Consider the following 115343-nt stretch of genomic DNA (forward strand, 5'->3'; position numbering starts at 1 on the left):
CCGCGCCCTGGCGGGCATTGAGCGCCGAACGTGCCACCAAACCAAAACTGATTTTGTGCCCGTGCGGTAGAAACCGCGTGGTGACCGGCAGACGCTGCTGAATCGCGGCGAGTGTTTGATTGCCGCCATAGGCAACCACTACATCGGGCTGACGTAGCCAGGTCGGCTCAGTTTCAGCGTCGCCCCCTTTCCACCACACCACCGCCAGGCATGCGCCCAGTTTAGGGTCGATTTCTGCCAGCAGTTGGGCGAACCAGCTCGCCATCAGCGGCTCATTACCGGGCAGTTTGCCGATAGTGCCGGCCTTCACCAGCAAACCGCAGATCAAACTCCACAGCGGTAAGCCCGGCACATTGCCAGCCCAGATATGCAGCAGCAGCTGCGGACCAAATGCGCGCGCAAAGCCGCCATTAGGCCGTGGCTGAAACGCATCCAGCATCTGCGCATCGGCAAAGTCCTCAGCCAGAAAGCGTTTAAGCTGCGGTTCGCGGAAGGTTTTGAGATAGCCGGTTAAGCCGAGGCGCACCATCTCGGCATCGTAACCGGTGACCATCGGCAGCAGCTTTTCGGCTTTGATGCGCAGCGGATGGGTGCGATCCAACAGCCGCGCCACCGCTTCATCAATAATCGCGATGATTTGCGCGACGCTGAGCTGGCTGAGATAGGCGCGAGCATTAGCACGAATTCGAGCTGACAGCGCCGTGATCTGTTGATCGTTGAGCTGCGGAACGCACACCTCAAGACTTTCGCCGTGCTGGCTAAAACTCAGCGTGCGCCACTGCACCTCATCGGCAGAAAGACCGGGCAGATGTCCGGCAAACTCTCTCACGCCTGTACCTGCCCGGCGGCCAGAAACGCTTCCATGGTCAGCGAACAGCCTTTCGCATCGGCGCCGGTCACACGCCCTAACAAATGGAATCCGCCCGGCACCATCCTGCCGGCATCTTCCGTCAACAGGGCAGAAACCGAGTTGAAATGTGCCAGATCGTGATGCACTAGCACGCCAGTTTCACCTGCAGGCAGATCCTCGCCGGTCAGCGGATTGACCACGCGGGTGCGCACCCAGTGCGGCCCGGATTTGACCGGTGGACAGTTTTCATTGCCCTCGTCATAGAACTGCGTGCTGATTTCCGTCATGCCGTACATGTTGATGCAGTGCGAGCGGGGGATTCCGAAGGCGGCGGAGGTCGCAGCGTAAAATTCTGCGGGTTCCATTTCGCGCGACTGACCTTTAAAGCCGCCGGTATCGAGAATGCGGCTGCCTGCAGGCAGCGAGAAACAGCGCTGCTGGCGCTGCATCTCATCCAGCAGATGGACAAAACTGTAGCTGGCGCCCAGCAGCGCATAAGGCTCGCCGCTGGCTTCAGCCTGCTGCAGGGCGGTGAAAATGCGCGCCACGTCGAGCCCGTGTTCATCCACCATCACTTCACTGCCGGGCGTGCCAAACTCCTGCAGCGCCAGGTCAAGATAGGTCGCCAGCGATGAGTTCGGCATCACCACGTTATTCGGGAACAAAATGCCCATGCGAATACGATCCATGCCCGCCATGAAGCGGCGGCGGAAGTTCAGCCGCATCGAGCTCTTCCACACGTCGAGCGTGGGATGATAACTGCGTCCTTTTACCGTGCCGGTGGTGCCGCTGGTCATAAAGATCGCTTCGATATCGTCCGTTGGACGACAGCTGAGCGTCAGATCTTTAAAGGCGGAGATGGGAATAGCGGGAATGTTGCGCCAGTGCTTTACGGTGAACGGCGTGCGTCCGCGCTGAGTCGCGAAGCGGCGATAAAGCTGATTATGCTGGAATTGATAAGCGAAGATGTCGAGCGCCAGCTGGTTGAAATCATCGTCTGAAGCATCCTCACGCTGTAGGAATGTGAGCAGCGCCTGGATAATTGCCGATTCGGTCATGTTCGTAGCCACCTTTGCGATTGTGCAAAATCTCCCAGGCAAGGCCTGAAGAGTGCGAACTGTCCGCTACAAAGCACAAAGATGGAATCAGGGCGTGCAAGCCCTGTGGTTCCGCATCCCTACGCCGGTATTAGCCGGATCAGGTTCGGAGGGTCACTACGTTCCAGCGCATCAACGCCAGCCGGTAGAATCTCAGCCCGCTAACCGGGCACCCCTTGGAACAGACCGCAGTCTAGGATGGCGGCGGATGATGTGTCAACTGTGTTAAAAGTGCGGCTGATTTAAGCAGTCACGCCCGCCGGCCCGGCATAAATCCTGGCTTGCCTTATACTTTTGTTAAGTATTTTTACCGGAGGTGACGTATGGCGGGCGGCTGGTCTGAAGATGGTGCGGTGCACAAACAAATTGATGCCACGGTGGATGATGCGGTGGCCCGTGCACGCCAGAATATCGGTCACGGTGAAAGCGCCGAGTTTTGTGATGAGTGCGGCGAGCCTATTCCAGAAGCGCGTCGCGCTGCGTTAGCGGGCGTGCGTTACTGCGTGAATTGTCAGAGCAAGATCGATAAAAAACAGGCGGCAATTAGCGGTTATAACCGCCGCGGAAGTAAGGATAGTCAGCTGAGGTAGTTATTTAAATTAATAATTCAGGTTAACGGCTATTTTTAAATATCATCTACATTCATTACCTTTTATTAGAAAAACCGTTAATCTGAAGTAAGACCATTCGCATATAACCAGGCATTTCAACAATAAATACTGCTGCAATATTACTGGAAGCGAAAGTAGCGCCTGAACTAATAATTTTGATGGGTTAACTTTTACCTTGCGCAACTTGAGTTTAGCCAGTAATGCTGATAACTTAGCCCCACAACTCAACCCTGTACGCAGCGTTTCAGTTCACTGGCCGTTAGGGTGAAAAAACCGGCTCAAGCCGGTTTTTTCGTATCTAAAGGATGGATAAGAGTGCGTACAGCAGTATTTATCGACGGATACAATGTATTTTATGGATTGCTTGCAGGCACGCCCTATAAATGGCTCAACTTGTCATTACTGCTTTCACATATATGTCGGGTACAAGATCCGTCCGTAATAATTGAACGAGTAAACTATTATACCTCCTCGGTTATTCCCCATCTCGCCACACGCGGCATTGAATCACGACACGCTCAGGATACTTATATTCGCGTGCTGAAAACGACCGGAATAAATATATTTACCGGACGTCATCGACTTGAGCACGCTCGGGCTCCGCGTTTCATCAGTAAAAGCGTGCCGGCAACACGTCTGGATAAGGTGGATATCTGGGAACTTGAAGAAAAAGAAACCGACGTGAATATTGCCATCAGCATGTATCGTTTGGTTGCAAAACAGCAGTGGTTACCAACCGAAGAAAGGATTGCTCAGCTGGTATTAGTTTCGGCTGATACCGACATGACACCAGCGCTCAAGGCTATTCGCGAAGATTTTCCCGCAGTTCGTATCGGGATAATTTTGCCGCACCGCCAGGGTAACGTACGTGGTGTTCCAGGTTCACTGCAGAATCATAGCCACTGGATACGCAGAACAATCACCAATGAAGAGCTGGATGCATGTCAGTTTCCTGTTCGGGTAGCGACGCATAAAAAACCTGCGGTTAAACCCGAATATTGGTGAGCATTAAGTCTCATTGGCTTAGCAAGGTGGAGAACTACATCATTCAGATCTTGCTACTTGAGCAGGAATAATCAGCTCATCTGCCCCTGGTTTCTGGCTGTTTTGGGAAAATGTTCTAAGCTATTTAGGTAGTTAAAACTTATTCCACTGAAAGGAACTCATCACGATGAAAAAAACAGTATTGGCAACCGCATTTCTTGGCACCTTTATGGCAATGACGTTAACTGCCTGCTCATCAAACCAGGCGATTAAGACTACCGACGGACGCACCATCGTGACGTCGGGCAAGCCACAAATCGACAGTGACACCGGCCTTGTTTCTTACAAAGATGCGCAAACCGGTAAAACTGAGCAGATCAATCGCGACAAGATTACCAACATGAGCGAACTGGATAATTAATATCCTTTTACTAGCCTGGAGAGACTACTAATGAAAAAAACAATTTTGCTTTCTATTTCTGCAGTGATTGCCCTGTCCGCCCTGACCGGCTGTACACGTACGTCTTACGCGATTCATACCAATGATGGCCGTACCATTGTGACCGATGGCAAACCGCAGGATGCAGAAACTGGCCTGCTGGGTTACGTTGATGCCAATGGCGTTAAGCAGCAAATGAATAAGAGTGATGTGAAAGAAATCTCTGAGATTCCTAAGAAATAAGTCGCTCGCTCAATCCCGCCCGCTAGTACAAGTTATCTTGCCTGGCGGGCGGATTTTTTTTGGCTTAACCCGCCACATCCTCGATAAATTTTTTACTCTCACTTAGTACCTGAACAATGCGTTCCAGCGCGACCGGCGCAGCGCCGCGTTGCGGCGTGCTGTCCGCTAGCCGATGCATACGCAGCGGGATTTCCAGCGTGCAGGGAATGTCACGCTTAACCAGCTCCTTTAGCAACGGTTTATAATCCAGCAGCCCTTGGCCAATGGCCGGGAAATGAAACTCACTGCCCTGCTTCACCACATCCTTGATATGACAATGACGCATCTGTGGTAACAGCTGCATCATCTGCTGTATCGCATGCGCCTGCGGTCGCAGCGACACCATATTGCCGGCGTCACCGTTAAACGCCAGCGCCGTACTGCCTACCTCGCGTAACAGCTGTTCTCCCTCTGCCGCCATGGCAAACGCATCGTAATTGTTATCACCGCCATTTTCGATCAGCAAACAGCAGCCAGCCTGTTCCAGCTGCGGCGCAATCTGACGCAGATTATTCACCAGCGCAGCGTAATCCTCGCGCTTTGCCGTACAAGCGTTAAGCAGTTTGACGCCGATTGCCTCGGCGAAGCCAATGCGCGTTTGCAGGTAGCCGACCGCCTCCGGTCGTGCGAGGTTAAAGGTGCAGCCTAGCGCCAGCGTTTTCAGCTGATGTTTGTCCAGCAGCGAGCGTATGCGTTGCGCATTCTGCTGGCTAAACAGGCTGTCATCCAGATCGCCGACATATCCCTGGTTATAGGCCAACTCAACGTAGTCATAACCAAGCTCACGGATGATGCCGAAAGCGAGGTCCATATCGTGCCCATCGAATATTGAGGTGTTAACGCCAAGTTTAAGCGGATGGGACATAGCGAAGGTTCTCCTTGAGTGGGGTTGCGATCCTCGACAGCGCCGGGCGAGAATCGCGCAGCGCGTTGTCGCAGAACAGCCGCCTTAAGCGGCGCTGGATGCCATACGCACCAGCAGGCGGAAAGCGTTCTCAAACGCCGATGGCGTGGCCAGATTTTGCCCATAAAGGTTGTAGGCGGTGCCGTGGTTGGCGGTGGCAATGGGAATCGGCAGTCCGCCCTGTACGGTAATGCCGCGCTCGAAGCCCAGCATTTTTAGCGCCGTGGCAAACTGGTCGTGGTACATCGAGACCACCGCATCCAGCTGCTGTGTCTCCACCGCTTTGTAGGTGGTATCTGCCGGATAAGGGCCATAAACATCAATGCCTTGCTGTTTAGCTTTAGCCATCGCCGGTTTAATAATGGTTTGCTCTTCATCACCAAACAGGCCGTTCTCCCCGCCGTGGGGATTAAGCGCCTGTACCGCGATTTTTGGCTGAGCGATGCCCGCCTGGCGCAGCGTGCGATCCATCAGCGCAATGGTATCGACGATGCCCTCAACGCTGAGGTTCGGCACAATGTCGCGGAACGGAATGTGCGAGGTCGCACGACCAGCCCAGAGGTTATCCACTACGTTCACCTCACAGCAGAAATGGTCCCATTTCAGCAGTTCAGCGAACCAGTGCAACTCGTCACGATGCTGCAGTCCACCCATGTGCATCGCTTGCTTATTGAGCGGTGCAAAACAGACGCCCTGGGTGATGCCCTGCTGGGTTAATTCCACCGCGCGCGCCAGCGTTTCCAGAATATACACGCCGCTCTGTTCGCTGGCATTGCCGTAGGCAAAAGGCGTGCGCTTTGACCAGTCATGATTGAGCAGTAACGGTTTGCCCGGCGTGAAGTGAATGTCTGCGCTAGCGGTGATCTCCTCATAGTCAAAACGTTGTCCGGCAATGGTCATGCCTTTTTCCAGCTCGTGACGATCGGCAATGATGATGACGTTAGCCAGCTCACGCATTGCCGGTTGCGCCAGCACTTTGGCGACCAACTCCGGACCAATACCTGCTGGATCGCCCAGCACCAGTGCAACAGAAGGTTTTTTCATCAGGATTTCCTCAGTGATAAGCATTGTTTGCGGGCTGAACTTCACCGCGAGCAGGTGCATCTTCGGACAACGGAATGTCCGGACGCATAAAGAAGGTGAGCACGATGCCGACCATCAGCAGCACCACCGAGCCATAAAACGGCAGGCTCCAGTTGCCGGTTCTATCAATGATGATGCCAAACAGAATCGGTGAAATGATGCCCGCTACCGCTGAACCGGCGTTAACCAAACCGCTGGCCACGCCGACGTACTTAGGCGTGATCTCCATCGGCACCGCCCAGATGGGCCCAATGGTCAGTTCGAGGCAGAAGAAAGCCAGGCCAAGGCAGGCGGTGATCAGCGTCATGTTGGTAGAACTGATCACCGGAATCAGCAGTAAACCGGCGCTCAGGAAGCTAAAGATGATGACGTTACGGCGTGCGGCGACCACATTGCCGGTACGTTTCAGGATTTTGTCACTCACAATCCCGCCTACCGTGTTGCCCACTACGCCAGAGAGAAACACCGCCGAGGTGAACAGTGCAGACGATTTCAGATCCATGCCGCGACCATTCATGAAGAACGTCGGCAGCCAGGTGAAGAACAGCCAGCCCGTCCAGCCGTAGCAGAAATAGACGCCCATGGTCGGCCCAATTCGCTTGAGCAGCGCTTTCCACGGCGTTGGCGTTTTCACTTTGTCCGTCATATAGGCGTCGAGTTTAGGCAGGATTTTGCGCTCCTCATTACTCATCTCCGCGATGTGGTGCGGGTTGTCGCGGAAGCCGGCGATCCAGAAACCCAGCCATACAGCGGTGATGACACCTAATGCAATGAAGGAGAAGCGCCAGGAGTGCATCAGCACCAACAGCGCCACCAGCGATGGCGTGACGGCATTACCGAAACGGGAGAATGAGTGGGTGATGCCCTGCACGAAGCCGCGTTTTTCACTGGAGAACCAGAAGGTCATCGCGCGCGCCTGCGAAGGCAAGGCCGCCCCTTCGCCCACGCCGAGCAGCATACGTGACAGGAACAGTGAGGCGAAACCGCCGGCAAAACCGGTACAAATGGTCGCCACCACCCAGATGCTGCCGCAAATGATGATGGTTTTGCGGGCACCGAAGCGGTCCACAAACCAGCCGCCGATAATCTGGAACACTAAATAGGTGTAAGCAAAGGCGGAGAAAATCAGTCCCAGGTCGGTGTTGTTGAGGCCCAGATCCTGTTTGATCAGCCCTGCCGCCGTCGAAAGGTTGACGCGATCGACGTACATCAGAAATGACAGGGCGCAGAAAAGCGCCAGCACTTTTGTGCTGTATCGGTTTTTCATTGAGGAACCTTTTAGCGTGAGGTCAGAGGTTATGTTGGCCTTGCTCAAATGAACGCGTGTTGTTCATTTGTTATATTTTATCGCTTATTTTTCGCCTGCTCATTGTGAGCGTCATCACAATAAGCCTGCTAAGTAGTTTTCGGTGTTCAAGGTGTGATCGTGCTCTCAGCATGGGTTGTGAATGATGAACATATGCACAATCAATCACTAAGGCATAAACAAAAGCTCGTTCAATGCCATTGGCATTCTGTTCCAAAGGCGAGCATATGCACATTGAAGCAAAATGCGATGGTCGAGGTTAAAGCTGATTTGTTAACAAACGGGGGGCATATTTGAGATTTGATAGGAAGGGCTGATTCAGGCGTTATGCCGGAGCGCACGCGCCCCGGCAGTTAACAGATTTACATTTAAGCTACGCGCCAGCCGCGCGTCAGCTGTTTTTCTATCTCCACCAGCACGAAGATCCCAGCACTGACCGCCAGCGAAATCAGCCAATACTTCAGCGGCAGCGGCGCGGTGCCGAACAGGGTGTTCATCAGCGGAACATAGATAATCATCGCCTGCAGCGCTATCAGCACCACGGTTACCAGCCAGATGCCGCGATTTTTCAGTAAGCCGGCATCGAGTGAGAATCCATCGCTGTTGCGGCAGTTCAACATGTAAGCCCACTGCGCGGTCACCAGCATCTGCAGCAGCACGGTGCGGATGAATTCCGGTGAGTAGCCGCGCGGCTGGAGCCAGGCTTCCAGCACAAAGGCGCTAATCGAGATCAGCAGGCCGACGAAAATCACGCGCCAGATCGCATACCCATCCATCACGTGGCTGCGAGCATTGCGCGGTGGTCGACGCATGATGTTGCGCTCTGCCGGTTCGAATGCCAAACCAAACGACAGCGTTGCCGAGGTCGCCATATTCATCCACAAAATCTGTACCGGCGTCAGCGGCAGCAGGTTGCCCATCAAAATCGCAATGATGATCAACAACCCCTGGGCGAGGTTGGTCGGCATGATAAACAGAATGGTTTTCTTCAGGTTATCGTAGACGCGACGCCCCTCTTTCACCGCTGCGGCGATGGTAGCGAAGTTGTCATCGGCGAGGATCATATCCGCCGCCTCTTTGGTCACTTCGGTGCCTTTGATGCCCATGGCGATACCGACGTTGGCCTGCTTCAGCGCAGGCGCATCATTGACGCCATCACCGGTCATGCCGACGATCTCACCGCTGCTCGCCAGCGCTTTCACCAGGCGCAACTTATGCTCGGGACTGGTACGCGCAAAGATGTCATATTCACGCGCCGCCACGCCCAGTGCGGCATCGTCCATGTGCTCCAGCTGATAACCGGTGATGGCGGCATCGCTGTTGCCAATGCCCAGCATCTGCCCAATCGCCATCGCCGTTTCCGGGTGATCGCCGGTGATCATCTTCACGCGGATGCCCGCCTGCTGGCAATCACGCACGGCGCTAATCGCTTCCGGACGTGGCGGATCCATCATGCACGCCAGGCCAAGCATCTTCATGCCGTTACGTAGATCAGCGTGGTCGATATGATGCTGCGCTTCCGGCAGCCAGCGCCACGCGGCGGCGACGGTGCGTAATCCTTCGCTGGCGTAGGTGGTAATTGACGCTTCCCAATAGCGGCGATCAATGACTTCCGCTTCTTCAGCGCCCTGCTGCTGCTGACACAGCGACAGCAACACATCGGGCGCGCCGGTCATCAGCAGGCAAGGTTTACCGTCAATCAGGCAGCTCACCGCCATGTATTTATAGGCTGAGTCAAACGGCAGCTTGCTGAGGATCTGTACCTTGTCACTGTGGATGCCCGCCTTAGCGGCCAGCACTTTCAGCGCCCCTTCGGTTGGCCCGCCGACAATGCCCCAGTTGCCATTGGCATCCTGCCGCAGCTGACTTTCATTACAGATATCCACCACCTGCAAAAAGCCCTGCATTAACGCATCATTGTGCTCGCCGGCTTCAAGCGTAAACTCGCCTGTGGGTTCATAGCTGTTACCGCTGATGCGCCACTGGCTATTCGCCAGCACCACCGCTTTCACCGTCATCTCGTTCATGGTCAGCGTGCCGGTTTTATCCGAGCAAATCACCGTCATCGCCCCGAGGGTTTCTACGGTTGGCAGCTTACGAATGATGGCGTGATTACGCGCCATGGATTGCACGCCAAGCGACAGAATAATCGAAATGATCGCCGGTAAACCTTCCGGAACGGCCGCAACCGCCAGGCTAATCACCGACAGCAGCAACTCGGCGATGGCGATGTCGCGCAGCAGATAACCAAACACGAACAGCGCCACCATCATCAACATGATGATGGCGAAGATGGCTTTACCGAGCTTATCAATCTGCACCAGCAGCGGTGTTTTCGCCTCTTCGATGGAGGAGATCATCGCATTGATGTGGCCCAGCTCGGTATCGCCGCCGGTGGCGATAACCACACCCAGCGCGGTTCCCGAGCTGACCGTGGTACCGGAATAGGCCAGGTTCAGGCGATCGCCAAGCCCCTTTTCGCCTTCAAGTGCCAGCGTGTTCTTCGACACCACCGTTGACTCGCCGGTCAGAATCGCTTCTTCGACGCGCAGATTGTGCACCTCAAACAGGCGTAAATCGGCCGGGATTTTGTCTCCAGGACGCAACATCACCACATCGCCCACCACCAGATCCTGCGTGGCAAGCGTCATCTGCTGGCCGTCACGCAACACCATGGCATCGCTCGACATCATGTTCTGGATGCTTTTTAACGACTTCTCAGCATTATTTTCCTGGATGAAACCGATCATGGCATTGATAACGGCAACGCCAAGAATGACAAAGGTATCGACCCAGTGGCCCATCACGGCGGTGACCACCGCCGCCGCCAGCAGGATGTAGATCAATACATCTTTGAAATGCGCGACGAAACGCATAAACAGCGACTTTTCGGCTTTTTGCGGCAGCACGTTAGGCCCGTTGGTCGCTAACCTGTGCTGCGCATCACTGCTGCTCAACCCCGCGGGAGAGCTATTTATTGCTTTAAATACGGCGGCGTTATCCTGCTGATAATAGGGACGCGCGGATGCCTCCGGACGTTTTGGCTGAATAGGAATAACGGTCATAATTAACCCCGTGCGATTGAGTTGAATATAAAAAAGCGTGCAAAAATAAAACGCATACTTTAATTATAATTTTCAGCAGCGTAATGACCGGGGTCATGTTTTTATCTATTTTGAAGTGCAATGCTAATAGCGACAGCACTGGTTACATGGTGTTATTATTTGGAATTCCAATAAAAACTTATCGAAATTTTAATCTCAGGCAACCAAGAAAATAGTCTATTATCAACATGGAGAATTATTTTGAATAAAAAAGATAAACTGACAATTCCAATTATTATCTCCTTTATTTTCATTACTCTAGCATCAGCCACTATTATCGGTTTTTTTACTTACATTATTGCTTCACGCATGGCAGGATAATTAAACCAACCATCACACCCTAATTAAACAGACGTTAAACGCCGTTAATTTGATCCAATTAATGACCCTTACCTTGCGGAGGGTCATTATTTCATCGTCGACATCATGGCATATTCCTGCCCCTTCTTACTTATTGAGGCAGGGGCATGAATAATTGGCCAGTGCTGGGCGCACTTCTAATTTGTTTGATTTTAATTGGCTGTGACAATAAAAGCGGTGAAGAAACGGTCACACCTCGGGTAATTAAAGCACTTACGCTGAGTGAAAATACCACTGAGCAATTAAGGGTATTTCCAGCGCGCATCACTGCCGGTGATTATACCGAACTGGCGTTCAAACGTGCCGGTCGGCTGGCGCATCTGCAGGTGCGTGAAGGTAGCCATGTCAAAGCGGGCGATGTCATTGGCATGTTGATTGATACTGATGCGCAGCTGCGGGTCAACGATCAGCAGAACAAACTCCAGCTGGCAGAACGCCAGTATCAGCGCTTCCGCGCCTTATCAACGCGCAGTGCTGTGTCTCAAGCGGATATGGATCTGCAAAAGGCGAATCGTGATACTGCCGCCGTGGCGCTCAACATCGCCAAAGAGGAGCTGGATTACCATACCTTGCGCGCGCCTTTTGACGGCATCGTCTCCCGCGTCGTGTCACAAAATCATCAGGTGGTTGCCGCCGGACAAACGGTGGCGGTGATCAGCCGTAACGATCTGCTGGATGTCATTTTCAGCGTGCCAGAAAACCTGTTCACCTCTCTTGAGGTGGAGAACGCCAGCTACCAGCCAGAGATCAGCCTGAACGCGCTGCCAGGACGCTCCTTTCGCGCAGCATATAAAGAGCATCGCGCAGAAGCTGATGCCGCCACGCTAACCTGGCAAGTGGTGCTGACTATGCCGCGCCCGGCGGATTTACCGCAGGTGAGCGGACTCAGCGGTACGGTGAAAGTGCAGATGCACAACCTGCCAACCGCCAGCGCAACGCCGCTGCTGCGTGTGCCGGCCAACGCGGTGTTCAACCCCGATCGTAGCCTGCCGAATCAGCCTTATGTGTGGTTGATTAGCGGTGAAGGCGATGTGCTTAACGTCCAGCTGCAACCCGTGGTGTTGGGCAATCTGAGTGCGCAGGGCATCGAAATCATCTCCGGGCTGAAAGTGGGCGATCGCATTGTGGTCGCGGGGGTGAGCGATCTGCGTGATGGTCAGGCGGTGCGCCTGTGGACCCGCGAGCGAGGTCTCTAATGCGCCTGCTGGAACAATTTATTAAATACCCGATTCGCAGCTGGCTGGTGATCCTGCTGCTGGGCGTGGGCGGCATTTTTGCACTGCTTAATATTGGCCGCCTGGAAGATCCGCTGTTCACCATCAAATCCGCGGTGATCGTCACGCATTATCCCGGTGCCTCGGCGCAACAGGTGGAAGAGGAAGTGACGCTACCGCTGGAAAATGCCTTGCAGCGACTGCCCGCGCTCGACAGCGTTAGCTCAATCTCAAGCAACGGCTTGTCGCAGATTACCGTCTCGATTCACAGCCACTATCGGGCCGCCGAATTGCCCCAGGTGTGGGATGAGTTGCGTCGGCGCGTCGGCGATGCCACGCGCCAGTTTCCGCCTGGCGTCAGCGCCCCGCTGGTGAATGACGATTTTGGCGATGTTTACGGTTACTTCTTCACGATTTCCGGCGAAAACTTCACCAATAGCGAGCTGCGTACCTACGCCGATCAGCTGCGGCGCGAGCTGAATCTGGTGCCCGGTGTGGCGAAAGTGGCGATTGCCGGCATCGAGCAGGAGCAAGTCAACATCACGCTCTCCAGCCAGAAAATGGCGGCGCTGAGTATTACGCCACAGCGCGTGGCCGCCCTGCTCAGCAGCGTCAATGCCGTTTCTGATGCCGGGCAGATTCGTATCGGTAATGAAGCGATCCGCTTCCATCCCACCGGTGAATTCCAATCGTTAGATGAAATCAGCGCGTTGCCCATCTCGGTGCCCGGTAGCCGCCAGCAGGTGTTGTTGCGTGATATCGCCACCGTCAGCTATGGCGTTACCGAGCAGCCGGGTAATCTCTATCACGCCAATGGACACGCCGCGCTGGCGATGGGCGTCTCCTTCGCGCCCGGCGTCAACGTGATTGACGTCGGCGATGCGCTGAGCGCCAAAATCCAGCAGCACCAGCAGGCCAAACCGCTTGGCCTCTCTCTGCAGGTGTTTTATAACCAGGCGCAGGAAGTGAAGCAGTCGGTTGATGGCTTCATCAATAACTTCCTGATGGCGCTGGCGATTGTGGTGGGAACGCTGCTGCTGTTTATGGGCGTGCGCAGCGGCATGGTTATCGCCGCCTCGCTGGCGCTCAACGTGCTTGGCACGCTGTTGATCATGTATCTGTTTAAGCTGGAGTTGCAGCGGGTATCGCTGGGTGCGCTGATCATCTCGCTCAGCATGCTGGTGGATAACGCCATCGTGGTGGTGGAAGGCATCAAGGTCGATCGCCAGCGCGGCAAGCCGTTGCAACAAGCGATGATGCAGATGGTGAAACGCAGCGCGCTGCCGCTGCTTGGCGCCACGGTGATTGCCATCATCGCCTTTGCGCCCATTGGTTTATCGCAGGATTCCACCGGCGAGTACTGTAAATCACTGTTCCAGGTGTTGCTGATTTCACTGCTGCTGAGCTGGCTCACCGCGCTAACGCTGACGCCGATATTCGTGCAGTGGATCGACGGTCATCAGGCGATCGGCAAAGAAACCGCACAGCCCTATCAGGGCATGCTGTTCCGCCTGTATCGCCGCGTGCTCACCACGCTGCTGCGTTTTCGCCTCACCACGCTGGTGCTGATGGCCGCTTGCCTGGCGATGTCGGTTTATGGTTTTGGCTACGTAAAGCAGAACTTTTTCCCCGCCTCTAATACGCCGATTTTCTTTACCGACCTATGGCTGCCGTATGGCACTGACATCAACTACACGGCGCAGACGGCGCGTGAGATCGAAGGTTGGATCAATCAGCAGCCGGGCGTTGTCAGCACCGTGACCACCATCGGCCAGGGCGCGATGCGTTTTACCCTGACCTACGACGCCACACGTCAGTACAGCAATTACGGGCAGATTATGGTGCGCGTTCAGGATGCTAAGCAGTTGGCAGTGCTGGCGCAGCACACTGAACAGCACATTAGGCAGCACTTCCCGCAGGTAACCGAGCGCATCAAACGCATTAATTTTGGTAGCGCCAGCGATAGCGCGATTGCGCTGCGCGTAACCGGCCCCGATCCGATTACTCTGCGCCAGATTGCCAGCCAGATTGATGATATTTTCCTTGCTGAAGGCAGCGCCTTTGCGCCGCGTAACGACTGGCAGGCGCGCAGCAAAGTGATTCGTCCACAGTACTCGCCGCTGCGTGGTCAGGAGTTGGGCGTGGATAAGCGCGATATTGATCAGGCGCTGCGCATCAACTTCAGCGGCGATAGCGTTGGCCTGCTGCGCGAAGGATCGCGGCTGATGCCGATCATGCTGCAAACGGCAGCGCAAGAGCGGCAGAATATCGATCATCTCGGCAATATTCAGGTATGGAGTCACACCCAGCAGCGTTATGTGCCGCTGGCTAACCTGGTGAGTGATTTCCGCCTCGAGTGGGAAGACCCGCTGATTATGCGCCGTGACCGTATGCGGGTGTTGACGGTGCAGACCGATCCCGATCCAACCAGTGGACGTACCGCGGCAGAGATTGTGGCACGCGTGCAGCCCGCTATTGAGCAGCTTAAGCTGCCAGCGGGCTATCATCTGGAATGGGGCGGTGAGCTGGAGAGTTCACGCGATGCCCAAAGCGGGCTGCTGGGTGCGCTGCCGCTGGGCTTCCTCGTGATGTTTGTGATTACGGTGCTGATGTTCAACTCGCTGCGCGATGCGCTGGCGATCTGGATCACCGTGCCGCTGGCGTTGATTGGTGTCACCTGCGGTTTCCTGCTAACTGGCATTCCGTTTGGTTTTATGGCGCTGATTGGTTTGCTGAGTTTATCTGGCATGCTGATTCGCAATGGCATCGTGCTGGTTGAGGAGACCCGCCAGCTGGCGCAGCGTCAGCCGTTGCAGCAAGCCATCCTCGACGCCGCCACCTCGCGTCTGCGCCCGATTTTGCTCACCGCATTCACCACCGTGCTCGGCCTGCTGCCACTGCTGCGTGATGTGTTTTTCCAGAGCATGGCGGTGGTGATCATTTTCGGTCTGGGATTCGCCACCATCCTGACGCTGCTGGTGTTACCGGTGCTGTATCAGAGTTTTCACCCAGCGAAAAAGCTTTAATGCTGACATGTCTGGAGGTCGCCATTTATGGCGACCTCTGGCTCTGCTGCTACTCAACATCCTGATGTTGAGCACTGGCCAACAGTATTTTTTTCAACATAAAGGTCAGTGGAATCGCCAGGATCGCGCCAATAATACCGAGCAGCGCCTGCCAGATTAGAAATGCCAGCAGTTGTGTGGTCAGCGCCATATTCAGCCGCTTGCCTAATAACAACGGTTCAATCACTGAGCTTAGAATCAAATTCAACGCTACAAAGAATAGCGCAACCACTAATGCTGTTTGCATATCAAATAACATATAACTCTGCAGAACTGGCGGGATGGCCGCCATAAACGATCCCAGCACCGGAATATAGTTGAATACAAACATCAATACGCCCCAGAAAAAGGCGAATTTAAGCCCAAGCAAATGCGCACCGCCCCAGACAATAACGCCACCGAGGATACTGGTTAGAGTTTTTACCTGGGCATAAACGATCACGCTTTGAATACCTTCTTCAAGCGCCACATAATAGACCTGGTATTTTCCCTCAGCCTGTTTACGCAAGAGTACTTTCAGGTTGCGCATTTCATACAACATGAAAAATAGCATCAGAAATACCATCAGCCACCAGGAAAGAATGCTGGGTATTTGCGTGAGAAATCCGGTAACGAAACGCACGACTGCGCCAGCATCAATAAAGGTCAGCATGTCATTCGGCGTTAAAACAATCCCCAAATGCGCAAAAGTTTGCGTCACCGGCTCAAAGCGTTCGGCCAGTAACTGCGGCGCCTGGCGGCTGAGCTGGATTAAATCGGGGGTTAAAACCGTGAGTTTGATGATGGTGAAGACAATCACTAATAACAACATCACGATCACCAGCAGTGACGACAGCAGACGTGGAATGCGTTTCCTTTCCAGCCGCACGATCAGCGGATCGAGCATAATTGCCAGAAACAGAGAGAGCATCACCTGATTAATTAACGGCGATGCCAGATAAATGCCGGTAAGAATTATGGTCAAGGTGGCGAGAATTAACAATACGCGCAGCAGCCTTGGCCATAAAGGAAACCCATTCAGTCCCATCATAAAGATCCTTCATCCTATACAAAATGTATTATAGAGAAAAACCTATCCGCTGGGACTTGTTTGAGGTCAAACCGCCTATTATTGCCCGATAAATTCAGGCCGGTAGTAAACCGGCCTGAATGTCACGCGCGATTATTTGGTTCTGAATCTTCGGGTTAATGGCTTTTCGATCTCGACAATTAAGAACATCACGAAGCCAATAATCAGGGTGATAATCCAGTAGCGTAACGGCAGCGCTGTGGTACCAAACAGCAGTTGCATAAAGGGCGCATAGATAATCAGTAATTGCAGCACCAGCAGAACTGCGCTGACAATCCAGATACCTTTATTGAGCAGCAACCCTTTGCTTAACGAGAAACCGTCTGAAACACGGCAGTTCAGCATATAGAACCACTGCGCCGTCACCAGCGTTTGCAACAATACGGTACGAATAAATTCCGGTGAATAGCCGCGCGGTTGTAACCAGGCTTCCAGAACGAAGGCGCTGATGGCGATCATCGAGCCGACAAAGATGACGCGCCAGATGGCAAAACCATCCATCACGTGCAGTTTGGGATCGCGCGGTGGACGACGCATAATATTTTGCTCACCCGCCTCAAACGCCAAACCGAAGGAGAGCGTGGCAGACGTCGCCATGTTCATCCACAAAATTAACACCGGCGTCAGCGGAATGAGGTTCCCCGCCAGCAATGCAATGATGATCAGTAAACCCTGCGCCAGGTTGGTCGGCATGATAAACAGAATGGTCTTTTTCAGGTTGTCATAAACCCGACGCCCTTCCCTGACCGCGCTGGCAATGGTGGCGAAGTTATCGTCCGTTAGCACCATATCCGCCGCTTCTTTGGTAACTTCGGTGCCTTTTATCCCCATGGCGATACCGACATCCGCCTGCTTCAGCGCGGGCGCATCGTTTACGCCGTCGCCCGTCATCCCCACTACCTCTTTTTTGCTCTGCAGCGCCTGCACCAGGCGGAACTTATCTTCCGGGCTGGTACGGGCAAAGATGTCGTAAGCCTGCGCGGCCTCACTCAGCTGCTGGTCATCCATTACTTCCAGTTCGCGCCCGGTAATGGCGCTACCGGCATTGCCGATACCCAACATCTGTCCGATGCTCATGGCGGTTTGCGGATGGTCGCCGGTAATCATTTTGACGCGAATGCCGGCCTGCAGGCAGTCACCAATCGCGGTGATCGCTTCGGGTCGTGGCGGATCCATCATGCCGGCGATACCGAGCAGAATCATGCCGTGGCTCAAATCCTGATGGGTTAATTCAGTCTGGCCCGGCGTAGCGGGTTTCCACGCCGCTGCCACCATGCGTAATCCCTCACGCGCATACTCTTCAATTTTGGCTTCCCACCAGGCGAGGTCGATGGGCTGCAATCCGCTTTCCGTTTGCTGCTGTTGGCAATGCCGGAACAGTACGTCCGGCGCACCGGTGAGCAGCACGCACTCCTCTTCGCCAATGCGATAGTGCGTCGACATGTACTTATATTGCGAATCAAACGGAATTTTACTGCGCAGTTCGGTGGTTACCGTCGGTAAATGCCCTTTGGCCGCCAGCACCTTCAGCGCCCCTTCGGTCGGGCCACCGGTGATTTTCCACAGGCCGTTCTCATCTTTAATCAGCTGGCTGTCATTACAGAGATCGATGGTGCGCAGATAGCGCTCCAGTATCGAACCGGCCGCGACAGTTATCGGCGACGCATCATCGGCTTTATGAATCGCGCCGACCGGCTCATAGCTGACGCCATCAACGCGATAAATTTGATCGGCGGTGATAATGGCTTTCACCGTCATTTCGTTCATGGTCAGAGTGCCGGTTTTATCCGAACAGATCACCGTCATCGCCCCCAGCGTTTCCACGGTCGGCAGCTTGCGGATTATCGCCTGCTGCTTCGCCATGGTTTGCACGCCAAGCGAAAGAATGATCGAGATGATCGCCGGTAATCCTTCGGGAACCGATGCCACGGCGAGGCTGATCAGAGACAGCATCAGCTCTGAAACCGGCATATCGCGGAATAGCAGGCTAAAGACAAACAGCGCAGCCATCATCGCCAGAATGATCAGGAAAATGGCTTTACCGAGTTTATCCATTTGTACCAGTAACGGCGTACGGTGCTTTTCTATGTCGGACATCATCTGGTTGATGTGCCCCAACTCGGTCGCGCCACCGGTGGCCACCACCAGCCCTTTACCGCCGCCGGAGCTGACGGTGGTACCGGAGAACAGCAGATTGGTGCGATCGCCCAGCGGCAGATCGCCGGACAGCGCATCGGTGCCCTTCTCGACGACGGTCGATTCCCCAGTAAGAATCGCTTCTTCAACCCGCAGGTTGTGCGCTTCGATCACACGCAGATCCGCCGGAATACGATCGCCTGCGCGAATCACGACCACATCGCCTGGCACCAATGCCGTAGTGGGCAGCGTTTCATGGTTCCCGCCGCGAATCACCACGGTTTCACTGGAGAGCATATTACGGATACTCTGCAGGGATTTTTCCGCGTTGCTCTCCTGAATATGGCCAATTAACGCATTCACCACCGCTACGCCGAGGATCACCAGCGTATCGACCCAATGTCCCATTACGGCGGTCAGCACCGCGGCGGCCAGCAAAACGTAGATTAAAACATCATTGAAGTGGGCAAGAAAACGCAGCCAGGCCGGTTTACCGGGTTTCTGCGGCAGGGCATTTTCCCCGTACTGTTTTAAGCGTGTCGCCGCTTCAGCACTGCTTATTCCCTCGGTCGAACTTTGGGTACTGGCCAGCGTTTCATCGACAGAAAGTTGATAATAAGTACTTTCCGGTTTAGCAGTATTCATCGCTTTCTCCTCAAATCCTGTTTCGGAAATCAAGGCGGTGATATCCCATGATTAACAAATCGCCATTGAACGAAAAAATGAGACCTGACTTCCTCGGACTGAGAAGAGGTCCGCTTAGGATTGAATTCTATGTCATCTATGGCTACTCAGCTGGAGCCGGGCAGCCGAATTATCTATACGGAAAACTTTAAGATTTTGAAAAATGAACGCTATAAACGTAGCACAGGGAAATTCAACGCATTCATTTCGCAATAAAAGTTTTGGGCTTGCGCATCCAACTGTTAGCGCCGACTCGCTGTTTAAATGATTAATTTATAAATAAAGATAAAATTCATAAGGATGCCTGAATCAGCCCCCAAATAATGATTATTTGATGACAGAGCTTTACTCTAACTAAGTGGAACACAAACCCAATATAATCCATTTTCATGGAGTTAAATTCCATCAATATCAACAAAAATATTACAATCTATCTGCCTTTACTTTTTTTGACTTATGCGTCTATGCTCATCTTTAACAAAATCACGCTGTTAACACCTCTCACCTTTTATAGCGATGGCACAGTTTCCTTACGGTCATGGTTAATGGAGGCATCGATGCATGGTTATAGCCTGCTGCGTTTAAGTCTTTATGTTGTCTTTGCAATTGTCACTTGCTCTGCTGTCGGACTATTCACCTATGCGGTGGTTTCTATGCTTGGCAGATAAATAAGCCACGAATAAAACGTCAACAATTCACTCGTTGTTGCTGAGGATAAAACAGTGACTCGTTATTTTACGCTGATGGCGATTGTTATATTTATAACAACCGCTTGCGATCAAAAAAAACAGGACGTCGCCGCACCGCCACGCATGGTTAAAGTGATTGACGTTGTGGCTTCCGGCGAATCTCAACAACGCATTTTCCCGGCACGTATTGAATCCGGCGACTCTACCGAATTGTCATTCAAGCGCGGCGGACAAATTGAATCGCTGGATATTCGTCAGGGCACGCGCGTCGAGCAGGGACAGCAGATTGCCCGGCTGACGGCGCGTGAAGCGCAGCAGCGCGTCAACGAACGCCAAACCGCAGCCACGCTGGCACAACGGCAATTTGCTCGCTTCCAAACGCTCTCCGGTCGCCAGGCTATTTCGCAGGCGGATATGGATGTGCAGCGCGCCAATCGCGATGCGGCGAATGCTGCCCTGCAAATCGCACGTGAAGAGCTAAGCCAAATGACGCTCACCGCACCGTTTAGCGGCACTGCCGCTAGCGTCAATGTGCGTAACCATCAGGTGGTTGCCGCCGGCCAAACCATTGCGACGCTAACCCGCACCGATCTGCTCGACGTGGTGTTTAGCGTGCCGGAAAATTTGTTTACCGCGCTGGATATGCGCAACATGACCTACCGTCCGGTAGTGCGCATCAACACCCTGCCCGATCGGGAGTTCCAGGCCGAGTACAAAGAACATACCGGCAGCAGCAGTAGCAACACCTTGACCTGGCAAGTGATTTTAACCATGCCCCGCCCGGTGGATTTCCCGGCCGTGGGCGGCGTCAGTGGCACGGTGACGATTAATCTGGCGAATCTGCCCGCCAATGTGCATCGCGAATCGCTGGTGGTACCGGTGGAAGCGGTATTCAATCCCGATAACAGCCAGCGTAATCAGCCGCACGTCTGGGTGGTACAAGGCAGCGGCGATCAACTGCACCTTGAGGATCGTAAAGTCAGCGTCGGGGATGTGACCGATCGCGGCGTAGTGATTACCGCCGGCCTAAAACCAGGTGAACGCGTGGTCGCTGCTGGCGTCAATGAGTTGCATGCCCAACAGCCAGTGCGCATCTGGACGCGTGAGCGGGGGCTGTAATGGATATCTCCCGGCAGTTTATCGATAATCCGGTTCGCGTCTGGCTGGCCATTCTGTTACTGGGCGTCGGCGGCATTTTTGCCCTGCTCAATATTGGTCGTCTCGAAGATCCCGCCTTCACCATCAAAACCGCCGTGGTGGTGACGCACTATCCCGGCGCCTCCGCTCAGCAGGTAGAAGAAGAAGTGACGTTGCCGCTGGAGAATGCGCTGCAGCAGTTGCCGTATCTGGACAACGTCAGTTCGATCTCGTCCAACGGTTTGTCACAGATTACCGTCAATATTGCCTCGCGCTACCACTCCAACCAACTGCCGCAAATCTGGGACGAACTGCGGCGCAGAGTCGGTGATGCCGCACGGTCCTTTCCGCCCGGCGTCGCTGCGCCGTTTGTGAATGACGATTTCGGCGATGTGTTTGGTTTTTTCTTCGCCATCTCCGGCGACAACTTCAGTAACCCGGAGTTGGTGCAGTACGCCGAGCAATTGCGCCGTGAACTGGTGCTGGTACCGGGGGTGGGAAAAGTCGCGCTCGGCGGGGTAATCCCCCAGCAAATTAATGTTGATGTGTCGCTGACGATGATGGCGGCACGCGGCATTACTCTGCCGCAACTCTCCAGCGTGCTGAGCCGTCTTAACGTGGTTTCAAGCGCCGGAGAGATCAAAGCCGGAACGGAATCCATCCGCCTGCATCCAACCGGTGAATTTCAAAACATCGAGGAGTTGAGTGATTTGCTGGTCAGCCCGCCGGGCGATCACGCCACTACCCGCCTGCGCGACATCGCTACGCTGTCACGTGGGCTGAGCGAATCGCCCTCCAGCATTTACCATGCCAGCGGACGCCCGGCGGTCACCATGGGGATCTCCTTCATTCCTGGGGTGAACGTGATTGACGTGGGACGCGCGCTGGAAGCGAAACTGCAGCAGATGTCAGCGGAAAAACCGGCTGGTATTCAGATCAATGTGTTCTACGATCAGGCGGCGGAAGTGGCGCACTCCGTCAATGGCTTTATCGCTAATTTCCTAATGGCGCTGGCGATTGTGGTCGGCGTGCTGCTGATCTTTATGGGCGTGCGCAGCGGCATTATCATTGCGCTGTCGCTGGCGTTGAATGTGCTGGGCACACTGTTGATCATGTATTTGTGCGGCATTGAACTGCAGCGTATTTCATTGGGCGCGCTGATTATCGCGCTCAGTATGCTGGTGGATAATGCCATTGTCATTGTTGAAGGGGTGCTGATTGCGCGTCAGCAAAACTCGCCGCTCGTCACCACTATCAATTTCGTTATTCGCCGCACCGCCTTTCCGCTGCTCGGCGCGACCATCATCGCCATTCTGGCTTTTGCCCCCATCGGCTTGTCGCAGGATTCCACCGGCGAATACTGTAAATCGCTGTTCCAGGTGTTGTTGATTTCACTGCTGCTGAGCTGGTTCTCAGCGCTCACTATTACGCCGGTACTGATTAAATGGTGGCTGTTTAAAGCGCAGGCGGCAGCCCCTGTTAAGGCCGCCGCTTCACCTTATGATGGCGGCTTTTATCGCAGCTATCAGCGGGTATTACAGGTGTTGCTCAGGCAGAAAACCCTGACGCTTTCACTGATGGCGGTCCTGCTGGCGCTGGCTATTTGGGGCTTCGGTTCGGTTCGTCAAAACTTCTTCCCTTCGGCAAATACGCCGATCTTCTTCGTCGATCTGTGGCTGCCGTATGGCACCGATATTAAGTCCACCGAGCAGATGGCCAGTGACATTGAAAAATCGATTACCGGCCAGCAAGGCGTGCTCTCAACCGTGACCACCATTGGTCAGGGCAGCATGCGCTTTATCCTCACCTATAACGGACAGCGTCAATACAGCAACTATGCGCAAATCATGGTGCGCATGGACGATCAGCGCAATATCGCAGCGCTTACCCGGCGGATTGATAGCGACATTGCGCGCCAATATCCGCAGGTAAACGCCAGCACTAAACGCGTGATGTTTGGCCCTTCCGGCGGCAGCGCGATTGAAGTGCGCATTAAAGGTCCCGATCCCGATCGAATGCGCCTGATTGCCAGCGAAGTGGGCGAGATTCTCACCCGCGACCCGGCCACCGACAGCGTGCGCAATGACTGGCAAAACCGTAGCAAAGTGATTCGCCCGCAATATAATCTGGCGCTGGGGCGGGAGTTAGGCGTGGATAAACAGGATGTTGATAACGCGCTGGAGATGAATTTCTCGGGCAGTCGCGTGGGGCTTTACCGTGAAGGCGCCGATCTGCTGCCGGTGATGGTGCGGCCACCGGCCAGCGAGCGGCAGGACGCTAATCATCTTAATAATGTGCTGGTGTGGAGTCAGAGCCAGCAGCAATATATTCCGCTCAGCAACGTGGTGAATGGTTTCTCTCTGCAATGGGAAGATCCGCTGATTCTGCGTCGCGATCGCAGCCGGGTGCTGACGGTTCAAACCGATCCTAATCCGCTAAGCAGCGATACCTCAGGCGATATTCTGGCGCGCGTGAGGCCGCAAATTGAACAAATCCCACTGCCGCACGGCTATAGCATTGAGTGGGGCGGCGATGCTGAAAGCTCCAGCGAAGCGCAGCAAGGGGTGTTTACGTCGCTGCCGCTCGGCTATCTGGTGATGTTCGTGATTACCGTGCTGATGTTCAGCTCGCTGAAGAATGCCGTTGCCATCTGGCTGACGGTACCGCTAGCGCTGATTGGCGTGACGCCGGGCTTTTTGATTACCGGCATTCCGTTTGGCTTTATGGCGCTTATCGGCCTGCTGAGCCTGAGCGGCATGTTGATCCGTAATGGGATTGTGCTGGTCGAGGAGATTGAGCAGCAGAAACAGCTGATGCCGCAGAGCGACGCCATTCTCTACGCCGCAACTTCCCGTCTGCGTCCCATCCTGCTGACGGCGTTCACCACCGTGCTGGGATTGGCGCCGCTGCTGCGCGATGTGTTCTTCCAGAGCATGGCGGTGGTGATTATGTTTGGTCTGGGCTTTGCCACGGTGCTGACGCTGCTGGTGCTGCCGGTGATTTATGCCTGCTTCCATCGTCAACCGGACGCGACCGCGCCATGAATGTCACCGGTCTCAATGTTATCAAAACGCTGGGATGTATGGCGGCGGTGACGTTTTTCACCGTCTACAACACCTGGGATCGCTACGATTATGACTATCACTGGATTCTGGCGTTTCTGACCTTTATCTCCACTATTGCTACGCCGCTGTTTTTTGTCGTCGCCGGGATTATGGATGCCCGTTCCGAGCAGGATCTCAGCTGGCAGATGAGTAAGATTCGCAATGTGGTGATCGTGTTTCTTTTCTGGATGACGGTCTACTACCTGTGGGAACCCTATCAGCGCGGCTATCTGATTCAACCGTGGTTCGTCTTCTCGTTCATTATCATCTACAGCTTTCATCCGATAATGACATGGCTCAGTCAGCATCGGCGATCATTCTGCGCAATGGTTTTCGTGCTGCTGGTATTCTCGTACGGTTACGATTTGCTGGCGGTACTGCACCCAGACGAGGCGCTGTTCCGGCTGGAGCCGCAATATCGGCTTTGGACCTGGCTGCTGTTTTACTTAACCGGCCAGCTGCTGTGCGATCCGCTGATTGCCGACTGGATGGAGCGCAAAAAGGTGGCGCGCGGCGCGGCGATCGCCCTGCCCTTTATCTACCTGTTTACCTGGTTTTATGAGCAGCATTTCTTCTTTGCGTTATTCAAAGCCGATCGCAATGCCTTTATCCTGACCGGATCGCAAATCTATCTGCTGGTGGTAGTGCTGGTGATCGCCGCCAGCCGGGTACGTTTTCGCCATAATGCGAAAGTGAAAGAAGCCATCCTGGCGACCATCAGCAAAACCATGACCGGAGTCTATATCCTGCACTACTCGGTTTTCCACCTCGTCACGGCACTGATTCCCATCACCTCTTTGGCCACCAAACTGACGCTGATTGTGGTCACTTTTGCCGCCTCGGTGCTGTTATCGCGGCTGATTCTCGCCAGCGGCTGGCTGAAAAAAGTCATAACCCTTTAAGGCATGGCGCAACATCCGCCTGGCTGCTGCAGTCGATACGACCCTTTATTTGCAGCATCATAAAATCGTAAAACGGATTGGATGTATTGCGCATTAAGGTATCCAGACCGACGATCAGGCTGGCGGTTTCTCCACGCAGCGAAATGGTGCCAAAGCTGATGCCATAACGATTCTTTTCTGTCGGCTGGCGGCCATATAGCGAGTCGCTAAGCGGAAACGGCACGGCGATATGCGATAAAGAGTAGGTATCCTGTGGCCACGCGGCGTGCAGCGAACGCACCCTCTCCTGAGTTTCGTCGGCTGGCGTTATGCGCGCCACGGTTTCATAAGTGCTGGCTGACGCATTGGTGATCACCGTTGAGGCATAGCGTCGCGGTGCCGGTGGTAACAAATTGCTGACTGCCGAATAGAGTGCGGGCCTGAAGAGTGCGCGCAGGTTTGCCGCCTGGTTAACGTCAAATATCACCAGCTCGCTGCCGTTATCCGGTAAATAGCGATAAAAAGCGTTCACCACCGCGCGGGTGCTGACGGTGGAGTCCAGCACCGACTGGAAGGTTAGCACTGGCGGGAACGCCTGCAGGGTTCCACTGCGGATGACGTGCAGCATCTGATCCTGCATCGCCTGGGTTAACAGCCACGATTGGCGCGCCGCACGTACTGGAAAGGAGTTGTATTTAAACGGATTATATTCCGGAACGATATTCAGCCAGGCCGCCTTAGCGAAGCCTGGAATAATCGCTGGCCAGCCCGCTAATCCGGCAAAGCGCGCATAGGCGGTGACGCCAATCATCGGCGACAGCAACACCAGCTGTTGCGGCTGGCGCAGCGCGTTATTTTGCAGGCTATCGAGGCTGTACTTCACGGCTAACGCGCCGCCGTTGGAGTAGCCGACCAGATGCAAAGGCACGTTGTTTCCTGCCAGACGCGTGGCTTCCCGCACCGCTAAGCGCGTGACCGCCATCCACATTTGCCAGTCGACTTTGGTCAGCGAACCTGGCGCCGTGCCGTGCCCCGGCAGACGCGGCACCACCGCGACAAAACCCTTTTGCTGATACGCCTGCGCCAGATAACGCACGCTGTAGGGCGAATCGGTTAAGCCATGCAGCAGCACCACGGCCCCTTTCACCTCGCCCTCTGGTTCAAGGATAAACGAGCGATTCCAGTTGGTGTCAAATCGCGCCGGATATACCGGGCTTTGTGGGTTAAAACGGTTGAGTGCTGTTTTATCCTCGTCGCTGAGTTGATCGGTCACGTTGGCTTGCATGTCGTGGAAGATGTCATCTTCGCGTGCCAGATAATCGGCGAAGCTGGCACCATCAATCTCATCCGTCGACATTTCATGTGCCGACCAGGTATGCCAGCGATGCAACGGCGGCCCCTGCTCAGATTGATAGCCACGAATTACCAGGAACATGACCAGTAGCGCCAGCAAAGCCAGCGTAATTCGCTTCAGGAACTTGCTGATTTTAGTGTTGTGCAATGCGTTGGCTAAATCAGAAGGCATAGCGCACCCAGGCGAACAGCACGTTGCCGTTATTATGTGTGCCAGGAATATAGGTGAACTGCACATTCAGACGCTTGTAACCGGCAGAGAACAGCGGCAGCACAATTGGCAGCGGCACATAGTTGGCGAAATCGTCGCGCGCGGTAATACCGGCGGTTAGCCCGAGACCGAGACGAAAATCGCGCTGTTGATCCAGATACCAGCCCTTCTCCCAGCCATAACCGATGATCGGCTGCCATTCGTTATGCGAATCTTTAAACGCCATGGCATAGAGCGCGCTCCAGTTACCGTCTTCATTAATACGCGACACGCCTAACCCACCGCCCCACGGCGTTTCATTGTAGTTGTCCGTCTTGTCTTTATCGTAGGCGAAGCGCGCATGCCAGCTGATGAAGGGCAAATAGAGATCGTAATACTGCGGCTCCTGCCAGGTTTGAGAAACATCCTGCTTAAGCCAGTCCCAACCATCACTGAGCGAGTTGGCCGCCGTGGCGGGGAAGACAAACAGAATCAGGATGAAAAACCAGGTCGTCTGAAGAGTTCGCATAGTCTTATGCCTCTGAAATGCACCGCCAGAAAAAGGGTGTGGAAAAGCTGACGTGCTCAGGAAGCAGATCAAGCCACTTAACCGGTTAGATTATAGTTGCTTGTTATTGCTATAGGAAATGACCTGAAAGGGCTTCTGCGGGATTAACGGGGATCGCACTTTTTTAAACATATCAGAAGTGACCAGGAAGCCCCTTCGAGCTTCCTGGTTTTATATCAGAACGGTCCCCAGTTGATCGCCACACCAATCAGCAGCATCACCACGCAGATAACAAACCACACGGCGATGACCGGCGCGACAAAGCGCAGCCATTTACCAAACGACACGTTGGCCGTGGCCAGCACCGCCATCAGCACGCCGGAGGTTGGGCTCATGCAGTTGACGATTCCTTCACCGAGTAGCACCGTCTGCACCATAACCTGACGCGTCAAACCGAGGTTATCGCCGAGCGGGGAGAAAATCGGAATCAACAACGCCGATTCGCCGGAACCGGATGAGATACCGAAATGCATCAACGCCGCGCTGATAAACATGCCAATCGCTGCCGCCGTGGGCGGAATCGGTGCCAGCAGATCGGACAGGAAACCTACTATCGGGTCCAGCACGTTGCCCTGTTGCAGCACCAGCGAAATAGAGGCCGCCATGCCAACGATAAACGCGCCCTTAACCAGCTTGGAACAGCCGCCGAGGAACGTATTGGCGATGTCCGAACCGCTCATGCGTCCCATCAATCCCACCGCGATGGAGAGCAGAATAAACATCGCCGACATCTCACTGGTGCCCCAGTGAAACTTCACCGCGCCACTGATGAACAGGATCAGCGACAGCGCGACGGTAGTCAAAATCAGCTTATGACGACCGGTAACCAGCGCCGTTTGCCCGGCACCTTGCGCCTGTTGTGGACGCAGATGTCCATCCTGACGTGCGCGACGAATTGACCAGATCAGATAAGCCACGGCGCTGACCACAAACAGCAAACAGGTGATGCCGCGCAACAGCATGCCGGAGAACAGCGGCAGCTGCGCCAGATGCTGCGTCAGGCCGGTGGTCGCCGGGTTGAGGATTGCCACGTTAAAGCCCGCTGCACAGGTAAGATAAACCAGCGAGGCACCGAGAATCGGCGGCAATCCCATCGATCGCGCTACCAGCAGACCAATCGGCACAAACGCCACCACCGCATTCACCACCACGCCGGTGGTGCCGAGCAGGGCGAAGATAGTGCCGAAAATTAACACCATGCGCGTATCACTCAGGCGCGTGCTGCGCGAGAGCGAATTTAATGCCGTAGCAATCGCCCCCGTCTCCTCCACCACCGCCAGTACGCCGCCGGTGAACAGGATCAGAAAGATAATCGGCGCAGATTTCACCATCCCTTTGGCAATGGCGGTAAAAATTTCCAGCGGATAAACCCCGCTTTGCGGCACCGCATGCAGGCTATCTTTCACCGCAAACTTGATGCCGTCGCGCGTTACAAAATCGAATACGCCGGCTGGAATAAGCCAGGTGGCAACCGTCGCCAGCACCAGAATAATGAACAGCAGCATATACGGGCTTTGCCCGCTCTCCTGCACCGGTGCCGCGCTGCTGGCCTGCTGAATATTTAGCTGCGACATGGCGCTTCCTCCCCATCGTTTGCGAGGATCAAGCCCGCTACCAGCGCCGCGCGCGGGACGATATCAGCAATAATGATGTGTTCGTGGCGCGCGTGAATGCCTGCGCCGGTCGCGCCCAGGCCATCCAGCGTCGGTAAACCCAGCGCTGCGGTGAAGTTGCCATCACTACCGCCGCCGACCGATTTGCCCTCCAGCGCAAAGCCTAATGACTGCGCCACCTGCTGTGCGTGTTTAAACAGCAGCAATGAAGCCGGCGTCTGGCGCATCGGCGGTCGTTTCTGTCCGCCGCTGACGTTTATACCAATACCTGCACTAAAGGGGGTTAGCTGGCTGATGGCTGCATCGATGCGCTCAGCTTCCTCTTCGCAGGTAACGCGCGTATCAATGCCCAACTCCGCTTTATCCGCGACCACATTGATGCGACCGCCGCCGTTGGCGATACCGACATTGACCGTGGTGCCGCGCTCTGGCGCATTCAACGCATGTAGCTGCAGAATTTGTTGCGCCATCTCCTGGATCGCGCTCACGCCCTCTTCCGGATTGTTACCGGCGTGCGCCGCCTGACCGGTAATGGTGATGTCATAACGCCCGGTGCCTTTACGCGCGACCTTCAGCGCACCACTGCCCGCCACCGCCGGTTCAACCACTAAAACCTGATCGGCGCCTGGCGCATGTTGCGCCAGCCAGTCGCTGGAGCTTGGACTGCCCAACTCTTCATCGCTGTTGCACAGGAAAACGATGCGCTTACCCGCCAGCTGGTCCAGCGCCTGAAGCGCTCGCACCGCCCAAATCGCCTGCACCAAACCGGCTTTCATATCCAGCACGCCTGGCCCGAACAACTTGCCATCCTCTTCGCGCAGCGCCAGTTCGCCGTGATCCCAGACGGTATCGAAATGGCCAATGATGGTGGTTTGTGGCCCGTTTTCGCCGAGCGTGAACTTGAGGTGATTACCGTACTCAGGCTGCGGCGACACGCTGGCGCTGATACCTAAACGCTGCTGGAACAGGCTTTGCAGCACTTCTCCACAGCGATCAACCGCTGCTTTGTCGAGCGAAGGCGATTCCGCCGCCACCAGACGTTTGATGTCTCCCAGAATCTCAGCGGCATGTTGTTGCAAATAATCTTTTATATTTTTCATGTTAGTACCCATCTGTCTTAGTGTCCGAGCCAGTATGCGCAGAAACATTGCCGTTAAAAAATGAGGAGTAAATGTTAATATTGTTGCCCTGAGAGCAACAGATTGGCAAAAAATATGACGCTGTCCACTTATCCCGAGAAAGCCATAAGTTATTTGTATGAAGTTGGCGTACATGGCGGCATTCGACGCGCGGCGGATGCGCTCGGCATCAATCCCTCAGTGATCAGTCGGCAGCTGTCGTCACTGGAACGCAGCCTGCAACTGCCGCTGCTGGAACGACGGGGCCGTAACGTGGTGCTGACCGAAGCGGGCAGGATGCTGGCGGAGGATTTCGCGCAGACCAGCCAGCGCCGCAAGATGCTGGAGCGTCAGCTGCAGGATTTGCGTCATATGCGTGGTGGCTCGATCAACATTCGCATCGGGCAAGGCATGGTGGACGATGTGGTCAGGCATGTGGTGCAGGCGTTTTCCCGTGCCTATCCGGGCGTATTTGTGAACATCATGTCGGGCGATATGCAAACCACGGTAATACTGATTGCTAAAGGCGAAGTGGATATGGCGGTTAGCTTCGGACCGGCTGGACCACCGGGCGTGAAGTGCCTGAGTTTTCAGCGCGGGCCGATCTGCGCCATTGTGCCGCCGGATCATCCGCTGGCTGGCCTTTCTGCCGTCAGCGCCAGCGCATTAACCCAGCATCGCTTAATCGCCATGAATGAGAATTTTGGCTTGCAGCGCTACATCAACGCGATCTTCAAAAGTGAAGGCCTTATCTTTACCCCGTCTTACTGCTGCAACTTGTTTTCCAGCGCCATTGCCCTGACGCAGGCGGGTTTAGGCATCTCATTTATGACCGCGCAATCGGTGAAAGCCACGCTGCAACGCGGCGAGCTGGTAGCGATTCCGATCGAACATCGCATCGCACGTGAAAGTCAGTGTCATCTGCTGCGCAGCGCCGATCACCGTTTGACGCCCGCCGCGCACTATCTGTGGCAGCTGCTGAGCCAGTTTTTTACTGCTTCATTAGAGGAGGAGGTATCAGGGATATTCTGAATATCCAGGCGTGATTCTACTTTTTAATATCGGCGTGTATCTGGTCATTTAAAACCCATTAATAGATAACCCGATGAAAGATAAACTGGGATAAATGTAGAATAAGATAAATTACCCTACAGTCAGTTCCATTCAGCGCGTAATTAATCTGTCATGATGAAGTTTACCGCTGTTGATTAGCATTACTCTACTATTTACATTGTCAGGTATATTCCTTACGTGGATAACGCCGAATGAATTTTCGCACCGACATTAATGGGCTGCGCGCCTATGCCGTAATGTTAGTTATTCTCTTTCACTTCGGTTTTACACGGGTGAGCGGTGGGTTTCTCGGAGTTGACGTGTTCTTTGTCATCTCCGGCTATCTGATGACGAGTATTATCCTGTCTCGCCTTAGAAATAACCGTTTCTCTTTACTGGCTTTTTATGCCGCGCGCTGCCGGAGAATTATACCGCCCCTGATGGTGCTGTGCGTGATATTGATGCTGATGGGTTATTTTCTGATGCCGCCGGATGAATATAATAAAATGGCGGAGCACGCTGTATCCAGCCTTAGTTTTATCTCCAATGTGGTCTATTTCAAACAGGGTGGCTATTTTGATAGCGGCTCGATATATAAATGGTTACTGCACACCTGGTCATTAAGCGTCGAGTGGCAATTCTATTTGCTATTACCTCTGGCACTGATGTTCACGGCGCGTTTCCTGCACCAGCAGTTTGCCTGGGCAATGGGAATTGCCGCACTACTTTCATTCGGCCTGGTGCTGGTGATGGTGGCTACCCATTTTCATCTCACGGCAACTTATTATCTGTTACCAACGCGCGCATGGGAGATGCTGGCAGGCGGACTGCTGTATCTGACACCGAAAACGGCCTTGAGCGGCCAACGCTGGATTCCACCCGTCGCTATTTCAGGGCTGATAATCTGTGCGTTGTGTTTTGATGAAAGCATGGCCTGGCCCGGCATCATGACGCTCATTCCTGTGTTGCTGACGGCACTGATCATCCATGCCGGCGTGCAAAACAGCCGGTGGCTGAACAACCGTATTGTGCAGCACATCGGTAAAACCTCTTATTCGGTTTATTTATGGCACTGGCCGCTGTGGGTATTCTGGCATCTGGTCAATTGGCCTATCACGCTGGTTAGCCAGGCGCTGCTGATCCTGCTATCACTGGCTGCGGGTTGGGCTTCCTGGTTGCTAATAGAAAACAAGCAGGGTTGGCTGAGTGGCAGAACCTACGTCACTCTGGGACAAACTGCGCTGGTACTGTTAGTGGGCGTGTTCATTGTGGCAAACGCCGGGCTGCCTACACGCGCTCCGCAGGTGATCGCCAGCATCAAACACTATTCACAGGAGCGTTTTGTCAGCGGCGAAAAGTGTTTTGTCTTTAGTGGTACAACCTCGCCGCAATGCGTATTTGGTCAGGCTCGCCAGGTAAACCTGGTGGTATTGGGTGACAGCCATGCGGCGGCAATGTTGTCTTCAATTGTGGCAAGTGCCAGACCCAATGATGCGGTAGTGTTTATTGCGCAGTCGGGATGCCCGTCAATGCCGGATATTCATCGCAGCGCTAGCCCCGACTGCGGCGGTTTTGTGAAGAATGCGCTAATCGATATCGAACGAAAATATCCCCACGCTTCGGTGCTCATTATCAACCGTTTATCCTTCTACCTGCATGGCAGTTTTGGCAGCGGAAGCACGACGCCCGACTATAGTTTCCTGAATGAGAAGAGCTCGATTACTGCCTATCAACAGCATTTTGGCGCAGTAGTAAAACAGCTCGCCTCTCATCGCCGGGTATTTATCATGACGCCCGTGCCCGAGTTTGGTTACGACGTTATTTACCGCATGTCGCGCGATGCCATGCGCGGCAACGCATTGGCCATTCAGCAAACGCGGGCAGCATATCAATCACATAATCAGGAGACGCTGGCGATGTTAAATACCATTGCCGCACAATCCCCCAATGTCGCACTGCTCGATGCCACTCAGGCACTTTGTGATAGCAACTTCTGCTACGGTGCAAAAGACGACGTGCCGCTGTACCGCGATGATAACCACCTTTCAGAGGTGGGAAACAAGAGTCTGAGTGGCGTGTTTGCTGGTATGTGGCGGATGATTGATAGTATTTAGCGCGTTCTCATTAGGGATTAAACACTCTCTGGCCGCTTAAAAATTAGCGGCCGTTCAGCCATCCAGGTATTTAAACGGTTAAAATAAATAAACATATACGTTGCTAAATTATTATCGCTATGTCTTAATGCGTCATCGGTTTGGAACACAGACCTTATGAAAGCAGTTTTAGTAAAGCAGTCCTCAGTTCAAGTGTTATCCCTAGATATCCTTCTTCGAGAGCCTCCTCCTAAGTGCCCAATAAGTAAATCTTTCACTTCAGGCCATTATCGCCGCGTTGAGTGGCTCATCAATTAAGGAAGTATCTATGTCTAACAAAATGACTGGTTTAGTAAAATGGTTTAACTCTGATAAAGGTTTTGGCTTTATCACCCCTAACGATGGCAGCAAGGATGTATTCGTCCATTTCTCTGCTATCCAGAGCGACAACTACAAAACTCTTGATGAAGGTCAGCAAGTGTCCTTCACCATTGAAAACGGCGCTAAAGGCCCTGCAGCTGGCAACGTAACGCCGCTGTAAGCCCCGCCCATTATCAGTGACGCTTACAATAGCGATGAAGGCAACAGCCTGAGCAGATAAGTTCTGCTGATAATAAATAAACCCGCTTCGTGCGGGTTTTTTATTGTCTAAAATTTGCGTAACACATTATGGCAGGACATTGCGGCCATCGACGTGCAGGCCTGGCTTTGCGGGCATCCTGTTAGCTAACAGCAAAAATTAGTTTTTACGCTAATTTTCAATAACCTGCGCTATCCCCCACCATCAAGTCACTCTCTCAATTCCTTTTTTTAACGGCCAGGGACGTCAGTTGGCTAAATTTTTCATAAACTTAAGGTGCGTTAACCATGTAATCCGCAGATAACCGGGAAGACAACGGTTACTGAATTTTTGTGACTTACCTGACAACCAAAGGTTGTTGGCTGGATATAAGGGAAAACAATGCCATTACTATTTGGTGAGTTATCTGGTGCTCCGGTATGGGTGCCTGCTGTATTGCTCGTCACGCTTTCACTCATACTGGGTTTCCTGGCTCGATTTATACTTCTCAGATTCATTCGCTACTGGCAGAGCCGTGACAGAAAGCTCTTCAAATCGCTTGAAAAGCATCTTAGTGGGTCGATGTTTCTTTTTATTCCCTTACTGCTGATAAATGTGGGGGTTAACTATATAAGCATTCATCCGGATTCACTTGCCTTTATAACCACCACCACCAACGTATTTATTATCTTATCACTTTGCTCGATTTTAATTCGCTTGACGAATGTCGCTCAGGATATGCTGTTTATCCGTTATGACATTAATCTTTCAAATAATTTACGCGCCCGAAAAATACGCACTCAGATAATTTACGTTAAAAAGGTCGCGATCGTACTGCTCGTGTCATTCTGCCTTTCTCTGATTCTGTTGAGCTTCCCGGGTGTGCGAAAATTCGGCACGACAATCCTCGCCGGTGCTGGGGTTGCCGGGATAATCATTGGTTTTGCCCTGCAGAAATCGTTGGTGAACCTGTTCGCCGGTATTCAAATCGCCTTTACGCAACCGATAAAGATTGATGATGCGGTGGTGGTTGAAAATGAATGGGGCTGGATTGAGGAGATAAATCTAACCTACGTGGTGGTGCGCATCTGGGACTTACGCCGGTTGGTGCTGCCAATTACCTACTTCACCGAAAATGCCTTCCAGAACTGGACGCGGAATAATGCGCAAATATTAGGCTCGGTTTTTCTTTACCTTGATTACTCCATGCCCTTAGATCCTCTGCGTAAACATTTTGAAAAAGTATTGAGTGAAACCAAACTCTGGGATCAACAAACTCAGGTGCTTCAGGTTACCGATACTAATGATAAAACCATGACGATCAGATTATTAATGACGGCACAGAACTCCCCTACAGCCTGGGATTTACGCTGCTACGTGCGGGAAAAAATGATTGAGTTTATTCAGCAAAATTATCCGCAGAGCCTGCCTCACGTGAGAGCAACACTGACTGAAGCCGCTGCTAAAGAGTTGGCTTAGACCGGCGTGGATGACAATAAAATCAGGAAGATGAGTGAACGGTCACCTCAACACGGCCATGCAATTATCACCTCAGAACAATGATTGCTGGTGATACCATTAAACCCTGAAGCTCAGGGTTTTTTATTACCTTGGATTTGATGATGCGATGCTGGAATAATTGGGGTATCCAACTTTTGCGACGTCAATCAGTTATGTAAAATGACTGCCTTATAAATAAGGATTTTTATGTTGCGCAAACCTCAGCTGGTCGGCTTACCCATTTTAATCACATCGCTATTTCTACTCACCGGCTGCCCGCCGCCTGCCGATTTCACCCAATGGCAGCGCCCTTCAACCACCGAAGATGACGTTAGGGCAGCGATGGCAGAGTGTGGCGAACCTACGGCAGGTTCATTAAGCCGCTTACCCGCTAACGAACAGGCATTGCAGTTCCAGTGTATGCAGCGTCTTGGTTTTATCCGGAAAAGTGGATTCGATTTCTGTGAAGTCAGGAAAGCGCTTCCGGCCTGCGTTGAGGAAAAACAGGGTCATCCCCTTAGCGTGTCCCAACTTGAAGCGTTGCCTTTTGACGCTGATGAGGGCTTCTACCCGATAAAGCCGGATTCGGGCCGGTCTGAAGATATGCAGGTTAGCTGGCGTAAAGTGGGAGCATCACAACACTATTCAGTTGAGGTTGCCAACAATCAGCAAGCACTGCCGATGATGTACGCCTGCGGTTATCCGAAACCTCTCGGCTCGAATCTGAAGGTCGCCAGCATTGGACGTACAGCCAAAGCGCAACGCTGTATGATCGACCATGGCTTTGAACCGAAGAACAAAATGATGCTGGTTTGCCGACCTTATCCGCAGGTGACGGGTTGTGAAGGTAACGGCGAAGGAAGCTGATATCGCGTCATGTTCGCTCTGGCTGATGTCGATTGGCAGAACCAAAAATAAGTCATCTTCGGGGAAACCCGCAGATTGCCCCGGAAATAAGCTATAGAGGTGAAAGAGACGCAACCTCATGCTGAAAAACATAGGGATCAGAGATCAGTTCAAAGACTTCATCACCCGGATACGTTACAGCCACATGATAGTGTTCTCCAGCAAATGCGCGTACTGCAGCCAAATCCTGCCAGTACGTCGCAAGGAAGAAATGCTCCCAATCACCCTGCGTTTGCCTCAACACAAATGCGCCCTTGTTTCCTTGCACACTGGCTGAGTGCTCCACGCCTGTTTCGTCCAGGTGTTTAGCGAAGCTCTCCGCATGTCTTAGCGGAACGCAACCGTGCCATGTCCTTACAATCATTCGCTTTTCCTCTGTTATTTACGGGACGATAACCATAGCATTACAAGAGCGGATGTTCATTCTGGTTGAAATGCTCTGTAAGGTTAAAATATCCAACAATAAAGAATCTCTTTTGCATAAGTCAAAGCTGTGACTGACTCTCCCCAACGACGTGTCCTGAACCGCTTGTTTCAGGATATATTTTTAAATACAGCCTTCACGTATTAATAGGACCAATAATAATCCCGCTCTCGATTTCCCAACCTGGCTGCAACACCCTACTAAATAATGGACGCAATATCAGGAAAAAATTGTCATTTATCTGATTAATTTAAAAAAGCCTTCACTAATTTTATATCAGCAGCCAAACTATCGAGCAAATAAAATCTGAGAACAAAATAATGGTAGCAGTTAAGCGGCTTTTCGATTACGTGCCTCCCCCTTAACGACATATAGCACCCATGCTAACGGAAGAAAGAATTATTATGAGAGATACATCACAAATAAAGAAGTTATCAAAACCACATTTATGTGAGACGTGAAATGTACTCTAACTCAATATGGATCATGTTAGAAAAGTCAGTCAACATTATCGGCTTGATATATATCAATGCCCTTATGGCAAAATACATTGGCCCTGAATATTATGGAAAGATAAACATCTCAACCTCTCTTTTTATATTCGTGCAAACGCTATCCTGGTTTGGTGGTCAAAATATTATATTTAAACGGATGAGTGAAAAAACAGATTCCGGAATTGCATTGGCGATGCATACCCAAAATCAACGGCGTATATTCTTCCTCCTATCCTCTGCCGCAGTTTTAATCTATCTCTATTTATTCACTGATTTGATTGTATTCTTATTCGGCGTTGCCAACTGCATCGCTACATATTATATTGTGATGGACTTCTTTTCCATCTACAACAACACTCAATTGAAATCTAAAATAAACACGATAACAAATGTAGTGGGTTTGTCTGTCGCGTTATTAATCAGGTTCTACATTTCATATTTTAAGCTGCCCATTTACTACTTCACAATACCTATTATCGTTATCCCACTCATCCCTTACATCATGCGTATCATCTATTTTAAGCAAACCACCAGCTTAAAAGAAAAGAGCAAGGGTGCCGGAATGTATAACCGGCACATGTTGTACACTGGGGGAGCTTTAATTTTATCAGGTTTATCAGCAGATATTTACACTCAGATATCGAGCATATTTTTGGCTAATATCCTTTCGTACTCTAACTTAGGCGTGTATAGCGTAGCGCTGACCATAGGAGGTGCATGGTCATTTGTAGTTCTGGCCTTGATAACAAGTTTCTTCTCAAAAATATACAGTGAAAAGAACCAAATAACCATTGATATGCTACTCATGAAAATCAATCGGCTTGTCATCCTGTTTTCGCTTATTGCTTTGGGTGGCTTCTATATTTTCGGCGATCTCTTCATACATTTACTCTATGGCGATAAATATATGGGTTCAGTCAATATTATTCCCATTATCATTATTGGCACAATGTTCTCTTCACTAGGAACAATTTGCTATCGCTATATGATTAAAGAGTCTGGATACACTTACCTGGCTAAAAAAATGGTTTTATGCTGCATCTTAACTATACCATTGTCCTGGCTAATGATTAATGCTTTCGGGATTAATGGTGCTGCATACTGTTTCTTGATTGTCGAAATTTTATCTTGCACGTTACTTAATTATTTTTTCAGAAATAAAACAATCTTCAAAATGCACCTTAACATTTTCAAAACGAGATAACCTTAATGAAAATGATAAAAAACACAGTGAGATCTGCATTAAAAATAAGCGCTTATATGTACCCTGAGTTTTGTGCTAAAACCCACTATTTTATTAAGTTCAAGAAAAAACTAAACTTAACCAATCCGACAAATTTCAATGAAAAAATTCAGTGGTTAAAATTTAATGAGTACAACGGTGACATCTATACTTTATGCGCTGATAAATACAAGGTCAGAGAGTATATCTCTTCCAAAGGATGCGATGAGATCCTTAATGTCCTATACGGTGTGTATGATGATCCGCAGGATATAGACTACAATGCACTACCCAATAAGTTTGCCCTTAAGTGCAACCATGGCGCGGGCTATAACATAATCTGCAATAACAAATCATCACTTGACTTTGAAAAGACCAACAAACAGCTCAGTAAATGGTTAAAAGAGGATTTCTCAGCCAATTTTATTGAGCCGCAGTACAAGAAGATAGAAAGAAAAATATTATGTGAAAAATACATTGAAAATGAACAAGGTGATTTCCCTGATGATTATAAATTCTACTGCTTTAATGGAAAACCTTACGCAGTAATGGTTTGCAAAGAACGAAAAAATGGAAATCCCAAATTCTATTATTTTGATATGAACTGGAATCCACTTCCTTTTGAGGATACAGTTGAATTGATAAATAAAAATGATTACCCAGAAATGCCAGATGGCTTTCAAAAAATGAAAGATTATGCGATTAAACTAGCATCAGATTTTAAATTTGTCCGTGCTGATTTTTATCTTCTCAATGGTTACGTTATTTTTGGCGAGTTAACATTTACCCCTTCTGCGGGACTCGATGTTACATTGCGCGAAGCCGATGCTATTTTAGGAAACCAACTAAAGTTGTAATTTATACGTGATCTTTTTACTCACTAATGGAGCAGAGAACCAGATTATTTAATCAGGCTGCTCCGCATCATTTTTTAATAAAATGCCATAGTTTAGGATCTTTGTGCCAAAGGCGGGTATTGAATACCCCCGCATCCTGACAGTGTTCACATCGCATCAATAAGCAGATTTAAATTTTAAACTGCGGCTCCTATTAGAAAATGAAACGGGCCATAACATGGCCCTTGTGCTCTGAACTTACGTTTCGTTCCGTTTAAGCATTAGTTTCTGCCCCCTGCCGGATACCGCAAGTGGCCTAAGTGACTGAACCTCAACGTCGACCTCATGACCTGCTGATCCGCACGCGGGCGGCTTGGGAAACCGTGCATAATCAAAGACGCCATCATACATATCTCCGCTGCCTAAGCGCATAGACCAGCACAACTACAAAGCAAAGCAGCGGCAAACCGTAAGCCACGGCCGTACTGACTTTGTCAGAGATCAGCCCCATGAAATAGGGCATTATCGCGCCGCCGACAATTGCCATGATCATAAACGAGCTGGCCTGTTTGGTAGACTGACCGAGATTTTTCACTCCCATGGCAAAGATGGTCGGGAACATGGTGGACATAAAGAAGAAGATGGCGATAAGCGCGATGACGGAGACATCACCAGCGCCCAGCATCACAATGCCACACAGCACGATGTTGATCAGCGCATAAGCCGCCAGCATCGCTGCCGGTTTCACTCGGCCCATCAGCCAGGTGGAAAAGAAGCGTCCCACCATAAAACAGATCATCGCAACCGAAAGCATATAAGCCGCGCTTTGGTTAGTGACGCCGTGCCAGTGCTCGGTGGCGTAGTTAATAAAGAAGGCGCCAACCCCAACCTGGGCGGCGACATAGAAGAACTGCGCAATCACCCCGCCGACAAAGTGTTTTTGCTGCCATAACGTGGCGCCGGGCTGCTGCACATGTTCGCTCGCGGACTCACGAATGTCCGGCAAAGCGGTACGTTTAAATAACAGCGCAATAGCGAGCACCACACACGCAATCACGACATAGGTCATTTTGACGCTGTCCTGCGCGGCTTCCTGACTGGCATGAGTAAAGAACAGCGAGCCACCAATCATTGGCCCAACAAACTGCCCCAAGCCATTAAAGGATTGCGCCAGATTAAGACGACGCTCCGCGCCGTTGGCATCGCCCAGCACCGTGGCATACGGGTTAGCCGCGGTTTCCAGGCAGCCAAGCCCGCAAGCCAGCACGAACAGCGCCAGCAGAAATACCGAGAAATCATTGACCATCGCCGCGGGTACAAACAGCAGCGCACCAATGGCGTACAGCGATAATCCCGCCAAAATGCCGGCCTTGTAGCCGTGACGACGCATAAAATAGCCGGCCGGCAGCGCGACAATAAAATAGGCACCGAAATAGGCCGCCTGTAATAGTCCCGATTGCGCTTTGGTGACGTTTAACGTTTCCTGAAAGTGTTTATTCAGCACATCCAGCAGGCCGTATGACACGCCCCACATGAAAAACAGGGTGGTAATTAGCATGAACGCCCAGCGCAGGCTAATAGTTCCCCCGACGCCCATATTTTCTGGCGTCTCGACGCGTTGTGTAGACATGGTTATATCCTCGTAGGGTACAGTCGGTAAGTGTTGTTATTGGTCCTGCAAAGAGAATATTCGCGCCATCGCCACCCATTTTTCCCCTGCGGGCGTCCACGGCGTTGGCTGCTGAAACTGCCACATCAGCGCTTCCCAGCGCTGAATATGCGGATTCTGTTCAGCGGCCTGAGCAAAATCCTGCGCGTTAAACCGATCGTTCACCTCCATCACCATAAAAAGTCGGGTGCCAAGCCGGTAGATCTCCATATTGACGAGGCCATGCTGGCGTAGATGCTGCGCCACTTCCGGCCAGATGCGTTGATGCAGGCGCTGGTATTCAGCGATCTTGTCGGCCTCATCTACCAGATCCAGCGCCAGACAATAGCGTTCGGTTACGCTACTCATAACAGCGCCCGATCGAGATGCAGATAGCCGCCATCAACGCTCAGCCACTCGCCCGTGGTGTGGGAAGCGCGCGACGACAGCAAAAACACGACGGTGTTAGCGATCTCTTCCGGTGTGGTCATGCGTTGGCCGAGTGGAATACGTTGGGTGATTTTCGCCAGTTCGCCCTGCGGATCGGCAAAGGTGCCGATCCAGCGCTCATACAGCGGCGTCATCACTTCGGCGGGCACCACGGCGTTAACCCGCACACCGCTGCTACGCAGTGACACCGCCCACTCCCTCGTCAGTGCCAGAATTGCCCCTTTCGCCGCGCAGTAGCCGCTGGTGCCGCCCTGCCCGCTCAACGCGGTTTTTGAGGCAATATTGACGATGGCTCCTCTGCTGTTTTCCAGCGCGCGCTGGCAGAAATGCGTCATCTGGTAATAGTGGATAAGGTTCTTTTCCAGTGAGCTGACAAAAGCACTGCGCCCCGCTTCCAGCCCAACGCCATCGTTGACGCCCGCATTGTTCACCAGTCCGTCGATGCGGCCAAACTGTTGCTGCACGGCTTCAACCGCACGCTGGCAGTTCTGCTCATCGCACAGATCGGCCAGCAGCACTTCCGTTTGCGGTTGCAGCTCGCGCAAGCTGGCCAGCCACATCTCATCGGGCTGCGCGTTGCTGACGATCACCGGAATGGCGCCCTCTTCCGCCAGCAAACGTGAGATGGCCGCACCGATGCCCGATCCGCCGCCGGTGACGATAATCACTTTATCCTGCAAAAACAGATTCATGCTTCTCTCCTGTCAGGCTATATACCTGCGCCGCCGTGTTGCCCCAAATGGCGGCCTGTTCGTCGGTTGCAAGCTCAGCCGTCGCGTCCTCAATCAGCTGCGCCACTGCGTGGTACTCCGCTGCCAGCAGGCAGACGGGCCAGTCTGAGCCAAACATCAGGCGCTGCGGACCGAAACGCGCCAGCGCCTCATCGATAAAAGGCCGCAGCTGCGCACTGTGCCATTGACCCTGCGGCGCCTCGGTCACCAGACCCGATAATTTGCAGACCACGTGCGGCATTGCGGCCAGTTCCGCCACCTGTTCGCCCCACGCCTGCGCGCCGCGCGCAATATCCGGTTTGCCGAGGTGATCAAGCACCAGCCAGTGGCGATCGTGCTGCGCGGCAAATTGAGTGGCGTCTGCCAGATGCCGCCAGGTCACCAGCATTTCCCATACGTAATCACGCTGCTGCAGCTGACGGATGCCGCTCGCCACGCGCGGTTGCCTTAGCCATGCGGCGGGATCGCGCTCATCCTGCACCTGATGGCGGAACCCCCGCAGCAGCGGATGCTGCAACGCTTCCAGCTGCGGCGTCAGGTCCATCGCGCTGACGTCAATCCAGCCAACTACCTGTGTTGCCGCTTGCTGCTGCGCCCACTGCAACAGTTGCTGCGTCTCCGCTACACACTGCCGCGCCTGAACCGCAATTGAGCCCTGCAGCTGACGTTGCGCCAGCAGCGGTGCGAGATCGTCCGGTAAATAATCCTGTTGCAGGCGCGTCATGGATTCCGCGATCCACGCATAATCCTCCGCGTCGTAGCGCCAGAAATGCTGATGAGCGTCGATTCGCACCTCAGCCTCCCTGCGCGCGATAGCGGTATTGCTCGCGCGAAGCGGGATACATCTCGATCGAAAAGCCGGGCGCGGTGGGCGGCATATAGGCGGCGCCGCGCACTTCGCACGGATGTAAAAAGTGTTCATGCAGATGATCGACATACTCAATGACCCGGCCTTCATGGCTACCGGCAATGCAAACGAAGTCGATCATCGACAGGTGCTGGACGTATTCGCACAATCCAACGCCGCCGGCATGCGGACACACCGGCAACTGGTATTTCGCTGCCATTAGCATCACCGCCAGCACTTCATTTACGCCACCGAGGCGACAAGCGTCGATCTGCACCACGTCAATCGCTTCGCGCATAATCAGCTGCTTGAAGATGATGCGGTTCTGGCACATTTCACCGGTTGCCACCTTCACCGGCGCGACGCCCTGGCGAATTTTGCGATGCCCTTCAATATCATCCGGACTGGTGGGTTCCTCAATAAACCACGGTCGCGCGAAGGCCAGCTGCTGTACCCAATCAATCGCGTCATTCACTTCCCACACCTGGTTGGCATCGATCATTAACTGGCGATCCGGTCCCAGCACTTCACGCGCAATGCGCACGCGGCGAATATCATCTGCGAGGTCACGTCCGACTTTCAGCTTGATGTGTGAGAATCCGGCATCGACCGCCTGCTGGCACAGGCGACGCAGTTTATCGTCGTCGTAACCGAGCCAGCCCGCCGAGGTGGTGTAGCAGGGATAACCGTGCTGCTCCAGCTCACGGATGCGCTGCGCTTTGCCAGCCTGCTGCGCCGTCAACAGTGCCAGCGCTTCGTCCGGCGTGATGCAGTCAGTGAGGTAGCGGAAATCGATGCAGCGCACCAGCTCCTGCGGCGACATATCGGCCACCAGCCGCCACAGCGGCTTCTCTTCCGATTTCGCCCACAGATCCCATACTGCGTTGACCACCGCACCGGTCGCCAGGTGAATCGCGCCTTTATCTGGGCCGATCCAGCGCAGCTGGCTGTCGCTAGTGATGTCGCGCCAGAACTGCCCCATATCGGCGGTGATTGACTCCAGCTGACGGCCGACAATCAGGTGTTCCAGGGCGCGTATCGCCGCACAGCAAATTTCATTGCCGCGCCCAATGGTAAAGGTGAGTCCGTGACCACTCATCGCCGCGTTATCCGTCTCGATGATGACGTAAGCAGCCGAGTAATCCGGATCCGGATTCATCGCATCCGAACCGTCGAGCTGTTCGGAGGTGGGAAAACGGATATCTTCCACCCGCAGTGCGGTAAGTCTGGTCATTGTTCGCTGCCCTCGGTGATTTGACGCTGCTCGCCCAACCCGGCGATACCTAACCTGATGACTTGCCCTGCTCGCAGATAGACCGGCGGTTTTTGCCCCATGCCGACGCCCGGCGGTGTGCCGGTTGAGATGATGTCGCCCGGCTGCAGGCTCATAAACCGACTGAGATAGCTGATGATGTGTGCGACCGTGAAGATCATGGTGCGGGTGTTACCGTTCTGATAGCGCTTGCCGTCAACTTCCAGCCACAGATCGAGCTGCTGCGGATCGGCGATTTCATCGGCGGTCACCAGCCACGGACCAATCGGACCAAAGGTGTCGCAGCCTTTGCCTTTGTCCCAAGTGCCGCCGCGCTCAATTTGATATTCACGTTCCGAGACGTCGTTGACCACGCAGTAACCCGCCACATGTGACAGCGCATCCGCTTCTGCGATGTAGCTGCCGCCTTTGCCAATCACCACGCCCAGCTCTACTTCCCAGTCGGTTTTCACCGAACCGCGAGGAATGCGCACCGCATCGTTTGGCCCCACCACGGCGCTGGTCCATTTGCTAAACACCACCGGCTCTTGCGGGATGTCGGCACCGGTTTCGGCGGCGTGATCGGCATAGTTCAGGCCGATACAGATAAATTTGCCGATATGCCCAACGCAGGCACCAATGCGCGGTTGGCCGCTGATTTTGGGCAGTTCACTGAGCGGCAGCTGACGCAGCCTTTCCAGTTCTGCAGGCAGTAGCGCATCGCCGGCGATGTCATCAATAAAGTGCGACAAATCGCGCAGTTCACCCTGTTGATCCAGCATTGCCGGACGCTCTTTTCCCGGCTCGCCCACTCGTAATAATTTCATGACTGCACTCCTGTTAGTTGCTCCAGCCGCCATCAATAATCTGTGCGGTGCCGGTGATATAAGCGCTGGCATCGGAAGCCAGATAGGCCGCCAGATAAGCGATCTCCTCTGTGGTACCGATACGGCCAATGGGCTGACGCGCGACAAAGGCGTCATACACTTCCGCCTCCGTGCGGCCTTCCGCCTCGGCCTGCGCGGCGATGCGCTGGCGTAGCGAAGGCGAATCGACCGTGCCGGGGCAGATGGCGTTGCAGCGGATGCCGTCACCGATGTAATCCGCCGCCACTGAGCGCGTCAGGCCAATCACCGCCGCTTTGGTCGCACTGTAGGCAAAGCGATTGACCACGCCTTTCACGCTGGATGCCACCGATGACATGTTAATGATCGAGCCCTGCTGCTGTTGCAGCATCCCCGGCAGAAATGCCTGAATCATGTGAAACATCGCCGTGACGTTGAGGTCGAGCGCGAACTGCCACTCCTTTTCGCTGCACGCCAGCAGGCTGCCGCTGTGGACCACGCCGGCACAGTTAAACAGCACATCGAGCGTGCCGAGCTCCTGCGCCGCCGCGCTAATTGCCTGACGATCGGTAACATCCAGCTGATAAGCGCGGATACCTTGCAGATTTTGTAGCGCGGCAAGGTTGATATCGCTGGCAATAACCTCTGCGCCCTGCTGCGCAAAGTAACGCGCGCTGGCCAAGCCGATGCCTTGCCCGGCGGCGGTGATTAACACGCGTTTTCCGGATAAATTCATTGCATTTCCTCTGGTCCAAAGATCTAATGGTCAGGCCATTAAAAGTGAGTTTTACCCTTGTGAGAGGGCAAATAACGCTGGCAACTTTTTCGCTGACGCATTACGTTTTATTGACAATTGCGTAACATTGACAAGTGCGCTGATGATTATTTGTGCATCCGATCACTTAATTTATTTAGACAGGTAGCAGTGCGATGCCGATAAAAAAGATGGAAAACCCCAGGCTTTACAGACAAATAGCCGACCAGTTAATTAAGCTTATCGACAACAACGAATTTCCTCCCGGCAGTCGCCTGCCAGCGGAACGCGAGTTGGCCGAGCAGCTGCAGGTGAGTCGCGCATCGGTACGTGAAGCGCTGATTGCGCTGGAAGTGATTGGGTTGGTGGATGTCAAAGTCGGCAATGGCGTGATTGTGAAAGCGCGGTCGAGTACGCAGGAGCCGGTGATGATGCAGGCCGGGCGCAACCAGTGGATTGAGCCGGACGATGAGCTGGGGATCAATCTGGATTTCTCCACCGAGCTGCCGCCGTTCTCGCTGCTGCAAGCGCGACGCCTGATTGAGCCGGAGGCCGCTGCGCTGGCCGCTGTGCATGCCAGCGATCAGGAATTGGCGCTGATCCGCGCGGCCTATCTGCAAAACTGCGAAGATAATCGCGCGCAATCGCGCACCCATCCCGGCGACCGTTTATTCCATATTCGCATCGCCCAGGCGAGCGGCAATCCGGCGTATGGTTTTATCATTGGCCACCTGCTCGGCCATCGCTATGGCAGCATGTTCCGCATGTTACAGGCGCACTATACGCCCAGCGATATGCCGCTGGTTTCGGAAACCGAACATATGGACATTCTCTCAGCGCTTGAAAAACGTGATGCGAAGGCAGCCCGAGCCGCGATGAAGAAGCATATCGACCGGGTGATTGCGACCTTTGAGCGGGTGCAGGAGTGAACGCGCCCGCTGTGGGCTGCTTTTCCCAGGTTGGCAATGGCTGTCAAACTTACTGCGAAAATAGCCGAACCGGACACCAGAACTGCCAGGTGTCCGGAACCGCTCTTTTTTCAGACGCTTATCTTATTTAATTAGGCTAGATGACGGCGCAGCGGGTTTCCTGATGCGGAACCAGATGGCGTACATCGCCGGTAAAAACACCAGCGTCATGATAGTGCCGCCAAACGTACCGCCGATCAGTGTGTAAGCCAACGTGCCCCAGAAAACCGAATGCGTTAGCGGAATAAACGCCAGAATGGCCGCCAGTGCGGTCAATAATACTGGCCTGGCACGCTGCACTGTCGCCTCGACAATCGCATTAAACGGATCGAAACCTTCCCGCTCATTCTGGTGGATTTGACCTATCAAAATCAGCGTATTGCGCATCAGAATACCTGACAGCGCGATCAGTCCGACCAGCGCATTAATGCCGAATGGCTGCTGGAACAGCAGCAGCATCGGAACCACGCCGATCAGCCCTAGCGGCGCGGTCAAAAACACCATAATCATTGCCGAGATTGAACGGACCTGCAGAATGATGATCAGCAGCGTCAGGGCAATCATAATCGGGAACAGTGGAAGCATCGCTTTTGTCGCCTTAGCCGATTCCTCAATCGAGCCAGCCTGCTCGATGCGATATCCCGGTGGCAGCGATGCCATTAGTGGCTGAAGCTCCTGAAGGAGTGCCGATGACACATCCGGGGGCTGCAGTCCGTCGGCGATATCTCCACGCACCGTGATCGTCGGCGTTCTGTCACGCCGGCGCAGCAGCGGCTCTTCCATGCGTATCTCGGTTTCACCAAGCTGCGAGAGGGGAATGCGCTGACCATCGGCGCCAGCGAGCGTCAGTGCATCGATGCGTGCAGGATCGAGGCGCACGTCTCCTGCTGCGCGCCCCGTCACTTCCACAGAGCGGATATCCTCGCGGATTGCCGTGATAGGCGCACCGCTCAGCAGGAATTGCAGCTGCCGAGCTGCCGTGGCAGGCGTCAGCCCCATCGACTGCAACCGATCCTGATCCAACCTGAAGTGCATCACCGGTACGCGTGAGCCCCAATCGGTGTTGACGGTGCGCATCATTGGGCTGGCCTGCATCAACGCTTTTACCTGCGCCGCCAGCTGACGCAGCTTGTCAGGATCCGGGCCCATCACCCGGTAAGCCACCGGATAAGGCGAGTAAGGGCCGAAAACCAGCTGGGTCACGCGCACCTGCGCCTCCGGCGCCAGCCCATCTGCCGCCGCTTTACGCAGCCGCAGCTTCAGCGCTTCGCGTTCCTGCTCCCCATTGGTCAGCACCACTATTTTCGCAAAAGAGGGATCCGGTAGCTCCGGGGCCATCGCCAGGTAGAAGCGCGGCGCACCTTGCCCGATATACGCGGTTACCGTACTGGTTTCAGGTTGCTTGCGCAGCCACTGCTCAATCCGCGCGGTGGTCAGGCTGGTCTGCTGAATAGCGGTGCCGTAGGGCATCTGCACTTCAACCAGCACCTCAGGACGATCGGAGGTGGGGAAAAACTGCTTTTTCACCACTCCCATGCTGAGGATAGCGACGGCAAAACAGCCCACCACCGCGCCAGCCACCCACCACTTATGCGTGATGACCGTTGCCAGTAAGCGTCTGAAGCGATTGTAGTGACGGGTATTGTAGATTGCCGCGTGGCCACCGGCTACCGGCTTGATATCAGGCAACATCTTTACGCCGAGATAAGGGGTAAATACCACCGCCACCACCCATGAGGCAATCAGGGCAATCCCCACGATCCAGAACATGTTGCTGGTATATTCCCCCGCCGTTGACTGCGCAAAGCCGTTGGGCATGAAGCCAATCGCCGTGACCAGCGTACCTGCCAGCATGGGTGCCGCCGTATGGCTCCAGGCATAGGCCGACGCCTTAACGCGGTCATAGCCCTCTTCCATTTTTACCACCATCATCTCTATCGCGATGATGGCGTCATCAACCAGTAAGCCCAGCGCGAGAATAAGTGAACCCAGCGTGATGCGGTCAAAGTTTTTCCCGGTAGCGGCCATGACCACGAACACCACGGCAAGCGTCAGCGGCACTGCGGCAGCGACCACAATACCCACACGCCAGCCCATGCTGATAAAGCAAACCACCATCACCACCAGCAAAGCCACGAAGAACTTAATCATGAACTCATCGACAGCCGAACTGATGTTTACCGCCTGATCGGAAACCCGGCTCAGCGTCATGCCTAGCGGCATGCCGTCATTGATGTTACCAACCTCTTTTTCCAGTGCCTTACCCAGCTCAAGGCCGTTCCACCCTTCCCTCATTACGACGCTCAACATCAACGCCGGCTCGCCATCATTGCGGATAAGGAAATCTGGCGGGTCAACATAACCGCGCTCGATCTTCGCGACATCCGCAAGCCGCAGCGTATGGTTAGCCGCAACGACCGGCGTATTACGAATTTTTTCCAGCGTATCCAGCGCGCCATCAAGGCGAATAAACACCTCGGGGCCGCGCGTCTGAACAGAACCGGCGGGCGACAGGGCATTCTGCCCGTTCAGCGCGTTGAAAATCTGCTCTGGCGCTATGCCCAGCGTGGCGAGGCGATCGCTGGAGAAGGAGACATAAATGCGCTCGGCCTGCTCTCCGGTGATGGTCACTTTTTTTACGCCCGGCACGTGCAGCAACTGCTGGCGGAGTTTTTCGGCATCGCGAGTCAAAAAGCGCTGCGGTTCACCTTTGGCTTTCAGGGCATAGAGGGCAAAAACCACGTCTGAGAATTCATCGTTAACCATCGGCCCGATTACACCAGGCGGCAGGTTGCGCGCCTCATCGCTGAGCTTTTTCCGCGCCTGGTAAAACTGCTCCTGCACCTCCGCGGGCGGCGTGCTGTCCTGCAGCGAGACCATGGTGTAAGCCATACCGGGGCGGGTGTACGTCTCGCTGCGATCGTACCACTTCAGCTCCTGCAGGCGTTTCTCCAGCGGTTCGGCAACCTGATCCTGCATCTCCTGCGCGGTGGCACCCGGCCAGGCGGTGATCACCGTGAGCTGCTTGACGGTGAACGGCGGATCTTCAGCTCGCCCCAGTCCGAGAAAAGCGATCACACCTGCTACCGTAACGAGGAGGATGAGGAACAACGTGACTGACCGTTCACGCACCGCTAAGGCCGACAGATTAAAGCGATGCTGGCTCATGGCGTGACGCCTTCTGGCTCTGGCGCTCCGCTGCGGACCGCTTCACCCTCATGAAGCAGATGCGCGCCTAGCGCTGCCACCTGCTCCCCGCCATGAAGCGGACCCGACACGCGTGCGCTGTCATCGCTGATGCCGAGTAGCGTGACTGCGCGCCAGGTCACTTTTGCAGGTTTACCTGTCACCACCCAGACGCCTGGACCGCTCCCGGCATCCCATAATGCACCGAGCGGAATCGACCAGGACTCTCCGGCACCGGCAGATTCAGGAATACGTAACGTGACCGTTGAACCCAGCGGCGCACTGGCAGCGGCACCGCTCAGCACGTAGCGTGCTTCATAGGTACGGGTTGCAGCATCAGCCGCGTCCGACAGCTCGCGCAACCTGGCCTCGTTGACGATCTGGCTGCCATAGATCACGGCCGTCGCTGTCGATCCGACCTGCGGCCGTAGCGTCTCAGGCAGACTGACCATCGCCTCACGCTGCCCGGCTCGCGCAAGGCGTACAACGGTTTGACCGGCGCTGACCACCTGACCGGGATCGGCCAAAGTATCGACTACCACGCCATCTGCGTCAGCGCTCAGTACAGCATATTGCGAAGCGTTGATCGCCACGCGGGCCTGCGCCTGCGCAGCGCTCAGATCGGCGCGCGCTGCCTCTGCTGCAGCGCGGATCTGACTGTAAGAGGAGGCAGAAACCGCACCGGTGCCGACCAGTCCGCGATAGCGATTCTCATCATCGCCGGCCTGTCGCGCCCGTGCCTGCGCGGCGTTTACCACTCCTTCCGCTGCGCGTACCTGCAAAGCCAGATCGGCCGGGTCGAGTTTCATCAGGAGCTGACCGCGCCTGACGCTTTGGCCCTTATCAACCAGACGTTCGAGGACTTTGCCCGATACGCGAAATCCAAGATCGCTCTGGACGCGCGCCGCAACCGTGCCGGTAAAAACCCGCGCGTTTTCTGCGGCAGGCTGCACCGCAGCCGTCCTGATCAGAGGCGGTTGGGTACGCGGATCGTCAGCGGACGATGCCGGTTCGCCGCAGCCGGTCACAAGGCAGGCGACTGAGAAAAACAGGAGATGCCGGAGCATGGGTTACCTTACTCAAGGAAAGTGTGAGTACCCATTCTCTGACTAGTGACCAATTATGTCAATGGTCACTAATTACGGTGCCAGACTTCTTAGCACCAATGCCGCCAATTGGATTGCATCTTCCTCGGCAGTATCAAGGGAGGTCTGGAGTTGAAGAGGATCGGCCAGCGGTTTGAGCACCAGATAAACCGCAGCAGCCGTTTCATCCAGCGCCGTTTTACGCTCAAACTCTCCCGCAGCGCGTCCTTCACGCAGGATGGCCAGTACGGTTGCGCGCAGTGAAGCTTCATATTGGACGGCAGCAGCCCAGTGCTCACGCGAGGACGCCGCGGCGATGTCATACAGTTTACGTTCGCGGAAGAATAGCTCACTGCCTGCCACCGCAAGTGTTTTAAACAGTTGCCTTATTTTTTCCGTGGCTGACGGCGAACTATCCAGTGCGCCGTTTAGGCGTGCAGTTATCTCTGTAAGGCAATTGACACAGATGACTTCGCCAATTTCCTGTTTAGAGCCGAAAAATTTATAGATATAGGCTTTAGAGAATCCGATGGATCGCGCGAGATCGGATACGGTGGTTTTTTCAAAACCGTAGTGGCTAAAGTATTCCATTGCGGCAGCGACAATCTGGTCGCGAATGGTGTGATCGGAAGGACCCCGCGTGGCGGCGGGATTTTTTTGCTCTGTCATTTTTTAAACCTGCTCATTGAGCGAAGAGTGATGATTTGTGACCATTGGCTATTTTGGTCACATTTACCGGTCGCTTCAAGACCTCATTTACGCCGGCTACCATCGTGGAACAGCAAGCCACGCTACCAGCCACTCCGTTAACGCACTGATCTTTGCTGACTGTAACTGGCTGGAAGGCTTCACCAACCAGACGCCGTTTTCGCCAATCGCCGTCTATTCCGGCAGGGCAAGTGGTGATTGATTCGAATGTATGAATGCGGAGAATAAAGACCGCCCGTATGTCATATTGGGTGGCTTAATGCTACTGCCCACTCCGTGCCCCTCGGCAACGAGTCGACTGGCAATGGCGAGGTAGTGCGGATTTTGCTCTGAGGATTGCGACATGACCCCCTTTCATCAACTTACTGCCACCAGCCTGCGAGGCCAGCCCATCTCGATGGCCGAGTACGCTGGCAAACTGGTTCTGGTGGTTAATACCGCCAGCCATTGTGGATTTACGCCTCAATACGCTGGCCTTGAAACGCTCTATAAAAAGTACGCCGCTCAGGGGTTGGTGGTGCTTGGGTTTCCCTGCAACCAGTTTGGTAAGCAGGAACCCGGCGGTGCCGACGACATCGCGCAGACCTGTCACATCAACTACGGTGTGAGCTTTCCCATGTTCGAGAAAGTGGCAGTCAACGGCACCGCAACGCACCCAGTGTTTCGTTATCTGAAAGAGGAATTGCCCGGCGTGCTGGGTGGACGGATCAAGTGGAACTTCACTAAGTTCCTGATCGGACGCGACGGCAAACCGCTCAAGCGCTTTGCACCCTTCACCACCCCGGAAAAAATGGAAACCCTAATCCTCACCGCACTTGAAATCTAACGGTTACTGTTATTTGAACCGTCCGCTTTGTGCCAAAAGCGGACCTTGCAAATATTTAAAATCACTTACTAGCGTAAAAAAAACTCTCAATTTCCAGCCAGTTCTTCACCCGGTGGAAGCCTGTGACATGCTTATTATGTGGAGCAGAAAATAAAATCGCTTCACCATTAAATTTCTCAAAATGCCGCGCGTTATCATCGATAAGATAATCTGCATTGAGGATGCTTTTGCTTCCACAGAAAACAATATTCATCGGATTAATAAATGGAAAATGATATTCTAACCAGCGAAATTTCGCATCAAATGAAAGGGGAAACTCCATCGCTGCTGTGGTGATAAATATCTCGTACTTCCTGGCCAATATTTTAATTACTCGCTGACTATCAGGCATGACAGCCAGATCACCAAAAAATTTGGCTTCGCCGATCATCTCCTCGACCTGTTCCTTTATATCGGGCCGTAACTGCTGGATGGTTAATCCCTCGAGATCAGCCAGAGTAATGTGTGCATTAAAACGTGCATTAAAGCTTGGGATCATTTTGCCGTTAAAGTCAGCAATTACCTCATCCATATCAATCGCAATTCTTTTCATCAACTTTCCCTCTATCAATGCTGCAGCAGTAGTCTGACTTTTTAGTAAAAATTAGAAATAAATTCAGCGAGCATCTTTATGCAGTCGCTCAACAGCGCTAGCATTTTCTCGGTTCGCATTGCCCCATTCGCAGAGAGGTTGTAATGCAAGCGCAAGTGTTCTGCCAAAATCTGTAATCGCATATTCAACTTTTGGCGGTACTTCTCTGTAATCGTGTCTCAATACAATCCCATCTTCTGTTAAGTCCTTGAGTTGCTGAATTAATACTTTTTCACTGATACCTTCAGTAAGGCGCTTCAGCTCACCAAAACGTCGTGGACTAAATTGCAAATGAAACAACAGTATAGGTTTCCATTTACCACCTATATAACGCAGGGCCACATCAAGACCACAGACTGATTCCATTATCATAATCCTCATACATACCTTTTGGTAGGTACTATTATATTCGAAAGCATAAAGATAACATGCTTTTCCGCTTCTTAATCTGGATAAAAAAATGGGTAAGCTTGAAGGAAAAGTCGTTGTTATCACGGGTGCTAACAGCGGAATTGGTCTCGCCTCCGCTAAACGTTTTGCGGCTGAAGGTGCGCAAATCTTTATGACGGGAAGACGCGTGCGTGAATTAGAAGAAGCTGTAGTCGAGGTAGGACATGACGCAACCGGACTCGTCTGCGATATTTCGAATATGGATGATCTCAGTACTTTGTTCGAAGAAGTGAGGCGTAGGGCTGGCCGCATTGACGTTCTGTTTGCCAACGCAGGTGGCGGTGACTTTGCTTCTTTGTCGGCCGTGACCGAAAAACACTTCAATCGCATCTTCGACACCAATGTCAAAGGCACGCTTTTTACCGTACAAAAAGCATTACCTTTGCTGAAAGACGGTGCATCTATCATTCTGACAGGTTCAACCAGCGCAACCACCGGCGTACCTGAATTTAGCGTCTACAGCGCAAGTAAAGCAGCAGTGCGGAATTTTGCCCGATCCTGGATTCTTGAACTCGCGCCTCGAAAAATCCGGGTTAATATCTTGGTGCCCGGCGCCACTTCAACACCGGGTTGGCATGGTCTTTCGCCTGATGACAAATTCAATAGTGAAATGATAAGTGCTGTAGAAGCCACTACTCCTCTGGGCCGTCTGGCTGAACCTTCAGAAGTGGCTGCCGCCGCATTATTCCTTGCTTCTGATGACAGTAGCTTTGTTAACGGCAGTGAACTGTTTGTTGACGGTGGATCAGCTCAAATTTGAATATCATCTGCCTCTGAACAGCATCTCATAAAGTCCGGCCTTCTCCGGGCTTTTATAATATCTGCAATAAATGAGCTCACCAATTCTCTAATGATTAACACGCAGTGATGTGATTAATATCTTATATACTTTTCTTTTTCGCTCACAATGATCCTACCCTTCACTTTAGTTAGCTCAAGGCAAGGAGCGGCCTTCCTACTTTAGCCCGCACCGTTAGCGCCACCGCCCTGACGCTGGACGATGCCGAGTCCCAAATCGCGCTGCAGGCGCAACAGGCTGGCGATCACTATAGAATCATCGAAAGCTCTTCTAACAACGAAGTGCATATGACCTCTCGTCTGTTTAAATAATGAATTATCGAGGTAACAAAAAGCCATTCTTACATGGCTTTTTATTTTTATCATGGCTTTGAATTTTATCATACTGCCTTTTACTTCTGCATTTTCCACAACTAAAGAAACAAACTCCCTAACAGCCATTCCCTTACAAAATTCATTCCCAATATCTATGATTCGAGTTTCGCAAAAAGCGGACAATTCCCCACACGCACGTCCGCTTTGTGCTAGGAGTGGACGTCAGTATCAGGCACCGGATAAGGACATTCCGGCGCTTTAAGTAAGAGGCCAAAAGTTTGAGTAAGGCACACATGTCTTTAACTGAGACAATGGAAAGCGTCTTTTGAAAAACTTTCCGTTATCGACCCAACCACATAAAGCCATGCCATTTTCACATTCGAGCACAACCATTGTATTTCTTCTTTTTCGACGCCGAACAATTGTGCCCACTTCCATTATGTTGATGCCTGTCTGGAGAGGCATTTTCCATCTTCATGTCTGTTTAAGAGCACCGTTCTGATAATAAATTCATTACACCTATTGAGTTCGTCAATTTCGGGCTGAATTTTTCCGTAAACTCGCATGCCTTCCAGCATCATAAAAATGCTTATTGCCATTGTTCGTGGGCTTTCATCGGACCGAAAAAGCTGCTGCGTCTGACCTCTGCATAATATTTTTTCCAACTGATTGATTATTGAATTGAATTTATGATGAACCTTACTTTTTATCTCTGAATCACCCGGTAGAAGTTCACTGGCCGCGGCAATGGTAAAACAACCTTTTTCTCCATCAGGAGAAGATGATAAAAGCGCTACAAATTCTAACGTTTCGCGCAAAGCCTTTTCTGGAGATAACTCCGCATCGCGTTCTGCTGCTCTGGAAACACCTTCATCCATGTATTGCTGTAAGGCCGCGAGATAGATTGTGCGTTTATCAGGGTAAAGCTTATAGATACTGGCACTTGCAAGACCTGAGGCTTTCATGAGGTCTGACATTGATGTTGCCCGATATCCTTTTTGCCAGAAGCATTCCAGCGCGGTATTGAGAAATGTTTCAGGGTCGAATTCTCGGGGTCTGCCCACAGATGCTTTCATTAATCCTCCAGAAGTGAGAAATGATTGTAGATCGATCAATCTACAATTAAAAGCACCTTCTCAGATTTACCTGACAAACTTGTCCAAGCTGCAAAGCTTGATGAGAATATGTCCGCTTTTCGCTCATATCGGACCTTGTGCCCAAGTCAGTCCGCTTTGTGCTCAAAAGTGGACTCTAAACCAGAGGATACCCTTTTGTCTGATTACTATCAGCTTGTTGAAACTGTTCCGTCCGTAGAGGATTTTTGCCGCTTACGCATTATCTCAGGGTTGACGCCTCGTACCGCAGAGGGTGTCCGTCTGGGGCTGCCTAACAGCTGTTATGGTGTACATATATGCTGGCAGAATACTGTCGTCGGCATGGGACGTATAGTGGGTGACGGCGCCATTAATATGGAAATTGTCGATGTAGCTGTTGATCCAGAGCATCAGGGAAGAGGGCTGGGCCGCAAGCTAATGGAAAGTTTGGCAAACTGGCTCGATAAAAATGCATGTGATGGTGCTTATGTAACTCTCATGGCTGATGTCCCGGAGTTGTACGAAAAATTTGGCTTTATGCGAGTCAGCCCTGTGAGTGAAGGCATGGCAAGGGTCTGGAAACGAACTAAAACTACATAAGATAATGTCTGCTTTTCGCGCATATGGGACCCTGTCTAGCAGCTGTCTGCTTTGTGCCAGTAGAGGAAAATGAGATGTCACCTCAGGTAATCGCACGGTAACTTTATAATTCTTTAAATTAATATCATTACCGTTATATCGTTGTTAATGCTATTAACCTGCTCTTTTCTATCTATAAGCTTACTAAATAAGGATTAAAAGATGGTCTCGTTTCGCTTAATGACGCAAGAAGAGTACCCTGCTTATCTTGAATATTTTATTTCTGATTATGCAGATGAGATAGCGTCAAATTATCGGATGTCCAAAAGTGATTCGCTGGTGAGAGCCAGGCAGGAAATATCAGAATATTAAATAACATACTAAGTAATTTAAAACTATTTCCGCTAAGCCAATTTTCTTCCAGCCTGCGTAGTATATTAAATCCTTCAGCCATGCTCTGCGTTCTTAGCTCAACAAACCCCGGGTTGCCCGGGGTGAGATTTACGAATTGGATATCCATCAGTCATTCCAATGATTTCAGTCTTCATATTCTGGACATGATTAACTGAAGGGTTTAGCGTGAGAGTCGTAATGCCCTTGCCTTTGTAACTATAAATGCCTGCTTCGTGCCAGGATCGGACGTTGTCGGGAGCCTATCAGGCTAAATATTTCCAGCATCACGTTCCGGGATCCTCAACTTATGCACGAGTCAATTATTAAACATTCTCTTTTCCTTTTGCCACTAGCAGTGCAATGAATGCAGCGATGAAAACCAATGTCCTATTTGTCCCTCGTTAATTAAAAGTGTTAGCCCTTTGAAGTGAGATTTTTTTCATATCCGCTGAAGGTGGCAATCCAAAATATCTTGCGTATTCTCGGCTAAATTGAGTGTGGCTTTGATAGCCTACCGAAAGCGCGACATTCATAATATTTTCGCCGGAGGTGGCAAGCTTATATCGGGCCTGCATCAGGCGAATTTGTTTTTGGTATTGCATTGGGCTGAGGGCGGTAATAGCGCGGAAATGGCGATGAAAGGCGGATACGCTTAGTGCTGCCATTCCAGCCAGATCCTCTACCCGCAAAGATTGCGCATAATTCGTCTTAATCCAGTTAATTACCTTGTAGATACGTGCAAGATGGGTTTCAGGCGTAGCGATATCCCGTAACATCCAACCCATTGGTCCCTGCAGTACCCGAAAAAGAATTTCCCGTTCATACGCTGGTGCCAGAGCGGCTATTTCATCTGGCTTTCTGATAAGGCTAAGCATCCTTAACCAGGCATCCAGTAATTCCTGCGTTACTGGCGCTACCGAAAATCCTGAATGATAAAGATTAGCCGTGCTGGTTTTGGGAATACTATCCAATAGATCTGCAATAATTTCAGCTTTGGGCGTCAAACTGACGGCCAAATAAGGTGCATTGGTAACGTCATCAGGAAATACATTACCTACAGCGGGTAAGTCTACCGACATCACAAAGTAAGTTGCAGGATTATAGCGTAAGGTCCTGCCACCGACAGACATACTTTTTGAACCCGTCAAAATCAGGTTAATCATCGGCTCATAAACAGCAGAAAGTCTGTGCTCAGGAATTTCTCCCTGCACCATAGCCACCCGCGGTATTCCCGTTTCTGTCCGCTGATTTCCAGCTCCGGAAGCCAGCTCTCTTAGTTCGTGTAATTTATTTTCCATACGCGATTGATAGCACGCCTCCGTATCCAGCAACAGCATAAAAGCAGAATCGGGCAACAATCGAAGAGGATCGCATACGCCAGCGCCCCTCATGATGCGTAACCTGTGAAGCGTATTCTTTAACTTACAGGAGCAATGATGAAATACGTTCTGATTACCGGCGGTAGCCGGGGAATAGGTGCCAGTACAGCGATAGAGTGTGCCCGACGTGGATTTGGCGTCATTCTGACCTGGAACAGCCAAGGTGAATCTGCACAATCTATTGTTGAACGCATCAAGGCTGAAGGCGGTAAAGCCATTGCGATGCAGCTGGATGTGGGTGATGTTGGAAGTTTTGATCTATTCCGCAGTTCACTTGAGCAGGCGATGAAAACCCAATGGAATGCATCTGGTCTGGATGGTCTCGTTAACAACGCCGGTTACGGACTGTTTAATCCGCTTGATACAGTCACTGAAGCGCAATTTGATGGCTTAATGAATGTGCATCTTAAAGGGCCATTCTTTTTAACTCAGAAGCTGCTGCCTTTACTGCGTAAAGATTCCAGTATTGTGAATATTACCAGCGCCACCACGCGCGTAGCCATCGCTGGCGTAGCCCCTTATGCGGCGTTCAAAGGTGGCCTTGAAGTCCTTACTCGCTATATGGCTAAGGAGTTTGGTAGTCGTGGAATTAGGGTGAACGCGGTATCGCCCGGCCCCATCCGCACCGAGCTTGGCGGTGGACTTAATGATGAGCTTGAATCTCTGCTTGCTGCACAAACGGCGTTAGGACGCGTAGGTGAACCTCATGAAGTCGCGCGCGTGATTGCCTCACTATTAACGTCCGATGGTGGCTGGATCAGTGCACAGTCAATTGAAGTTGCGGGCGGCTTTCACGTCTGAAAGAGGAACACACTATGCTCGACCATATCTTTATTTCAGTCAGCGATCCTGAACGTTCCATCGCATTTTATGAGCGCGTTCTGCCTATTCTCGGCATCGTAAACCGTCATGATTATGACGGTAAACAGGGGCCTTCTGGGCACCCAGACCTGAAAGGCTTTGGTGCAAATGGCCGGATATTTTTTTGGCTCAGGCAGGGAGTCGTTTGCCCGGATGCTGTTCACGTAGGTTTCAATGCAGAATCGGAAAACATGGTCAACGACGCCCATGCTGAAGCACTCGCTGCGGGGGCAACCGAAATTCACCCTCCCGGCACGCAACGGCATTATGACCCTCGTTATTACGCGTCACAGGTCAGGGATCCCGATGGATATACCCTTGAATTTGTATACAAAAATTGGCAACAAGTTGGTCGAATATGAAGACTTTGATGATTTATGGCGCAAGCGGTTATACCGGCAGCATGATTGTTCAACACGTATTAGCGTCCGGCATTTCGGTCATTATTGCGGGGCGTAATAAAGAGAAATTGGCCGCTATGGCCAATGACCTGAACTTACCTTTTAACGTTTTCACTCTGGAAGACCCGTCTGTTGTCGATCAGGCGCTTGCAGGTGTAACGGTACTGCTTAACTGCGCGGGCCCATTTTTGCACACGGCTGACGTTCTGATAAAAGCAGCAGTACGCAATCAGGTGCATTACCTTGATATTGCCGCCGAACATGACAGCTATAGATTGGCTGAAGCCTATGATAGCGAAGCCAGCGCTGAGGGCGTTATGTTGCTTCCAGGATGCGGTGGAAGTGTTGCGATGCTGGGTTGCCTCGCCAGACATGCCGCAGATCGGGTTAAGTCACCCAGAAGCATCTCACTGGCCCTAAATGTGACAGGATCGATGTCACGAGGTTCAGCAGTAAGCGCGTTGGAGAATCTTTCGCCGGAATGTTTGGCCAGACTCAATGGGCAGCTCGTACCGACGGATCCTAAAGAACTGAGATCATTCGATTTTGGCAAAGGCGCACGTGAATGTTTTCCTGTAACCCTGCCAGATCTGATCACTGTCTGGAGAGCAACGGGTATCCCTGACATCGCTACGTTTGTACACGTTAGTGGGAATGGGTTCCCTCAGGGGGATTTATCCGCGATACCAGATGGTCCATCAGCCGAGGAGCGTGCAAGCAATCGCTATCAGGCTGCTGCCGAAGTCGTGGATGCTGAAGGAAAGAGAGTGAGAATGCTGCTAGACACTGTCAACGGTTACAGCTTTACTGCACTGGCTGCAACTGAGGCTGCAAGGAGAGTGTTGTCTGGACTCGCACGCCCAGGGTTCATTACGCCAGTAGAATTGTTTGGAAAAGGGTTCGCTGAAAGCATAGCTGACACCTCCATCACCGACGGCTGGAAAAATTTTCATAGTGAATGTGATAAACCCTGCTGCTTGTCTGAGGCAGAAAGAACGAAGGCATGCGCTGATGGAGATAAATGGCGATAGCCGATGACGAGATCAAATTCAATCTCAGCACCTGATAAGGGATGATAACTAATCTGGTCTCCTCGAAAGCCACTCATACTTTGAGGAACGACCGATACACCTCCTCCCACAGACACCAATGATAAGACTGCATGCATTCCATGTGCTTCCTGAGTAATCATCGGCACAAAGCCGGCATTGGCACAAAGTCGGATAACCTGCAGATGGAAGCTCCGTCCCTCAGGCATTGGCCACAAAATAAAGGGTTCACCTGCAAGATCGGCAAGCGTAAGGTCTGACCGCTTACTGAAAAGATGATCTTTTGGGATAGCCATACATAAACGATCACTGTCGAAATTGATCTGTTTGATGTCATCAGCCTTTTCAAAAGGGGGGATCAGTACAGCGATGTCTAATGTCCCGTCGCGTAGAGCAGCAATCTGTGCGGCGGTTGTTGCTTCTCGCAATTCAAGTCGTACCTTCGGATGGCTTGCCCTGAATTCACGAATAATATCGGGCAATCGGCCATAAAGTGCGCTTCCTACATAACCCACACGTAAAAAACCAGTTCGTCCTTCAGCCACATCTACCGTAGAAACAATGGTTTTTTCAGCCTGTCGCAGGGTTTCGCGTGCCTCAATGACAAAATTTTCTCCCGCAGGGGTCAGGCCAAGAACGCGATTACCACGCTCGATAAGAGTGACTCCGAGATCTTCCTCCAGTTTCTGTATGGCACTGGTCAGTGGAGGTTGCGACATATTCAGCCGTACAGCGGCCCGGTGAAAATGTAACTCCTCCGCGACAGCAATGAATTGCTCCATTCTTCGTAAAGTGATCCGTGCCCGACTCTCTGTCGTCATATCCCGCCATACCTCTTGTTTTTGAATCAATCTTGCCACGATACAATTAAAGTATTAACAGGTCATATAAATAGTATTTTATATATCAAAGTTATCACTCTATGTTGTTTTCTCAATCACTTAGTGAAAACGGCGAGGGTGACATGGTTGATTTTAAAGGTCGGGTTGTGCTTATCACCGGTGCGGGTCGCGGATTGGGATTCGCGTATGCCCGTTGTATGGGTCAGCTTGGCGCGATGGTTTTGATTCAGGATATCGGTGCCAATTCTGATGGCGAGGGCGTCGACCCTAATATTGCAGAACTGGCGGCAGAGACACTTCGATTTGAAGGGCTGAATGTGCATGCGATCCAGGGGGAACTGACCACACGCGAGAGCTGCCACAATTTGTGCAGAGACGCCCTTCAAGTCGCGGGTCGGCTGGATGCATTAATCCATAATGCGGGTTGGGTGGCTTACGAGAATATCGAGTCGATAGATGAAAGTTCTTTTGATCATATGATGGCCATTGCTGCCAAGGCACCTCTTTGGTTGGCACAGGCGGCCTGGCCTGCAATGAAAGCCGCTGGCTTTGGCCGCATCATTATGACGACTTCTTGCCGGGCGCTCTATCCGCAGTATGTTCATAATGGTCTTGCCTCCTACGCCGCAGCCAAGATGGCCGTAATCGGACTCACCAATGTCCTTACCAGTGAGGGCAAAAAAGATGGAATTATCGTCAATGCAATTTCTCCCGTTGCCCAGACACGTATGTGGGGGATAGAGGGGGAACCTGCTGAGCTCCACCCTTCGGAAGTGGCACCGGGAGTGGCCTATCTTGCCTCAGCAGAATGCACCGATGGGGGATGGATACTTCGTGCCGCGAACGGGCAGTTTCACGCAACCAAAATGAGGGAGGCCGCAAATGTGGACTATCCGCGAAATCTTCGCGCCGTTAAGGCATCAACTGCTCAGGAGGTTGCAGAGAACTGGCAGTCGATCGCTATTCCTGATGTGGAACCGCGACAGTGAATGGTATTTCGGTGGTATTTCCAGGCAAGGCTGTACTGGGAGAGTCACCCATCTGGAGCTGGTCAAGAGCCAGGCTTTTATGGGTTGATACACTTGGTGCTTCTCTCAATTATTTTGATCCCGTAACGGGCCGGAATGTGAAACATGCCATGCCCGGACCGCTGGGCTTTGTCGTGGAGAAAAATACGGGAGAGTTAATCATTGGCATAGGCTGCCATGTTGAGCTAATTGACAGAGCCGGTAAGAGACGAAGGATCGCCACTGCGCCACACGCACAGGAGGGCTTTCGCCTCAACGATGCGAGCCTGGACTCCTCAGGCCGCCTATGGGTTGGGCTGATAGATGAAGAATTGCAAGACGGTTCAGGCTATTTGTATCGCTTCGATCCAGACGGTAAGTGGCACACCGTCGATGCTGGTTTCACGCTTATCAATGGCATCAGCTGGAGTCTCGACTGCAAAACACTCTACGTCACTGATTCCCGACGTGGCGTAATTTACGGATATGATAACGATCCTGACTCAGGCGAAGTCAGTCATCGAAGGGAAGTTGCCAGCATTAATCCCAAAAAAGGTAAGCCTGACGGACTGATCGTTGATCAGTACGGATTTCTCCTGAGTGTACTCTTTGATGGCGCTGCCATTGCGCGGATATCTCCGGAAGGAGAAATCGAGCGATGGATTAATCTCCCCGTGCAGCGACCGACAAGCTGTGCCTTTGCAGATAATGATCGTTATCTGTATATCACCTCAGCGCGACTAGGAATATCGGAAACGCTTTTAGAGAAGATGCCGTATTCAGGGGCTTTATTAAGGCTCGACTATAAGCGTGCACTCGAAATTTGAACCTTTTGCAGACCGCCTAGTGCCAGAAGCGGACGCTGCATGTGTTATGGCATCATAAGTGCCGTCAATTTCCGAAAAAAAAGCGGCTCGATGGTGGCTTAATCGCGGACGATGTATTTAAAGGTATTCGATAATATTAAACCCTTCGTCAACCGTGGGTTCAGAGAAATAACTCGTTATGGTATCGAACTGTTGATCTGTAGCTGCAAAGTCGTGCGCACCCTCCGCGTTACGAGCGTGTAGCCGGGCTCTACAGACTTCATCAGGTACGTTCAAATAATGCAGACGATTATCAGCACCTGACTCCCTAATGGTACTCATCATCCATTCACGCTGTGTCCGTGTGTTTGCCGGGAAGTCCAGAACAACGGATAAACCCGCGTTGAGTAGTGCCACCAGGTGGGGCTTCATAGCGCTTTTGAGCTTTGAGGAACACTGAATATAATCTGCCACTGATTGCATTTCATTTGCATAGAGCGTAGCTAGCCAGTCGTCCTCACTAATAATTACGGAGCCAGGTAAAGCACCTAATTGTGCTGATAAGGTGGATTTACCTGATGCAATTTTTCCGCATAAAAGATGCAGGGTAGGTTTTACTGAAGTTGCCACTGTATCGAAGTCCATTTTTACCTCACTGGTTTGTTCCGGTAAGGCTCACCATACCGGTGGGAGGGGGTAAACTCTAATTAATTTAGCCTTATATATTAAATCTTAAGCAAGTTGCCAATATAAAAAGTTGTTCTTGGGATATATAAGCTGAGAAGTTATCATCTTAACCCGTATGGAATGAAGCCAATGAAATGGAATGTTTGATGAATTTTTTTATTAAAATAATCGCTGGGATAGCCTCACTTTCAGCCATAGGCTTTATGGCTGTTTATGCTGATATTAAACTTGGCATTAAGGCGGATACTGAGGCCTGCCCAGCTTTAAATGTACAACAGGTGGCCGATGCAGTAGTTGAGGATGTGACAAGGCCGGATAATCGGGTTTTTGCATCTCAAAATCTTACAACTGATGACGTAAACGTTCGAATAGACGAAGTTCAAATTGGGCCTACAAGTGCGCTTGTCACGTTTACCACATCCAAGGAGCCGAGGTTGGTATGGAGCGCAATGCCTCGCTGTTCTAATTTGAAAGATGTTGAATACGGGAATTAACAAAGACGCTTAATGTTCATCCACTTCCCATTAATTATTCTACAGCGGAGTCAGTTATGTTGTGAATATTTAGATAAAAATCGCGTTTTTCGCTCTAATCGGGCCTACTTCTTCGCTCACATCGTGCCACGAGTGGAAATAAAACATTAATGACATCGTTGCGTAATGAAACATATGACGTACAAGGTATTGCTTACATGGGACAAAGACCGTTTCTCGCTCAAAACTGCTTCTAAGTTCCAATCACGATGAGAGCCTACAGCGGTTCAGTGAAGCACTTTAATGTTAGAAGAGAGCATCCGGTAAGATCACTTGAGGATAAGCAGAATGCTTCTGGAAAAGCTCAGGTTGCTGGAATGCAGCCTTCACGATGACAGGCGAAAAGACCGGGAGTGTCTTGAGCGGCTTCTCCATTCTGAATTCCTGCAAATAACACGCTCAGGTGTGATGGTTGTCCGTTCAAAGACAATCACGTCGCTATTAAACGAGAAAACTGCATCGCCGATTATCAGCATTAATTTCCGACTCACCGAAATGGGGGGATGCTGCGCCATGCTTCACTACCGGACGTCTAATGCTGACGGCAGTCGTCCTGGATTGCGCTCTTCCTGCTGGCTGTATTCGGATAAAGGGCATTGGACTCTGGTTTTTCACCAGGGAACGCCAGCTGAAGGCACTGCTTAGGTTCGCTGCTGAGATGTTCTGTTCAATTTGCCTGTATAACGGTTCAGATACAAAAAAGGCCGCCCGTGGGCGACCTTTCCTGGCACTTCCTTTTGCGACCATCCGTTATTTGTACAGCTCAGCGGTCATGTGAACGACGTTGCCATTGCTGGCCTCAATGATTTTGTATTGTGCGCCTTGCTGCTGGGCCTGCGCGGCGATTTTAGCCTCGGCACCGTCCATAGTCAGGGACGTTGCGGTAACGCTCTGCGCGAAGCTGGCTGCTGACATCAGTGAAAGAGCGGCAACGGCGGCGATAGACATAGCTTTAATGGTTTTCATGGTCTTTATCCTTGGTTTGTATGGTTGAAAGCGCGTTTGCTTTCGATGGGATAATGATAACCATAGTTACTATTACCTAATTAACAATAAGTGCTGGTATTGTGATCGCGCTAACTATTGCGGCAATAGGTGTACTCGATGATCGGTTCGGCGCTGGGTTAATATGTTTAATGTGGAACACATCCCTGTAGCTATCATTTTGACGTCCGCTTATCGCTCATAGCCGTCCTTGAGCTTGCATTAGAAATGCCGCGTGCCAGAATCAGATGTTCTATCAACCATGCTTTAATTGCTGGATGAACAGATGATGAACAGATGATGAACAAGGTTTGTTTACGTCAGTTAAATGCTTATTCCGCAGTCAGCAAAAGGACTTAGCTTAGGCTGGTTTCACCACCATAGCGCGCTTGAACGACAGAAAACGTGACTGAAGCTGAGCGCCGCTACGTTTCTGGTGCGTCGCTGTCTTCTTTTCCCCGGCTCCTGGAGCCAGTACTACTACTGGCTGACTTTGAGCTGACTCAGCGCTACATTCACTGGGATGCGTTGAGCTAAGACCTGTCGCGTGCGGGTCTGCTACGCGCGAAGGCCGTACAGCCCAGAAAGATCAGCCTGCTTCGCCGCGCAGCCGGTGACGATAATGTTTAAGGACTACGTGTGTCACAATCTGACCGTACACAAAGCCGCCCAGCCCGGCCAGAATCACTGTGCCGACAATACCGAAAAAATACGATCCTGCGTAACCAAAGCCCCCGCAGACGGCGAGGCCCGCCCAGGACTGCCAATGGCGGAATGCTGCTTTATATGCGCTACGCCACCGGCTTCCGCGCTCCCACTGGGTTAGGCCTGCCAGTTCGGGAATGCTTTTTAGGGTCCAGTAGATTTTCATGTGTTCTCCTTTCACAATCTGCATAAATGATAATAATTATCAACTCCATGTCAAATTTTTAGCCCACCCTCCCCATTCCCGCCTCATAACTCCATAACCCAAAGCCGCAATCTTTGAAGACGAGATGGAAGCTAATGTGTGGGCGATTTACCTGATTGCGATTCAAATGTCCCCCGACGAACAGCAAGGTAGGGAGTCCACATAATCAGAACAAAGAAGTAATGGTGAAAATACGGAGTTCAGCAGATACCTAAATTTAGCACCGCTCACTTCCTGACCTTTTCTAATGCCATCGGACCTACGCCAATTCACCCGAAACGCATACTTATGCTGTGCGGCGAAGCTTGCCGAACAGCATGAGAGGGAAACAGTTTTAGAAGGAATGACCGTTGTGTGCCACTACCAGACGTCTTACGCTGACGGCAACTGCCAAGTATTGCGTTCATCGTATTGGCTGTGTCCGGAGAGAGGCCAGTGAACTCTGGTTTTTCATCAAGGGACGCCAGCTGAAGGTGGTGTCTAGATTCGTGGCCATATTCTTATGTTAAAAGGAATTCGGCAGGCCCCTTTTGTTCCAATCGGTTTGGGTCAGAGTAAACAGCATGCTGGCAGGCGCATTTTTAACATCGTGAATGTCCCTTACATACCTGAGTCCGGCATTCGTCAGGACTTTCTGCGATGCCAGGTGATTTGCTCTTACTGCGGCAGATATCTCAGGCATTTTGAGCTCAAAAAAACCGTAGCTGACCGCATAGTTAGCAAACTCTGTCGCCAGACCCTTCCCCCATGACTCAGTGGAGAAACGGTATCCCAGGTTATTGATAGCGTTATCGGCATAACTGCGGATACTCAGTCCGCCAAAGCCGATGGTCCTTTTGGGATTATCCTTCAAAGTGATAGCCCAGTTTCCGAAACCGTAATCCTCCCAGTGTTTAAGCCAGCGGGCCAAAACATCGCGAGCGTAATCAATATCAGGATACGGACCTGCAGGATTAAACGTATTTGTGGCAGGGTCGCCATAAATTCTGAATAGGTCATCTGCGTCTGAGGTGATTACAGGACGAAGATGCAGTCGGGAGGAAGTTAGCTGCAAAATGTCTCCTGAGCTTTTGATGGATTCTATGAGTTATCTTTCTTTTTTATAGCCAGAATTCTTCAGGTTCACAATGGGGGTTGTTTTTAAGGTGGAAGACTACCCATGCCATCATTAGTTTCACGTCCGCATCTTGCTCAAGCGGACTTCCTCACGTTCAGCTGTCCGCTTCGTGCCAAAAGCGGACATTGGCACTTCATTCTATATACTGGCTGAAGCGTAAGAGGTAGCCATCTGGATCCTGTACGAGAAACTCCCTTTGGCAGGCCGTCGTTTCTCCTATGTTATAGTGATTGTCGCGTAGCCCCCTGTACAACTTGAAGCCATTGGCTCGGACACGAGCAAGCACCGACTCGATATCTTCTACTTCTATCTGAAAATTAATGCCGCGACCCAGCGGTCTGACGAGTTCAGCCGTATTCCATCCTTCCGGATTATATTTCTCCAGCATCAGTTGTGCTTCGCCGAGACTGACGTAGGCAAAATCTGGCTCATTACGCCTTATCATGATGTTGAAACCAAGCACGTCAACATAGAAGTGTAGGGAGACAGAAAAATCCATTACGGTCAGTTCGGGAACCATGCGATTCCAGTAGGGAGCTTTCAGCTCAGTCATTACTCAACTCCATTTTTTAACTGGCGTAGCATATATCAGATGGCTTGAAGAAGGTTCAAGTCCATGAACTCAGCGACACAATTGTCAGATGCATTGTGTTGATGTCAGTTGTTCGCTCATAGCGGACCTGCCTTGCAATGTGCGCATCATGCCAAAAACAGATGTTAACAAGGGGATGTCATAATTATCTGTTAATAGCTCATCCTCCTTTACGTAGTCCTTTAAGTAGCGACTGCGTCGCACCAGAAGCGTTTCCGGATAACGAACACACCAACCCAAATTCACGGTGTATAGACGGTGTCAACGGCACCACGCACAGGCCGCGAAGTTCCTCCGGCAGGGCTGATTCAGGTACAAGGGCGACTCCCATGCCTTCACCGACCAGCTTACAGGCGCTGATCCAATCGCGTACTGTCACGCGTATGTCAGAGAGTTGCAAGCCTGCCTTTTCCATCAGGCTTTTTCCATTAACCACACATCCGCCCGTCGCCAAAATAAAGGGCTGGTCTGCAAGCTCCTCAAGCGTAATGCCATAAGTCCTTGCATGACGAGCCTGTAGATTACTGCCATGCATTACCGCCACCCAGGCATCCTGTCCTAATACAATCTCTGCACGACCGGGTACGGGATTCATTACCACGCCCAGTTCAACGGTGTCTGCTGCCAGCCACTCCTCTACTTCCTCATCCGTACCTTCAAGGATTATCACTTCAATACCTGGATGCAGGCGCTTAAAGTTCCGCAGCAGTCCGGGCAACAATGTTGAAGTCACTGATGGAAAACTGGCCAGCCGAATGCGCCCGCTAGTTAACCCCCGGCTCTCGTCAGCCAGCACGCGGATTGCGTTCAGCTGCGCAAGCATGTTTCTTGCGTGTTCGATAACCGGCTCACCCAGCGCGGTGACACCGATATAGCGTCGCTCCCGCGTAAATAACGGGAATCCCAGTGAAGCCTCTAATTGGGCAATAGCCTGGCTGGCACCAGACTGGGTCATTCCTATCTCCACGGCGGCGCGCGAGATATTACAGGCATCCGCCACAGCCACTATTAGTCGCCAATGTAAGAGATTCATCATAATTATCAGTAGCTCAGCTAATAGTAGTTTTTTATATCATTAATTTTACAGGGTGATGCTCGTAAATTACAGTGCGTTCAGGATCGCGCAGGACGTTGCTTGACGGCTTTTCAATTGAAACGGAGAAAAAATGAAACTCTACTACGCCCCGGATACCTGTTCGTTGTCACCACACATTGTGCTGCGCGAACTGGAGCTAGAATTTGAATTAGTCAAAGTAGACAACAGAAGCAAGCTCACCACTGACGGACGCGATTTCCGGACCATTAACCCTAAGGGGTATGTGGCTGCACTTGAAATGGATGATGGGCAGATACTGACTGAAGGTCCGGCCATTGTGCAGTACCTTGCTGATATTAAACCGGAGAAGGGTCTGGCACCGCGAGCAGACACCTGGGCTCGGGTGCGTCTGCAGGAATGGCTGAACTTTATCACCAGTGAAATACACGCCGGTTCGGCACCGTTGTTCAACCGCATGCTCTCTGAAGACATCAAAGCAATTTTTCGTGAGAAGTTATTCCGTCAGTTCGATTTCCTCCAGAGGACTCTCAGCGAAACAACCTACCTGACGGGTCCTTCCTTTAGTGTTGCTGATGCTTACCTCTTCACTGTGCTAGGTTGGTGTAGATTGTTCTCCATCGAGCTGAATCGCTGGCCGGCGTTATCAACGTATAGGGACATGATCAATGCGCGTCCTGCTGTGCAGGCCGCATTACTTGCTGAAGCGCAGTAAGGTCGTCAGCCACTCAATGAGAGTCACAATGTTGAAGTGGCTGCAAACGGGAAATACGGCTTCTCGCTCTACGCGGACATCGGCCTGCTGATCAGACCGCTTTGTGCCATAAGCGGACATCTGCGTTCTGATTCAACACAAACGGGTGATCGAGAGTAATTTTGTATTAAATAAACGTACTTCTTACTTGTCAGGTTTGAGAGGCGCCCCCGTCAGCGAACAGCTCTATACCATTCACATAACTTGAGGCATCACTGGCCAGGAAAGAAACAACAGCGGCTATTTCTTCCGGTTCTCCGATACGTCCCAACGGACTTTTAGCGGTGAGGAAGGCGATCCCCTCTTCGGCATTATCGCCAAATGCGGCTCTGAGCGACGCCGTATTCACAGGGCCCGGGCTGACAATGTTTATGCGTATACCCGAACCGTGCAGCTCTGTAATCCAGCTTCTCATCATGTTTCTGACTGCGGCTTTGGTCGCACCATAAATACTCATGGTGGGTCCCGGGTCTGCTGACGCCGTCGAGCCAATGATAATCACGCTTGAACCCTTTCCAAGCAAGGGCAAAGCCTGCTGAACAGTCAACACAACGCCTTTAACATTGGTGGCAAACTGGTCGTGGATCTGTTTTTCAGTGATTTCACCAAGCGGCGCATGCACCCCACCGCCGGCATTCGCGACAAGAATATCAATGTGGCCGAATTCCGCTTTAACCTGTTCATAAAGCGCATCAAGACTAACCTTACTGCTGACGTCAGCCACAATCCCTTTTACATTTTTCCCCAGAGCCTTTACCGCCTCCTGAAGGGTTTCTGCATTCCGGCCAGTGATAATGATGTCTGCGCCTTCATCGCTCATACTTTTTGCTATAGCCAGACCAATACCGCTTCCGCCACCAGTAATTACGGCCACCTTACTTTTAAATGACTGATTCATAATTGCACCATAAGTTGATTTGTAGTGGTCACTATATACAACCCTACACAGACTTTCACTAACTCTTTATAGCGATCACTACAAAAAAGCTTTAAGATGGCTGTCGAGACATTTGTGATGCAACGGAAAAAACACATGAACGATACCGAAAAAACAATAAAAGCACCCAGGCGGGCATTTGACAGAGAGTCCGGCGTGCAGACGGCTAAAGCGCTGTTTCATCAGCGTGGTTATGATGCTGTCGGTATTACGGAACTGACAAAGACGCTGAATATAAATCCTCCCAGCCTTTACGCCGCTTACGGTAGTAAAGCAGGGCTGTTTGAACGCTGCCTTGATCTCTATGTGGCAGAAGGAAACCTGCCGGCTGACAAAATTCTGACTCCGGGCAGGCCGCTGAATGAGGCGGTGGCAGATCTTTTTATAACTGCTGCACGCTTATACGCCCGATCTCATGTTCAGCGAGGCTGTCTTGTGGCTGAAGGTATGCGTGCCGATGATCCACAGGCCCGGGATCTGGCAAGTCGCTATGGTGAGGCAGGGATTCAGTTCATAAGAAGTTATATCCGGCAGTATGAACCTGCACGGGACCGCGAGCTTTCTGATTATGTCGTGACGACGCTACGGGGCTTTTCTGCAGCCGCAGTAACGGGACTGTCAAAAGCCAGGTTAACTGCCGTGGCTCAGCTGGCCGGACAGACATTCAGCGCTCTCATGACGCCAAAAAATGTTTAACCAGGAGATAAAAGTTATGTCTGTTATCGACCATGTTGAAATTGCTGTAAAAAATGCACAGGTATCGCTTAAGTTTTTTGAAGCAGCGCTCGCTCCTCTGGGGTTCAGCCTGATTATTTCCGTGTCTCCGGAGCGGACGTTAACAGGCGGCACCCGGCACGGGCTGGGCCCGGAGGGATACCCGAGGCTCTGGCTTCATGATAAAGATCTAACAGGCGCCTCAACACATCTGGCTTTTGCTACCAGTGAACGGGCCACAGTCGACGAATTCTGGCGTGCCGCTCTACAGGCAGGCGGCAGAGACAATGGCGAGCCGGGAATTCGCAACCATTACCACTCTCAATACTACGCCGCTTATGTCCTGGATCCTGACGGTAATAACATCGAAGTCGTTTGTCAGGAAGGATAAGTAAGACTGCCGTCGCGTTGTGAGATTGAAGCACGTCTGAGTTACTGCCTGTTGGGTTTGCCTGCCTGCCAGTCACTAAATAAAACATCGAAACATGAGTTATTGCCCCGTTACAACAGTAAATTTTCTGCCGCATTAATCGTGGTGATTCAACGGGCTTTCTGCACCATTAGCCTCGTTCCGGAGACTTGCAGCGTCTTTTAAAGGAGAGCGACCAAAGAAACGGGCGTACTCACGAATAAACTGGGGCACGCTGCGATAGCCCACCTCCATGGCTACAGACGTAACGCTCTGCTGACGCGCCAGTAATTTGGTTCTGGCATGATGAAGGCGGACGCGTTTCTGATACTGAACCGGACTCATGTTTGTCACGGACTTAGAATGACGAAGAAAGGCCGATACGCTCATGGCTTCCTGGCCGGCCAGTGATTCAACCATAAATTCATCAGCAATTATGTCTTATCCAGCGAATCGCATTACCTATCCGCGCCAGCATGGTTCCCGGTGAAGCAATATCCCTCAGCATCCAGCCGTGTGGGCCTTTCAGAATATGAGTTAGGGCGGTAAGGGATTGAAGTTAAGCAGTAGAATGGTACTGGTTCATCGGCGATGTGATGTCTTTGTTGAACAACGTATCAGCTTGTTTGATCGTCCGCTCTGTGCCAAAAGCGGAAGTAGCTAACAACAGTCGGTGTCAATCATCGGGGAGCAGGTCAAGCAACGCCCACACATATTAAGTATTTTACATCCATATGAATAGTCAGATGGTTAGTTCAACCAAGTCATGAACTCCACGGTAGATGTGGATATGAGATTTAATGGGCTGGGAGTCGCTCTACTGCTTATTGGCAGCCATCCGCCTAAATCGGCTGAAAGTAACCTCTCATACCAATGATATTTTTGGTCATATCAAGTCAGACTAATAATTTCCCCCCTGTTGCCGATACCATTAGTCCTCAGTCAATATATGAAGGAACATGTATGTACTTCGTTCGACCTGAAGTTCGCCCGCTTATTTTTCTGTCGCTCTTCCCTCTTGCTTTCTCTCAGGCTGCTGAAAAGCCCACATTGACAGGCGGCGGTACGAATCCCTTATCCATAGTCAGAATTCACGATCGTGTGAATTATATGGTGTCTCTTAACTTCAGCAACGGAAAGACAGCTCAGCAATGGCGTTCTGTTGACTGTAAACAGGGGAAGGCACAGCTTCTGTACATGGATTTATTGAATGACCAGGGCTATACCTCCACGCGCTCATACGGCAACAGCTATCTGCGATATGCACCGGCACAGGATGATAAGCAAATGACACCGGAGGATATCCGTACGGTTTGTCAGCTCCCCATAAAAGAGGTCAGGTGGGAAAAGTTATCCGCCACGTCAGAGGTTGGCATCACCAATCTGGTCGATGTGAATAGCATTCAGCGCACTGGCGACAACTTATCCGTGCGCATGGGGTATGACATGGCAGATATCGTCTGGGAGCCGCCTTACGACGCGCCGCTGGTATTGAAGATTGAACACTACATATACAACTGCAAGACCCATCAGGGTAAGGCTGTTACAGCGATGAACTTTGACAGCGAGGGGCGCGTGACGGACTCACTCATAACGGCTGACATTGTTCGCCGCCAAAGTAGCTTTGAAATCACCTCTCAGATGACGCAGCGCTTCGGGGAGTTCTGCGATTTACCCTCCGGGAAACAATTTACTGCCGAAGGGCATTTTGTGCCTGCCGCGAATAAGCGGGCGTCAACGGTGATGGGACCATCAATGCCCGACCTGAGCAATAATAATCCGCAGTGGCTGAAAAAATATCCTCTTACTGCTGCCATTGAGCATCAGGCTCAGTCATTGATTAAACCCTGGGCGCTTCCACGCTTCAAACAGGTTCGTTATACCGAAGTCAGCGCGCTCGCTAAGGTCGCCGTGCAGTTGGATGCGCAACCCGATGGTTACGTACGCAAGCTGGAAGATTACGGTATCTGGACGGTGCAACGGGTAACGCTGGCCAATCTGCTACAACTTAAATACACCATGTCCATTAGCTCTGGGGCATCGTTGCTCAATAAATTACAGACGGATCTGCGCTTCCCGCTAGTCACAGGGCAACGTTATCAGGCGCAGTGGGAAAGTATTGACGCCGATAAGAAAGTCACGGCTTCCACATTACGATGTGAAGTGACAAACGAGGGCGATGCAAATACCCTTTCGCCGGTGTTCGGCGGGAAATATCTGTTAGTTGAGTGCAGTGCAACCAATGAGGGACAAGTGTCCAGCAGTGACAAACTCGCCTGGATCCAGGAGCTTAATATCTTCGTTCCAATCGCTATGCAGGTCGGTGATAAGCCTGAAACCCCGGTGAAACTGGAAAATGTCAGTGTGATCCGTTAATTAGCAGGCAGGCAAGCTGATTAACGCTTTGTGCCTGCCATATCCCTTTAATTTCTGTGAATGGAATCAGGCAACGAACAGCTTGCCTGGGGTTTTTATTCTATTATTTTCAATGATTTATCTCGCTGGGTGTGCCCTTATCAATAATGTGACGAGCGGCAATTTCAAAATATAACCCGTCCCACAGCTATGCATGGAATGTCTCTGTAGCGTCCAAACGGGAACCTTCTAATGAAAGAAAGGTGTCCGCAGAGGACCTTATTTTAAGGCGGAATTGCCAGCCATCATGATGAATAAAAGAATTACTTACTTTTATATAAATTAGATGAACCAACCCGATTCCAGACGAGCTAGTTCATATTTCCGGCTACTGCAGAGTCTTTAAGGCGTGAGGAACTTCGGCATTCCGCACAAAGCAGACTTTCCAGCCAACTGACTCGACTGTTCTTTGCCAGGAGCGGACGTTAAAAAATTATGTAGATACAGTTAATTTATAAGTTAAAATAGCCGTGCACGGTAAGACTGTTATCATCTTCTGTTAGATAAAAAAATATAATCATGAATAAAAGTTATTATTTCGAAAGTAAGTATAAAAAATGGTCCATTACAGCCGTGGTATGCATCATTATGGGCGGATGGTTCTGGTATATGTTGTGGGCATCAAGTATCTCCCATAATACCATTTTAAGAAAATCGGTGCCTGAATGGACAACGTACATTTCTTTTGGCGTATTGATTGGAAGCTTCTCTTTTATTCACGCTTTTTATCTTCGCACTTTTAACAAAACAATAAAGTATCTTTGTAATGCATTCTTTGGCGGTTTTTGCCTGGGATTTGTATTGAGCTTAAACTGTTACGATGTCTATGTTTATCTCTTCCCAGACAAAATAATTGGCTATAAATCTGAATATGAGGTTGTCTTCCCAGGACCATCGAGGGGCAAGCATGGGCATTGTGAAGCAGGGATCTGGTTAAAAGATCAGAACACCGCAAGATGGATACAGCTTTGTACAAATAAAGAATTTCTACGCAGCCACCGTAAGCAAGGAATGACAGGAGTATGGGTATCAGCTCGTGTTAATAAAATTGGGACCTACATCGTTAAATACGAATTCATTTATATGTAAATGAAATAATCTGAATATATTACAATCGCTAAGGTCGCCATTTTTCTGTGTCTGTGAAAATGAATGATAGCCAACGTCTGCTTCTCGCTCACAGCGGACATTAAGCCCGATATGGCAGGTTTGTTCAATCTGCAGATATTTATTAATAAGAATGAGCAGAACTAATTATATGCACATGTCGCTCATTATTGACTGGAAGCAAACCATAGGGTCAGCAGACTAAAACGCAGTGAATTTTTAGTTATTGCTCATATCGGTGCATCATCAGCATTACTCTTTGAACAGCTATGATTGTTACGTGCCGGATGATCAAACTCCCTCAGCTCCGGAAACCAAGCCCCACACATTGACCTCAATCGCATACGTGGACTTTGAAAATTTTCACAAGTGAACCAGGCTTAAGTCTCTAATCAGAGGAAGCCATAGATGCCCTATAAATCCCGAAACTCCCTGCCAGATAGCGTCAGACATGTTCTTCCTGCACATGCGCAGGATATTTACCTTGCTGCTTTTAACAGCGCGTGGGATGAGTATAAAGATAAAAAAGACCGTAAGGATGACAGCTCGCGGGAAGAAGTGTCACATAAAGTGGCCTGGGCTGCGGTCAAGCATACGTACGAAAAAGGCAGCGACGATAAATGGCATAAAAAGAAATCCTGAGCAGGCCCTCGGTTCCATGCAAGGCTGGTACAACCCAGCCTGAGTTCACCTGTAAAGCCCCCCCTTCATGGAGACTGATTTGTCATTAACCAACCGGACTCAATATCGCGACCTTAAACGTTCTTTCCTCTCTGCCGTTCCGCTGGGTATTGGCGTGATGGCATCAGTGGATGAGATCATATTTCATCAGCTGCTGGCCTGGCATCACTTCTTTGACTGGGGCACTCCCGCCTATGGTCTATTTTCCGATGGGTTACTACATTCTGCCGAACTCATCGCCTTTGTAGCGGGCGCCTTCATGATGCTTAACCTCATCCGTGACCAGAGCCTGTGCAGACTGTCTGCATGGTCCGGTTTCTGTACGGGTCTGGGAGGTTTTCAGATTTTCGACGGCATTGTCGACCACAAGCTACTCAGACTTCATCAGATACGGTATGTGGATGATTTGTTGACCTACGACCTGGTGTGGAATGGCGCGGGACTGCTGATGCTGTTAGCTGGCTGGCTTCTGTACCGACGTGCACGAAGAACGGAGGGTGCCCCTTGGAGGAGATGATCCATCATGGCCCACCCCCGGGTTCCTCTGTGCTGGTCTTGTTGCTTACCCTCTTCCCACTGTGTCTGCTATGCCTCTATGCCATAGCCGCCTTTCGCAGGCGTGAGGCATCAGGATGGAGCGGCTGGCGCATGGCGAGTTTCACTGCGGGCATCATGCTTATTGTGATAGCCGTGCTGCCGCCGGTCGCGCCCTGGGCACATCATGATCTGCGCGGTCATATGTTTCAGCATCTGTTGCTGGGGATGTTTGGCCCGCTCGGATTAGTGTTCGGTGCACCCGGCACGCTGCTAATCCTAAGTCTGACGAAATCGGGTGCACACCGGTTCATGAATATTATGCGGTTGCCACCGATCAGACTGCTTATTCATCCCGTCACCGCAGCCATTCTGGATATCGGCGGAATGTATCTGCTTTACCTCACGCCTTTATTTAGTCTGAGCATGTCCCATCCAGTTTTATTTGTACTAATGCATCTGCATTTTGTTCTGTCTGGCTATTTGTTTACCTGGTCCATTGCCGGGCCCGATCCGGCACCTCATCGTCCCTCAAGAAGTTTGCGACTGGTGGTCGTTTTTCTGGCAACAGCGGCGCATGCTGTTCTTGGCAAATTGATGTACGGATACGGATATCCACAGGGGATGTCTGGCAGCCTGAATGAGGTACAGTCTGCGGCACAATGGATGTACTACGGCGGTGATCTGGCTGAACTCTTGCTGGTGACAGGTTTCTTTGCAGCCTGGTTCAGGCAGCGCAGTGTATTGCCTGATTTCATGGCAACCAGAGTTGCGCGTGCGCGCAAAGAAGAGTGACGTTTTATTTCTTTTTTTCTGGGTCAAAATCCCTATATATCGCACTGAGTCGCTCTCTGAACACCACCGGATCGTGCTCCCGACGGATGCGCGCGACAGACTGTTTAGAACGATCTTTAACGGCTTTTCTGTCGCTGATGATCTGCAAAATGTGGGCTTTCAGCTGACTAACGATGGCGCTTCTCAATACCGTTTTGTCGCTGAGCGCTCCTACCGTCAGCTCCGACATACTGTTCAGGGGGCAGCGGATAAGCCAGCCGGCATTTTCCGGATTGATTTCCGGCAAGGCTCTGACGTTAGTCGTAATCACCGGGCAGCCGCAGGCCTGCATTTCCAGAACGGAAAAACCGTAGGTCTCCTGCCAGGTGGGAAGAAGCCCAACGTCAGAGGTCTTAATCATCTCCAGCACCGCGTCGTTGCTGAGCGATGTATGGTGCCGGAATATCGGGCATTCACGTAGCGTGTTCTCTATGCTTGCCCGAAAAGCGGCATCGTCCTGAAATTCCTGGTGGGCCACGTTATGCGTCCTGCCAGGATCCCCCACCATATTTACGCGCACGTCGTTCATGCTTATCATGTTTTCCCTTAACAGCTGGCTAACGGCCAGAACAACTTCTGCCCCTCCCTTGCGATAGAACTCCTTACCCACGAAGATAAAAGTCAGCGGACCTTCCTGAACCGTAGCGTTTTTTTCCTGTATCACCGGCTGCGGGGGGTGCAGTACGTGCAGTTTAGGCCCGATGATGGCCTGCTCTCTGGGGAAATGCTCCAGCAGCCGCAGCTGGATTTGCCGTGTGGCTTCTGAGATAGCGATGATGCCTTTGCAGCGCGAAGAGCAAACATACCGGAGTTCGCGCGCCAGCTCGGGGTTGTCAAATTTCACTATTCCACCGACGGGCAGAACACGAGGCAGTTCGGTTTCAAAGGTCGCTACCCAGTCGCCAGGGCCCGAAGAGACTTCGTTAAAAAGGTGGATAATGTCCGCATCAACTGAAGACATCAGGGGCAGCGGGCGGAAAATAAAGAGTTTATTTTGGTGCAGCAAGCGCTGCCGTATGACGTTGATCCAGGTCCAGATGTTTCTGGACCGGTAATCCAGATAGCGATGTGAAGGGTCAGTGATGATGTTTCTCTTTTCCGGGTAGCCCTTCCCCCCCACGATAATCTTCATCCTTCCCCCTGCTGGCGAGTGTGAAAAAAATCAGTTTCAGAATTAATCAACAACCATTGAGTTTGTAAGGACGTGCAAGTGCTTGCGCGTTTTAAAAGCGGACGTGGCGTTGAGTAATGAACAAGACGTCCAAGGCCCCTCCACGCTGTTTCGAGAAGGTGCGCGGAGTCAGGTGCAGGGCTGCACATAAATGGCGCTGGCTGACATTCCGATATGCTTAATTATGCGCGGGCCCACCAGAGAAAGGCGTGTAACTGCAGGCATTTACTGACATTCCGGAAAACTTCGGGAGAGAAAGTACCACCGAAAATTTAAAATTCAGGTGGCTATATCGACTGCCATTAATGCCTGAAAACCCGGATCGGCCGGAGCACCCAAATCTAATGCTGCTATTTAGATTACGAGTGCCCTCGGTGCTACGGGCTGGAAGGCCAGGCATGTGGTAATGATTGGACCAGGAAGGGTATTGACGGACTGATTGCCCGCAAGGCGATAAACCCCGATTTCTCCTTCAGCAGGGATATGCCAATGTTTCTGTACCTGATGGCAAAAATACTCTGTCAGGTATCCTGACAGCTTATCTCCTGACGCTGCGGCCCAGATGCTGGGCCGGCTGAACAGTTAGCTGCAGCGGCAGCCATCGTGAAGCGGTTAGAACTCCTGACGAGTCGGGCGAAGCACGATTTCATTAATGTCTACATCCGCAGGCTGTTCAATCGCAAACGCAATGGCCCGCGCTACCGATGAGGCAGGGATAGCCTGTTTGTAGAACGCCAGAACATTTTCGGCGGCCGTGCCGGTTGTGGCGTATTTTAAATCACTCTCCACCGCACCGGGTTCAATACAGGTGACGCGGATGTTGCCGCCTATCTCCTGACGCAGACCATCCGATATGGCTCTGACCGCAAATTTCGTTCCGGAGTACACCGTGCCTCCAGGCGCAAAGACTTTGATGCCCGCCACTGAACTCAGGTTAATGATATGTCCACTCTCCTGAGCCTGAAAGCGCGGCAGCGCAGCGGCGATACCATAAAGTGTCCCTTTCAGGTTGACGTCGATCATGGCATCCCATTCGTCAGTATTCACTTCAGACATAGGGCGGATCGGCATCAGACCCGCGTTATTAATCAGCACGTCCAGCTGGCCAAAATCGCTGACCACCTCTGCGACGACGGCTTCAAACTGGTGCTTATCGATAACATCCAGCTGATAACCGCGGGCGACATGACCGCCGTCGGTAATCTCCTGTACAACCTGATCCGTTTTTGACTGTCTACGTGCCGCAACGGCGATTTTTGCGCCCCGCATCGCCAGCAGTCGAGCAACTTCAGCACCAATACCCGAATTACCACCGGTGATAAGAATGACTTTGCCTTCGATACCGTTATTCATGGGTATTCTCCTTCATTGCTGACGTTGCGGGTGGGTAAACTGGATAATCAGTAAAACCTTCCTCAGAACCACCGTAGAGACGGGCGGCATTTAGCGCGTTAAGCGGCCAGCCGTTGGCAATCCGTGCCGGTAAGTCAGGGTTCGCCACAAAGGGTCTGCCAAACGCAATCAGATCGGCATAATTGCTGCGGATCATTTTTTCTGCACGCTCTGCCGTGTAACGTCCGGCATAAATGATGCGACCACTGAACACACGGCGTATCTCACGTCGGAAGGCCTCTGGCATATCCGGTGCGTTGTCCCAGTCCGCTTCAGCAATTGAAACGTAGGCAACGCCTGCGCTTTCGAGGACTTTCACCGCTTCCACGTAGGTCGTATGCGGATCGCTCTCCACCAGACCGATATAAACGCGATCTTCGTCGGTACTGGTAAATAATGGGGTGAATCGCACACCGAGGCGATTGGCACCGACAGCCGCGCTGACAGCTTGCACAATTTCACGCAGGAACCGCAGACGGTTTTCGAGTGAGCCGCCGTAAGCATCCTGACGATGATTGGCATGTTCAGAAATAAACTGGTTCACCAGGTAGCCGTTGGCCGCATGGATTTCCACACCATCAAAGCCGGCACGAATCGCGTTTCTGGCAGCCTGAACGTAAAGCTCAACCAATTCCTGAATGTCCGCGATTCCCAGTTCACGCGGCGCGGAGGGTGAAACGAGAGTTCCGGTCCCTGGCCCAGTTTCAATAAATGCCTTAACTTTTTCAGCCTGAATGGCCGACGGTGCCAGCGGTGCGCCATTTTCAGGCTGCAGTGACGTATGGGAAACGCGGCCAACGTGCCAGAGCTGGGCGAATATCACACCTCCGCTGGCGTGCACGGCATCCGTGACTTTTTGCCATCCCTCAATCTGCGCTTCGCTGTAAATGCCCGGTGTCCAGGCATAACCCTGACCGCGCGGTTCAATCTGAGTTCCTTCGCTGACCATAAAGCCCGCGCCGGCACGTTGCTGATAATATTCTGCCATCAGGCCGGTTGGCAGATCGCCAGGCTGGCCGCTGCGCTGGCGCGTCAGTGGAGGGAATACAATCCGGTTTTTCAGGGTATAGGGACCGAGGTTTATCGGATGAAACAGCGCTTCATGTTGCATTTCTATTCTCCAGTATCTCTGCAAAAAAATCACATTAGACCGGTCGACTAGTAATAACGTAACCCTAGGCCGATCGGCTATTTTCATCTCTTCAATCAACCAACAATGAGATCAGTCGACTAGTAAATACATCCGGAAATTTCCCCGTGATGAAGATTTTCAGCTCAGGTGATATAGCCCACCCGCTAGATTCCAACACTGATACCTCATGCTTACTTGTAAATTTCCGCCGTGCCGTAAAGATAATTGCGACCGCCGGCAGAAACCACGCGATAGGATCCGGCACCTTCGGCTGTCGCTTTCGCATCGAGTCGGTTTATCAGTTCACTCAGATTGCTTCCGGCAGCCGAGGCTGAGATAACGCCGATACGTTGCTCGCCAGCAGGTTGATCCTGAACCTGATTAGCGGCAAATGCAGGTAATGAAGCGGTAGAGATGGCGAACAGTGCAACAGCTTTAGTCATGATTTTCATGATATTTTCCTTTCAGTCAGTAAAGTGATTTGAGTAGTAGAGAGAATTTTTTGGCCGGGACCGCTTAGTGGCTCCGGCGTTAAGTTACGAACATTTAGTGCGACAAACTCTGTGCTGCCTTTTCAATCACGGCAGCAATCTTACCGGGCTGTGAGGCATAGATTGCGTGGTTACCCTTCAGTTCGGTCACCTTGCTGCCGGCACGCTCGGCCATAAAACGTTCCAGCTGCGGGTTGATGGCGCGGTCTTCCGTCGCTACCACAGCCCAGCTCGGCTTATGCTTCCACGCCGGTTCGCCAGCTGTCGCACTGAAGGCCGCCACCGCGGGCATGACCTGAGACTGTGCCAGCAGCGCGGTCTCTTTTTCCGGCAGATCGGCGGCAAAGTCCGCGTGGAACGACTCAGGTTTCAGATAGAGGAAATGATCGTCCGTTTCAGCAATCGAATGCGCGGCGGGCGGGTATTTTTTTGCCAGGCTCAGCAGAGAATCCCCTTTTTCCGGCTGCATCGCCGCAATGTAGACCAGCCCTGCTACCGACGGGTCATTACCCGCATCGCTGATAATCATGCCGCCGTAGCTGTGTCCGACCAGCAGCGTTTTGCCGCTCTGCATTTTCAGTACGCGTTTTGTTGCGGCCACGTCGTCTGCCAGGGAGGTTTGCGGCTCCTGAACAATCGACACCTTGTAGCCCTCTTTATGCAGAATGCGGGCGATCGGGTTCCAGCCGGAGCCATCAACGAAAGCCCCGTGGACCAGAACGATATTTTTAACCGGCTCGGCCAGCGATGACTGAGCATAGACAGACAGAACCAGGCTTAAAGCGGCTGAAGCGACAGTTTTTTTGAACATTTTTTTATCTCTCTTTCATAAACAGGTTGAGTTTGCTGTACCGGGTGCTGAGAGAGTTGCTGGGCAATCCCCCGCAGCCGGCCGGAGTCATATCACTGTGCCAGCTGTTTGATCAGCTGCGCTGCGGTTGCTGCTGATGAGGTCGGGTTCTGACCGGTGATCAAAAGACCATCCGTGACCACATATGAGCTCCAGTCCGCGCCTTTGGAATAAATACCGCCCTTCGCAATCAGCTCATCCTCGACCAGGAATGGCACCACGTGGGTCAGGCCTACCGCCTCTTCTTCAGTGTTCGTGAAGCCGGTGACCTTGCGTCCTTCGACCAGCGGTCTGCCTTCCGGCGTTTTCACGTGACGCAGTACGCCAGGTGCATGGCAGACGAACGCCACGTTTTTTGAAGCGGCAAAGAAAGATTCAATCAGCGCGATGGAATCCTTATCTTCCGCCAGGTCCCACAGCGGACCGTGGCCACCCGGATAAAACACGGTGTCGAAATCGGCCTGAGACACACTGTCGAGGCGGACGGTGGTCGCCAGCTGCGCCATGGCGTCAGTATCGGCTTCAAAGCGGTGCGTAAGCTCGGTCTGGAAGTCCGGCTCATTGCTTTTTGGATCCAGTGGTGGGTTACCCCCCTTCGGTGAGGCCAGCACGATTTCCGCACCGGCGTCCTTAAAGGCGTAGTAAGGAGCGGCCAGCTCTTCGAGCCAGAAGCCGGTTTTACGGCCGGTGTTGCCCAGCGTGTCGTGTGAGGTCAGTACCATTAAAACTTTCATTGTCATTCTCCAGTATGTCGATAAGTGATATTCAATTAGACCAGTCGTCTATTAACTTGCTGCATTTCCTGCCTTGGTGCTGACGGTTGCTTTGCTTAAACCTGATGGCTATGCAATTGCCAACGATTTTAAGCAACCTCGTTTGCCCTGACAGTTGCCGTGAAACCAAACTAACATCAATTAGACCGGTCGTCTACAAAGATTGTATGTCATGTTCAGAATTCTTTTTAAAACAATTATGACTTAGAACGGCTTCGATATTTTCACAGTGACATCAAACCATTGCGCAAGCCGGTTTTACAGAAGAAACGTCATTGTCGCAGACTCAGTCCAGCTCTTTTGCCCAGACAGCCTGCGCATTCGTGAATTCGCGCAACCCGAAGTGGGACAGCTCACGGCCGTAACCACTTTTTTTCACGCCACCGACAGGAATGCGGGCATTTGTGGCAGAAAAACCGTTAATGAACACGCCGCCCGTTTCCAGACGCCGGGCCATCCGCTGTCCACGCTGAATATCCGCCGTCCAGAGGTTACCACCCAGACCGTAGTCGCTGGTGTTTGCCAGTTCAATGGCGTGCTCAGCATTATCCGCAACCGTGATAGCCGCAACGGGACCAAAGGTTTCCTCGTCAAAAGCGGCCATACCTGGTACCACGTTACCCAGCACCGTAGGCGCGTAGAAATTACCGCTTCCTTCCAGTTTGTGTCCGCCCAGCAGGAGCGTTGCCCCGGCTTCCAGCGTACGCTCAACCTGATGATGAAGCTCATCGCGCAGATCCTTTCTGGCCATTGGGCCAACGCGGGTCTGAGGATCCATCGGATCACCCACTTTCAGCTGGCTAACCGCAGCGATAAATTTTTGCGTAAACGCCTCCGCAATGGGCGCTTCCAGGATAAACCGTTTTGCCGCCAGGCAGACCTGACCTGCGTTCTGGAAGCGGGCTTCAACGGCGGCACGCACTGCCTGATCGATATCCGCATCAGCAAGAACAATAAAAGCATCTGAACCGCCCAGCTCAAGCAGACTCTTTTTCAGCGCTCTGCCCGCAATAGCCGCTACGGCAGATCCTGCTCGCATGCTTCCCGTCAGGGTTACTGCGGCGACACGGTCATCTTCAATGACGCGCGCCACCGTATCATTGTCCGTCACCAGGTTGGTAAACAGGCCAGCAGGAAAACCTGCGCTTTCATAAGCATCCTGCAGGGCATAGGCCGATCCCATGACGTTGGGAGCATGCTTGAGAATAAAGCCGTTGCCGGAGAGCATGATGGGGCCGGATGCGCGGATAACCTGCCACAGCGGGAAGTTCCACGGCATCACCGCCAGGATTGATCCCACCGGTAAATAGGAGACATAAACCTGGTCGCCGTTATCGACGGACACCGGTTCGTCAGCCAGCACTGATGGGCCGTTGTCTGCAATCCAGTCTAAAGTGGCCGCGCATTTCTCGACTTCCGCGCGGGCTGCTGAGAAGGTTTTGCCCATCTCAGCGGTGATCAACCCGGCCAGTAAATCAGTGCGTTCGCGCAGAATCTGCGACAGACGGCGGTAAGCCGTAACTCGTTCGCGTAAAGGGGTGGCGCGCCACAGGCGAAACGCGGCCGCATTCTGTTCTAGCAGCGCTTCCACTTCTTCTGTGGTCTGGTAGGCATAATTAGCAATGAATTCATCGGTCGCCGGATTGCGTGATACCGCAAAGGTGATGTCAGATGAAACTGGATTAGCAGATTGAGATGTCATTTTGAAGCCTCCTGAGTGATGGGTGCAGCATGATTGTGCTGCCTGAAATCCATCTTAAGTGCGCCCAAAAATCTCAGGAAGGCGTGTTGTTATCCTATTACTGATGGTCACTGGCAACATGTCTGGGAATGTAGGTTACCAGTGAAAGATCGGGCCTGCCCTCTGGCGTCAGAGCGACATAGGTGAATTCAATGTGTCCTGAGGTGGGATGTGCCAGCCTTTTATTCCCCTCACTCATGCCCAGCACGTCGGTATCCTGCCACCACTCCCGAAATTCAGGTGACTGCTCGCTCAGTTCATCGATCAGGGCGTCGAAATGCGCTTTATTCTGCGCCCGCGCCCGCGATGCACGGAATACGGAAATCATTCCGCGCGCCATCTGCTCCCAGTCCAGAATCAGCGTCCGATAAGGCTGGTAGAGAAACAGCAGGCGCAGTGTATTTCGTTCATGCGGCTGCAATGAACTGTAATCAATGAAAAGGTCGGCGATGGCGTCATTCCACGCGAGAATATCCAGACGCGCATTGCGCACGTATGCAGGGATTGGATTGATGGCGCGAACCAGCATGTCGAGCCCATCGCTGACACCCATATCCACCTGACGCGGTTCCGGCTCCTCACGCGGTGAAAGGGCAAAAAGATGCGATGACTCTACGCGGTTAAGTCTGAGCACCTTTGCAATACGCTGCAGCGCTTCAGAGGAAGGCTTGATTTCACGGCCCTGTTCCAGCCAGGTGTACCAGCTGACGCTCACACCAGCCAGCATTGCTACTTCTTCACGGCGTAATCCCGGCGTGCGGCGGGTGCCCTTTGGCATGCCGAACTCTTCTGGGTCCAATCTAGCCCGGCGACTGAGAAGAAATGCACCCAGCTCGCGACGCTGCTCCTGAGTGGTCTTTTTGACCATGATGCTAAGCCCCTGAATAAGAATGTTTCGACAGCTATTTTTATATCAGCAGTTAACAGAAAAAAAGGGTTTCCTTAAATTTTTAGTCGCCATGAGATAACTTCCGCTTCGTACCAATAGCGAACGTGGGTAATTAGCGTCAGAGCTTAATAATTGGTTAAGACGAAGTGAGATATTGGCTTAAAGAATTAATGTATAAAGCTATGCAATGAAAAAATGATGAGTAACATCCCTCCAGCAATGTTTATATATTTTTTCAGCAACAGTGGATTGATTTTTTTTGTTGAGAAGACCAGTGCATGACTGAGGATAATAAGCCATAAACCCATTATCGCTATATGGACAGAAGCTAAGGTCAAGTAATTTTCCACCCCTCCAAACTTTCCCGCAAAATGAGAAACCACCGTCAAATAAAAAATAATTGCTTTGGGATTTAAAACATTAGCTAACCAGGCTTCCCTTATCGTAACTGAATACATTTTTTTTGACTGATGGTGCTGTGCATTAAAACCACTCAAGATGAGCATACATCCCAACCAAAGGAGATATAAGGTTCCTGCAATTTTAAGCACACTATAAATTGCTGGCGATGACACAATAACTGCGGTTATACCTAATCCGATAAGAAGCGCATGGGTGTAGATACCTAATGCTGTACCGACGAGGGTTTTGTAAAGACCTTTGCGCCCACCTGCCAGAGCGCTACCCATAACGAGTGTGAAGCTTGCGCCCGGAGAAAGTGCAACAGGTAGTAGTGCTGGCATAAAGCCCAGAAGATTAATATCCATAAGCTTATAAGAGTATGCGACATCTCGCTCAACCGCTACTTTGAGCTGCAGAATTAAAGAATAAATCTATGAGGTGTTTACTGAGTGGCTTATAGGTTCGCTCATCGCGATCATTGCCCCATAAGTTAGGCCACTTTGCGCCAAAGGAGACGTGACTGGAGACATGAAACGTCACCTATGATGATTAATATATAGCATAGGTCACTGTAACTGCCCGTAATACCAGCGTTCGCCTGAAAACCAGTCATCCGGGTCATCACCACCATAGTAATCAAGTGTAATACCTAATTCCTGCAAACCATCCGGGAGAGTCAGCCCCCATTCCCTGGCGAGACTACGTTCTTTGAGTAGTACTGATGAGCCATTTTCAGAGCTACCTTCTGTGATGAAGCTTTGAAAGTATTCTTCAGAACGAAATAAACATACTTCACTGGTAAACATATCCGGAAGGCAAATTACGGCAGTAATTCGAGGCGTATTACCAAAATCTGCTGTGGCGAGTATCAAGTTAGAACAAGCATTAATCATGGCTTGTGCACACTCTGCCTTAGTTTTCTGTTTGCTGTATTTTCCTTGTATAAGATTGATTTCTACTGGAATCTTGTAATTCCAGTAGTGCTCGCTCATTGAAAAAACTGCGCGATCTGGATTGAGAAAGGTTTTGGCCCAACGGTTGAGTGATTTAATACGACGAGGAATGTTTCGTATTTTTGTACGATTATCCCTGCATAAACGCCTGCTCATATATTTAACTTCCTGCTTTTTTAATTAGCATAGTTATGATGAATAATTACTATTCTTTCGATTTAGTTTCCAATCAATGGTTCCACTGTAATCAAACTTCCTGCTTTGCACAAGAATGCATGCTCCTCGCTCATGACTGCCCTTCAACCTTACTTGAACAATATAAGCTTCCCCAGACATTAACTTTTTCGCCAGTAAGTCTTTCTACAACCTCAATTGCGTCTGGATCACCATGGTAAGCCATGCAACATAAACAATCGCTGCCACAGTCAAAATTCATAGTTTCTGGTGTGTCGCTCATTGGTTGGCCGCAAGTCTGGCAACTGTTTACATTCACTGGAATGACATCCTGTTTAGATTTTCACTACTATTTTGCTTAACATAACACGCTAAGATTGACCTGCTCCCTATTAATTCTCACAGCATGCTTTTAGTCATATCCACTGATCGCTCAAAGCAGACAATACTTAGCGTCCGCTTTGTGCCCGAAGCAGACGCTGGTGAGTCTGCATTTAATTAATTATGAGGAGAAGGTCATTTATTACGGATAGCTACTGCTATTTGTAAGTCAGTCGTCACTTTATACTTGCTGATCGGGCGTGCCATGAAAATACGATATAACGCTTGTGATTAAATATTTAGCTAACCATACATATTCCCGGAGCAAACTGATATGCAGCGTTGTATGCTCATTATCCTGAAAAGGCAGGTAACTGATACAAGTTGCCTGCTTTCCCCTTAATAAATCTGACAGTCACTCTTCACCGGTAATGTCTGGGTACATTGTCCACTTTCGTGGATGGAGATGTCACACAACGCATCTTGTTCTTCATCAGCGCCCGACTATCCTGAGCGGAACGAAATACGTTTCAATGGTTCGGCCAGAGGCCAGCATCGGTTTGACGATCCCCTCGACGCTTGCTGTCCGTTCCGTAACTCATCAGACCATCAAGGAGCAATCATGACCAACACAGAGGATAAAGGCCTGCGACTTATATTTCCGCTCTGGACGGGGGGAAATATGCCCGAGTATCATTTTGGCGCAGAGATGCTTGCCTGGCTCGCCCCCGAAACGTTCATGCCAACCGAAAGGGTTGCCGTTACGGCTCCCGACACCAGTACAGAGAACGAAAATGGAATCCGGGGGCGTCATCATCTGATGAGCGATCTGGATAACGCGTCGGCACTTATCCGTAAACATAGCCCCGACCGTATCGCAGTACTCGGCGGTGACTGTCTGATTGATCTTGAGCCTTTTGCCTGGCTCAGCAACCGCTGGGGGGAACGACTTGGCATTCTGTGGGTTGATACGCATCCTGATGTCATGACGCCCGCTCAATATGAAAATGCACATGCGCACGTTCTTGGAGCGCTCATGGGCAATGGCGATCCAGAATTAACCGCTCGCGTGTCTCACCCTGTCAGCGCCAGCCGGGTGATGATTGCCGGCATTCACAGCCCATCAGATTACGAGGCTGACTTCATCAAAAATAACGGTATCCAGACCTGCACTCCGGATGAGATACGCACAGGCAGCAGTAAAATCACTGACTGGATACGCAAAGAGAACATCACGCATCTTGCTATTCACTTTGATCTGGACGTGCTGGATGCACATCAGTTTCGTGCCGTGATGTTTGCGCGCCCTGACGACGAGCCGGGAAAATGGGATGCCACAGCTAAAGGAAAATTGACCCTGAAAGAGGCTGCTGACGTTATCAGGCAGGCTGAAAAGGCAGCCGATGTTGTTGGCCTCGGTATTGCTGAACACCTCCCCTGGGATGCCCTGAATCTGAAGGAAATGCTGTCCGACCTGCCTCTTTTAAGAAGATAAAAAAAGGTCTGACGTTAATTACCGTCAGACCTGGATTGAACAGCGTAGTCCGCGGCGTTTACCGCGAAATATCCCTAACGCCGCGCGTTTTTAACCACCTGCGACTGCCACATATACAGAATGAGCACGCTGAATGCCATAAGGGCAGCGCCTGCATAGAAATCTGCCGGCACTCCGGCCATATCCACTACAACCCCTCCCGCCGACGAGCCTGCGGCAATTGCCGCCTGAGCAACAAACGTAAACATGGCTGAGCCGGCCTCGGTATTATCTTCCGAGACCGTTCTGTTCGCCATATTAAGGCAGAGCGGCATGGCTCCCCACGCGGCGCCCCAGACCAGCACAGCCCCGATAGCCACGGCAGCGCTGTTTGTCAGCCCAAGAGAAACCACCGCGCACAACATAAGTACTGTTGCTGTCGCCATTGCCGTCCGCAGCTTTTTCTCAACAAAAGCCGAAGCGACAAAATTAGAAAAGAAGCCTGCAACTCCAAAGCCAAGCAGGCTCCAGGTCACCACGGCAGAATTAATTCCAATCTCACTCAGGATGGGGGCCAGGTAGGTATAGGTCCCGAAATGCGTGCCAAACAGCAGAGCAATAAGCAGGATGGTCTTGCGGGCCGGTTTCTGCCGCACGAAGCGGAGCAGCTCGATTGGACGAAGCCGCTCACCGGCGGGCACGCGGGGCAGAAATATCATCTGCATAACCAGTGCAGCCGCCGCCAGCGCTGAGGCGGCGAGAAAGGCCACACGCCATGAGAAGAGCCCGCCAATAAAGGTCCCGAGTGGCACACCCAGTATCATTGCGGTTGTCACGCCGGCAAAGACCGCCGCAACAGCCCGGGCGCATCCTCACTTTTAACGAGTTTTCCGGCTACGGCCAGCGAAAGTGCCCAGAATGCCCCCAGGCTGATCCCAGTCATAGCGCGGGCAATCAGCATAACGGTAAACGACGGAGCCCAGGAAGAAAGGATGGCGGAGCCGAGAAGTACCAGCGTCAGAGCCAACATCAGGATTTTTCTGTCCGTCCTGCCTGCGGCCATCATAATCCCCGGCGCGGCAAGTGCTGCAAACAGTCCAGGCAGGGTCATCATCAGGCCCGCCTGTCCGGAAGAAATTCCAAAGGTGCTGGCTACGTCAGGCAGTAAGCCGACAGGCAAAAACTCTGTCGTAACGGATGCGAAGGATCCCAGGGCAAGTGAAATCACGCCCAGCCATAGCCCTCCTTTTTTGTCCGATGTTTCAACGGAGTTTTGGTGATGCGAACGCATTTTTCTGTTTCCCCTTTATCTTTCTCGTGTCCGAAGCGATACAGACAGCTGTTTATTTATCCGGCTATACACTCGTATAAACGACGTTCCTGCGCTGAACTGACAAGCATTCCGGCAGCGGTATGCAACGGATTATCAGGATCAGCGAATAAACGTCCCGGCAAGTAGCTAAATTCGATGTGCCAAAAGCCGGACGGTGCAAAGCACAGGTAAACCCACCTTTACAATAAGGCCTGGAATGCAGGGAAAAAGGGGGCAATACTGTCATCTCTGTCCATGAGTATGGATAATGATGGTTTACGGACCGAATGGAGATGAAGGGATGAATCAGTTACTGGCTATGCGCGCTTACGTGCGGGTTGTGGAAGCGTCCTCCTTCATCAGGGCGTCCGATCAGCTCGGACTGCCCCGATCTACTGTCAGCAAGTTGATTACCGACCTCGAAAAACATCTCGGCATAAAGCTTATACATCGCACAACCCGCTCTGTTGCCGTGACGCCTGAAGGACTCGAGTATTACCATCAGGCCGCTCGCCTGGTAAGCGGAGTGGATGCTGCTGACAACGCCGTCAGAAGTAAGAAAAATAAGCCGCGTGGAAATCTTCGTATTGATGCGCCGGTTTCCCTCGCGCACAGCCTTCTGATCCCTGCGCTACCGGAGTTTCATAAGGAATATCCGGATGTGACTGTATCACTGGGGGTGAGTGACAAGACGGTGAGCATTGTCGGAGACGGCGTCGACTGTGCCATCCGCGGGGGAAAACTACAGGATATGTCCATGATAGCGCGTAAGATTTTTGAACTGGACTATGTCACCTGTGCATCACCGTCATACCTTGAAAAATACGGCACCCCAGCCTCACCTGCTGATCTGAAGAATGGCCATAAAATAGTCGGCTATTTCTTTGCTTCTACAGGCCGGATGGAGCCACTTATTTTTACCAAAGGGGATGAGTCGGTTGAGATCCATGAGAGCCACTTTTCGGTTAACGAGGGGGACGGTCTTGCACAAATGATGGTGGCCGGGCTTGGCGTCGGTCAGCATCTCCGCCGCTTTATGCAGCAGGATATTGATGCCGGACGGCTTGTCCCCCTGCTCACGGACTGGGGGCATCCAAAACTTCCGTTTCACGTCATTTATCCGCCGAACCAGCATCAGAGTGCCAGACTTCGGGTCTTTATAAACTGGCTGTCAGCAAAGTTCCGGCTTACATAACGCCTGTCAGCGCCACATATTGTCCATAAAAATGGACAGTGTTACCATGGTTACCCTCTTTTTCTTATCTCAGCGCCAGCTATCGAAGTTCTGGGGTTAATCTTAGATCATTAAGCAGGTACTTCATAAATGTCGGGCTGTAAGACTTGCTATATGTCTGCTTTTCGCTCATAGCGGACATTAACAAAATCTATATGCGTCATATATTTTTATTCTAAAAAGCACGCCGCCAGATTCAGTTGGATTACAGCGCTTCAACAACCTCAAATTCTTCTGCAACAAGCTCCATATCTTCAGAGTAAAAACCTGCTCTGATAAAAAAAGCTTTATGCTCTGCTCTCCAGTATTCAAGGCTCAAATCCCCTTCACCTTCTTTACGCGCAAACTCCTCAGTAACGTCTGAAAAAGGCACCAGACGCAACGACAGCATTCTAATGACGCAGACCGGATCGCCCTGCCCGTTGAGAATAATGTGATAACTCCCTATTTTGGGGGCGGATGCTTCTGCCTGGTATGCGACCAGAGAGCCGCATGATGCGGTTTTAATCCCTTTTTTAACTAAATCTGCAAGTTCGTTAGCCATATCTGGATTGTCTCCAAATGACCACGCCTGAGCTCCCAGATATTTCGCCTTCAGGTCATCAATTATACTCATCATAAAATCCTTCTAAGCAATAACGTGTTGATTAAATATTGCGTTCACAGTCCGCGCTTCAGATAAGATCGGTATTCACTCATTTACCTATATCTTCAAGCTGCGAATATTTTTCAAGCAACTGTGGCGCATCGTCAAGGCTCATCGCGAACATCCAGATATAGGTCATGACGGAGTAAATGTGGCCAGCGTCGGTCCCGCCGCTGGCATTTACCTGTAAACCTGCCGTTGGTTTTAGTGAAATGACCGGCTTCCGGTACCGGTCACGACTGGGGATACCCTGACCCGATAGGCAATAACCATTGCCGCAACCAGCATTATGCATCCCGCGGTGAGGAATACTCCGGTGATGCCGCTTATGCCATAAACCAGTCCCCCAATAGCGGCACCGATGGCAATTGAGGATTGAACGGCGGCTACCACCATTCCTCCTGCACTCTCAGCCTCATCGGGTAAAGCACGCGCTACCCAGCTGGACCAGGCTACCGGCACGCCGCCAAATGCAAAGCCCCACAACATAACCAGCAGAGTAAGTCCTGTCAGTGATACCGGCAGGGTTAACAGAGCGAGTGCAGCCGCCCCTACTAACGTGGGCATCACGATCAGCGTCAGGCGTAAGCTTCGTTCCATCAACCATCCTGCCGCTAGCGTCCCAACAAAATTAGCCAGTCCAAATCCCAGCAAAATTAGCGCAAGTGTTTCACTTCCAACATGCGCGAGCGTTTCAAGTGCCGGACGTATGTAGGTAAAAAGCGCATACTGCCCGGTGTGTGCCAGCACGCAGCCCAGCATCCCCACGCTAACGCCAGGCCGCTGCAGAAGAGAATAAACCGATGCTGTTTTACCCCGAACAACCGGCGCCATACCGGGAAGCGTGAACCACTGAAAAATTAAGGTGATTGCCCCGACTGCAGCGGCGACAAAAAAGGCACTACGCCAGCCAAAAAGGCCGCCAATGTAGCTTCCCAGAGGGACAGCCACAACGGTGCCTAACGCGATACCACTAAAAATAATCGACAGTGCGCGCGGTACTAACCTCTCAGGCACCAGTCGCATTGCCACCGCCGCCGCCATGCTCCAGAATCCACCGAGAGCGATCCCCAGCAAGACGCGCATCGCCAGCAACATAACGATGCTTGTGGATAGCGCCACCAGCACATTTGAAACGATCATCAACACCGTAAAACTCAACAATATGGTGCGCCGATTCATCGCACGCGTCAGGCGCGGGACCATTAACCCGGCAAATAACGCAATTAACGCCGTAATCGTGACGGCCTGACCTGTAAGTGATTCTGACACCTGAAAATTCTGCGCCATGGGCGTTAATAAACTCGCCGGCAAGTATTCTGCGGTTAGCAAGCCAAATACGCCCATGGTTAACGAAAACACCGCCCGCCAGGCGGGCCGAATTTGCTCATCACGGTCTAAGACTTCCTCGTGCGCATTCACACAGACTTCGTTTGTCATTCCCGTTTTCCTTCTCAATAGCTTTAAAGGTCGAAGTCTATGCAGACGGGCGTGGATGATCTATGCTCTAAAACCCTCAGTTTTTAACCCAAAACCCGAATATGAACGCGACCAATCCCTTTGCCCTCTCGTCTGAACTCATCAGTGAACTGCTTGCAGGTCTGCGGCTACATGGCGTGCAGTATCGGCGTATACAGACTGGCAATACCTTTGGTTTGAACTTTGCCAGTCGGCCTGGTCACGCTTATTTGCACTATGTTGCCGTGGGAGATGTGCTGCTTAGAACCCCAGGTGGCCGTTGTCTTACGCTTTCAGCGGGTGAAGCGGTCTTTATTCCACACGGCATAGAGCACCAGCTGTTGTCGGCAACCACCGTTGAAGTGATGAATATCGATGATTTAGAGACAGCACCACTGGATGACAACGTGAGTGGACTTGATAGCTGTCCCAGCACCCAAGAGACGCCCAGTGCGGTGATGTTTTTTGGTTGCATGGAGATCAATTTAGGCAGCATGCAGCGGCTAGCAGGGGCGATGCCTGAAATTATGCTTGCCGATGCACAGGGCACTCACTGGCCTGGACTCATGCATATACTTGATGCGATGAAACGCGAGATATGCTCCGGACGCGTGGGCTATGCCGGCATCCTTGCCAGGTTGGCCGATGTCGTTGCCGCGATGTTTATCAGGGGTTGGGTGGAAAACGGTTGTGATAACAGCTCAGGACTGGCAGCGGCCCTGCGTGATCCGCGTTTGGCCCGCGCCATTCTGGCCATTCATCGCGAACCGGCTCGGGATTGGAGTGTGGCACAGCTCGCCGCTGAATCGCATATCTCCCGATCCGCATTCGCGGAGAGGTTTCAGGCAACAATCGGTATACCTCCCCTGCGATATGCAACGGAAGTGCGCATGCAACTGGCTATCCGCTGGTTGTCGTCAGAAAAAATCACCATCGACGCTGCATCACAACGCTTAGGTTACTCCTCGCAAGCCGCATTCAGTCGGGCATTTAAACGCGTGACAGGCAAGTCTCCTGGAACACTGCGTATTCCGAGCTGAGGCATTTCAGGTCGGATTTTTATTCAGCGCTTATAGTGATATTTAATATTGGGCATCATTATGACCTGAATAAAATGCCTGATTTCACGCATTAATTAAATTGAGCAAATGCATCACTGTCCTGGAGGGATTATTGCGTTGCCAGGCAAAAGCGATATCGGTGAACAGAGTGTTATTCTCTATTTCACAAAACGTGATGTGTGGGTTGTTCACGCAGCACATTGACTGTGGCACCAGCGCGATTCCGCAACCTGCGCCCACCATGCCGAGAGACGATGTAATCTGTGGCGCCTGAATAAATCGTGTCGTTATGAACCCCGCACGCAGACACGTGCTGACGATCAGCTCATAGAGGCTGGGAGCGACTTCACGCGGAAACATAATCAATGTTTCATCCACCAGCTGTGATAACGCAATGGTGTGCAGATGGCTACATGCATGACCCACAGGTAACGCAACCATCATTCTCTCAGTAGCGATAACCTTCAGGTTGAACGCTTTGCTGCTTTCACACGGCAGGCGAATAAACGCCGCATCGAGCAATCCATCCCGCAAATCCTGCATCAGTAAAGCCATGTTCTCTTCACGCGTGATGAGCTCCATCGCCGGATAACGTGTTTTAAAACGGTGAATAAGATCAAACACCGGTGCACCGAAGGCGACTGAACTGGCGAACCCCAGCGACATCTGCCCGCTTATGCCCCGCGCCATGCCTCGGGCTTTCTCGAGCGCATGGTCAGCCAGCTGCACAATCTCTGCGGCATCATTCAGGAATGCCCTGCCCGCGTCGGTAAGTTCAACACCGCGCGTCAAACGTTTCAGTAACGGTGTCCCAATCTCGTGTTCCAGCCGCTGGATTTGCTGGCTCAGCGGCGGCTGAGAAATGCCCAACATCGCTGCGGCACGAGTGAAATGTAGCGTCTCAGCAACGGCTACAAAATAACGCAGATGGCGAAGTTCCATATCAAATACGTCTCAAAGTTAACAGGTTTCGCTATTGGATTCCGTAGGCCAAAAAGCCCACCATGATATTAACACGGCTTAACTATTGGTTTGCGAGGTGGCAAATGTGTAATTTTGTATCTGACTGTTCATGCGAGGAACAGCTGAAAGAGACCGTCTTAAAACTCAATGATGATTCACCAGAAAAGGTTATCTATCAGACCTCCCTGATGAGCGCGCTGCTGAGTGGTGTTTATGACGGATCCACCACGGTGTCGGACTTATTAAACAAAGGCGATTTTGGTCTGGGTACGTTCAACCAGCTTGATGGCGAACTTATCGCCTTCGACAGCAAAGTCTATCAGTTACGCTCCGATGGCAGCGCCAATCCTGCCAAACCCGAGCAACAAACGCCGTTTGCAGTAATGACCTTTTTCAAACCTGAACATCATCACCGCTTTAGCGGAACCGCGACGCGAGAAGAGGTTCACCGGGTTATCGACAGTAAAATCACTTCAGACAATCAGTTCTGCGCCATGCGCATCAGTGGCCGATTCCAGTCGGTTCAGACTCGTACCGTTCCCTGTCAGTGCCGCCCTTATCGCTCGATGCCTGAGGTGCTGGGCGATCAGCCAACCTTTGCATTCAAACAGACCCCGGGTGAACTGATTGGCTTCCGAACGCCGCAGTACATGCAGGGGATTAATGTGGCCGGTTATCACGAGCACTTTATTACTGATGACCGGCAAGGCGGCGGACACATCCTCGACTATGTGCTCGAGGAGGGAACGCTGACCTTTGGCGCGATTAGCAAGCTGGTGATTGATCTCCCCCGGGATACCGAATTCCTCCAGGCAGAGCTCAATCCTCACAATCTTGATGAAGCCATTCGGGCCGTTGAAAGCTAACCGTAGAGGTCACTATGAAAACGTTAAAAACCAACACTATCTGGAACAGCGGCGCCGATTTAGTTGTCGCACAACTTGAAGCGCAGGGGGTTAATCACGTGTTTGGCATCCCCGGTGCCAAGATCGATAAAGTGTTTGATTCGCTGGTGGATTCACCCATTCAACTGGTCCCTGTCAGACATGAAGCTAACGCTGCCTTTATGGCCGCAGCAGTAGGCCGACTCACAGGGCATGCAGGTGTTGCACTCGTGACCTCCGGACCCGGCTGTTCGAACCTGGTTACCGGCATGGCAACCGCCACCAGCGAAGGCGATCCGGTGGTGGCCATTGGCGGAGCGGTAAAACGATCGGATAGCGCCAAACAGGTTCACCAAAGCCTGGATACCGTTTCGATGTTTCGCCCGGTCACTAAATATGCTGTTGAGGTCACCTCTCCTTCCGCACTGACTGAATGTGTCTCCAATGCATTTCGTCATGCTGAAAACGGACGCGGCGGCGGCACATTTATCAGCCTGCCACAGGATATTGTCGACCAGCCTGTGTCCGGCAGCCCTTTGCACAGCAATGGACACATCAAGCTGGGCGCCGCACCCGATGCCCTGATTGAGGCGGTCAGCCAGGAGATCACTCGGGCAAAAAATCCGGTCATTCTGCTGGGCCTGATGGCCAGTCAGCCAGAAAACAGTGCTGCGATTCATGAATTACTGTCGAAAAGCCAGATCCCGGTAACCAGTACTTACCAGGCCGCAGGTGCCGTCAGACAGGAGAACTTCTCACGGTTTGCCGGACGTGTTGGACTATTTAACAACCAGGCCGGAGACCGTCTATTACAGCAGGCAGACCTGATCATCACTATCGGGTACAGCCCGGTTGAGTATGAGCCGGCAATGTGGAACAGCGGCAAAGCTTTGCTGGTCCATATTGATGTGCTGCCTGCTGATACGGATAACCTTTACCTGCCTGACGCAGAACTGGTCGGCGACATTGCCCAGACCGTAAGCAAGATTGCCACCCGCATCACCGCGCCGCTTCAGCTCAGTACCATCGCAGCTTCTGTGCTGGAAGATCGGCAGCAGCAACGGCAATTACTGGCACTGCAAGGCGCCAGCTTAAATCAGTTTGCGCTGCATCCACTGCGCATCGTGCGCGCGATGCAGGACATCATTAACGCTGACATCAGCCTTACCGTTGACATGGGAAGCTTTCACATCTGGATTGCGCGATATCTGTATAGCTTCCGCGCGCGCCAAATCATGATCTCCAATGGTCAGCAGACCATGGGCGTCGCCCTGCCCTGGGCTATCGGTGCATGGCTGGTTGATCCCTCACGCAAAATTGTATCGGTCTCCGGTGATGGCGGATTTTTACAATCAAGCATGGAACTGGAAACTGCCGTCAGGCTCAAGGCCAATATTCTGCACATCATCTGGGTCGATAACGCCTACAACATGGTTGCCATGCAGGAAGAGAAAAAGTATCAGCGCATTTCAGGTGTCAATTTTGGCCCGGTTGATTTTAAAGCCTATGCCGAAGCGTTCGGCGCTGCCGGCTTCTCAATAAACAGTGCTGCTGAACTGGAGCCAACGTTGCGCAGAGCCATGGAGGTCTGTGGCCCGGCAGTGGTCGCTATTCCGGTCGACTACAGCGATAACCCACTGCTGATGAGTCAGTTACACCTCAGTCAACTTCTCTAAATAAATATCAAGGATGCCATTATGAAAAACAGAGTCGCATTTGTGACCGGTGCCGGCCAGGGCATTGGCGCTGCCATTGCCTTACGCCTGGCAAAAGACGGCTTTGCCGTTGCCATCGCGGATTTCAATCTTGAAACAGCGCAGCATGTCGCTGATGAGATTATCCGCTCGGGGGGAAAGGCTTTGGCGCTGCAGGTTGATGTCACCCAACGCGACAAGGTATTTCACGCTGTTGAAGAGGCACGCCATGCGCTGGGCGATTTCAATGTGATTGTAAACAATGCCGGTATTGCGCCATCAACACCCATCAGCGATATCACCGAAGAGATTGTGGATAAGGTCTATAACGTCAACGTCAAGGGGGTGATTTGGGGAATGCAGGCGGCGATCAACGCTTTCGCCGCGGAGAATCACGGCGGCAAAATCATTAATGCCTGCTCTCAGGCAGGACATGTAGGCAATCCGGAACTTGCCGTATACAGTTCCAGCAAGTTTGCCGTTCGCGGGCTTACGCAGACAGCGGCCAAGGATCTTGCGCCTAAAGGCATCACGGTTAATGCCTTCTGTCCCGGGATTGTTAACACTCCCATGTGGCAATCCATCGACAAACAAATCTCAGAAGCGGCAGGTAAACCGGCCGGGTATGGTACTGAGGAGTTTGCCAAACGTATTACTCTGGGCCGCCTATCTGAGCCGGAAGATGTAGCTGCCTGCGTTGCCTTTCTGGCGGGACCCGACTCCGATTACATGACCGGGCAATCGCTATTAATCGACGGCGGTATGGTATTCAACTGATTCAGTGATCGTGCTTACCCGCACTACAATGCGGGTAAGTTATTAGCCATGAGTATTTACCTATGCATCTCATTCCATCGGAAGAACAGTTGCGCGTCTTCCTGGCTAAACGGCAGGTGACCTATTTTATCTTTGCGATTAACATCACCCTTTATTTCAGTCCCAATTTGACTGCCAGCCGATGAAGATTACCGGGATCCAATTCCAGCTTTCTAGCCGCCTTAGCCCACACCCGATCGCAGCTTTCATAAACCTGTTTAATGTAGTCGTACTGAAATTTACGCGTCGCCTCGCTGAGGTTCACCACTGGCGTGGTTAGCAACGTTTTGATCGGCTCTGCATGAACGGTTCCGCCATCCTGCAGTTGAAAATGTTGTGGAAGCAGAATGACTTCGCCGTTGCGTGATTCGGCCTGCGCGATGATCACGGCACGATATATAGCATGTTCCAGCTCGCGCACATTTCCCGGCCAGCTTGCGGCTTGCAGCATAGCGCGGCAGCCAGCACTTAACGCAACGCTCAACAGGCCAAATTTCACCCGACACTTTTCACAGAAATAGCCCGCTAGCAGCACGATATCGTCACGCCGTTCATTCAGCGACGGGACGAACAGCGGGAAGACGCTAAGGCGATGATAAAGATCAGCCCTGAATTTGCCATCGGTCACCGCCTTGCGCATATCAAGGTTGGTTGCGGCGATAATGCGCACATCCACGGAAAGCGGCTTATCTTCGCCCACTCGCTGCAGATCGCCATACTGCAGCACGCGTAGCAGCTTGGCCTGCAGCGAAAGCGGCAACTCTCCAATCTCATCAAGAAACAGCGTCCCTTTATCCGCTAATTCGAATTTGCCCGGCCGATCGTGAATGGCGCCGGTGAACGCCCCTTTGACGTGGCCAAACAGCTCGCTCTCCGCCACGCTTTCCGGCAGGGCTGCACAGTTGAGATAAACCAGCGGCCGCGCTGCGCGATGAGAATGTTGGTGGAGGGCCTGAGCAACCAACTCTTTACCGGTGCCGGTTTCGCCCATGATCAACACGCTGAGATCGGAAGGAGCAACCACACCAATCTGTTGTTTGAGATGCGCTAACGCCGTCGAATCACCGATGATCTCCACCTCCTCACTCTCTTCGGGCCGGTGTGGTGGCGGTGTAAAGGATGAGGCGGGTTTTTCTAAACGCTCCATCAGCAAGGCATTATTCAGTGCACCCGCCGTCAGGCTCGCCAGCACCCGTAACTCTTCATCGCTGTAATCATCAAATTGAGTAGCGTTAATGCCATCCAGCGTCAGGGCGCCGATCAGCGTTTGCCCAACAAAAAGTGGCATGCCGACGCAGGCGTGGACGTGTAAATCGCCTTGGTCGGGAATCAGTCCATCATAGGGATCGGGTAAATCACTGTCGGCGGGAAAGCGCACTACATCGCCAGCCCGCGCGATGGCCTCAAGTCGCGGATGAGCATCAAGATTGAATCGCCGCCCCATCACATCCGGCGCCAGACCTGCGGTGGCCAGCGGACGAAACTGCTGATTCTCATAACGTAATAGCGCGGTGGCGTCACATTTTAGCGCGCCGTGGATGCTGTTAATCATCCGCATAAACCGGTCGCGGCCATGCACTCCATTTTGAATATCAACAGCCAATGCCGCCAGCGTCTGAACAGAAAGAGTCATATTGTCACCCGCACATGAATTGTCTCAAAGACAAGCAAAGACATTGTATTTAACACAATATTAAATTATATATTTGATTAAAATCAACGTGTTATGTAATGGCACGGAATATGCCTCATTAGATTAGATAATGTAGCTCAGGAGTATCACCGTGTCAGAACAACAAAACAGTCAGGCGCTTAGCGCTTAGCAAATTGCATCGGCCGCTGATGCCCTGCGTTGGGCAGCGGCATCATCTATCCACCGGCGCTGTTAATTGCACTGAATATATAACCCGCTGCGGCGGGTTTTTTATGCCTGTAAATTGTCATTAATACAATTAGTTGTCACTAACACAAAATTGGTTATTGTAATTTAAACAAAATCCAATATGTAAACATATAAATATCAGTAATTTAAATATTGGCACGCTTGATGCATAACGATTGTGAAACCAACTTACGCTAACAGGGCATCAAATGAATATTCACGTAAAAAACAACATTTTTTGGGTCGGCAAACGTGACTGGGAAGTTGAGCACTTTCACGGCAAAGAGTACAAGATGCAGCGGGGCACCAGCTATAACAGCTATCTTATTCGCGAAGCCAAAAACGTCCTAATCGATACGGTTGATCTGAAATTCCGTACTGATTTTGTTAAGAATCTGGCAGAAGAAATCGACCTGAAAAAAATCGATGCCATCGTAATTAACCATGCAGAAGAAGACCATTCAGGCTCACTCGCCGAACTGCTGGCGCTGATTCCAGGCACGCCGATTTACTGTACCGCTAACGGCGTTGATTCCATCAATGGTCATCACCACCATCCCGAATGGAATTTTAACGTGGTTAAAACCGGTGATTCGCTTGATCTCGGCAACGGCAAAAAACTGATCTTTGTTGAAACCCCGATGTTGCACTGGCCAGACAGCATGATGACTTACATGACAGAGGACGCCGTGCTGTTCAGTAATGACGCCTTCGGCCAGCATTACTGCGATGAACATCTGTTTAACGATGAAGTTGACCAACACGAACTGTTTGATCAATGCCAGCGCTATTTCTCCAATATCCTGACGCCTTTTGCGCGTCTGGTTACCCCAAAAATCAATGAGATACTCGGCTTTAATCTGCCGGTCAGCATGATTGCGACTTCGCATGGCGTGGTGTGGCGCGATAAACCCACCCAGATTGTTGAGCTGTACCTGCAATGGGCTGCGGATTATCAGGAAGATCGCATCACCCTGTTCTACGACGCCATGTCTAACAACACCCGCATGATGGCGGATGCGATCGCCGAAGGTATCCGCGAAACCGATCCGCGCGTTGCCGTGAAGGTTTACAACGTCTCCACCCACGACAAAAACGAAATCATCACCTCCTGCTTCCGCTCCAAGGGCATTTTGGTCGGTTCCTCCACCATGAACAATGTGATGATGCCGAAGGTGGCGGGCATGCTGGAAGAGATTACCGGCCTGAAATTCCGCAATAAACGCGCCTCCGCGTTCGGTTCTTATGGCTGGACCGGCGGAGCGGTGGATCGCGTTGCCACTCGCCTGCAGGATGCCGGTTTTGATATGACGATTGCGCTCAAAACCAAGTGGCGTCCCGACCTCTCCGCGTTGGAAGAGTGCCGCGAGCATGGCCGCAAAATCGCCCGTGAATGGGCGCTCTCGCCGCTGCCGGTAGCCATCGTCGCAGCGAATACCACCGCTGCGGTTATGGCAGCTTCCGCACCCATAAACCAGGGTGGCGTCGGTGTGGTAGAAGCGGGTGAAGACATCGGGCAGAAAATGATTTGTACGGTTTGTCAGTGGGTTTACGACCCGGCCGAGGGCGAACCAAACCAGGATGTCCTACCCGGAACCGCATGGGAAGCCGTGCCAGACGATTTCTTATGCCCTGGATGCGCGTTGGGCAAATCCGTGTTTGACCCTTACGAGGGCTGAGTCCATGTCAGCAGACATTGTGATTGTTGGCTCAGGCTTCGCCGCCCGCCAGCTGGTCAAAAACATCCGGCATCTGGATAAACATGTGCCGATTCGCATCTTTGCGGCCGATAGCTGTGATGAATACAACAAGCCCGAACTCAGTCATGTTTTCAGTATGGGTTATCGCGCTGAGGCACTCACTCGACAAACCGCAGCAGAGTGGGCAGAAAACCAGAACATCATGCTGCATCCTTTTACCACGGTTTCGCGCATTGATACGGCAGCAAAGGTTATCAGAACTCCCGCTGGCGATTACGTCTATGGCAAGCTGGTGCTTGCTACTGGTGCCGAGGCCATCGTACCGGCGATAGAGGGCAGTGATCTGATCTTCACGCTGAACAGTCAGCAGGAATACCGCCGCTATGACAACGCGCTGATAGATGCGCATCGAATATTGATGGTCGGCGGGGGTCTCATCGGCACAGAACTCGCGATGGATTTTAACCGTGCAGGTAAAGCAGTAACGGTAATGGACCGCAGTAACGGCCTTCTTTCGGCGCTGTTACCGCCGGAAATCAGTGCTCGTCTGCACAACCGTTTGATGAACAACGGGGTAGAGTTTCTCTTCAGGCATGAACTCAGCAAAATCTCACGGCATGATGATTTACTGGAGGCAACGTTCAGTAACGGACAACGGAGGATCTTTAACGCCGTGGTGTGTGCCATTGGCTTACGCCCTAATCTTACGCTGGCGCAGAGTGCGGGAATCGAAACACGTCGTGGAATTGTGGTTGATGACACTCTCGCCACCTCGGCTACCGATGTCTACGCCTTGGGTGATTGTGCAGAGATTCAGGGAAAACTGATGCCCTATCTGCAGCCCGCTACCCTTGCGGCAATGACGCTGGCTAAAAACCTTACCGGTCACGACGCCAAACTGATGCTGCCAGCCATGTTGATCAAGGTTAAAACGCCGGATATGCCGCTTCACCTGGCGGGCGATCCAGCGAATGCAGCTTATCATTGGGATATGGCGTTATCCCCGTCAGGCATTATTGCTCAAGGCCGTGATGAAGACGGGGCATTACGGGCATTTGTTGTCAGCGAAGAGCATATGAAGCTGGCATTCAGTATGTTGAAGGACATCAAACTTTCGGGCACATCTTAACCCAAGCATTTTATTAACAGACGATCGGACGCATTTAGGTTCGCTAATTAAAGCGGTGATGGTCCTTGCATCAACCAGGCCGGTAATCCACCGGCCATTGCTTCCAACTTAATATCAAAGGATGTGGCACAATGAATATGCCTGAAGCCCCAGCAGTAACCAATATTACCCTGCATAACCCCTCCTCTTGCACCTGTGGGAGAATTATTTGGTTAACCATGCACTGTGATTCCTTCGCCATGAATATGGGAACATGGGACGTTGATGCACGCATTGATGCAAGTATTGGAACGATTTCTCAGCGTAAACGTTCCCACCTGGAATGCTCAAGGAGGTCGTTGCGGTGATATTTTGGGAGATGTGGAATGCGTGGGAGCCAGCAGAAGGCAAAAAGGTTGTGGCTGAATAATAAACAACACCTAAGCCGCATTTTTATAAGTTTCAATCAGTGCCAGTAGCGGACATTAATGAATGTTGCCGTGGATTAAACGCCGCGATGTTTATCTTAGTATTGGCGTTATCAAAAAACAGACTGTGCCTTGCCGTTGTTTAGGCCTTTCGCCGTTATGCCTCTGACAAAACCTGTAATCTGAACAATCGTTATAATGCGCGTCCCTTGCTTCACAGCTTTTAGGGGCTGGCAGGTGCATCCTTGCACATAACGCCTTTTTATCATCCATGGTTCTGAGGGTTCTTGTGCTCAACACGGCCATTCAGAGAATGATGAAATGTCGGCCATTCAATCCCTGGCTTTAGCTGTTGTAAAACTTACTCATCAGCTTCGGTTAAGCCAGCAAATATCCAACAAGAACGCCACTACCAGGGCTGACGACCATGGCTACCAAAAAAACCACCCGTCGGCCCATCTGATTCCGTTAATGCCATTTTTATGGCCGTAATGGCTCCTTCATCTGGCGTCAGAAAACCCGTATTGCCATTTAAATCGGTCTGCACATGGCCGGGTTCAACGGCATTGACTTTAATACCCATAGGTTCGAGTTCTTTCGCGAATGAAACGGTAACAGCGTTCAGAGCAACCTTTGAAGAGGTGTAACCTAACAGGTTTACGCTTGAATATATTGAAGTCGGATCGGTAATTAGCGTTAAGGATCCTACGCCGCTGCCCATCATGACAATCCGGGCATTGCTGGACGCTTTAAGCAGAGGTAGGAAAGCCTGTGTCACCCGAATCGGGCCAAACAGATTAACTTCATACACCGCTTTTATATCCTTAATACTGACCTGGCTTGGTGGGATATGAATATCATTGATGATGCCGGCATTATTAATAAGGACATCAAGTGATGCGACTTTACGCGAGAGTTCATTAACGGCATTGGTCACGCTTGCTTCATCCGAGACATCCAGTTCAAGTAGTCTGACGTCAAGACCTTCCTGGATTAAGCGTTCAACGGCGTCTTCACCCCGCCTGCGGTTGCGCGCGCCCATCCAGACCGTCATACCGGCCTTTGCCAGACCTTTGACGATTGCAAAACCAATACCTTTATTGGCTCCGGTAACGAGAGCGTTCTTATTAGTGTCCACTACGCCTCCTCAGCCTGTGAACGGGCGGCAGAGTTGCCAACATGGAACTGAAGATTACCCATTAAACGCGGAACAACGTTGCGGGATGTGAAGCGCCACTGACCGTCATGTTTCTCAAAAATGTCGAAATAGCGTCCAGTGCAAATTGGCTGCAATGAAAATCCATCCAGCTCCTGATGCACGGTGAAATAGCTGACGCTCGTTGCTGTATCACCGGCCGGCGAGATGTCTATCAGTGCATTAGAAACGTTATGCGACGTCCGGGGCGTTCCGTCTTCATGGCGCTGAACGCCATGGATAAGAAATTGTTCAACCTCTTCGCGACCCTGCGCAGTATCACTTAAAACGATAAATTCGGAATGCTGGAACAATTCAGCGTTTTCGGCAAATTTCCCATCATCCAGATTGTGAACATAGATAGCCAGCAAACGCTGTATTTGTAATTCATCGATATAATTTTGAATATTTTCAACTTTGTTAAAGTTAGTCATGATTAGAACTCCTCAGGATAGGATTAAATTCCACATTCTTTTAAAAGCGAACGGGTATAATTAACTTAATTTGATAACAGACTCAGAAAGCGTGTAATTGACACATTCATCCAGCAGTGCAGAAAATGTATTGCTCACATTAAATGATGAACAACGTCACTCGGCAGATGAGATATAATTGTTAGTTTCTTCGCTACATTAAAAATATTAGATCTGCGATGCACCGCCATCAGAAAATATTTCAGCGCCATTGATATAGGCGGCATCCTCACTGGCAAGGAAAGCAACCGCTTTTGCAATTTCGCTTATCTTCCCAATGCGCCCGATTGGGCTGCGGTCTCTTAACGATTGTAAAATTACGTCCACAGGCTGTGGCAGGAAGTCGCGTAAAGACTGCGTATCAACTGGGCCCGGACTGAGAACATTTATGCGAACGCCTGAACCTTTAATATCCAGTATCCAGCTACGTACCATTGCGCGTAATGCGGCCTTGGTACCGCCATAAATACTCATCCCCTCCCCGGGATTAATTGAGGCCGTCGATCCTGTAATAACAATGCTGCTACCGGGTTTCATCAGCGGTAAGGCTTTCTGCACGGTAAATGTAATACCTCTTACGTTGGTGGTGAACTGGCGATCAAACTTCTCGGGAGTAATTTGCCCGAGTGGTTCAATTTCTCCCATGCCTGCATTAGCGATTAAAATATCAATGCGACCAAATCGGGATTTAATCTGCTCATAAAATGTATCCAGATCGGTGAGGCTTGATACATCCAGCTGAACCTGACTCGCATCAGGGCCTAAAGTACTGACTGCCGACTCAAGTTTATTTTTATTTCGGCCAGTAATGATTACGCTTGCACCGCGTGCGGCAAGCTCTTGCGCGATACCCAGACCGATGCCGGATGACGCACCGGTTACAACTGCGATTTTGTTCTGGAATGACTGAGGCATGGTGATTTTTCCTTTCTGGTAGTGATTGAACATGTAGTGATCACTACATAGAAAGAGATTCATGTACAAGCTTTATTTTAATGGCTATTTATAAATCGATTAAATTCAATTACATAAATTTAACCTTTGATGCTTTATCATTTAGCGATTACTATATAAATAGCATTCAGGAGGCGAGATGACACAGATAAACAGGCAGCGACGCCCTGCTTTTGATCGCGAGGCTGGTGTGGCCATTGCACAGGCGCTATTTCATGAACATGGCTATGACGCAGTGAGCATTGCTGACCTGACTCAGGCGTTGAACATTAAGCCACCCAGTTTTTATGCTGCGTATGGCAGTAAGGTGGGTTTATACCAGAGGACACTGGAACGTTACGCACAGGAGAGCGCGCTTCCTCTAGATAAACTTTTATCACCCGAGAAATCTGTTGCGGCAGGTGTGGAAGCTTTGCTTATTGCAGCAGCCAGACAATACGGGCGTCATGCGCATCAGCGTGGTTGTTTGGTTACTGAGGGCATGCGCGCTGATGATAAAGATGCCCGGGAAGTCGCCTGTAAGATAGCTCAGCCAGGAACTACAGCCATTCATAACTGGCTTATGGCTAAGTGTCCACAATCAGCTGAATGCCTTACAGACTTTATTGTGGTAACACTGAAAGGGTTATCTGCTGCAGCCTATCAGGGCATGTCTCAACGCAGACTAATAGAAACAGCAAAAATGTCTTCACAGGTTGTTTCTGCACATGTTAAATAATATTGAGCGTTTGGGTCGCCTATATCAATCCGTTCTCTAAAAAGGTTATGTTTTTATTTAAAATTCCATCCCCCCTAATTATTCATCACCTACAGTGGTAAGTGGATAACTTATACATCGTTATTGAAAACAAGAGCGGCTGCTTTTCTCTCACAGCCGACCTGATGTGCAGCAGCAGCATCTATTGATTTAAGAATGACTCTACTTCGTTGGAAAACCGTTCTGGCTGATCCAGCATAATAAAGTGAAAACTGTTATCGATACGTGTGAAATGAATATCTGGCGCAGAAGCATAGGCCTGACGGTACATCGCATCCACGCTGGCGGCAGGAATTCCGAATAAGGTGTCATACGCGTACACGACCTCAATCGGCGCTTTAATGCGACCAAGTTCGGGACGCAGATCGGTAATCATTAATTCATACACGGCATCCGCCACTGTTTTGCGATCAGAATTAATCCCCGCCGTCACCAACGCTGGCCTCTCCGACTCGGTCTTAGCCAGACGGGCTATGGATGCTTTCTGAAACTCTGCCATTTGCTCCGGCGACTGCCTCAGTAGCCAATCCCGCGTAGCAGTAGCACGTGGGGCAGCAGTTTCGCTGGTCGCCGCAGGGTCAATCATCAGCATATAGAACGGCAACGCATCGACGATCATCAAACGACCGACCAGGTCGGGATGACGGGCCGCCAGCATTATTGCCATTTCTCCCCCAAGAGAATGGCCAATAATTACCGGTGCTTTGATGTGCTGGCTTTGAATGTAATCAGCGATGGCATCAACTGCCGGCGCGATGACCTTCCCGTCAGGATTGGCAATGGCAGGCGTACTCGCAAAGCCCGCAAGTTCTATGAGATGAATGCGGTGGCTCTTACGTAAACCTGATGCTAAATCGCCCCAAACCTCGCGTGACGATGCCAACCCCGGAATTAATATGACATCCGCTCCTGAGCCTTGCGTCTGTACAGAGATACGCTGCGAGTTCGGATGCTCTGCAGGTATGGACATAGACTGAGTTGCGGACGCTGAGACTAAGACTGACAGCAATAAAAGAGTCCCTCCAAGCGTGGCACGAATAGTTGCGGTGGGCATGAGTTTAGTCCTTGTTATTTTATCCCTGATGAACCGGGTTAGCTTACTGAAGGGTTTATCATAAAAGATAAAATCATTAAGGGATGGATAAAAAGACTTTGGCATGTGCCAGTAACAGTTCCGCGCTGCCAGGATAAACGTTAGTTCGCTTTTCACTCATAGCGGAGATGCCTTGCAATGTCTGCTGTGTGCCAGAAGCGGACGTCTGCGTTCTGGGTCAACACAAACGGGTGAGCGAAAGGGATGTTAAGTCTAATTTGGTATAACATCCCTAATGCCAAAATTTTGACGTCCGCTTCTCGCTCATATCGGACCTTGTGCCCAAGTCAGTCCGCTTTGTGCTCAAAAGTGGACTCTAAACCAGAGGATACCCTTTTGTCTGATTACTATCAGCTTGTTGAAACTGTTCCGTCCGTAGAGGATTTTTGCCGCTTACGCATTATCTCAGGGTTGACGCCTCGTACCGCAGAGGGTGTCCGTCTGGGGCTGCCTAACAGCTGTTATGGTGTACATATATGCTGGCAGAATACTGTCGTCGGCATGGGACGTATAGTGGGTGACGGCGCCATTAATATGGAAATTGTCGATGTAGCTGTTGATCCAGAGCATCAGGGTAGAGGGCTGGGCCGCAAGTTAATGGAAAGTTTGGCAAACTGGCTCGATAAAAATGCATGTGATGGTGCTTATGTAACTCTCATGGCTGATGTCCCGGAGTTGTACGAAAAATTTGGCTTCATGCGAGTCAGCCCTGTGAGTGAAGGCATGGCAAGGGTCTGGAAACGAACTAAAACTACATAAGATAATGTCTGCTTTTCGCGCATATGGGACCCTGTCTAGCAGCTGTCTGCTTTGTGCCAGTAGAGGAAAATGAGATGTCACCTCAGGTAATCGCACGGTAACTTTATAATTCTTTAAATTAATATCATTACCGTTATATCGTTGTTAATGCTATTAATCTGCTGTTTTCTATCTATAAGCTTACTAAATAAGGATTAAAAGATGGTCTCGTTTCGCTTAATGACGCAAGAAGAGTACCCTGCTTATCTTGAATATTTTATTTCTGATTATGCAGATGAGATAGCGTCAAATTATCGGATGTCCAAAAGTGATTCGCTGGTGAGAGCCAGGCAGGAAATATCAGAATTGCTTCCGGAAGGAATGAATACACAGGGGCAAACTTTACTGTCTATTGTCGAAAACTTAGATGTATCTCAAAGGCATGTTGGCTATCTCTGGTACAAGCCAGATGCGGGAATGCGCACAGCGTTTATTTATGATTTTCATATTTTCAATTCATACCAAGGAGAGGGGTTGGGTAAACAGACTCTTAGCGCTTTTGAAGAGAATCTTCAGGATAAATGTTTTAAAGAGATTAGACTCCGCGTTGCTGGAGATAATGCTCGTGCTCTCCATATCTACGAGAGCAGCGGTTATGGGGTAACGGGTATCAATATGAGTAAGGCCATTGTGAACAAGAATATTAAATAACAGACTAAGTAATTTAGAACTATTTCCGGTGTTCGCTCATAGCTGCCCTACCTGTCTTCCTGGTATGCAATTCGGTGCCTGAAGCGGACGTCATTAGCAAGTGAAGGCTTTTCGGTAGCCGTTCAGCATGCGTGGACAGAATTAGCTAACTTTCCAATTCGTTACTGCCCTACCGTGCTGGGTTTCTCAGGCATAATTGGTGAGTGACTTTTTCCATACCAGATAAAGCAACAAAACCAGCTTGTTCATAGAAAGTGAATGCCGATGAGGGAGCGTTGGTGTTGATAAAATCAAACCAGCGACCAGCATCCTTTAGTGTTTCACTGAGCAGGCCACTGCCAATCCGCCGATTTCTCCATCTAGTACCTACATAGAAATGTCGCAAACGTCCGATGCCAGCGGATTGCGTAAAAGGATCGATATTAAGTCCGCACGTGCCAACAATTAAACCATCAGCATAAGCCCCAATCAGTTTTTCCCCGGGCCTGTCAAAACGGTTATGTCCGCTAAGCCAATTTTCTTCCAGCCTGCGTAGCATATTAAATCCTTCAGCCATGCTCTGCGTTCTTAGCTCAATAAACCCCGGGTTGCCCGGGGTGAGATTTGCGAATTGGATATCCATCAGTCATTCCAATGATTTCAGTCTTCATATTCTGGACATGATTAACTGAAGGGTTTAGCGTGAGAGTCGTAATGCCCTTGCCTTTGTAACTATAAATGTCCGCTTCGTGCCAGGAGCGGACTCCAGCCATTTATTCTCTTACTTTTGACAAGATTGCTCTATACAGTTCAATGGCTCTCCAGATGTCATCCAGTGTATCTCCATCCCAATCAGGAACTGTAGCCAACTCAGATTTGAACTGCATAATGAGGATATGCGCATCTGCGACTTCATCCTTTCGACAATTTAATGCGATACGAGATATCGACTTCGAAGATAGGCTTAAGTAGGGTGAAAAAGCCGACTTTACTATGTGCGTTCCTCGCTCATATCGGACATCCGCCTCACGTCAATCATTTATGCCATAAACTGCTGTAGGCGATCTCACAAGGCTGCAGCGACCTACTCGCAGCCGTTATTTTGTTTAACTATACGCGGATGAAGGGGTAAAGGTGGTGGTGTACCGTTAAATTTCTTTCCCTCACGCCTATTCCTCAACCTCGCCTTTTGCTAGCCTATGCGGCTGGACTGCTTCCAGCCGCATTAGCGTTGCCGGTTAAGGAGTTTCCATGTCGCCTTTCAACAAACACCGCCCCTTCATTTCCCTTTCTCGTCGTCAGCGTCGTAAAAAAGTCATCAAGCTTAAAAACCGTATCTATCGTGAACGTCAGCGTTGTGGCGGGATGTTCTATGATGATTGCGATATCCAACACTACCAAGACAACCCCGACCATATTTGGGCGTGGAGTGATATCTATTTTGTCGGCCGCGATCCCGCCGATCTCTGGAATGCTGAAATCATCACGGCTAAGTTGGCGTTTCAAGATGCGGTACATGATCGCGCATTCAATGAAACCTGGGCGATGCTCAGTCAGCAGGAACAAGAAGAAGAGGCGCGATATGAAACAACCACAAATGTGAATAGCAAAGGCAAAATCGTTAGCCATACCCTTGTGAACCGAGAAAAACAGGCCTATGCGATTTTTGGCGGACTGACATTTTGGCAGTTTGTTGAGAAGCGTGAGCAGGTAATAGCGCAAGATGAACCGCCGGCTGTGTGTTGTGGTTATCAGTTTCTACCGGGGTTCGCTTATGGGCATGGGCTACGGATGATTGTTGATGCTGAGGCGCTGAGTGTGCCGGTTATTGAGACGGCGATTGGGGATTTTTTGAAAAGAGTGAGTGACGTGCCTGGGGGACAGCGATTTATATGTGGGAGGATTTAGGATTTCACAATCTATTTCTAAATTCATATCACGCTGAAACAATAGGATTTATCATTTTCAAATTATAGTCATCAATAAGGCCATCCATGAATAGCACAGTATACGATGCTTTCCGCTGCCTGAACTTACTTGCGACAGCGACTCGTCCGCATGGAATTCGTGAAATGGGACGGGAGCTTGGACTGGATTCAGCCAAGGTTACGCGATTGATACAGACCTTGCTGACGCTGGATATGGTACAGCGCGATGCCAACCGCAAATACAGTTTGGGTATCGGTATCCACCGCTTATCGGCTCACGCGATTCACAATTCGGCTTTTTACAATGCAGTAATGGACTTACTGGAAGAGAGCGGGAATCATGCCATCTCCATCGTGATCGGAGTGCTAAGTGGAAATAAGGTGGTCTATTTGATTCATACCCGCGGCGGAAAAAGTATTGCGCGTGCCATAGGCAATTATGAGTCCTATCCGGTCCATGATTCGGTAATCGGTATAAAACTTCTATCAGCGATGAGCGACGAAGAGATTATTGGCCAGATTGGTATCCACGATTATCAACTACTGAGAAGTGATATTGACGAGTCGCGCCGGCATCAGGTGTTTGCCAAGGATTTTGGAGAGGGCGATTACCGCCTGGCATGTAATATCCCTGGCATGCAGGCAGCGATCGCGCTATCTAATATCAACAGTGAAAAAATGGATATTGAAAGCTTACGTTTGTATCTGACGTCGGCCGCGAAAAAAATCAGCGGAGAATCACTGCCGATGCTGCAGCAGTGACTCGCAACGAGCCGCTGTCTCAGACACGCGCTGGCCCGTTTTATACAGCGCGGAACCGAGCCCTACACTGTCGTAATAACGCAGGAACTCAGCTGCATTCTCCACCCCTACCCCACCCACGGCTGAAAAGCTGACGGGCTGAGAGAGTGGACCTTTCACCAGTTGAGGGTAATTTGTTGGCAGTGCACAGGCCGGAAAAACCTTCATCACATCCACACCCAGATCGATCGCCGTGAATATTTCACTCGGCGAATACACCCCCGCGTACACTAAAAGTCTATGCAGTTTAGCCTGCGCAATCACAGCCGGATTCAAATTAGGAGTCAGAATAAAATCCGCAGCGGCGGCAAAGCTGCGCTGCACCTGATCTTCTGTGGTGACCGTTCCCACACCGAGTTGGATATCACTCCCAAAGCGCTGGCGGACTTGTCGCAGACTGATTTCCCAGTTGGGTGAGTTGGTCGTGATTTCTATACGTTGAATGCCATGCTCAACTAAACAGGCAATATGCGGCACTGCATCTTCGGGCGTAATCCCGCGGAGGATAGCGATGATTTGGTGATTATCCGCCATAGCTAAACACCTCATTTAATCCGGCAATGATTGCGTCTTCAGCAGCTAAAAGCTCATAACGACAATGCAAAACCTCACATGCCTGCTGGTAACGGGGCAAAAGCATTTCACTACCAATAAAGCACACCGTTTTATCGCCGCCGGGATGTCCGCATGCAACTTCGTATCCAATGAGCAATCCGGAAAGCCAGGAGGCGGCCTCTTCCTGTGCCAGAGCACCAAGAATGTAACGGCCCCGGCAGCGAAACAGTTCCGTCACCAGCTCAACTTTTTCATGCACCACTGATAGCGCCGTTTCGACCCCCGCCTGAAAAGCGGCCGGTGAGTCAACCTGCTCCGGCAAGCCTTTACCCACCACGGAGTGATTGAGTAATAAATGATAAAGCTCGCCGGTCATCAAGGTCTGCATCCCTGTGACCTGCTGCTGCGAGCGCTCAACCTTCAGCCATTTACTGTGGGTGCCGACGGCGGCGAATGTGGCGGCATCAGAAAGCGTAAGCGCACCCGCCAGCTGCATCTCTTCACCCCGGCAGATCTCATTCACTCGTTTATCGCAAATGCCGGGACGTAAGGTCAGCGGATTTGGCAAGATACCCGGCAGTTCCATGCCTTTACCCAGTAGTTGCGAAAAACTCAGTGGCAAATCGAGATAACCGGCGTCAGCAATACCGATATTGCTGCCAATCATGCCGCAGAGCAGCACGGGTATTTGTTCATCGTAAGCATCTTCCAGCCGATGCAGCTGCTGCTTTAAAAGCTCAGGCAACGCTGAGCGCTGGCACTTGCCGACGCCGCAGCTGTCTTGCACAGATTTGATCACTACGCCATCGCGCACGCTGAGGGCGCGAAAGTTGCTGGTACCCCAGTCCACCGCGATATAGTTCATGGACGTCCTCCCAACACGGCGAGAGGCAGGTAATCCGTGATCTCTTTCAATTCCCGACGCGTGGCGTCATCCAGACTTTTCGCCGGCTCACGTACATAATCGCTGGCAAAAATGCCTGCCTGATGCAGCACTGTTTTATGTATGGCTACCCCGATCCCCGGTTGCACTCCATAGCGCAGGAAAGGTAGATAGCGATAAAACAGCGCCTGCGCTTCCTGACGATCCTGCTGCCATGCCGCCAGGATGGCATTAATCACGTCCGGGAATTCGCAAGCAGGCATGGTGCCCGTTACACCACGGCATAACTCCTCAAACAGGAAACCTGCGTTCAAGCCGCCAAACAGGCCTACGCTATCTCCAAGCGCCTGTTTTAACGCAGTGATTTTCAACGTCGTCGGCGGTTGTTCCACTTTGATATACCTGATGGCAGGAAAGTCCTGACACAAACGCACCAGCGTCGAAACGGGAATGTTAACGCCCGTCATCAGAGGCGCGTCCTGGATCATGATATCGATTTCGCAGGCCTGGCATATGTCTCGCCAGAAGTGATAGATCTCCTCCGGACCGGGCTTAACCACCGAAGGCGGATTGACCATTGCCACCTGAGCCCCCCAGCGATGCACCCGGTTGATCTCTTCAATGGCAACAGCGGATGAAGCACCGCCAGCTGCAGCCACCAGCGGTAAATCACCCACCAGCCTTTTGACGCAATAGAACAGAGTCTGCTTTTCATCCTGCGTTAAGGCGTAGCCTTCGGAAGCATTGCCAAACAATGCCAGGCCATCAATGCCTTGTTGCAGCAGAAATTTCACCAAACGTTCAATGGATGCCAAATCCAGCTGGCCCTGCTCATCAAACGCCGTGGCGAGAATCGGTACGTTACCTTTTAACATGCAGCCTCCATCACCGCGTCGCGCACGCGATCCTCATCGATTTCAATGCCTAACCCTGCGCCCTGCGGCAGATGATACTCACCGTGTTCGCAAATCAGTGGCTGCTTGAGCAGTTGATTAGCGATGGCAAAAACGGGCGGCTGATATTCGAGCATAAACAGGTTGGGTATGGCGGCGGCAACATGGATCGACGCGGCGATGCAGGGACCTAAACCTACGCTTAAATGCGGTGCCACGCGTAAATTCCATGTCTCGGCCAGCGATGCGATATGCATCAGCTCGCTAATGCCGGTTCTGCCGACATCGGGCTGCAGGATGTCTGCAGCGCGCTGTTCAATCACCGCTTTGAATTGATAA

At 51.4% G+C, this 115343-nt stretch carries 111 protein-coding genes, 3 pseudogenes and 1 riboswitch (2 of these 115 only partly in view); of the genes and pseudogenes, 50 read left to right on the top strand and 64 right to left on the bottom strand.

Translation table 11 applies throughout. From position 1 onward, the window contains the following. Both WH298_RS21705 and WH298_RS21710 read right to left on the bottom strand, forming a co-directional pair. Positions 1–829, bottom strand: the 5' portion of a protein-coding gene (locus tag WH298_RS21705) for an acyl-CoA reductase (protein WP_180824010.1). It extends 620 nt beyond the left edge of the window; only the first 829 of its 1449 coding nucleotides appear in the window; its start codon is at positions 827–829; its stop codon lies off the left edge, out of view. Continuing rightward, entirely contained in the window at positions 826–1908 is a 1083-nt protein-coding gene (locus WH298_RS21710; protein ID WP_180824011.1) for a LuxE/PaaK family acyltransferase, read from the bottom strand. The genes WH298_RS21705 and WH298_RS21710 overlap by 4 nt, the downstream gene beginning before the upstream one ends. Positions 1909–2007: 99 nt before the next feature. Continuing rightward, positions 2008–2134: riboswitch (TPP riboswitch) on the bottom strand. Positions 2135–2270: 136 nt separating this feature from the next. On the opposite strand from WH298_RS21710, the gene WH298_RS21715 reads away from it, so the two are divergent. The 4 genes from WH298_RS21715 to WH298_RS21730 all read left to right on the top strand — a co-directional run bounded on the left by WH298_RS21715 (position 2271) and on the right by WH298_RS21730 (position 4224). Further along, entirely contained in the window at positions 2271–2537 is a 267-nt protein-coding gene (locus tag WH298_RS21715) for a DksA/TraR family C4-type zinc finger protein (RefSeq protein ID WP_007885936.1), read from the top strand. Between the two features lie 285 nt (positions 2538–2822). Continuing rightward, the gene (locus tag WH298_RS21720) at positions 2823–3563 is read left to right on the top strand and encodes an NYN domain-containing protein (RefSeq protein WP_339541597.1); all 741 of its coding nucleotides are present in this window, start codon (positions 2823–2825) and stop codon (positions 3561–3563) included. 166 nt (positions 3564–3729) lie between these two features. Then, positions 3730–3963, top strand: a complete 234-nt coding sequence (locus tag WH298_RS21725) for a YgdI/YgdR family lipoprotein (RefSeq protein WP_007885913.1) — start codon at positions 3730–3732, stop codon at positions 3961–3963. A gap of 30 nt (positions 3964–3993) precedes the next feature. Continuing rightward, positions 3994–4224, top strand: a complete 231-nt coding sequence (locus WH298_RS21730) for a YgdI/YgdR family lipoprotein (protein WP_007885911.1) — start codon at positions 3994–3996, stop codon at positions 4222–4224. 64 nt (positions 4225–4288) lie between these two features. Here the strand turns inward: WH298_RS21730 and WH298_RS21735 are convergent, their stop codons facing one another. The 4 genes from WH298_RS21735 to WH298_RS21750 form a co-directional block, all read right to left on the bottom strand. Further along, complete coding sequence (locus WH298_RS21735) at positions 4289–5128, bottom strand: sugar phosphate isomerase/epimerase family protein (RefSeq protein ID WP_180824012.1); 840 nt, start codon at positions 5126–5128, stop codon at positions 4289–4291. An 84-nt stretch (positions 5129–5212) separates the two neighbouring features. Then, positions 5213–6211, bottom strand: coding sequence for a 4-hydroxythreonine-4-phosphate dehydrogenase PdxA (locus WH298_RS21740; protein WP_180824013.1), 999 nt, complete (start codon positions 6209–6211; stop codon positions 5213–5215). A gap of 10 nt (positions 6212–6221) precedes the next feature. Then, positions 6222–7517, bottom strand: coding sequence for an MFS transporter (locus tag WH298_RS21745; protein WP_180824014.1), 1296 nt, complete (start codon positions 7515–7517; stop codon positions 6222–6224). A gap of 407 nt (positions 7518–7924) precedes the next feature. Further along, complete coding sequence (locus WH298_RS21750) at positions 7925–10621, bottom strand: cation-transporting P-type ATPase (protein WP_180824015.1); 2697 nt, start codon at positions 10619–10621, stop codon at positions 7925–7927. A gap of 506 nt (positions 10622–11127) precedes the next feature. Here WH298_RS21750 and WH298_RS21755 point away from each other — a divergent pair. Both WH298_RS21755 and WH298_RS21760 read left to right on the top strand, forming a co-directional pair. Then, on the top strand, positions 11128–12216 hold the full coding sequence (locus tag WH298_RS21755; RefSeq protein WP_180824016.1) for an efflux RND transporter periplasmic adaptor subunit: 1089 nt from the start codon (positions 11128–11130) through the stop codon (positions 12214–12216). Then, entirely contained in the window at positions 12216–15260 is a 3045-nt protein-coding gene (locus WH298_RS21760; RefSeq protein ID WP_180824017.1) for an efflux RND transporter permease subunit, read from the top strand. Before WH298_RS21755 ends, WH298_RS21760 begins: the two co-directional genes overlap by 1 nt. Positions 15261–15309: 49 nt before the next feature. Here WH298_RS21760 and WH298_RS21765 read toward each other — a convergent pair whose 3' ends face one another. Both WH298_RS21765 and WH298_RS21770 read right to left on the bottom strand, forming a co-directional pair. Continuing rightward, positions 15310–16326 (bottom strand): AI-2E family transporter, encoded by a 1017-nt coding sequence (locus WH298_RS21765; protein ID WP_180824303.1) that lies wholly within the window; start codon positions 16324–16326, stop codon positions 15310–15312. Positions 16327–16461: 135 nt separating this feature from the next. Next, the gene (locus WH298_RS21770; RefSeq protein ID WP_180824018.1) at positions 16462–19149 is read right to left on the bottom strand and encodes a cation-transporting P-type ATPase; all 2688 of its coding nucleotides are present in this window, start codon (positions 19147–19149) and stop codon (positions 16462–16464) included. A 761-nt stretch (positions 19150–19910) separates the two neighbouring features. Between WH298_RS21770 and WH298_RS21775 the strand changes: the two genes are divergently transcribed. Genes WH298_RS21775 through WH298_RS21785 form a run of 3 tightly spaced genes read left to right on the top strand, consistent with a single transcriptional unit; the run spans position 19911 to position 25020 of the window. Beyond that, positions 19911–20996 (top strand): efflux RND transporter periplasmic adaptor subunit, encoded by a 1086-nt coding sequence (locus WH298_RS21775; RefSeq protein WP_180824019.1) that lies wholly within the window; start codon positions 19911–19913, stop codon positions 20994–20996. Then, positions 20996–24058, top strand: a complete 3063-nt coding sequence (locus WH298_RS21780; protein ID WP_180824020.1) for an efflux RND transporter permease subunit — start codon at positions 20996–20998, stop codon at positions 24056–24058. Before WH298_RS21775 ends, WH298_RS21780 begins: the two co-directional genes overlap by 1 nt. Beyond that, positions 24055–25020 carry an acyltransferase gene (locus WH298_RS21785; protein WP_180824021.1) on the top strand — a complete coding sequence of 322 codons (966 nt, stop codon included), beginning with the start codon at positions 24055–24057 and terminating at the stop codon, positions 25018–25020. Before WH298_RS21780 ends, WH298_RS21785 begins: the two co-directional genes overlap by 4 nt. Here the strand turns inward: WH298_RS21785 and WH298_RS21790 are convergent. The 4 genes from WH298_RS21790 to WH298_RS21805 form a co-directional block, all read right to left on the bottom strand. After that, entirely contained in the window at positions 25007–26524 is a 1518-nt protein-coding gene (locus WH298_RS21790) for an alpha/beta hydrolase (protein ID WP_180824022.1), read from the bottom strand. The genes WH298_RS21785 and WH298_RS21790 overlap by 14 nt on opposite strands. Continuing rightward, positions 26514–27071, bottom strand: a complete 558-nt coding sequence (gene pagP / locus WH298_RS21795; RefSeq protein ID WP_180824023.1) for a lipid IV(A) palmitoyltransferase PagP — start codon at positions 27069–27071, stop codon at positions 26514–26516. Before pagP ends, WH298_RS21790 begins: the two co-directional genes overlap by 11 nt. A 215-nt stretch (positions 27072–27286) precedes the next feature. Further along, complete coding sequence (locus WH298_RS21800) at positions 27287–28684, bottom strand: YfcC family protein (protein ID WP_180824024.1); 1398 nt, start codon at positions 28682–28684, stop codon at positions 27287–27289. Then, the gene (locus WH298_RS21805) at positions 28672–29823 is read right to left on the bottom strand and encodes a M20 family metallopeptidase (protein WP_180824025.1); all 1152 of its coding nucleotides are present in this window, start codon (positions 29821–29823) and stop codon (positions 28672–28674) included. Before WH298_RS21805 ends, WH298_RS21800 begins: the two co-directional genes overlap by 13 nt. 114 nt (positions 29824–29937) lie before the next feature. Here WH298_RS21805 and WH298_RS21810 point away from each other — a divergent pair, with 114 nt between their 5' ends. The 5 genes from WH298_RS21810 (at position 29938) to WH298_RS21830 (ending at position 35913) form a co-directional block, all read left to right on the top strand. Next, a complete protein-coding gene (locus WH298_RS21810; RefSeq protein WP_180824026.1) occupies positions 29938–30873 on the top strand; it encodes a LysR family transcriptional regulator in 936 nt (311 codons plus the stop codon). Positions 30874–31106: 233 nt separating this feature from the next. Further along, a complete protein-coding gene (locus WH298_RS21815) occupies positions 31107–33008 on the top strand; it encodes an acyltransferase family protein (protein WP_180824027.1) in 1902 nt (633 codons plus the stop codon). 307 nt (positions 33009–33315) lie between these two features. Continuing rightward, a complete protein-coding gene (gene cspE / locus WH298_RS21820) occupies positions 33316–33528 on the top strand; it encodes a transcription antiterminator/RNA stability regulator CspE (protein WP_007885867.1) in 213 nt (70 codons plus the stop codon). Between the two features lie 420 nt (positions 33529–33948). Next, a complete protein-coding gene (locus WH298_RS21825) occupies positions 33949–35025 on the top strand; it encodes a mechanosensitive ion channel family protein (RefSeq protein ID WP_180824028.1) in 1077 nt (358 codons plus the stop codon). A gap of 228 nt (positions 35026–35253) precedes the next feature. After that, a complete protein-coding gene (locus WH298_RS21830) occupies positions 35254–35913 on the top strand; it encodes a hypothetical protein (protein ID WP_180824029.1) in 660 nt (219 codons plus the stop codon). Between the two features lie 91 nt (positions 35914–36004). On the opposite strand, the gene WH298_RS21835 is transcribed toward WH298_RS21830, so the two are convergent. Then, positions 36005–36316, bottom strand: coding sequence for a hypothetical protein (locus tag WH298_RS21835; protein WP_007885862.1), 312 nt, complete (start codon positions 36314–36316; stop codon positions 36005–36007). A gap of 546 nt (positions 36317–36862) precedes the next feature. On the opposite strand from WH298_RS21835, the gene WH298_RS21840 reads away from it, so the two are divergent. After that, a complete protein-coding gene (locus WH298_RS21840; RefSeq protein ID WP_238344502.1) occupies positions 36863–38074 on the top strand; it encodes an oligosaccharide flippase family protein in 1212 nt (403 codons plus the stop codon). A gap of 5 nt (positions 38075–38079) precedes the next feature. Then, positions 38080–38949 carry an ATP-grasp fold amidoligase family protein gene (locus WH298_RS21845; protein WP_180824031.1) on the top strand — a complete coding sequence of 290 codons (870 nt, stop codon included), beginning with the start codon at positions 38080–38082 and terminating at the stop codon, positions 38947–38949. 382 nt (positions 38950–39331) lie between these two features. Here WH298_RS21845 and fucP read toward each other — a convergent pair whose 3' ends face one another. The 7 genes from fucP to WH298_RS21880 are packed head-to-tail and all read right to left on the bottom strand — an operon-like array spanning position 39332 to position 45437. Beyond that, positions 39332–40558 (bottom strand): L-fucose:H+ symporter permease, encoded by a 1227-nt coding sequence (fucP, locus tag WH298_RS21850; RefSeq protein ID WP_180824032.1) that lies wholly within the window; start codon positions 40556–40558, stop codon positions 39332–39334. A gap of 36 nt (positions 40559–40594) precedes the next feature. Next, positions 40595–40945 carry an L-rhamnose mutarotase gene (locus tag WH298_RS21855; protein ID WP_180824033.1) on the bottom strand — a complete coding sequence of 117 codons (351 nt, stop codon included), beginning with the start codon at positions 40943–40945 and terminating at the stop codon, positions 40595–40597. Beyond that, on the bottom strand, positions 40942–41718 hold the full coding sequence (locus WH298_RS21860) for an L-fucose dehydrogenase (RefSeq protein ID WP_049853221.1): 777 nt from the start codon (positions 41716–41718) through the stop codon (positions 40942–40944). Before WH298_RS21860 ends, WH298_RS21855 begins: the two co-directional genes overlap by 4 nt. Next, positions 41696–42550 carry an amidohydrolase family protein gene (locus WH298_RS21865; RefSeq protein WP_180824034.1) on the bottom strand — a complete coding sequence of 285 codons (855 nt, stop codon included), beginning with the start codon at positions 42548–42550 and terminating at the stop codon, positions 41696–41698. Before WH298_RS21865 ends, WH298_RS21860 begins: the two co-directional genes overlap by 23 nt. 1 nt (position 42551) lies before the next feature. Next, positions 42552–43838, bottom strand: a complete 1287-nt coding sequence (locus WH298_RS21870; protein ID WP_049853219.1) for an L-fuconate dehydratase — start codon at positions 43836–43838, stop codon at positions 42552–42554. Further along, complete coding sequence (locus tag WH298_RS21875; RefSeq protein WP_049853218.1) at positions 43835–44683, bottom strand: fumarylacetoacetate hydrolase family protein; 849 nt, start codon at positions 44681–44683, stop codon at positions 43835–43837. Before WH298_RS21875 ends, WH298_RS21870 begins: the two co-directional genes overlap by 4 nt. 13 nt (positions 44684–44696) lie before the next feature. Continuing rightward, entirely contained in the window at positions 44697–45437 is a 741-nt protein-coding gene (locus WH298_RS21880; RefSeq protein WP_180824035.1) for an SDR family oxidoreductase, read from the bottom strand. Between the two features lie 194 nt (positions 45438–45631). On the opposite strand from WH298_RS21880, the gene WH298_RS21885 reads away from it, so the two are divergent. After that, positions 45632–46384: a FadR/GntR family transcriptional regulator gene (locus WH298_RS21885; RefSeq protein ID WP_007885852.1), complete on the top strand. Its 753-nt coding sequence runs from the start codon at positions 45632–45634 to the stop codon at positions 46382–46384. A gap of 123 nt (positions 46385–46507) precedes the next feature. Here the strand turns inward: WH298_RS21885 and WH298_RS21890 are convergent, their stop codons facing one another. From WH298_RS21890 to WH298_RS21900, 3 genes are all read right to left on the bottom strand, one after another. Then, positions 46508–49591 carry an efflux RND transporter permease subunit gene (locus WH298_RS21890; RefSeq protein WP_180824036.1) on the bottom strand — a complete coding sequence of 1028 codons (3084 nt, stop codon included), beginning with the start codon at positions 49589–49591 and terminating at the stop codon, positions 46508–46510. Continuing rightward, on the bottom strand, positions 49588–50676 hold the full coding sequence (locus tag WH298_RS21895) for an efflux RND transporter periplasmic adaptor subunit (RefSeq protein ID WP_180824037.1): 1089 nt from the start codon (positions 50674–50676) through the stop codon (positions 49588–49590). The genes WH298_RS21890 and WH298_RS21895 overlap by 4 nt, the downstream gene beginning before the upstream one ends. Positions 50677–50748: 72 nt before the next feature. Then, positions 50749–51363 (bottom strand): TetR/AcrR family transcriptional regulator, encoded by a 615-nt coding sequence (locus WH298_RS21900; RefSeq protein WP_180824038.1) that lies wholly within the window; start codon positions 51361–51363, stop codon positions 50749–50751. Between the two features lie 37 nt (positions 51364–51400). On the opposite strand from WH298_RS21900, the gene WH298_RS21905 reads away from it, so the two are divergent. Together WH298_RS21905 and WH298_RS21910 are read left to right on the top strand one after the other, a co-directional pair. Further along, positions 51401–51604, top strand: coding sequence for a hypothetical protein (locus tag WH298_RS21905; protein ID WP_180824039.1), 204 nt, complete (start codon positions 51401–51403; stop codon positions 51602–51604). A 141-nt stretch (positions 51605–51745) separates the two neighbouring features. Then, positions 51746–52228 carry a glutathione peroxidase gene (locus WH298_RS21910; protein WP_180824040.1) on the top strand — a complete coding sequence of 161 codons (483 nt, stop codon included), beginning with the start codon at positions 51746–51748 and terminating at the stop codon, positions 52226–52228. Between the two features lie 61 nt (positions 52229–52289). Here the strand turns inward: WH298_RS21910 and WH298_RS21915 are convergent, their stop codons facing one another. Then, the gene (locus WH298_RS21915) at positions 52290–52820 is read right to left on the bottom strand and encodes a 5' nucleotidase, NT5C type (protein ID WP_180824041.1); all 531 of its coding nucleotides are present in this window, start codon (positions 52818–52820) and stop codon (positions 52290–52292) included. A gap of 63 nt (positions 52821–52883) precedes the next feature. Then, complete coding sequence (locus tag WH298_RS21920) at positions 52884–53225, bottom strand: winged helix-turn-helix transcriptional regulator (RefSeq protein ID WP_180824042.1); 342 nt, start codon at positions 53223–53225, stop codon at positions 52884–52886. Positions 53226–53319: 94 nt separating this feature from the next. Between WH298_RS21920 and WH298_RS21925 the strand changes: the two genes are divergently transcribed. Further along, positions 53320–54069, top strand: coding sequence for an SDR family NAD(P)-dependent oxidoreductase (locus WH298_RS21925; protein WP_180824043.1), 750 nt, complete (start codon positions 53320–53322; stop codon positions 54067–54069). A 260-nt stretch (positions 54070–54329) separates the two neighbouring features. Further along, positions 54330–54419, top strand: a complete 90-nt coding sequence (locus WH298_RS21930) for a hypothetical protein (protein ID WP_238344527.1) — start codon at positions 54330–54332, stop codon at positions 54417–54419. A 440-nt stretch (positions 54420–54859) separates the two neighbouring features. Here WH298_RS21930 and WH298_RS21935 read toward each other — a convergent pair whose 3' ends face one another. Then, a complete protein-coding gene (locus WH298_RS21935) occupies positions 54860–55498 on the bottom strand; it encodes a TetR/AcrR family transcriptional regulator (protein WP_180824044.1) in 639 nt (212 codons plus the stop codon). Between the two features lie 195 nt (positions 55499–55693). On the opposite strand from WH298_RS21935, the gene WH298_RS21940 reads away from it, so the two are divergent. Together WH298_RS21940 and WH298_RS21945 are read left to right on the top strand one after the other, a co-directional pair. Beyond that, positions 55694–56116 carry a GNAT family N-acetyltransferase gene (locus WH298_RS21940; RefSeq protein WP_036619826.1) on the top strand — a complete coding sequence of 141 codons (423 nt, stop codon included), beginning with the start codon at positions 55694–55696 and terminating at the stop codon, positions 56114–56116. Between the two features lie 201 nt (positions 56117–56317). Further along, positions 56318–56461 (top strand): annotated as a pseudogene (locus tag WH298_RS21945) (GNAT family N-acetyltransferase); the annotation flags it as partial. Between the two features lie 34 nt (positions 56462–56495). On the opposite strand, the pseudogene WH298_RS21950 reads toward WH298_RS21945, so the two are convergent. Next, positions 56496–56615 (bottom strand): annotated as a pseudogene (locus WH298_RS21950) (GNAT family N-acetyltransferase); the annotation flags it as partial. A 274-nt stretch (positions 56616–56889) separates the two neighbouring features. Next, on the bottom strand, positions 56890–57786 hold the full coding sequence (locus WH298_RS21955; RefSeq protein WP_180824305.1) for an AraC family transcriptional regulator: 897 nt from the start codon (positions 57784–57786) through the stop codon (positions 56890–56892). A gap of 138 nt (positions 57787–57924) precedes the next feature. Between WH298_RS21955 and WH298_RS21960 the strand changes: the two genes are divergently transcribed. Genes WH298_RS21960 through WH298_RS21970 form a run of 3 tightly spaced genes read left to right on the top strand, consistent with a single transcriptional unit; the run spans position 57925 to position 60160 of the window. Then, positions 57925–58668 carry an SDR family NAD(P)-dependent oxidoreductase gene (locus tag WH298_RS21960; RefSeq protein WP_180824045.1) on the top strand — a complete coding sequence of 248 codons (744 nt, stop codon included), beginning with the start codon at positions 57925–57927 and terminating at the stop codon, positions 58666–58668. A gap of 14 nt (positions 58669–58682) precedes the next feature. Continuing rightward, positions 58683–59090: a VOC family protein gene (locus WH298_RS21965; protein ID WP_180824046.1), complete on the top strand. Its 408-nt coding sequence runs from the start codon at positions 58683–58685 to the stop codon at positions 59088–59090. Next, positions 59087–60160 carry a saccharopine dehydrogenase family protein gene (locus tag WH298_RS21970; RefSeq protein ID WP_180824047.1) on the top strand — a complete coding sequence of 358 codons (1074 nt, stop codon included), beginning with the start codon at positions 59087–59089 and terminating at the stop codon, positions 60158–60160. Before WH298_RS21965 ends, WH298_RS21970 begins: the two co-directional genes overlap by 4 nt. On the opposite strand, the gene WH298_RS21975 is transcribed toward WH298_RS21970, so the two are convergent. Beyond that, complete coding sequence (locus WH298_RS21975) at positions 60079–60960, bottom strand: LysR family transcriptional regulator (RefSeq protein ID WP_238344503.1); 882 nt, start codon at positions 60958–60960, stop codon at positions 60079–60081. The genes WH298_RS21970 and WH298_RS21975 overlap by 82 nt on opposite strands. Before the next feature lie 140 nt (positions 60961–61100). On the opposite strand from WH298_RS21975, the gene WH298_RS21980 reads away from it, so the two are divergent. Then, positions 61101–62009 carry an SDR family NAD(P)-dependent oxidoreductase gene (locus WH298_RS21980; RefSeq protein WP_238344504.1) on the top strand — a complete coding sequence of 303 codons (909 nt, stop codon included), beginning with the start codon at positions 61101–61103 and terminating at the stop codon, positions 62007–62009. After that, on the top strand, positions 62006–62854 hold the full coding sequence (locus WH298_RS21985) for an SMP-30/gluconolactonase/LRE family protein (RefSeq protein WP_180824048.1): 849 nt from the start codon (positions 62006–62008) through the stop codon (positions 62852–62854). The genes WH298_RS21980 and WH298_RS21985 overlap by 4 nt, the downstream gene beginning before the upstream one ends. 117 nt (positions 62855–62971) lie before the next feature. Here WH298_RS21985 and WH298_RS21990 read toward each other — a convergent pair whose 3' ends face one another. Further along, positions 62972–63478 carry a P-loop nucleotide/nucleoside kinase family protein gene (locus WH298_RS21990; RefSeq protein WP_180824049.1) on the bottom strand — a complete coding sequence of 169 codons (507 nt, stop codon included), beginning with the start codon at positions 63476–63478 and terminating at the stop codon, positions 62972–62974. Between the two features lie 188 nt (positions 63479–63666). On the opposite strand from WH298_RS21990, the gene WH298_RS21995 reads away from it, so the two are divergent. Beyond that, positions 63667–64014, top strand: coding sequence for a hypothetical protein (locus tag WH298_RS21995; RefSeq protein ID WP_180824050.1), 348 nt, complete (start codon positions 63667–63669; stop codon positions 64012–64014). Positions 64015–64299: 285 nt separating this feature from the next. Here WH298_RS21995 and WH298_RS22000 read toward each other — a convergent pair whose 3' ends face one another. The 6 genes from WH298_RS22000 to WH298_RS22025 form a co-directional block, all read right to left on the bottom strand. Then, positions 64300–64428 carry a hypothetical protein gene (locus WH298_RS22000; RefSeq protein WP_255438399.1) on the bottom strand — a complete coding sequence of 43 codons (129 nt, stop codon included), beginning with the start codon at positions 64426–64428 and terminating at the stop codon, positions 64300–64302. 375 nt (positions 64429–64803) lie between these two features. Further along, positions 64804–65019, bottom strand: coding sequence for a YdgH/BhsA/McbA-like domain containing protein (locus WH298_RS22005; RefSeq protein ID WP_008102115.1), 216 nt, complete (start codon positions 65017–65019; stop codon positions 64804–64806). Between the two features lie 607 nt (positions 65020–65626). After that, the gene (locus WH298_RS22010) at positions 65627–65908 is read right to left on the bottom strand and encodes a hypothetical protein (RefSeq protein ID WP_180824051.1); all 282 of its coding nucleotides are present in this window, start codon (positions 65906–65908) and stop codon (positions 65627–65629) included. 544 nt (positions 65909–66452) lie between these two features. Next, positions 66453–67001, bottom strand: a complete 549-nt coding sequence (locus WH298_RS22015; protein ID WP_180824052.1) for a GNAT family N-acetyltransferase — start codon at positions 66999–67001, stop codon at positions 66453–66455. A gap of 196 nt (positions 67002–67197) precedes the next feature. Further along, positions 67198–67617: a bleomycin resistance protein gene (locus WH298_RS22020; RefSeq protein ID WP_180824053.1), complete on the bottom strand. Its 420-nt coding sequence runs from the start codon at positions 67615–67617 to the stop codon at positions 67198–67200. Between the two features lie 199 nt (positions 67618–67816). Then, complete coding sequence (locus WH298_RS22025; RefSeq protein ID WP_180824054.1) at positions 67817–68692, bottom strand: LysR family transcriptional regulator; 876 nt, start codon at positions 68690–68692, stop codon at positions 67817–67819. Positions 68693–68822: 130 nt separating this feature from the next. Here WH298_RS22025 and gstA point away from each other — a divergent pair, with 130 nt between their 5' ends. Then, positions 68823–69425, top strand: a complete 603-nt coding sequence (gene gstA, locus WH298_RS22030) for a glutathione transferase GstA (protein ID WP_180824055.1) — start codon at positions 68823–68825, stop codon at positions 69423–69425. 190 nt (positions 69426–69615) lie between these two features. Here the strand turns inward: gstA and WH298_RS22035 are convergent, their stop codons facing one another. After that, entirely contained in the window at positions 69616–70362 is a 747-nt protein-coding gene (locus tag WH298_RS22035) for an SDR family NAD(P)-dependent oxidoreductase (protein ID WP_180824056.1), read from the bottom strand. A 135-nt stretch (positions 70363–70497) separates the two neighbouring features. Here WH298_RS22035 and WH298_RS22040 point away from each other — a divergent pair, with 135 nt between their 5' ends. Both WH298_RS22040 and WH298_RS22045 read left to right on the top strand, forming a co-directional pair. Then, the gene (locus tag WH298_RS22040; RefSeq protein ID WP_238344505.1) at positions 70498–71097 is read left to right on the top strand and encodes a TetR/AcrR family transcriptional regulator; all 600 of its coding nucleotides are present in this window, start codon (positions 70498–70500) and stop codon (positions 71095–71097) included. 16 nt (positions 71098–71113) lie between these two features. Continuing rightward, positions 71114–71506: a VOC family protein gene (locus WH298_RS22045; protein WP_180824057.1), complete on the top strand. Its 393-nt coding sequence runs from the start codon at positions 71114–71116 to the stop codon at positions 71504–71506. A gap of 135 nt (positions 71507–71641) precedes the next feature. Here WH298_RS22045 and WH298_RS22050 read toward each other — a convergent pair whose 3' ends face one another. Continuing rightward, positions 71642–71944: a helix-turn-helix transcriptional regulator gene (locus WH298_RS22050; RefSeq protein WP_238344506.1), complete on the bottom strand. Its 303-nt coding sequence runs from the start codon at positions 71942–71944 to the stop codon at positions 71642–71644. Between the two features lie 543 nt (positions 71945–72487). Between WH298_RS22050 and WH298_RS22055 the strand changes: the two genes are divergently transcribed. From WH298_RS22055 to WH298_RS22075, 5 genes are all read left to right on the top strand, one after another. Next, positions 72488–73900, top strand: a complete 1413-nt coding sequence (locus WH298_RS22055; RefSeq protein ID WP_180824058.1) for a hypothetical protein — start codon at positions 72488–72490, stop codon at positions 73898–73900. Positions 73901–74458: 558 nt separating this feature from the next. Further along, the gene (locus tag WH298_RS22060) at positions 74459–75028 is read left to right on the top strand and encodes a hypothetical protein (protein ID WP_180824059.1); all 570 of its coding nucleotides are present in this window, start codon (positions 74459–74461) and stop codon (positions 75026–75028) included. A 426-nt stretch (positions 75029–75454) separates the two neighbouring features. Beyond that, complete coding sequence (gene chaB, locus WH298_RS22065; RefSeq protein WP_007885055.1) at positions 75455–75688, top strand: putative cation transport regulator ChaB; 234 nt, start codon at positions 75455–75457, stop codon at positions 75686–75688. Positions 75689–75767: 79 nt separating this feature from the next. Further along, complete coding sequence (locus WH298_RS22070) at positions 75768–76244, top strand: DUF2243 domain-containing protein (protein WP_180824060.1); 477 nt, start codon at positions 75768–75770, stop codon at positions 76242–76244. After that, a complete protein-coding gene (locus WH298_RS22075; protein WP_255438421.1) occupies positions 76241–77056 on the top strand; it encodes a cytochrome c oxidase assembly protein in 816 nt (271 codons plus the stop codon). The genes WH298_RS22070 and WH298_RS22075 overlap by 4 nt, the downstream gene beginning before the upstream one ends. 4 nt (positions 77057–77060) lie before the next feature. Here the strand turns inward: WH298_RS22075 and WH298_RS22080 are convergent, their stop codons facing one another. The 10 genes from WH298_RS22080 to WH298_RS22125 form a co-directional block, all read right to left on the bottom strand. Beyond that, positions 77061–78227: a glycosyltransferase family 4 protein gene (locus WH298_RS22080; protein WP_180824062.1), complete on the bottom strand. Its 1167-nt coding sequence runs from the start codon at positions 78225–78227 to the stop codon at positions 77061–77063. Between the two features lie 651 nt (positions 78228–78878). Next, entirely contained in the window at positions 78879–79619 is a 741-nt protein-coding gene (locus WH298_RS22085; protein ID WP_180824063.1) for an SDR family oxidoreductase, read from the bottom strand. After that, a complete protein-coding gene (locus WH298_RS22090) occupies positions 79612–80769 on the bottom strand; it encodes an alkene reductase (RefSeq protein WP_180824064.1) in 1158 nt (385 codons plus the stop codon). The genes WH298_RS22085 and WH298_RS22090 overlap by 8 nt, the downstream gene beginning before the upstream one ends. 212 nt (positions 80770–80981) lie before the next feature. Beyond that, positions 80982–81242 (bottom strand): multiple stress resistance protein BhsA, encoded by a 261-nt coding sequence (bhsA, locus tag WH298_RS22095; RefSeq protein WP_007885066.1) that lies wholly within the window; start codon positions 81240–81242, stop codon positions 80982–80984. A 94-nt stretch (positions 81243–81336) separates the two neighbouring features. Beyond that, positions 81337–82092: an alpha/beta hydrolase gene (locus WH298_RS22100; protein WP_007885067.1), complete on the bottom strand. Its 756-nt coding sequence runs from the start codon at positions 82090–82092 to the stop codon at positions 81337–81339. Positions 82093–82184: 92 nt separating this feature from the next. After that, the gene (locus WH298_RS22105) at positions 82185–82865 is read right to left on the bottom strand and encodes a type 1 glutamine amidotransferase domain-containing protein (RefSeq protein WP_176971830.1); all 681 of its coding nucleotides are present in this window, start codon (positions 82863–82865) and stop codon (positions 82185–82187) included. Positions 82866–83190: 325 nt separating this feature from the next. Further along, positions 83191–84606 (bottom strand): NAD-dependent succinate-semialdehyde dehydrogenase, encoded by a 1416-nt coding sequence (locus WH298_RS22110; protein WP_180824065.1) that lies wholly within the window; start codon positions 84604–84606, stop codon positions 83191–83193. A 97-nt stretch (positions 84607–84703) separates the two neighbouring features. Continuing rightward, positions 84704–85513, bottom strand: a complete 810-nt coding sequence (locus WH298_RS22115) for a helix-turn-helix transcriptional regulator (protein WP_180824066.1) — start codon at positions 85511–85513, stop codon at positions 84704–84706. Between the two features lie 188 nt (positions 85514–85701). After that, positions 85702–86301, bottom strand: coding sequence for a LysE family translocator (locus WH298_RS22120; protein ID WP_180824067.1), 600 nt, complete (start codon positions 86299–86301; stop codon positions 85702–85704). A 201-nt stretch (positions 86302–86502) separates the two neighbouring features. Further along, complete coding sequence (locus WH298_RS22125; protein ID WP_180824068.1) at positions 86503–87045, bottom strand: DUF3916 domain-containing protein; 543 nt, start codon at positions 87043–87045, stop codon at positions 86503–86505. A 961-nt stretch (positions 87046–88006) separates the two neighbouring features. Between WH298_RS22125 and WH298_RS22130 the strand changes: the two genes are divergently transcribed. After that, positions 88007–88879: an arginase family protein gene (locus tag WH298_RS22130; RefSeq protein ID WP_180824069.1), complete on the top strand. Its 873-nt coding sequence runs from the start codon at positions 88007–88009 to the stop codon at positions 88877–88879. A gap of 74 nt (positions 88880–88953) precedes the next feature. On the opposite strand, the gene WH298_RS22135 is transcribed toward WH298_RS22130, so the two are convergent. Together WH298_RS22135 and WH298_RS22140 are read right to left on the bottom strand one after the other, a co-directional pair. Next, a complete protein-coding gene (locus WH298_RS22135) occupies positions 88954–89670 on the bottom strand; it encodes an MFS transporter (RefSeq protein WP_339541598.1) in 717 nt (238 codons plus the stop codon). A 20-nt stretch (positions 89671–89690) separates the two neighbouring features. Continuing rightward, entirely contained in the window at positions 89691–90149 is a 459-nt protein-coding gene (locus WH298_RS22140) for an MFS transporter (RefSeq protein ID WP_180824071.1), read from the bottom strand. A 322-nt stretch (positions 90150–90471) separates the two neighbouring features. On the opposite strand from WH298_RS22140, the gene WH298_RS22145 reads away from it, so the two are divergent. Then, the gene (locus WH298_RS22145) at positions 90472–91365 is read left to right on the top strand and encodes a LysR family transcriptional regulator (protein ID WP_180824072.1); all 894 of its coding nucleotides are present in this window, start codon (positions 90472–90474) and stop codon (positions 91363–91365) included. Between the two features lie 244 nt (positions 91366–91609). Here the strand turns inward: WH298_RS22145 and WH298_RS22150 are convergent, their stop codons facing one another. From WH298_RS22150 to WH298_RS22155, 3 genes and pseudogenes are all read right to left on the bottom strand, one after another. Continuing rightward, on the bottom strand, positions 91610–92020 hold the full coding sequence (locus tag WH298_RS22150; protein WP_180824073.1) for an ASCH domain-containing protein: 411 nt from the start codon (positions 92018–92020) through the stop codon (positions 91610–91612). 79 nt (positions 92021–92099) lie between these two features. Then, positions 92100–92222: pseudogene (locus tag WH298_RS23735) on the bottom strand (ABC transporter six-transmembrane domain-containing protein); the annotation flags it as partial. A 32-nt stretch (positions 92223–92254) separates the two neighbouring features. After that, the gene (locus tag WH298_RS22155) at positions 92255–93490 is read right to left on the bottom strand and encodes an MFS transporter (protein ID WP_180824074.1); all 1236 of its coding nucleotides are present in this window, start codon (positions 93488–93490) and stop codon (positions 92255–92257) included. Between the two features lie 101 nt (positions 93491–93591). Between WH298_RS22155 and WH298_RS22160 the strand changes: the two genes are divergently transcribed. Then, positions 93592–94548 carry an AraC family transcriptional regulator gene (locus WH298_RS22160; protein ID WP_180824075.1) on the top strand — a complete coding sequence of 319 codons (957 nt, stop codon included), beginning with the start codon at positions 93592–93594 and terminating at the stop codon, positions 94546–94548. A gap of 84 nt (positions 94549–94632) precedes the next feature. Here the strand turns inward: WH298_RS22160 and WH298_RS22165 are convergent, their stop codons facing one another. Further along, entirely contained in the window at positions 94633–95511 is an 879-nt protein-coding gene (locus WH298_RS22165; RefSeq protein ID WP_180824076.1) for a LysR family transcriptional regulator, read from the bottom strand. Positions 95512–95615: 104 nt separating this feature from the next. On the opposite strand from WH298_RS22165, the gene budA reads away from it, so the two are divergent. Genes budA through WH298_RS22180 form a run of 3 tightly spaced genes read left to right on the top strand, consistent with a single transcriptional unit; the run spans position 95616 to position 98887 of the window. Continuing rightward, the gene (gene budA / locus WH298_RS22170) at positions 95616–96398 is read left to right on the top strand and encodes an acetolactate decarboxylase (protein ID WP_180824309.1); all 783 of its coding nucleotides are present in this window, start codon (positions 95616–95618) and stop codon (positions 96396–96398) included. 14 nt (positions 96399–96412) lie between these two features. Beyond that, entirely contained in the window at positions 96413–98092 is a 1680-nt protein-coding gene (alsS, locus tag WH298_RS22175) for an acetolactate synthase AlsS (protein ID WP_180824077.1), read from the top strand. A gap of 21 nt (positions 98093–98113) precedes the next feature. Continuing rightward, positions 98114–98887 carry a (S)-acetoin forming diacetyl reductase gene (locus WH298_RS22180; RefSeq protein ID WP_049853176.1) on the top strand — a complete coding sequence of 258 codons (774 nt, stop codon included), beginning with the start codon at positions 98114–98116 and terminating at the stop codon, positions 98885–98887. Positions 98888–99038: 151 nt separating this feature from the next. Here the strand turns inward: WH298_RS22180 and norR are convergent, their stop codons facing one another. Then, positions 99039–100559, bottom strand: a complete 1521-nt coding sequence (norR, locus tag WH298_RS22185; protein ID WP_180824078.1) for a nitric oxide reductase transcriptional regulator NorR — start codon at positions 100557–100559, stop codon at positions 99039–99041. 458 nt (positions 100560–101017) lie between these two features. Between norR and norV the strand changes: the two genes are divergently transcribed. Together norV and norW are read left to right on the top strand one after the other, a co-directional pair. Further along, entirely contained in the window at positions 101018–102487 is a 1470-nt protein-coding gene (gene norV / locus WH298_RS22190) for an anaerobic nitric oxide reductase flavorubredoxin (RefSeq protein ID WP_180824079.1), read from the top strand. Between the two features lie 4 nt (positions 102488–102491). Then, positions 102492–103637: an NADH:flavorubredoxin reductase NorW gene (gene norW, locus WH298_RS22195; RefSeq protein ID WP_180824080.1), complete on the top strand. Its 1146-nt coding sequence runs from the start codon at positions 102492–102494 to the stop codon at positions 103635–103637. Between the two features lie 816 nt (positions 103638–104453). On the opposite strand, the gene WH298_RS22200 is transcribed toward norW, so the two are convergent. The 3 genes from WH298_RS22200 to WH298_RS22210 all read right to left on the bottom strand — a co-directional run bounded on the left by WH298_RS22200 (position 104454) and on the right by WH298_RS22210 (position 106627). After that, a complete protein-coding gene (locus WH298_RS22200; RefSeq protein ID WP_180824081.1) occupies positions 104454–105182 on the bottom strand; it encodes an SDR family NAD(P)-dependent oxidoreductase in 729 nt (242 codons plus the stop codon). Next, complete coding sequence (locus tag WH298_RS22205; RefSeq protein WP_180824082.1) at positions 105182–105673, bottom strand: nuclear transport factor 2 family protein; 492 nt, start codon at positions 105671–105673, stop codon at positions 105182–105184. Before WH298_RS22205 ends, WH298_RS22200 begins: the two co-directional genes overlap by 1 nt. A gap of 207 nt (positions 105674–105880) precedes the next feature. Continuing rightward, a complete protein-coding gene (locus WH298_RS22210) occupies positions 105881–106627 on the bottom strand; it encodes an SDR family NAD(P)-dependent oxidoreductase (protein ID WP_180824310.1) in 747 nt (248 codons plus the stop codon). A gap of 178 nt (positions 106628–106805) precedes the next feature. On the opposite strand from WH298_RS22210, the gene WH298_RS22215 reads away from it, so the two are divergent. After that, complete coding sequence (locus WH298_RS22215) at positions 106806–107384, top strand: TetR/AcrR family transcriptional regulator (RefSeq protein WP_180824083.1); 579 nt, start codon at positions 106806–106808, stop codon at positions 107382–107384. Between the two features lie 181 nt (positions 107385–107565). Here WH298_RS22215 and WH298_RS22220 read toward each other — a convergent pair whose 3' ends face one another. Next, positions 107566–108477, bottom strand: coding sequence for an alpha/beta fold hydrolase (locus WH298_RS22220; protein ID WP_180824084.1), 912 nt, complete (start codon positions 108475–108477; stop codon positions 107566–107568). 375 nt (positions 108478–108852) lie between these two features. Here WH298_RS22220 and WH298_RS22225 point away from each other — a divergent pair, with 375 nt between their 5' ends. Together WH298_RS22225 and WH298_RS22230 are read left to right on the top strand one after the other, a co-directional pair. Beyond that, positions 108853–109275 carry a GNAT family N-acetyltransferase gene (locus WH298_RS22225; RefSeq protein WP_036619826.1) on the top strand — a complete coding sequence of 141 codons (423 nt, stop codon included), beginning with the start codon at positions 108853–108855 and terminating at the stop codon, positions 109273–109275. 201 nt (positions 109276–109476) lie between these two features. Beyond that, on the top strand, positions 109477–109965 hold the full coding sequence (locus WH298_RS22230) for a GNAT family N-acetyltransferase (RefSeq protein WP_180824085.1): 489 nt from the start codon (positions 109477–109479) through the stop codon (positions 109963–109965). A gap of 169 nt (positions 109966–110134) precedes the next feature. On the opposite strand, the gene WH298_RS22235 is transcribed toward WH298_RS22230, so the two are convergent. Then, complete coding sequence (locus WH298_RS22235) at positions 110135–110587, bottom strand: GNAT family N-acetyltransferase (RefSeq protein ID WP_180824086.1); 453 nt, start codon at positions 110585–110587, stop codon at positions 110135–110137. Between the two features lie 608 nt (positions 110588–111195). Between WH298_RS22235 and WH298_RS22240 the strand changes: the two genes are divergently transcribed. Then, complete coding sequence (locus WH298_RS22240) at positions 111196–111852, top strand: hypothetical protein (protein ID WP_180824087.1); 657 nt, start codon at positions 111196–111198, stop codon at positions 111850–111852. A gap of 86 nt (positions 111853–111938) precedes the next feature. Beyond that, entirely contained in the window at positions 111939–112634 is a 696-nt protein-coding gene (locus WH298_RS22245) for a helix-turn-helix domain-containing protein (protein ID WP_180824088.1), read from the top strand. On the opposite strand, the gene WH298_RS22250 is transcribed toward WH298_RS22245, so the two are convergent. The 4 genes in view from WH298_RS22250 to WH298_RS22265 are tightly spaced (each overlapping or abutting the next) and all read right to left on the bottom strand, a layout consistent with a single transcriptional unit that may run on beyond the window. Then, entirely contained in the window at positions 112611–113207 is a 597-nt protein-coding gene (locus WH298_RS22250; RefSeq protein WP_180824089.1) for a bifunctional 4-hydroxy-2-oxoglutarate aldolase/2-dehydro-3-deoxy-phosphogluconate aldolase, read from the bottom strand. The genes WH298_RS22245 and WH298_RS22250 overlap by 24 nt on opposite strands. Beyond that, complete coding sequence (locus tag WH298_RS22255) at positions 113197–114093, bottom strand: 2-dehydro-3-deoxygalactonokinase (RefSeq protein ID WP_180824090.1); 897 nt, start codon at positions 114091–114093, stop codon at positions 113197–113199. Before WH298_RS22255 ends, WH298_RS22250 begins: the two co-directional genes overlap by 11 nt. Beyond that, complete coding sequence (locus WH298_RS22260) at positions 114090–114986, bottom strand: dihydrodipicolinate synthase family protein (RefSeq protein ID WP_180824091.1); 897 nt, start codon at positions 114984–114986, stop codon at positions 114090–114092. The genes WH298_RS22255 and WH298_RS22260 overlap by 4 nt, the downstream gene beginning before the upstream one ends. Next, positions 114980–115343, bottom strand: partial view of a mandelate racemase/muconate lactonizing enzyme family protein gene (locus tag WH298_RS22265; RefSeq protein WP_180824092.1) — the end only. The gene runs 800 nt beyond the window's last position; the window shows 364 of its 1164 coding nt (coding positions 801–1164); its start codon lies off the right edge, out of view; its stop codon occupies positions 114980–114982. Before WH298_RS22265 ends, WH298_RS22260 begins: the two co-directional genes overlap by 7 nt.

This window comes from Pantoea nemavictus, assembly GCF_037479095.1.
GTDB lineage: Bacteria > Pseudomonadota > Gammaproteobacteria > Enterobacterales > Enterobacteriaceae > Pantoea > Pantoea nemavictus.

What these genes read in the sequence shown, in the direction of transcription:
- WH298_RS22040 (WP_238344505.1), top strand. Translation starts at nt 70,498, where the DNA reads ATGAACGATACCGAAAAAACAATAAAAGCACCCAGGCGGGCATTTGAC.
- norV (WP_180824079.1), top strand. Translation starts at nt 101,018, where the DNA reads ATGAATATTCACGTAAAAAACAACATTTTTTGGGTCGGCAAACGTGAC.
- WH298_RS22005 (WP_008102115.1), bottom strand. Translation starts at nt 65,019, where the DNA reads ATGAAAACCATTAAAGCTATGTCTATCGCCGCCGTTGCCGCTCTTTCA.
- fucP (WP_180824032.1), bottom strand. Translation starts at nt 40,558, where the DNA reads ATGTCTACACAACGCGTCGAGACGCCAGAAAATATGGGCGTCGGGGGA.
- WH298_RS22115 (WP_180824066.1), bottom strand. Translation starts at nt 85,513, where the DNA reads ATGGTCAAAAAGACCACTCAGGAGCAGCGTCGCGAGCTGGGTGCATTT.
- WH298_RS21965 (WP_180824046.1), top strand. Translation starts at nt 58,683, where the DNA reads ATGCTCGACCATATCTTTATTTCAGTCAGCGATCCTGAACGTTCCATC.
- WH298_RS21995 (WP_180824050.1), top strand. Translation starts at nt 63,667, where the DNA reads ATGAATTTTTTTATTAAAATAATCGCTGGGATAGCCTCACTTTCAGCC.
- WH298_RS22165 (WP_180824076.1), bottom strand. Translation starts at nt 95,511, where the DNA reads ATGGAACTTCGCCATCTGCGTTATTTTGTAGCCGTTGCTGAGACGCTA.
- WH298_RS21740 (WP_180824013.1), bottom strand. Translation starts at nt 6,211, where the DNA reads ATGAAAAAACCTTCTGTTGCACTGGTGCTGGGCGATCCAGCAGGTATT.
- WH298_RS22235 (WP_180824086.1), bottom strand. Translation starts at nt 110,587, where the DNA reads ATGGATATCCAATTCGCAAATCTCACCCCGGGCAACCCGGGGTTTATT.
- WH298_RS22000 (WP_255438399.1), bottom strand. Translation starts at nt 64,428, where the DNA reads ATGGAGAAGCCGCTCAAGACACTCCCGGTCTTTTCGCCTGTCATCGTG.
- WH298_RS21915 (WP_180824041.1), bottom strand. Translation starts at nt 52,820, where the DNA reads ATGAAAAGAATTGCGATTGATATGGATGAGGTAATTGCTGACTTTAAC.
- WH298_RS22110 (WP_180824065.1), bottom strand. Translation starts at nt 84,606, where the DNA reads ATGACATCTCAATCTGCTAATCCAGTTTCATCTGACATCACCTTTGCG.
- WH298_RS21920 (WP_180824042.1), bottom strand. Translation starts at nt 53,225, where the DNA reads ATGGAATCAGTCTGTGGTCTTGATGTGGCCCTGCGTTATATAGGTGGT.
- WH298_RS22150 (WP_180824073.1), bottom strand. Translation starts at nt 92,020, where the DNA reads ATGAGTATAATTGATGACCTGAAGGCGAAATATCTGGGAGCTCAGGCG.
- WH298_RS21715 (WP_007885936.1), top strand. Translation starts at nt 2,271, where the DNA reads ATGGCGGGCGGCTGGTCTGAAGATGGTGCGGTGCACAAACAAATTGAT.
- WH298_RS22120 (WP_180824067.1), bottom strand. Translation starts at nt 86,301, where the DNA reads ATGGATATTAATCTTCTGGGCTTTATGCCAGCACTACTACCTGTTGCA.
- WH298_RS22245 (WP_180824088.1), top strand. Translation starts at nt 111,939, where the DNA reads ATGAATAGCACAGTATACGATGCTTTCCGCTGCCTGAACTTACTTGCG.
- WH298_RS22180 (WP_049853176.1), top strand. Translation starts at nt 98,114, where the DNA reads ATGAAAAACAGAGTCGCATTTGTGACCGGTGCCGGCCAGGGCATTGGC.
- WH298_RS21825 (WP_180824028.1), top strand. Translation starts at nt 33,949, where the DNA reads ATGCCATTACTATTTGGTGAGTTATCTGGTGCTCCGGTATGGGTGCCT.
- WH298_RS22090 (WP_180824064.1), bottom strand. Translation starts at nt 80,769, where the DNA reads ATGCAACATGAAGCGCTGTTTCATCCGATAAACCTCGGTCCCTATACC.
- cspE (WP_007885867.1), top strand. Translation starts at nt 33,316, where the DNA reads ATGTCTAACAAAATGACTGGTTTAGTAAAATGGTTTAACTCTGATAAA.
- WH298_RS21855 (WP_180824033.1), bottom strand. Translation starts at nt 40,945, where the DNA reads ATGAGTAGCGTAACCGAACGCTATTGTCTGGCGCTGGATCTGGTAGAT.
- WH298_RS22145 (WP_180824072.1), top strand. Translation starts at nt 90,472, where the DNA reads ATGAATCAGTTACTGGCTATGCGCGCTTACGTGCGGGTTGTGGAAGCG.
- norR (WP_180824078.1), bottom strand. Translation starts at nt 100,559, where the DNA reads ATGACTCTTTCTGTTCAGACGCTGGCGGCATTGGCTGTTGATATTCAA.
- WH298_RS21970 (WP_180824047.1), top strand. Translation starts at nt 59,087, where the DNA reads ATGAAGACTTTGATGATTTATGGCGCAAGCGGTTATACCGGCAGCATG.
- WH298_RS21860 (WP_049853221.1), bottom strand. Translation starts at nt 41,718, where the DNA reads ATGAATCTGTTTTTGCAGGATAAAGTGATTATCGTCACCGGCGGCGGA.
- WH298_RS22255 (WP_180824090.1), bottom strand. Translation starts at nt 114,093, where the DNA reads ATGAACTATATCGCGGTGGACTGGGGTACCAGCAACTTTCGCGCCCTC.
- WH298_RS21835 (WP_007885862.1), bottom strand. Translation starts at nt 36,316, where the DNA reads ATGATTGTAAGGACATGGCACGGTTGCGTTCCGCTAAGACATGCGGAG.
- WH298_RS21895 (WP_180824037.1), bottom strand. Translation starts at nt 50,676, where the DNA reads ATGCTCCGGCATCTCCTGTTTTTCTCAGTCGCCTGCCTTGTGACCGGC.
- WH298_RS22250 (WP_180824089.1), bottom strand. Translation starts at nt 113,207, where the DNA reads ATGGCGGATAATCACCAAATCATCGCTATCCTCCGCGGGATTACGCCC.
- WH298_RS21990 (WP_180824049.1), bottom strand. Translation starts at nt 63,478, where the DNA reads ATGGACTTCGATACAGTGGCAACTTCAGTAAAACCTACCCTGCATCTT.
- WH298_RS21760 (WP_180824017.1), top strand. Translation starts at nt 12,216, where the DNA reads ATGCGCCTGCTGGAACAATTTATTAAATACCCGATTCGCAGCTGGCTG.
- WH298_RS22085 (WP_180824063.1), bottom strand. Translation starts at nt 79,619, where the DNA reads ATGAATAACGGTATCGAAGGCAAAGTCATTCTTATCACCGGTGGTAAT.
- WH298_RS21765 (WP_180824303.1), bottom strand. Translation starts at nt 16,326, where the DNA reads ATGGGACTGAATGGGTTTCCTTTATGGCCAAGGCTGCTGCGCGTATTG.
- WH298_RS21750 (WP_180824015.1), bottom strand. Translation starts at nt 10,621, where the DNA reads ATGACCGTTATTCCTATTCAGCCAAAACGTCCGGAGGCATCCGCGCGT.
- chaB (WP_007885055.1), top strand. Translation starts at nt 75,455, where the DNA reads ATGCCCTATAAATCCCGAAACTCCCTGCCAGATAGCGTCAGACATGTT.
- WH298_RS21725 (WP_007885913.1), top strand. Translation starts at nt 3,730, where the DNA reads ATGAAAAAAACAGTATTGGCAACCGCATTTCTTGGCACCTTTATGGCA.
- WH298_RS22010 (WP_180824051.1), bottom strand. Translation starts at nt 65,908, where the DNA reads ATGAAAATCTACTGGACCCTAAAAAGCATTCCCGAACTGGCAGGCCTA.
- WH298_RS22050 (WP_238344506.1), bottom strand. Translation starts at nt 71,944, where the DNA reads ATGGTTGAATCACTGGCCGGCCAGGAAGCCATGAGCGTATCGGCCTTT.
- WH298_RS21805 (WP_180824025.1), bottom strand. Translation starts at nt 29,823, where the DNA reads ATGAAAAATATAAAAGATTATTTGCAACAACATGCCGCTGAGATTCTG.
- WH298_RS22045 (WP_180824057.1), top strand. Translation starts at nt 71,114, where the DNA reads ATGTCTGTTATCGACCATGTTGAAATTGCTGTAAAAAATGCACAGGTA.
- WH298_RS22100 (WP_007885067.1), bottom strand. Translation starts at nt 82,092, where the DNA reads ATGTTCAAAAAAACTGTCGCTTCAGCCGCTTTAAGCCTGGTTCTGTCT.
- WH298_RS21925 (WP_180824043.1), top strand. Translation starts at nt 53,320, where the DNA reads ATGGGTAAGCTTGAAGGAAAAGTCGTTGTTATCACGGGTGCTAACAGC.
- WH298_RS22215 (WP_180824083.1), top strand. Translation starts at nt 106,806, where the DNA reads ATGACACAGATAAACAGGCAGCGACGCCCTGCTTTTGATCGCGAGGCT.
- WH298_RS22025 (WP_180824054.1), bottom strand. Translation starts at nt 68,692, where the DNA reads ATGATGAATCTCTTACATTGGCGACTAATAGTGGCTGTGGCGGATGCC.
- WH298_RS22160 (WP_180824075.1), top strand. Translation starts at nt 93,592, where the DNA reads ATGAACGCGACCAATCCCTTTGCCCTCTCGTCTGAACTCATCAGTGAA.
- alsS (WP_180824077.1), top strand. Translation starts at nt 96,413, where the DNA reads ATGAAAACGTTAAAAACCAACACTATCTGGAACAGCGGCGCCGATTTA.
- WH298_RS22055 (WP_180824058.1), top strand. Translation starts at nt 72,488, where the DNA reads ATGTACTTCGTTCGACCTGAAGTTCGCCCGCTTATTTTTCTGTCGCTC.
- WH298_RS21880 (WP_180824035.1), bottom strand. Translation starts at nt 45,437, where the DNA reads ATGAATTTATCCGGAAAACGCGTGTTAATCACCGCCGCCGGGCAAGGC.
- WH298_RS21785 (WP_180824021.1), top strand. Translation starts at nt 24,055, where the DNA reads ATGAATGTCACCGGTCTCAATGTTATCAAAACGCTGGGATGTATGGCG.
- WH298_RS21735 (WP_180824012.1), bottom strand. Translation starts at nt 5,128, where the DNA reads ATGTCCCATCCGCTTAAACTTGGCGTTAACACCTCAATATTCGATGGG.
- WH298_RS21755 (WP_180824016.1), top strand. Translation starts at nt 11,128, where the DNA reads ATGAATAATTGGCCAGTGCTGGGCGCACTTCTAATTTGTTTGATTTTA.
- WH298_RS21745 (WP_180824014.1), bottom strand. Translation starts at nt 7,517, where the DNA reads ATGAAAAACCGATACAGCACAAAAGTGCTGGCGCTTTTCTGCGCCCTG.
- WH298_RS21800 (WP_180824024.1), bottom strand. Translation starts at nt 28,684, where the DNA reads ATGTCGCAGCTAAATATTCAGCAGGCCAGCAGCGCGGCACCGGTGCAG.
- WH298_RS22020 (WP_180824053.1), bottom strand. Translation starts at nt 67,617, where the DNA reads ATGACTGAGCTGAAAGCTCCCTACTGGAATCGCATGGTTCCCGAACTG.
- WH298_RS21840 (WP_238344502.1), top strand. Translation starts at nt 36,863, where the DNA reads ATGTTAGAAAAGTCAGTCAACATTATCGGCTTGATATATATCAATGCC.
- WH298_RS21975 (WP_238344503.1), bottom strand. Translation starts at nt 60,960, where the DNA reads ATGGAGCAATTCATTGCTGTCGCGGAGGAGTTACATTTTCACCGGGCC.
- pagP (WP_180824023.1), bottom strand. Translation starts at nt 27,071, where the DNA reads ATGCGAACTCTTCAGACGACCTGGTTTTTCATCCTGATTCTGTTTGTC.
- WH298_RS21730 (WP_007885911.1), top strand. Translation starts at nt 3,994, where the DNA reads ATGAAAAAAACAATTTTGCTTTCTATTTCTGCAGTGATTGCCCTGTCC.
- WH298_RS21900 (WP_180824038.1), bottom strand. Translation starts at nt 51,363, where the DNA reads ATGACAGAGCAAAAAAATCCCGCCGCCACGCGGGGTCCTTCCGATCAC.
- WH298_RS21870 (WP_049853219.1), bottom strand. Translation starts at nt 43,838, where the DNA reads ATGACCAGACTTACCGCACTGCGGGTGGAAGATATCCGTTTTCCCACC.
- WH298_RS22240 (WP_180824087.1), top strand. Translation starts at nt 111,196, where the DNA reads ATGTCGCCTTTCAACAAACACCGCCCCTTCATTTCCCTTTCTCGTCGT.
- WH298_RS22035 (WP_180824056.1), bottom strand. Translation starts at nt 70,362, where the DNA reads ATGAATCAGTCATTTAAAAGTAAGGTGGCCGTAATTACTGGTGGCGGA.
- WH298_RS22210 (WP_180824310.1), bottom strand. Translation starts at nt 106,627, where the DNA reads ATGCCTCAGTCATTCCAGAACAAAATCGCAGTTGTAACCGGTGCGTCA.
- WH298_RS21890 (WP_180824036.1), bottom strand. Translation starts at nt 49,591, where the DNA reads ATGAGCCAGCATCGCTTTAATCTGTCGGCCTTAGCGGTGCGTGAACGG.
- WH298_RS21935 (WP_180824044.1), bottom strand. Translation starts at nt 55,498, where the DNA reads ATGAAAGCATCTGTGGGCAGACCCCGAGAATTCGACCCTGAAACATTT.
- WH298_RS21845 (WP_180824031.1), top strand. Translation starts at nt 38,080, where the DNA reads ATGAAAATGATAAAAAACACAGTGAGATCTGCATTAAAAATAAGCGCT.
- WH298_RS22075 (WP_255438421.1), top strand. Translation starts at nt 76,241, where the DNA reads ATGATCCATCATGGCCCACCCCCGGGTTCCTCTGTGCTGGTCTTGTTG.
- WH298_RS21780 (WP_180824020.1), top strand. Translation starts at nt 20,996, where the DNA reads ATGGATATCTCCCGGCAGTTTATCGATAATCCGGTTCGCGTCTGGCTG.
- WH298_RS21710 (WP_180824011.1), bottom strand. Translation starts at nt 1,908, where the DNA reads ATGACCGAATCGGCAATTATCCAGGCGCTGCTCACATTCCTACAGCGT.
- gstA (WP_180824055.1), top strand. Translation starts at nt 68,823, where the DNA reads ATGAAACTCTACTACGCCCCGGATACCTGTTCGTTGTCACCACACATT.
- WH298_RS21815 (WP_180824027.1), top strand. Translation starts at nt 31,107, where the DNA reads ATGAATTTTCGCACCGACATTAATGGGCTGCGCGCCTATGCCGTAATG.
- WH298_RS21955 (WP_180824305.1), bottom strand. Translation starts at nt 57,786, where the DNA reads ATGGAAAATAAATTACACGAACTAAGAGAGCTGGCTTCCGGAGCTGGA.
- WH298_RS21960 (WP_180824045.1), top strand. Translation starts at nt 57,925, where the DNA reads ATGAAATACGTTCTGATTACCGGCGGTAGCCGGGGAATAGGTGCCAGT.
- WH298_RS22080 (WP_180824062.1), bottom strand. Translation starts at nt 78,227, where the DNA reads ATGAAGATTATCGTGGGGGGGAAGGGCTACCCGGAAAAGAGAAACATC.
- WH298_RS22140 (WP_180824071.1), bottom strand. Translation starts at nt 90,149, where the DNA reads ATGCGTTCGCATCACCAAAACTCCGTTGAAACATCGGACAAAAAAGGA.
- WH298_RS21980 (WP_238344504.1), top strand. Translation starts at nt 61,101, where the DNA reads ATGTTGTTTTCTCAATCACTTAGTGAAAACGGCGAGGGTGACATGGTT.
- WH298_RS22105 (WP_176971830.1), bottom strand. Translation starts at nt 82,865, where the DNA reads ATGAAAGTTTTAATGGTACTGACCTCACACGACACGCTGGGCAACACC.
- norW (WP_180824080.1), top strand. Translation starts at nt 102,492, where the DNA reads ATGTCAGCAGACATTGTGATTGTTGGCTCAGGCTTCGCCGCCCGCCAG.
- WH298_RS22125 (WP_180824068.1), bottom strand. Translation starts at nt 87,045, where the DNA reads ATGAGCAGGCGTTTATGCAGGGATAATCGTACAAAAATACGAAACATT.
- WH298_RS21885 (WP_007885852.1), top strand. Translation starts at nt 45,632, where the DNA reads ATGCCGATAAAAAAGATGGAAAACCCCAGGCTTTACAGACAAATAGCC.
- WH298_RS21790 (WP_180824022.1), bottom strand. Translation starts at nt 26,524, where the DNA reads ATGCCTTCTGATTTAGCCAACGCATTGCACAACACTAAAATCAGCAAG.
- bhsA (WP_007885066.1), bottom strand. Translation starts at nt 81,242, where the DNA reads ATGAAAATCATGACTAAAGCTGTTGCACTGTTCGCCATCTCTACCGCT.
- WH298_RS22230 (WP_180824085.1), top strand. Translation starts at nt 109,477, where the DNA reads ATGGTCTCGTTTCGCTTAATGACGCAAGAAGAGTACCCTGCTTATCTT.
- WH298_RS22060 (WP_180824059.1), top strand. Translation starts at nt 74,459, where the DNA reads ATGAATAAAAGTTATTATTTCGAAAGTAAGTATAAAAAATGGTCCATT.
- WH298_RS22220 (WP_180824084.1), bottom strand. Translation starts at nt 108,477, where the DNA reads ATGCCCACCGCAACTATTCGTGCCACGCTTGGAGGGACTCTTTTATTG.
- WH298_RS22205 (WP_180824082.1), bottom strand. Translation starts at nt 105,673, where the DNA reads ATGACTAACTTTAACAAAGTTGAAAATATTCAAAATTATATCGATGAA.
- WH298_RS22130 (WP_180824069.1), top strand. Translation starts at nt 88,007, where the DNA reads ATGACCAACACAGAGGATAAAGGCCTGCGACTTATATTTCCGCTCTGG.
- WH298_RS21875 (WP_049853218.1), bottom strand. Translation starts at nt 44,683, where the DNA reads ATGAAATTATTACGAGTGGGCGAGCCGGGAAAAGAGCGTCCGGCAATG.
- WH298_RS22260 (WP_180824091.1), bottom strand. Translation starts at nt 114,986, where the DNA reads ATGTTAAAAGGTAACGTACCGATTCTCGCCACGGCGTTTGATGAGCAG.
- WH298_RS21910 (WP_180824040.1), top strand. Translation starts at nt 51,746, where the DNA reads ATGACCCCCTTTCATCAACTTACTGCCACCAGCCTGCGAGGCCAGCCC.
- WH298_RS21830 (WP_180824029.1), top strand. Translation starts at nt 35,254, where the DNA reads ATGTTGCGCAAACCTCAGCTGGTCGGCTTACCCATTTTAATCACATCG.
- WH298_RS22155 (WP_180824074.1), bottom strand. Translation starts at nt 93,490, where the DNA reads ATGACAAACGAAGTCTGTGTGAATGCGCACGAGGAAGTCTTAGACCGT.
- WH298_RS21770 (WP_180824018.1), bottom strand. Translation starts at nt 19,149, where the DNA reads ATGAATACTGCTAAACCGGAAAGTACTTATTATCAACTTTCTGTCGAT.
- budA (WP_180824309.1), top strand. Translation starts at nt 95,616, where the DNA reads ATGTGTAATTTTGTATCTGACTGTTCATGCGAGGAACAGCTGAAAGAG.
- WH298_RS21810 (WP_180824026.1), top strand. Translation starts at nt 29,938, where the DNA reads ATGACGCTGTCCACTTATCCCGAGAAAGCCATAAGTTATTTGTATGAA.